Source organism: Actinomycetota bacterium, assembly GCA_016700055.1.
In the GTDB taxonomy this organism is placed as follows: domain Bacteria; phylum Actinomycetota; class Acidimicrobiia; order Acidimicrobiales; family Ilumatobacteraceae; genus Kalu-18.
In genome coordinates this window covers 686,172-801,514 of sequence record CP064997.1, presented here as the reverse complement: position 1 = coordinate 801,514, position 115,343 = coordinate 686,172, and the positions used below count along the sequence as shown (strand labels likewise).

Sequence of the window (115,343 nt, the reverse complement as noted above, 5' to 3'; positions counted from 1 at the left end):
CCCGCCAGGTCGAGCAGGCGGTGCGCCGGCTCGGTGAGCTGCGCGACCGCTCGGGCACCTTCGTCCCCGTCGTCGCGGCCACCATGGCCCCGCCGCCGATCGCGGCCGAACTCGGCGTCGAGTTCGAGACGGTCACCAGCCGTGCCAACTGGAAGGGAGCAGCCGACCGCTGGCCCGAATACGCGCAGCGCCGCGTGCGGGGCATCGCGCGCACCCACGGCGCGCGCAGCATCGTCCCCCTCGACCTCGCGCATCCGGATTCGCGTCTCGTGCTCGGTGTGCGCCTGCCGCTCGCCGGCACGCATCAAGACGACTCCGCGACCGGGCGGTAGGTTGCCCGCCGTGCCAGGCGAAGCGCGGGTGCTGCTCTGCACCAGCAACGGCGTCGGCCTCGGCCACGTCACCCGCATGATGGCCATCGCGCGCTCGCTGCAGCCGGGCGTCGATCCGATCATCTTCACGTTGTCGGCCGCCGTCGCCGTCCCCGTCGCGGCCGGCTTCCACGTGGAGCACATGGCCTCGCACGGTCAGCTCGGCATGTCGACTCGACACTGGCACGAGCTGCTCGACGACCGGATCGACCATCTCGTGCGCTTCTACCGGCCACGAGTGGTGCTCTTCGACGGCGTCCACCCCTACGCGGGGCTGGTCGCGGGCCTCACCCGGCACCGGCGCCGGGTGGTGCGCGTCTGGCAGCGCCGGGCGATGTGGCGCACCGGTGTCGGCGTCGAAGCGCTCACCGCCGAGCACCGCTTCGACCACGTCGTCGAGCCCGGCGAGTACGCGGCGGAGTACGACCGCGGGGCGACGGTGTCGCGGCGCGCGCAGGCGCACGTCGTGAACCCGATCGTGTACGACGATGGGCATCTCGAACGCGCGACGGCGTGCGCGCAGCTCGGGCTCGATCCCACAGGCACGAACGTGCTCGTGCAGCTCGGCGCGGGGGCGATCAACGACGTGTCGTCGCTCACCGGGGCCGTCGTCTCTGCCCTCCGCGTTCACGACGGGTTGCGGGTGGTCGTCGCGCGGAGCGAGCTGAGCGCGGACGGTGGCGAGCACCACGAGGGCGTCACGGTCGTGCGCCGGTTCCCGATCAGCAGGTGGTTCGCGGCCTTCGACGCCGCGGTGCTCGCCGCCGGGTACAACTCGTTCCACGAGGCTCTCGCCCGTCGGGTGCCGACGCTCTTCGTCCCGAACCTCGCCACCCGCACCGACGACCAGGACGCGCGCACCCGCTTCGCCGCCGACCGCGGGCTCGGCCTGCGCTGGGACGGGACCGATCCGGCCGGGCTGGCGGCAGGCGTCGAACAGCTCGCCGACGCCTCCGCGCGGGCGGCGATCCACGCCCGTCTGCAGGCTCTGGCGCCGGCCGACGGGGCCGAGCAGGTGGCTGCGCTCGTGAGGGGCTGGCTGTGACGGCGGCCGGCGGTGCCCTCGGGCGCTCCTATCACTTCGTCCTCGACCGCCTGCCGGTGCGATGGCAGCCGGCGATGCGCCGCGTAGGTGCCGTCGGGCGGTCGGGGCTGCACCGCAGCCGCCACCTCGCGCATCGGGTACGCCGCGCGTTGCGCCCGGTGGAGCTGCGCGTCGTCGCCCGCAGCTCGTGGTGGAGCGAGCACGCACCCCACATCGTGCCCGTGCCCGGTCGCGGGCCGGTGGTGCTCGTCGATGCACGCGGCCACCAGGTGGCCGATGTCGTCGAGCGCCTCGGCGGGCGAGCGGAGCGGATGGTCGTGCTCGTCGACGACCCCCAGCTCGCACCGCTGCGGGCCGCCCAACTCGTCTACGAATACGTGCCTGCGGTCGGCGTCGCCGGCGTAGATGCCGCGGCGCAACAGCACCTGGTCAACGAGCGCCGCCCGTGGCTGCAGCTCTCTCACGGAATCGAGCGGGAAGTGGACCTCGACGGGTTCGCCTGACGCCGCGCAGATGCGGGCGAAAGTTTGGCCGTCGCAGGCACCGCGCAGTGCGATACAGTCCTGCCGGGCGGGTGTCCGCCGGTGTCGGCGGCGTCCATCCGAGGAGCGGTCTGTGTCAGCCTCGATCGAGGACGTGCAACTGGTCGAATCGCACCGTGCGGGCAACCGCGCGGCGTTCACCGAGCTCGTGCGCGCCTACGAGCCCGAGCTGCGCCGCCACGCCCTGCGCCGGCTGCACGATTCGGCCGCGGCCGACGATGCCGTCCAGGAGACCTTCGCGAGGGCGTTCCGCGCCCTGCACCGAGTCGACGGCGACTACCGCATCGGGCCCTGGCTGCACCGGATCTGCGCGAACGTCTGCATCGACGAGGCCAACCGCCGCCGGCGCGAGGACGACAAGGCACGGCGCTGGGGCGCCGAACCGCGCCTCGGCGACGCCACGCCGGGCGTCGAGGAACAGCTCGGACTCGTGCTCGACGACAGCGAGCTGAGCGCCGCGCTCGACTCCTTGCCCCCGACGTACCGCGAGGCGCTGCAGCTCCGGTTCGTGGACGACCTCACCTACGACGAGGTGGCCCAGGTCTCGGGAGTCTCCGAGGAGAACGCGCGAGCGCGCGTCAGCCGGGCCCGCACCGCCCTGCGCCACGTGTTGCGCGGTGTGGCGGTGCTCCCGCTGCTCGTCGCTGCCGGCCTGCGCAAGGGCCAACGCGCGGCCGTGGCCGCAGACGGCGCCGGCACCGGCTCGCCGGCGGGCACGGTCGGCGCCACCGCGGCCAGTTCCGTCCCGGCCGCTTCCGCCGGATCGGCCCAGTTCACCCAGGCCGCGGCGAGTCTGCAGTCGGCGCTCGACGCGGCGAGCACCGTCGTCGCCGCAGGTCCCCAAACGGTGCCGCTGCTCACCAAGGCAGCGGTCGGCATCGGCATGGTCGCGGTCGCGATCGTGCCCTCGTCGGGGCCGACCCAGTACGAAGAGCTCGACACGCCCTCCTCGAAGGTCGCCGAACCCGCGGCGGCAAGCCTCGACCCGTCGGCGCAAGCACCGTCGCTCGAGCTCACCGACCCCGTCACCAGGCCTCTCGCGGCGACCGGAGGCGACGTCGCGATCGTCGCCGACACCGCGCCGGCGGTGCAGGCAGTGCCCGACACCGTCGCCACCGCCGCACCGGTCGACTCGGCCGTCGTCGACCCGGCCCCGATCACCGTCGCCCCCGAGCCGACGGTCACCGAGACGGTCCCGGCGACACCCCCGGCCACCGAGGCTCCGCCTCCGCCCACCGTCCCCCCCGTCATCCCGAGCGGCGGCACGGTCTTCGCCGGGCCGATCAGCGCCGCCCAGGCCGGCCCCAGGATCGACGTGTCGGGTCCGGTTCAGCTCTCGCTCGCCGACGCCGGTCTCTCCGGCTCCTTCTCCGGGCGCGTCGCCGTCGAGCCCGAGCCCGACGCGGCGGGTGCTTATCGCCTGGAGGCGGTGCTCGACATCGTCCTCGACGACGGCCGCGTCGTCGGCCTGCGCCTCGCCGGCCAGGGCACCGGTGCCGACCCCGGCGACGGCTCGATCCCGCTCGCGCTCTCGGTGTCCGGAGTGTTCCGCGCATCGTCGGGCGATGTCGCGCTCATCGAGTCCGGCAGCTTCAGCGGATCGCTGGAGCTGACCGAGGGCGGTTCGTGGACGCTCACGCTCGGGGCGTGATCCGCCGCGTTTGCCTGTTCGCGGTCGTTGCGCTTGCAACGACCGCCACCGCCGGCAACGTGGCTCGTGCCGACGTCGCCGAACCCCCTGGTGAATCCCCGGGGCCGGCGCAGTGGCCGAGCACGCCGTCGGTCTCGCCGGAGCTGGAAGGCTGGGCCAACGCGCTGCGCCTCCACGGCCTGGACCGCTACCAGACCGGGCTGGCGATGGCTTTGGCGTTGCGTGGCGAGGGCGACTTCCCGTTCGACACCGCCGACCGTTCCTCCGGTGGGGCGGCGACGCTCGCTGCCGCCGGCGACTGGTGGGGCCTCGACACGTGTCCGCGGGCGGTCATCGTCGTCGCCGGCGACAGCCCGGCCGACTCCCTCGCCGCTTCCGCGCTGTCCGACCCGACGGGCGAGTCGAGCGAGCCGTACCTGCAGCGCACGTCGGCCGCGGACCCGCTGTTCGACCCGATCGGCGGCTTCGCCCGCGTCGACACCGACGGTGCTCCAGTCGTCGTCACCCGGTCGGCCCGGCAGGGTGCGACTGCTCTCAGCGCCCCGGCGAGGGCCGTCGTGCAGGACCTGCGCCGTGGCGGCTGTTCGCTCGCCCGCCAGGCGATCGTGGTCGGCGGATCAGCGGCCGTGCCATCTGCCGTCGATGCCGAGCTCGTCGCCGTCGGCTACGACGAGGTGTTCCGTGTGTCGGGCAACAACCGGTTCGCCACCGCAGTCGCCGTCGCGCGCAGCCTCGGCACGGCGTCGACCACAGCCACGGCTTGCGTCGACCCGGTCACCGACGACGGCGACGCGCGGATGGGGTTCTACGCGAACTCCGTCGTCGAGCTGCGCGACTCGGCACGATCGTGCCGCCTGCTCACCCGCACCGTCGTCCTGGCCGACGGGCTGACCGGAGCAGATGCGCTCGCCGCCGGCTGGTGGATCAGCTACTGGCAGGTGCCGGTGCTGCTCCACGACGGCACCGCCCGGCTGCCCGAGGCCACACGCGCGGCGCTGGAGACGTTCGACGCCGACAACGTGGTCGTGCTCGGAGGCCCGTTGAGGGTGCCCGAGGTGGTCGCGGCCGAGGCGGAGGAGCTGACCGGCGCCGAGGTGACCCGCATCGCCGGTGACGATCGGTACGCGACGAGCGTGCAGATGGCCGAGCGACTCGGCGGCTGGTGGCCTACCGGCGATGCGGCCGACTTCGCCGGCAGCCTGGCCTGCGTCGCCGCTTCGTCGGGCTCGGGCGCCACCGCGCTCGGCTGGCCCGACGCTCTCGGCGCCGGGCCGTGGTGCGCGAGGGCGAACGGCTCCGCGGCCGACCCCGGGGCGCCGTCACGGGCGCTGGCTCCGACGACCGGCGCCCACCCGGCGGTCTCCGCCGACCTGCCGCAGCCGGCACACGACGCCGCACCTGTGCTGCTGGTACGGGCCCAATCCGCCGCGCTGCCCGCCTCCGTCGCCGCGTTGCTGGAGGGTGCCTTCGACCCGGACGGGGATTGGTGCTCGTCCGATGCGCCACCGCTCGGTTGCGTCAGCCCCGGGTTCGTCGTCGCGTTCGGTGGCGATCCGACGGTTCCGACGGCGGCGATCGACCGGCTGTCGGCGATCGTCGGCGGCGGCGCGGGAGGAGGCGACCCCACCGGCACCGCCGGGCACCACCCCGAGCTCGGCTCGCCCTTCGTCACCTCGCTCGACATGGCGCCGGTCTACGGGGTCGACGGTGTCGGTGACGCGCTCGCCTGCTTCGGCCGCGGCGGCTACGACGAGGTGCGCTTCGTCGTGGCGTTCGCCGACGCGGCGGCGGCGCGACTGTCGGCGGCCTCCGACGTGATGCTCGAAGGCCGCTACCGCTCGGATGCCGACGGTGTCGTCCGCTCCCCGGGCAGCGGCGCTCCGACATGCCTCGAAGTGGCGAGGAGCACACCGATCGTGCTGCGTGGCGTCAGCCTGTCCGGTCGGGTGACGCCGATCACGACCGTCAGCGCCGGCGCCGACTCGTGGTTCACCGTCGCCGAGCCGCTCGTCGACAGCGCTCCGACGACGTCGTCGGGCGAAGCCTCCGACGCCGACCCGGCCACCGGTGGTGTCACCAGCTGGACGTTCACCGCCAGCGGCGCGGCGAGCCCGGTCACGTCTCGCGCCGTCGCTTCGACCGTCGGGTCGTGGGAGGTGGCGCTCACCTTGACCCGCGGCGTCGACGCACTTGGGGTGAGCGCACCCGATCAGTTCTCGGCTTCGTGGACCCTCACGACCCCGCTCGGCACGGTCACCGGCTCTGCGGCGGGAGAAGCGCACCTCGACGGTGGCGTCTGGCATCTCCGTGGCCGGTCGACGTTCACCGGCGGCACCTGGAACGTCGTCTCGGGCAGCGGCGGGTTCTCCGCCGACGTCGCCACGAATGCACCGGGCGACGCCACCGACGACGCCGTCGCTTGGCAGGTCGACGGCGTAGTCGCCGGTTGACCGCGGACGGTCCGCAATGCACGTCGTCGTCGCCACCTGTGCCCACCGCGGCGACGACGCGCGGATCGTGCACCGCCAAGCGCGCAGCCTGCTGGAGGCGGGCCACCAGGTGACCCTCGTCGCGCCCTACGCCGACGGCGACCCTCCCGGATTGGTGCGCGTAGACGTGCCGCGTGCGGTCGGCCGGCGCCGGTGGCGAGCATGGCGGGCGACACGGCAGGCACTCGCCGCCCGGCGTGGCGTCGCCGACGTGTTGCTGGTGCACGATCCCGAGTTGCTCGCCGTGGTGGCGACGCTGCGCTGGCGGGCACCGATCGTGTGGGACGTGCACGAGGACTTCGTCGCGTCGGTCGGCGACCGGCGCTGGATCCCGCGCTGGGCACGGCCGGCGGTGGTCCGGCTGGTCTTGGTGGTGGAACGCGTCGCGCGCCGGCGGGTGCACCTTCTGCTCGCCGAGGACGCTTACGCCGAGCGTCTCGGCGCGGCGGCGGTGGTGCCGAACAGCACCTGGGTACCGACGACTGTGGCGCCCCTCGACGAGGGGCGCACCCCGCGGGTGGTCTACGTCGGGCGCATCTCGGCGAGCCGCGGCGTCCGCGAGCTGGTCGCCCTCGGCCGCCGTCTACGTGGCCGCGTCGACGTGGTGTTGATCGGCGACGCGGACGCGGACGTGCGTGAGCAGGTGGGAGCCGCGGCGCGAGCCGGTGACGTGACCTGGCTCGGCTACCGGACCAACCCGGAGGCGATGGCCGAGGTGGACGGCGCGCTCGCCGGGCTGTCCCTGCTGCACGACGAGGCCAACTACAGGCATTCCCGCCCGACCAAGCTCGTCGAGTACCTCGCCCACGGGGTGCCGGTGGTGACGACGCCGCTGCCGCTCGCCGTCGAGCTGGTGCGGGAGAGCGGCGGCGGCGCGGTCGTGCCGTTCGGCGACGTCGAGGCGACGGTCGATGCCGTGGAGCGCCTCCTCGGTGACCGCCCGGGCCGTGACCGAGCCGCGCGGGCTGGCCACGCCCATGTGCTCGCCCACTTCAGCTGGCAAACCGACGGCGCGCGCTTCGTCCGGCTGCTGGAGGAGTGGGCGGCTCAGGCCTGAGGGGAGGCCAGGTAGCGATCGACGACCTCGTCAGGGGTGCCCGCGTCGACGACCAAGCCGTGGTCCATCCAGATCGCCCTGTTGCAGGACGTGCGGATCTCGTTCAGGTTGTGGCTGACGAGCACGACGGCTCCCGAGCGCCTGCGGATGCTGTCGATGCGCTCGGTCGAACGACGCTTGAACGCCTCGTCACCGACGGCGAGTGCCTCGTCGACGAGCAAGATGTCCGGTGCTCGGGCGGTCGCGATCGAGAACGTGAGCCGCGCCCGCATCCCCGACGAGTACGCGCGCATCGGCATGTCGATGAACTCGCGCAGCCCGGCGAAGTCGATGATGTCGTCGATCTGGGCCTCGACCTCGTCCGGGGTCATCCCCGACGCCAGGCAGCCGAGCACGACGTTGCGCCGCCCGGAGAGCTGCTGGCGCAGCACCGCGCCCACCCCGAGCAGGGTCGGCCGGCTGCGCACCCGGATGGTGCCGCTCTCGATCGGCAGCAGGCCGGTGAGCGCGGCCAGCAGGGTGCTCTTGCCCGAGCCGTTGGCGCCGATGATGCCGAGCGAATCGCCCTCGCGTAGCTGCAGGCTCACCCCCCGGACGGCGTGCACCTCGCGGAAGCGCCGGCGCAGCCGCGCCCGCGCGACCCGCTCGCGCAGCGCCATCTTCACGTCCTCGTAGACGCGGTACGTGACGTGGACGTCGTCCACGTCGATGACGAGCGGCGGCGAGTGCTCAGGCGCCAAGGCGGTGCTCCCCGCGCCTGAACCACACCGCGCCCACGACGAGCGCGACGCCCGCCCACACCGCGAGCCCGGCGAACACGCGCTCGCCGGCCGGGGTGGCGAGCAGGCTCCAGCGGGCGACGGCGACGATGCAGTAGAACGGGTTGAGCGCGAACAGGTTGCGCACGACCTGGTTGTCGATCGTCGCGTGGACGCTGAACAGCACCCCGGAGACGTAGAACATCACCCGGAAGAAGTGCGGCAACACCTGGCTCAGGTCGGTGAGCGACGCTCCGGCGCGTGCCCCGGCGAGGCCCGCACCCAGGCTGAACAGGGCCACGGCGAGGATCACCACGGGTAGCAGGGCGAGACGCCAGGTGGGGGTGACGCCGTCGATCGCTCCGACGACGACCACCAGCAGCAGCCCGGGCAGCAGGGCCATCAGCTCTTCGAGCACCACGGAGAGGGGCACGAGTGCCCGCGGGAACTGGATGCTGCGGATCAGGCCGGTGTTCTTCCCGATGCTCTGCACGCAACCGACGATCGTGTTCTGCGCGAAGCGGAAGACGAGCACGCCGACGACGAGGAACGTGACGTAGTTGTCGACGCCGCGCCGGGCGTCGAGCACGACGCCGAACACGAAGAAGTAGACCGCGATCATCATCGCCGGGTTGAGCAGGTGCCAGAGCTGGCCGAGCACGGAGTTCATGTGCTGGGCGCGCAGGTCGTTCTCGGCGAGCGCGACTGCGAAGTGGCGTCGGGACCACAGCTCTGCCAGGTACTCCCGCCACGGCATGCGGGCGCCGAGCTCGATCAGCGTGTCGGGAGTCGCGGCCACCATGGCCTCAGCAGGCTAGCGATCGACGCCGCGGCGCGACCGGCCGCCCAGCCAGAAGCCTGTACCCCAGGCGAGGTGCATCGTCGGGTAGATCGCGACGAGGCGGGCCGCGGTCCCGGCCCGGCCGCGCGCCCCGGCGAGGGAGGAGACGACGACCGCTGCCGCGTACGTGCCGGGCACCGCGAGCGCGACCCGGGCGAACGGGGCGGCGGCGAGCGAAGCGGCGATGGCGGCCGTGGTGAGCGCGGGGATGGCCTGGCGCGCTTTCAGCGACCCGGGATGCCGGCGCAGCACGTGTCGCTTCCAGGTGCCGTACTCGAAGTACTGGCGCGCCAGGCTGCGCAGGTTTGAACGGGGTCGGTACGCGACCCACAGCGCGGGGTCGAACCACACCACGCCGCCCGCATCGCGCAGGCGGATGTTGAGCTCGTAGTCCTGGTTGCGAACGAGCGTCTCGTCGAAGAGGCCCGCCTGCTCCAGCGCGTCGCGCCGGAAGACCCCGAGGTACACGGTGTCGGTCGGCCCTTCGGTGCCACCGACGTGGAAGCGGGCGCCGCCCGCGCCGAAGCGGGAGGTCATCGCGACGGCGACGGCGCGCTCGAAGGCGGTGGTGCCCTCGGCCCGCTGGATGCCGCCGACGTTCGCCGCCCCGGTGCGCTTGAGCGTCTCCACCGCGCGCCGCAGGTAGCCGGGGGAGAGCGCGGCGTGCCCGTCGACGCGCGCGACCACCTCGCCGGCGGTGGCGCGGATGGCGGCGTTCAGGGCGGCCGGTGTGCGCCCCGACGGGTTGGCGACGACGTGTACCTGCGGGTGCGCCGCGGCGAGCTCGCTCGCGACCTGCTCGGTACGGTCGACGGACGGACCGACGGCGAGGCACACCTCGACTCGCCCCGGGTACGCCTGCGCGAGGACGGCCTCCACCGCACCCCGCAGATGACGCTCCTCGTTGCGCACCGGCACGACGACGGCCACGTCGGGCCACGACACCTGGTCAGCCACGGCGGGCCACCACCACCCAGATCGTGCGCAACAGGATCTGCAGGTCGAGCACCGGCGACCAGTTGACGAGGTACTGCAGGTCGTAGCCCACCTTGTACACGGCGTCGGTGTCGTAGCTGCCCTGCACCTGGGCGAGCCCGGTGAGCCCGGGCGGCAGTTCGTGACGGCGTTCGTATCCGGGCACGTCGATCGCCAGGCGCTCGGTGAACTCGGGGCGTTCCGGTCGAGGCCCGACGAGCGACATCTCGCCGCGCACCACGTTCCAGAGCTGGGGCAGCTCGTCGAGGCGGGTGTCGCGCAGCCAGCGGAGCCCGTGCACGATCCGCGGGTCGGCCTCGGTGGCCAGCACCGCGCCGTGCTGCTCGGCGTCGGGCTGCATCGTACGGAACTTGACCATCCGGAACGGCACCGCGTCGCGACCGAGGCGCACCTGGCGGTAGAGCACGGGTCTTCCGGCGCGCAGCAGGACACCTAGCGAGACGAGCCCGCCGACGACGACGATCAAGGGTGAGGCGAGGGCGACGAGCACCAGGTCGAGGCCTCGCTTCAGGCGGTACTTGTGCGGCGGGAGCGTGTGCGTGCGCAGCCGCACGAACGGCATGCCGGCCACCTGCCGTACCGACTGCAGGCCGAGCAGCGTCTCCTGCGCGCCCACCCGCTGGAGGACGCCCACGCCGAGGTCCTCCATGGTCGACAGCGGTTCGGGGAAGATCTCGCCGAACGCGTGGACGTCGAGCAGCAGCACGTCGGTGGCGTGGTGGCTGCTGACGAGATCGACCAGGTCCGCCGTGTCCATCGCGGTGCAGGCGACGATCGCGCCGCGGTCGCTGTCGGCGAGATGGGCGACGGCGGTGGCGACGGCGTCGTGCGGGCCGACCAGTGCGACGCGCGGCGGGCCCTGGCGCCGCCAGGACAGGCGCCTGCTCAGCCGGCGGTTCGCGGTGAGCGCCAGCGACCCGACGATGCCGAGTGCGGCGAGGTTGAGCCTCGGCATCAGATAGCGGTCGAGGAGCACGAACGCGACTCCGTCGACGGCGATCCCGATCGCCATCGCCAGCATCACCCGCGGCAGCCAGGGACGGTGCCCGAGCCGCGGCTCGCGCTCGTAGAGACCGGCGAGATAGCCGACGACGAGGTGGATGCCGGTCGCGATCGAGAAGCCGACCAGATAGTGCGAGAGCGGGTACGTCGGCCAGTCGGTGCCGAAGCGCACCAGGCTGATCGCCACCATCGAGCCGAAGAGGGCGAGCGCGTCGAGCACGAACAAGAACCGGAAGCCCCTCCGCCACAACCGCTGGAGCACCGGCGAGGTGCGCTGCACCAGCCACTCGGTGCCGGGCACCACTGGCACCCCGGGGGCAATCGAGGAAGGGTCGGGGACGTCCATGGCAGGTCGATCGAGCGTACCCTCCGGGGGTCGACCACGACCGGCGAACCGAACGGGACCACAAGTGAGCAACTTCGCACCCACAACCTGGCAACGCTTCGCGCTGTCGCTCGTGGTGTTCTTGCCCCTCACCGTGCTGTGGGCGCTCGTCAACCCGATGTTCGCCTCACCCGACGAACCGGCGCACATGGCGCGCGCGCAGGGTTTCTCGAACGGCGACCTGTTCGCTCCGTTCGAGACCGACGGCCTGCCCGTCGACGCGATGGAGTGCTTCAAGTTCCAATCCGAGGTGACGGCGGACTGCCAGGACCTGTCCTGGGGCGCGGCGGGGACCCAGGTCGACGCCCCCACCGACGGGTATCCGCCCCTGCTCCACGCGGTCGCCGCGGTGCCGGCACTCGTCAGCTCGGGGCTCTCCGGCGCGTACCTGATGAGGCTGTGGCTCGCCGTCGTCTGCGCCGTGCTGCTGGCGGCGGCGGCGGTGATCGTGTCTAGGCCGGGCACGGGGCGCTGGCCGCTCACCGGGCTGCTGCTCGGGGTGACCCCGATGGTCGTCTTCACCGCGGCCACGGTGAACCCCTCCGGGCTCACTGCGGCGTTCGTCGCCCTGCTCGTCGCCGGTGCTCTCTCCCGGTTCCACTTCGGCGCCACCGATCGGGCCACGACGGCGGCCCTCGCCGTAGGCGCGTTCGGCCTCACCCTCGTGCGCCGTGACGGGCTGATCTGGCTCGTGATCGTCGCGGCCGCGCTGTCGCCGCTGCTGCCTTGGCGCGACGCCCGCGCAGTGCTCACCCGGCGCCGGTCGAGGCCGGTGATCGCCGTCGTCGCGCTCGCCACGTTCGTCGCCGCGGCGTGGGGCATCCCGACGCTCGTGCGCTTTTTCGAGAACCGGCGCCTCGAAGGCGACGGCACCTCCTGGCAGGGACTCGGCGTGTTCCGGCTCTACCTGCGCCAGGTGATCGGCCAGTTCGGGTGGCTCGACGCGTCGATGGGCGAGGAGGCGTTCCTCGCCGCGCTCGTCGTCGCCGGCGCCGTCGTCCTGCTCGGCATCACGAGCGGCTCTGGGCGTCTCGCCCGGGTGACGGTCCTGGCCACGGTCGCGCTCGTCGCTGCGCCGACGGTGTTCGGTGCGGTGCGCTACCCGTATCTGCAGGGCCGCTACCTGATCCCGATCTGGATCTGCCTGATGATGGCCGCCGCCGTTTCGGCCGCGGCGGGCGACATCGGCCCGCGGGTGACGATCCGCCTGACACGCCTGGTGCTCGTGGTGTGGGCGATCGTGCACACCGTGGCGTACCTGCAGAACCTGCGCCGATACGCCGTCGGTGCCCGCGGGTCGTGGCGGTTCGTCTTCGAGGACGCGCCTTGGCATCCGCCGACGATGCCGAACCTGGTCGCCGCCATCCTCGTGGTGCCGGTCGTGCTCGCCGCGGCACTCGCCGCTCGCGAGCTGCTCAGCCGGGCGGCGGAGCCGGGCAGGGAGACAGGTCAGACCTCTTCGGGCAGCCGGCGCGACAGTCGCAAGAAGATCGCCCAGCCGGCGACCAGCACGGCCAACGAGACGAGCGTCAACACGCCGAGCTTGTCCCACGGCGGCGCCGAGCCGTCGTAGAGACAGGCGCGGAACACCGCCACGAACTGCGACGTCGGGTTAGCGGCCAGGATCGCGGCCGCCCAGTCGGGGGCGTTCTCCTCGACGAGCGAGGGCGGGTACACGACGGGGGTGGCGAAGAACCACACCTGGAGCAGGATCGCCCACAGGTACGTCATGTCGCGGAAGTACACCGCGAGGGCGCTGAGGGCGAGCGCGAACCCGGTGCCGAAGAGAGCGAGCAGCACCGCGGTGTACAGCACGATCGGCAGCCACGGCAGGAACGGGCTGCCGAAGATCAGGAGCACCACGCACAGCAGGCAGAGCTCGATCCCGAACTGCACGCACGCGTGCAGCACGTTCGCGAACACGAGCGTCTCGCGGGGGAACGCCACCCGGCGGACCAGCCCGGCGTTGCCGGAGATCGCCCCGAGACCGAGGTTGTTGGTGAGCGCGAAGAAGTTCCACGGCAGCAACCCGCAGAGCATGAACAGGGCAAAGGAGTGGAGCCCGCTCGGGTCGCCGACGGGTGCCTTCGCGTCGAACAGCACGCCGAACACGAAACCGTAGATGGCGACGGTGGCGAGGGGGTTCAGCATCGACCACGCCCAGCCGAGGAAGGACCGGCGGTACTTGGTGCGGAGCTCTCGAAGCGTGAGGTTCCACAGGAGCTCGCGCGAGGCGTAGACGCTGGTGAGGGCGTTCATGACGGCCTGGCCGATGATAGCGGCGGCCCGCCCGCGGCGGCCGGTTTCGAAAGCCTTCGGTGCGGTATGGCTGGTCGGGGGCTCGCGAGTCCGCGAGACTCCACGGCTGCATGCCCGCCGCAGTCACCGTCTCGTCGCTGTGGAAGAGCTACCGCCTCTACCACGAGCGCAACCAGTACCTGAAGGCAGCCGTGCTGCGCGGCCGACGCGCCCGCTACGAAGAGTTCTGGGCGCTGAAGGGAGTGGGCTTCGAAGTCGCCGCGGGCGCGACGTTCGGCGTGATCGGCTCCAACGGGTCGGGCAAGAGCACTCTGCTCAAGTGCCTGGCCGGCATCCTCCAGCCAGAGCGCGGCTCGGTCCAGGTGAACGGTCGGGTGTCGGCCCTGCTCGAGCTGGGGGCCGGGTTCCATCCGGAGCTGAGCGGCCGGGAGAACGTGTTCTTGAACGGGGCCATCCTCGGGCTCTCCCGCAAGGAGATCACCGACCGCTTCGACGACATCGTCGAGTTCGCCGGGCTCGAGGAGTTCATCGACTCCCCGGTGAAGAACTACTCCTCGGGGATGTTCGTGCGGCTCGGCTTCGCCGTCGCGGCGCACGTCGAGCCCGAGGTGCTGCTCGTCGACGAGGTGCTCTCGGTCGGCGACGAGAGCTTCCAGCGCAAGTCGGCGGAGAAGATCGAGCAGTTCCGCCGCGACGGGCGCACGATCGTGTTCGTCAGCCATGGCCTCTCGCAGGTGGAACAGCTCTGCGAGCAGGTCGCCTGGATCGACAAGGGCGAGCTGCGCCAGATCGGCCCGGCGGCCGAGGTGATCTCTGCGTACCAGGGCGACAGCCACCACGCCCAGCGGGTGGAGGGCGAGCAGGGCAGCCGCTGGGGCAGCGGTGAGGCCCAGATCGTGGCCGTGTCGCTGCTCGACGACGAAGGCGTCGCCCTGCCGGTGCTGACGACGATGGAGCCGGCGACGATCCGCGTCGAGTTGAACGCGCACGCACCCGTGCAAGACGCCGTCGTCGGGATCCGGATCGACAGCATGGCCGGCGGGCCGGTATGGGGCACGACGACGCGCCGTGGCGGGCGCACCATCGGCCTGCTCGACGGTCCCGCCCAGGTGGACCTGCGCCTGCCGAGCGTGCCGCTGCTCGAAGGCGTGTACGACCTGACGGTGGCGCTCACCGACCACACCGAGATCCATCCGTACGACCACTGGGAACGCCGGGTGCGGTTCGAGGTGCGCCAGTACAGGTCGTACGACACCGGCGTCGTGCACATCCCGGCGACATGGGAGATCCGCGGCGCCAGAGGAGTCGTGCAGGGCGGTCACGGCTGAGCCCGTGGGTGCTCTCTCGCCACTCGTCGACCTGACACCGCGCGATGGACAGCCGCCGCTCGTCTCGATCGTCGTCGTCACCCACGGCACCGGGCCCGTCGTGGTCCGCATGCTCGCGAGCATCGGCCGGCACACGAGCTACGCCCAGCACCCGTTCGAGGTGGTCGTCGTCGACAACCCGGCCGCGAACGGGCGCACCTCGGCACTGCTGCACGAGACGACGACGGGGGTGCGCGTTGTCCCGGCGCCGCACAATCTCGGCTTCGGCGGCGGCTGCAACCTCGGCGTCGAGATGTCCCGCGGCGAGTTCGTGTGCCTCGCCAACCCGGACCTGGTGGTGACCGAGGGTTGGCTGGAACCGCTCCTCGACGCCCTTCGTGATCCGCAGGTGGCGATCGCCGCCCCGGTGCTGCTGCACGAGGACGGCACCGTCCAGGAGGCCGGGCAGGTCGTCTTCAGGGACGGGGGGACCGACCCGATCGGCGGGCCGCGCCTCTTCCCTGGCGATCGCTCGGTGCTCTTCGACCGCGACGTCGACTACGCGTCGGCGGCCTGCTGGGTGCTCGCGCGCTCGACGTACGTCGGCCTCGGCGGCTTCGACCAGGAGTACCACCCCGCCTACTTCGAGGACGCCGACCTCGCGATGCGGGTCGAGGCGGCCGCGGGCAAGGTGACCCGCCTCGTCACCGCCCGACCGGTGATCCACCTTCACGGCGAAGGCACCGCTGCCGACGACGGTTCCCGCGCGCGCCTCGCCGAGTCCTCCCGCGAGACGTTCGAGGAGCGCTGGGCCGGCGAGCTGGCGCAGCGTCCGGAGCGACCGACGGACGAGGCCGGTGCGCTCGACGCGCGCGACCGGGCCTGCCCCGCGCGGTGGCTGGTGCTGGTCGCCTCTTCCGACCTCGACTCGCGCGGTGAGATCCGCGACATGGTCGACGCCGCTGCCGCACTGGCCGCGCGGCGGCCCCGTGACCGGGTGACCCTCGCCGTAGACGTCCTCGCCGACGAGGAGCGCCACCGCCGCACTGCGTGCAGGCTCGGTCTGGAGCTGGTCGTCGGCGACCTCCAGCGACAGTACGGGCTGCGCGCCGAACGCGCGTCGGGGATCGCGGTGAGCGGCGACGCGGCGCTGGTCGCCGTGGGTGGTGCGCCGGGCGTCGAGCGGGCCGGGGCGCAGCCGGTGCTGTGGTCCGAGCGCCATCGCTCGTGGCCAGAGCACGGCCAGTAGCCTCGGCGGCGTGGCATCGCTGAAGGGTCTCGTCAGGCGGATGCGCGGTGAGCCGGTGGCCGCGCTGACGGCCGAGGTGGCCGCGATGCGAGAGCTCGTGCTGCAGATGAACCACCACGTGGTGATGCTCGAGCAGGTGGTCAACGAGCTCAACCACGACGTCCGCTCCGGGGCGGAACGGGGCCTGCCGCTGTTCCAGGGCTATGCCGACCGGCTGCGCCTCGACGCCGACACTTCGATCGGCGCGGCGCAGCTCATCGAACGCCAGCTCGCCCGGCTCGAGCAGCTGGTCGAGGGACTCGGCAGCGAGCACCCCGCCGGCGGCTGATGGCTCTGCGCCACCTGCTGGTCGACGCCCGCCCGATCGACCACCCGACTGCCCGCCAGCGCGGCATCGGGCGATACGTCGCCGGGTTGCTGCACGGCCTTCACCGCGCCGGCGTACCGCTGACCGCGCTCCACGGCGGCGGGGCAGATGCCGAGCTCGCCGCCGAGCTGACCCCGGGATTGAACCTGGAGCGCTGGCACCCCGACGTGGTGGCCCGGCACGCGCAGCCCGGCACGTGGTACCTCGCCACCCAGCTGATGCTTCACCCTGTCCCGCTCGACCCGATCTCGAGCGTGATCACGCAGGCTCGCCTGCCGGTGGCGGCCGTGATGTACGACGTGATCCCGTTCCGCTACCCCGAGGTGTACCTCGGTGACCCGAATGCGCGACGGCTGGCCGAGGTGCGCGCGCTGCTCGCGCGCACGGTCGACGCCGTGCTCGCCATCTCCGAGTTCGCCGCGAGCACGTCGGTCGACCAACTGGGTCTCGATGCCGGTCGCACGCGCGTGATCGGCGCCGGGGTCGACGACCGGTTCCGACCCCCGGGGGCCGATCCCTGGCCGAGCCTCACGCGGCTGCTCGGGCCCTCACCACGGCGGTTCGTGCTTGCGGTCACCGGGGGTGACGAACGCAAGAACACCGCGGGCCTGCTGCGGGCTTGGGGTCTGCTGCCGGCCGGGTTGCGTCGGGATCACCTGCTCGTCGTCGCCGCCGCCCACGACCCGACCACACTCGACCGGTGGCGGCGCAGCGCGCGAGAGGCCGGTGTCGCCGACGAGGTGGTGTTCACCGGAGCGGTCACCGACGACGAGATGGTGGCGCTGATGCAGGCGGCGCAGCTCGCGGTGATGCCCTCCATCGAAGAGGGGTTCGGCCTGCCCGTGCTCGAGGCGGCGGCGTGCGGCGTGCCCGCGATCTGCTCCGGCGTGACATCGCTGCCCGAGGTGCTCGCCGAGCCGGACGCGTGCTTCGACCCCTACCAGCCGGCCAGCATCGCTGCCGCCGTCACGTGGGCGCTGACCGACGACGACCACCGCGCGGTGCTGCTCGACGCCGGCCGGCGCGCCGCGCAGCGTTGGACGTGGGAGGCCGTCGGTCGGGCCACGGCCGGCGCCCTGGAGGAGCTGTCTCCGCGAGGCGCGGCGCTGCCCCGGCGGGTGCCACGCACGATGGCCCTGCTCGGCCCGATGGAAGGCTCCGCCTCGGCGATCGGGCGCTACGACGTGCTCGTCGCCGAAGCGATCCGCCGCCTCCCGGGCGGGCCCGAGCTGCACGTGCTGGTCGACGGGTCCGGTTCGCCGGAGCCGGCGTGCAGCAAGCGATTCCCCCACGTGGAGCGTCGACACCCCGCGAGGGCGCTCGGGCGGTTCCTTCCGCCGGGGGTCTTCGACGACCTCGTCGTCGTCCTCGGCAGCTCGCACCACCACGTGGCCGGAGCACAGCTCGCGCTCGAGCACCGCGCCCACCTGTGGCTGCACGAGGCGTCGCTCGTCGGCATGCACGTCGGCCTCGCCCATCTGTCGGGCTCGCGGGACTGGGCCCGCCGGTACCTCACCGAGCGGGTGCTGGCGAACGAAGGCGCAGAGGGCCTTGCCGCGCTCGGCGCAGACGCGCTGCTCGACGCGGAGCGCTACCACGCACTCGGGATCAGCCTGCTCGGCGAACACCTCGACGCGGCCCGGTCGGTGGTGGTCACGAGCGACCACGCGGCCGCGGTGGTGCGCCGGCTGAGGCCGAGCGGCGTGCCCGTCCTCGTGCTGGCGAATGCATACCCCCCGGTCGGGCCGCCCGCCGAGGCGGCCGGGCGCGCCGAGATCCTCGCCGCCGGCTGGCTCGCCGCCAACAAGCTGCCCGAGCTGGCCGTGCAGGCCCTGGCCCGGCTCGTCGCGGCACCGGTGGCGGGCGGCGCCGAGCCACCCCGGCTCGTCTTCGCCGGGCCGGTGCAGGCCGGCGCCGCCGTCGCGGTGGAAGCCGAGGCTAAGCGTCTCGGGGTGGCCGCCCAGGTCGAGATCACCGGGGCGCTCGACCCCGCGGCGTACGGCGCGCGCGTAGCGCGCGCCCGTGCCGGCCTGCAGCTGCGGGAAAGCCGCGTCGGTGAGCAATCGGCGGCGGTGGCCGACCTGCTCGCGGCCGGCGTGCCGACGGTGACGACGATCGACACGATGGGTCCGACGAGCCCCGGCCTGCAGGTGGTCGCCCCCGCCGTCGATGCGATCGTCGCGGCACTGCGCCCGCTGCTCACCGACGACGAATCCTGGCGCGTGGCCTCGGCCGATGCCGCCGCGCGGGCGCGGCGGTGGACGTTCGACGACGTCGCCGGTGAGCTCGTCGGCTGGCTGGGGAGGGTCGGCGAGCTCCCCCCTGGTGCCGTCGAGCGCGCCGGCCCGCGGTGAGGGGGTGCCGGTAGCATCGCCGTCCGTGCCGGAGCCGGATGAGCGTCGTTTGCCGCGCGCTCGCGCGGTCGCTGTCTTGGCAGTGCTCGGCGCCGTCGGGCTCGTGATGCGGGCCTGGGTGCTGCAGACGCCGCTCGGCGTGCTGAACGCCGACGAGGCCTACGTCGGGCTCGAGGCCTACGAGGTGCTCCATGGCCGCATGCCCGTCGTCATCTCCGGGCTCAACTACACCGCGATCTTCGAGGCGTACCTGTTCGCGCCGTTCGTGGCGGTGTTCGGGTACCACGTCGTGCCGCTGAAGCTGCTGTTCACGGCGATCTGGGCGGGAGCTGCGCTGGTCACCGCGGCGCTCACCCGCCGCGTGCTCGATCGGCGTGCGGGTTGGGTCGCCGGTGCGTTGGTGTGGCTCGCCCCGGGGGCCCTGCTGGTCGTCTCCACCAGGGCCTACCCTGCCTACGCGCTCGGGGTGCTGGTGAGCGCGCTCGCGATCTGGGCCTGCGCTGTGGTGGTCGACGCCGACCCACCTTCGCCGTGGCGCTCGGCGGTGACGGGCTTCGTGCTCGGGCTGGCGGTCTACCTGCACCCGATGTACCTCGCCGTCGCCGCGCCGCTCGCGGTGGTCGTCGGGCTGCGCTTCGCGCGGCGCTGGCGGCAGTGGTGGCTGCCCGCCGGCGCCGGTGCCGTCGCGGCGAACGTGCCATTCCTGTTGTGGAACGCGGTCAACTCGTGGCCGTCCGCGGAAGCGCCTGTGGTCGGCGACAGCACCTACCTGGATCGGCTCGCCGGCTACTTCACCGGTCTCTTCCCGCGTGCGCTCGGTCTGCGCAGCCTGGACGGGGAGTGGATCCTCTCCCGCCCGATCGGGATCGCCTTGTACGTCGCGGTGCTGGCCCTGGGCGCGGCCGGTGCCGTCGCGTTGATGCGCCGCGTGCCCCGCTGGCCCGGTGCCACCGTCGTCGCGCCGGTCCTTGCCGGCCCACTCGTGCTCGCCGGCTTCGCCAACACCTCGTTCGTGCTCGACGGGCGCTACGCGGCGGTCGTGCTCTGCCCCGCGGCGGTGCTGATCGCCGCCGGGGTGGGCCAGGTGCTCGATGCGCTTGCCGTTCGGCGCGCGCCCCGGCCGCTGCCGGTGGCCGCCCTGGCGACCGCAGGGGTGCTTGCGTGGGTGGGTCTCTTCGCCGTGCCCTACGTCGGGCGCGCCGGCGCCTCCTGGACAGAGCTCGCCGACCCCAACGAGCACGTCGACCAGATCGTCGCTCGGCTGCAGGAAGCCGGCATCGACCGCGTCGCCGGCTACTACTGGCTCGTCTTGCCGATCGAGTACGTCAGCGACCGGACGATCCGGGTCGCGGTGGCGGGCCACCCGTTCATGATGCGCTTCCCCGACACCCAACGGCTGGTGGAGGGCACCCCGCCGGAGCGGGTGGCGTTCGTGACCGAGCTCGACGTGGAGGACACGTCGCTGCTGTGGCTACCGGTCGAACGCTACGAGCGCGAGGTGATCGGCAGCGCCGTCATCTACATTCCTCGGGACTCCGGCTAGGGACGGGCGACACACGCACATGTGGAACGGAAGAACCCTCGCGGTCGTGCTGCCGACCTACAACGAGGCAGGCAGCATCGCCGACTGCATCCGGCGCTTCGAGGCGCTCGGCATCGTCGACCGGATCGTCGTCGTCAACAACAACGCGCATCCGGACACGTCGCCCGAGGTCGCGTCGACCTCTGCGGTCGAGGTCTTCGAAGACGTGCAGGGTTACGGCTCGGCGATCCGGCGCGGGCTGGCCGAGACGCGCGGCGTCGACCTCGTCTGCATCTGCGAGCCCGACGCCACGTTCGAACCCGCCGACGTGTTGAAGCTGCTGCCCTACCTGAGCGACGTCGACGTGGTGTTCGGCTCGCGCACCGCCCAGGTGATGATCTTCAGCGGGGCCAACATGGGCACCATGCTCCGCCTCGGCAACTACGCACTCGCGAAGTTCACCGAGATGCTGTTCAACACCACGTTCATGTCCGACGTCGGCTGCACGTTCCGGGTGATGACGAGGCGTGCGGTGGATCGCGTCGAGCCCGAGATCGAGGGCCTCGGATCCGCGGTCGGGTACGAGATGATGCTCCACGTCGCGCGCCTGCGGATCCCGTTCGTGCAGATCCCCGTGCGCTACCAGGAGCGCGTCGGCGAGAGCTCGGTCACCGGCAGCCGGCTGACGGCGGTGCGCCTCGGGTTCGTGATGCTCGGCTGGTGCCTGCGGATGCGGTCGCGGCGCAGGCCACGCCGAGCGCCGTGGTCGACGTGACGGTGAAGAACGTGACGGTGAAGTCGTGACGCCGACGGTGCGGGTCGTCGTGCTCAACTTCGACGGCGGGCAGATGACGCTCGACTGCCTGGATTCGATCCGCGCCACGGAATGGCCGGCAGATCGCCTGGACGTGGTGCTCGTCGACAACGGCTCGCTCGACGACGTCGCCGAGCGCGTGCGCGCCGAGCGGCCCGAGGTGACGGTGCTCGAGCCGCTCGCCAACCTCGGCTTCGCCGGGGGCTGCAACCTCGGCATGCGCGCTCCGGGCGACTACGACTTCGTGGCCCTGCTCAACAACGACGCCGTCGCCGACCCGGGGTGGATCCGCGCGCTCGTCGACGCCGCCGGTGACGACCCGCGCGCCGGAGCGATCAACGCCAAGCTGCTCTTCGACGGGCGTTACCACGACGTGCGCGTCGAGGTCTCCGGTGCGGCGCGGCACGGCGGCGATCCGCGTCTGCTCGGTGTGCGGGTGAGCGGGGCTCGACTCGACGGCCGGCGTATCGACGACCGGCTCGTGTTCGACGAGGGGTTTTACGGGGCGGAGCCCCCGCACCTTCCCGACGCCGAGGAGATCGCCCGGTGGTCGTCGGCCAGGGGCAGCGTGCGGGTGCGCTCGGACGGTTCCACCCCGTCGACGCTCTCGCTGCGCCTCTCCGCGCTCGGTCCGCGCACCGTGAAGCTGGAGAGCGGCGGGTGCACCACCGAAGTGGAGGTCGGCCCCGTGGCGGTCTGGGCCGACGTGGCGCTCGACCCCGAGGTGGTCGACATCGTCAACAACGCCGGCTCCAACCTGTACGCGGGCGGGTTCGGAGGAGACCGGGGCTTCCTCGAGGTCGACCGCGGCCAGTACGAAGAGCGCGCCGACGTGTTCGCCTGGTGCGGGGGAGCCGTGCTGCTGCGCCGCGCGTACCTCGACGAGGTGGGCATGTTCGACGAATCGCTGTTCCTCTACTACGAGGACACCGAGCTGTCGTGGCGGGGCAGGCTGCGCGGGTGGCACTACCTGTACGAGCCGCGGGCTGTCGTGCGCCACCGCCACGCGGTCTCGTCGGGGGTCGGCTCGCCGACGTTTCGGTACTACACCGAGCGCAACCGGTTGCTGGTGCTGGCCAGGCACGCCCCGGCGCGCCTCGCCCTGCGCTCCGGCGCAGGCGAGCTGCGCCGTTTCGTCGCCGCGCACGTGCGCCATTACGTGCTGCGCCCGCTCACGTTGCGGCTGCCGGTGCGGGCCGAGGTCGCGCACCGGCGTCGCGTCTTCTTCGGCTACGTGCGCCTGCTGCCGCGGATGCTCGCTGCCCGTTGGGCGCCGGGGCGCACGGTGCCGCGCCGCTCCCTGATGAGCTGGATGGTCGAGAAGTGGTGAGCCGCAGACGGATCGCCGTCTACGACCTGTACTGGGAGACCTACGGCGGCGGAGAGCAGGTGGACGGCACCATCGCCCAGGTGCTGGCCGAGGACGGCCACGACGTGACGCTGCTCGGCCCGAACCCGCCCGACGTGGGGCGCACGCTGGAACGCCTCGGTGTCGACCTGTCGGCGTGCGACTACCGGCGCGTCACCGACGACGCCGAAGCCTCAGCGGCGAGCGCGGACTTCGACGTGTTCGTGAACGGCACCTATCTCAGCAGGTGCGAGAACCGCGCCGCTCTCGGCTACTACTACGTGCACTTCCCGCAGTCGCCGCCGACGCGACTCGACGCGGTGCGCAACCGCGTCGCGATCGGCGGGGTCAAGGCGCTCTCGCTCGTTCCCGGAGAGCTCCCGTTGCGCCTGCGCGAGGTGCAGGCCGGCTTCGACCGCCGCGTCCAGCGGACCCATCACCTCGCCAGCTACCGCCGGTTCTTCGCCAACTCGGCCTTCACGGCACGCTGGACGGAACGTCTCTGGTCGGTCCCCGCCGAGGTGCTCTACCCGCCGGTGCGCCCGATGGCCGAGCCCGGGCCGAAGAGCCCCACGATCCTGAGCCTCGGTCGCTTCTTCGACCCGGCGTTCGGCCACAGCAAGAAGCAGGCCGAGCTGCTGGAGGCCTTCGGCACGCTGGAGCGGGCGGGAGCAGCGCCGGGGTGGGAGCTGGCGCTCGTCGGTGGCTGCGACGCGACCAACCGCGAGTACGCGCTCGCTGTGCGCCGCGCCGCGCTCGGCAGGCCGGTGCAGGTCCATGTCAACGCGCCGGGCGCCCTCGTGGCGCGACTCCTGCGCGAGTCGTCGGTGTACTGGCACGGGGCCGGGTTCGGCGAGGATCCCGACCGCCACCCGGAACGCTTCGAGCACTTCGGCATCGCGCTCGTCGAAGCGATGGCCGCTGGCGCGGTACCTGTCGTCTACGGCGCGGCAGGCCCGGCGGAGATCGTGCGCGACGGTGTCGACGGCCGTCACTGGCATTCCGTCGAAGAGCTGGTGGCGATCACTGCGGGCCTTGTCGCGAACCCGGCCGAGCTGGCCAGGCTCGGTGCGGCAGCGCGGCTGCGCGCGCTCGACTTCGGTGTCGACCGCTTCCGCCGTGAGCTGACCGCCGCTCTGGAAGCCGACCTTGCCGGGCTCTAGCGGCGGTCCTTGACGCACTCCCACGTGGCGAACTGGTGGCCGGGCAGGAACCCGAGACGGTGTGCCAGCTCCTCGTCGGCGACGACGGTGAGGTCGCGGGGGCGGGCGTGCTCCACGAGCGAGGCGAGGTCGAACCCGTCGCCGAAGTCGGCCGGTACGGGCACCCGGGCGGTCAACAGGTCGGCGAACGCGGTCGTGACGAGCACCGTCGTGCGGAGCCCGGCGTCGCGCAGGCTGTCGGTGAGGTCCCACCCGAAGTGCCAGAAGACCGGCGTGTCGTCGGCGTGGAACTCCGGCTTCGACGGCGGCACCGTGACCCCCTCGCACAGGGGCACCTGTAGGTACATCCGACCTTCGGGGGCGAGGACACGGGCGATCTCGCGGATGGCGTCTCCCGTGACAGGCACGTGCTCGAGCACGTGCGGGGTCAGCAGGACGTCGACCGAGCTGTCGGGCAACGCGATCTGCTGGAGGTCGATCTGGATGTCGGCGCGGTGCGCCGAGAGATCGAAGTCGCTCGCCCGGTAGGCGAAGTGGCGGCGCATCATCGCGCGGTACTCGCCGCCGAGCCGGGGGCTCGTCTCGAGCACGCGCTTGCCGCGCGGGCTGCTGTTGCGGGAGAGGAAGCAGTGGAGCAGGAAGCGGTCACGGCCGATGGCGCCACAGCGCGGGCAGGTGGCCGCCTCGACGTGGGCGCCACCGAGGAACTCCTCACCGTGCCAGCGACAGATGTTGCAGTGCACCTCGTCGGCCAGCTCGTCGCGGCCCGGAGGCGCCCACGGCGGGCGGTCGACGTTCCACCACTCGCCCGGGCGCGCCGCCAGCCCGACTGCTCGGGCTGCTGGGCGCAATGCCCGACGCAACGGTTCGGGCATCGCCGACCCCACGGCGCGCAGGCCGTCGCGCACGCGCTCGGTGAGGGACATGGGGGCGAGGCTAGTTGGGGCTCAGCCGAGCGGCCGGTCCTGCTTGTCGAGCATCTGCGCCTTCTGGGCCTTCTTCCACGCCCGCACCTGCACGAGGGCGTCCGGGCCGTCGATATCGGCCACGGAGCGGGGCCGGTCGTCGCCGAACCGTCCTGCCGCTTTGCGCCAGCCGCGGGGCTGCACGCCCATGCGCTTGCCGAGCAGCGCGACGAAGATGCGCGACTTCTCCTCGCCGTAGCCGGGCAGCGCGCGCAGCCTGCGGTACAGCTCCTCCGCGTCGTCGACGCCCTTCCAGACGTTCGCGCCCCTGCCCGCGTAGTCGGCGACCAGCACCTTGCACAGGTCGTGGATGCGCCGTGCCATCGACGCCGGGAAGCGGTGGATCGCGGGCACCTCGCGCGCCACGACGACGAGGTCTTCGGGGTCCATCGCCGCGATCCGCTTCGGGTCGAGGTGACCGAGGCGCTCACGCAGCTTGGCGGGCCCGGCGAACGCGAGCTCCATCGGCACCTGCTGGTCGAGCAGCATCCCGATCAGCAACGCCGTGCCGTCGCGGTTCAAGAGCCCGTCGGCGCTGCGTTGCCCGGTGATGTACAGCGTTCCCGTAGGCACGGTGCCCACGATAACGACGTCTGGCGTCCCCGCTCAGCCGACGAAGGGGTCGGCGCCGTCGGGGTCGATGCCGTAACGACCGATCGCCTCGGCGACGACGTGGTGCCCGATGGCGCCTTCGCGCACGAGTCCCTCGAGCACGGCGACGACGACGCTCGGTGCGTCGACCTCGAAGAACCGGCGCAGGGCCTCACGGGTGTCGCTGCGTCCCATCCCGTCGGTGCCGAGGGGGATGAACGTGCGCTCCGGCAGGAAGCGCGCGACCTGCTCGGGCACGATCTTCATGAAGTCGGTGACGGCGACGATCGGCCCGGGTGCCTCGCGCAGCAGCTTGGCCACGAGCGGGGGGGTCGGCGCGATGCCCGGGTGCAGGCGGTCGTGGCGCTCCACGGCGAGCGCTTCCTCACGCAGGGCCTTGTACGAGGTTGCCGACCACAGCTCGACGCCGACGCCGAAGTGCTCGGCGAGCTCGACGGCGGCCTGCCGCGCCGCCGCATGCGCGCTGCCGGAGAACAGCACCGTCGCTCGGTGGGCGGTGCCTTCCGGTGCGACGGCGAAGCGGTACAACCCGGCGAGGATCGCCGCGTCGAGCTCGCCGTCGGTGCCGGTCACGGTGGGGTCGGGCTTCCCCGGCATCGGATAGTTCTCGTTGTACAGCGTCAGGTAGTAGTAGACGTCGGGGTCGGGATGGGTGCCGCCGTACATGCGGGTCAGGCCACGGTCGACGATCGCGGCCACTTCGTAGGCGAAGGCCGGGTCGTACGCCTGGCACGCGGGCACCGTCGACGCGAGTACGAGGCTGTGGCCGTCTTGGTGCTGGAGGCCTTCACCGAGCAGCGTCGTGCGCCCGGCGGTGGCGCCGAGCAGGAAGCCGCGGGTGCGTGAGTCCGCGGCCTGCCACAGCAGGTCGCCGACGCGCTGGAAGCCGAACATCGAGTAGAAGGAGTAGAAGGGCACCATCGGTACGCCGCGGTTCGCGTAAGAGGTGCCGGCCGCGATCCAGCTCGACGCGGCGCCCGCCTCGGTGATGCCTTCTTCCAGGATCTGGCCGTCCTTGGACTCGGTGTAGCTGAGCAGCAGATCGTGGTCGACGGGCTGGTACTTCTGTCCCTGCGAGGCGTAGATCTTCAGCTCGCGGAACAGTGAGTCCATCCCGAAGGTGCGTGCCTCGTCGGGCACGATCGGCACGACACGCGCGCCGAAGTTGTCGTCCCTCGCGAGGTTGCGCAGCAGCCGGGTGAAGCCCATCGTCGTGCTGACCGACTGGGTGCCCGAGCCGGCGTCGAACTCGGCGAACACCGACCTGTCGGGCATCGAGAGCGCGCGGCGTGTACGTACCACGCGCGTGGGGAGCGCTCCGCCGAGGGCCTTACGGCGCTCGACGAGGTACTGGTACTCGATCGAGTCCTCGCGGGGGCGGAAGTAGGGCGGCACCGGCCCCTCGAGCGCCTCGTCGGGGATGTCGTCGTGCAGGTACAGCCTGTCGCGCAGCGCGCGGATCTGGTCGGTGGTCATCTTCTTGATCTGGTGCGTGGCGTTGCGGCCCTCGAAGCCGGCACCGAGCGTCCAGCCCTTGATCGTCTTGCAGAGCAGCGCCGTCGGGCGCCCCGAGCCGAGGTTCTCGGCGGCGGCGCGGTAGGCGGCGTAGAGCTTGCGGTAGTCGTGGCCGCCACGGGGCAGGTTGCGCAGGTCGTCGTCGGAGAGGTGGGCGACCATCTGGCGCAGTCGGGGGTCGGGGCCGAAGAAGTTGTCGCGGATGTAGGAGCCGGGTTCCACCGAGTACCGCTGGAACTCGCCGTCGACGGTGGTGGTCATCTTGTTGAGCAGCACACCGTCTTTGTCCTGGGCCAAGAGCTCGTCCCAGCGCGAACCCCAGATCACCTTGATCACGTTCCAACCGGCGCCGCGGAACACGGCCTCCAGCTCTTGGATGATCTTGCCGTTGCCGCGCACTGGGCCGTCGAGGCGCTGCAGGTTGCAGTTCACGACGAACACGAGGTTGTCGAGCTGCTCGCGGGCGGCGAGCGAGAGCGCGCCGAGGGTCTCGGGCTCGTCGGTCTCGCCGTCGCCGAGGAACGCCCACACCCTGCTCGCCGACGTGTCGTCGATCTGGCGGTTCTGGAGATACCGGTTGAACCGGGCGTGGTAGATGGCCGTGATCGGGCCGAGCCCCATGCTGACCGTCGGGTACTCCCAGAAGTCGGGCATCAGGCGTGGGTGCGGGTAGCTCGACAGGCCCTTGCCGCCGCGGCCGATCTCGCGGCGGAAGTGGTCGAGGTCGTCCTCGCTCAGGCGGCCCTCCATGTACGCCCGCGCGTAGACGCCGGGCGCGGCGTGGCCCTGGAAGTAGACGTGGTCCCCGGGCGTGCCGTCGTCCTTGCCGCGGAAGAAGTGGTTGAAGCCGATCTCATACAGGCTGGCCGAGCTGGCGAAGGTGGACAGATGGCCACCGAGGCCGTCGTGGGCCTTGTTCGCCCGGATCACCATCGCCGCGGCGTTCCAGCGCACGAAGCGCCTGATCCGGCGCTCGATGTGCTCGTCGCCGGGGAACCACGGCTCGAGCTCGCGGGGGATGGTGTTGATGTACGGGCTCGACACCGTCGCCGGGAAGCTCACCTGGCTCTCGCGCGCTCGTTCGAGCAGGCGTGACAGCAGGTACCGGGCACGGGTCTTGCCGTGGATGTCGATGACGGCGTCGAGGGAATCGAGCCACTCGCCGGTCTCCTCGGGATCGGTGTCGGGGAGCTGGTGCACGGATCCGTCGAAGATCATGGGGTCAAGTCAACCACTGCTACCGAGTGGTAACCGGCCGATGGCATGCTTGCCGGATGCCCGCTCCCGGATCGCCTGCGCCGACCGTCGTCTACACAGACGGCGCCTGCTCGGGCAACCCCGGGCCGGGCGGCTGGGCATGGGCCGTCGCCCCTGCGGGGTCGCCGAGCGGTGCCGGCGGTGAGGCGCGCAGCACGAACCAGCGCATGGAGATCCGCGCGGTGCTCGAAGCCCTCCGCTCGCTCGACGGTGAGCTCGTGATCGTCTCCGATTCCACCTATGTCGTGAACTGCTTCCGCGACAAGTGGTGGGCGCGGTGGCAGGCCAACGGATGGCTCAATGCGAAACGCCAGCCGGTGGCGAACGTCGACCTCTGGAGACCGCTGATCGAGCTCTACCACGAGAGGCGCCCCGAGTTGAGGTGGGTGAAGGGGCACAGCGGCGACCCGATGAACGATCTCGTCGACAGGCTCGCAGTCGTCGCGGCCGCAGGCCCGTTCGACGCCTGACCTCCATCGCGCGGTGAGGGTTTGTAGTGTCACCCAACGTGGCTCGACGGGCGCCCGGCGCGGCAATGACGAGGATCGCGCGGCTGGCGACGGCCGCCGTGCTCGCCGCGAGCGGGGTCGCCGCGGTCGAGATCGCCTCGCCCAGTCCCGCGGCCGGCGCCCCGGGCGACCCGAACGAGATCGTGGCGCTGGTCCTCGAGGGCTACGGCCACGGCCACGGCCGGGGGATGAGCCAATGGGGCGCCTACGGCTGGGCCACCGAGGCGCGCTGGAGCTGGCAGCAGATCCTCGCCCACTACTACGGCGACACCACGCTCACGCCGGCGGTGGCGGCGGACTACGCGGGTGTCCGCACCGGGCGGATGACGGTGCGCCTCGTCGGTCTCGACGACAAGCAGACCGCGGTCGTGTCGACGGTCGGGACTGCGCAGTGGTCGGGCGCGCCGGGACGCAATTTCGGGAGCCTCGTCGCGCGGGAGGTGCCCGGCAGCCAGCGCGTCTACGACGTGTGGGGCTCTACCGCACCCTCTTGCCCGTCGGGCTCCGATCCCCTCGACGGCTCCGGCACGTCGATGACCGTGCCCAGCGTGACGCTGCGCGTCGGCGACTCCGGGGCCGACGTCGCCGCCGTACAACGGTTCCTCGACCGCTTCGGGTTCGAGCCCGGCGGCATCGACTCCCGCTTCGGCCCGATGACCGAGGCAGCCGTGAAGCGGTTCCAGACCGACGCCAAGGCCCGTGGCTGGTACGGCGGGGCGATCGACGGGGTGTGGACGGCAGCGCTAGCGAGCGCGGCCAAGAAGCTGATCGCCGAGGCCGACGAGGACGCCACGTGGCAGTACCTCGGGCGCTCGCCGGTGGCGCCGGCGGGTGAGCCGGCGGTGGTGTTCACCACGCCGGGGGGCGATTCGTCGAGCACAGCCGTCAGCGGGCTCCTCGCCGCCTGCCAGCCGGACGGCTCGATCGCCTACTACCGCGGATCGATCTTCGCCGCCAACGGCACCGACGGCGAGAACCGCACCGTCAACGACGTCCCGATCGAGTCCTACCTGCAGGGCGTCGTCCCTCGCGAGGTGTCCGCGATCTGGGCCGACGCGGCCGGCGGGGCCGGAGCGAACGCCGTGCGGGCCCAGGCAGTCGCGGCGCGCTCGTACGCATTGGCGCAGGGGGCGGGCACCAGCTCTCGACGCCGCTACTCGTACGCGAAGACGTGCGACACGCAGTCGTGCCAGGTGTACGGCGGGGCGGGGGCGCGCGCATACGTCGGCGCGTCGCTCCAGGTGCGTGAGGATTCCCGCACGAACGCCGCCGTCGCCGCCACCGCAGGGATGGTGCTGAAGCGGGGTGGGGTGGTGATGTCCACCGAGTTCTCGGCCTCGAACGGCCTGCGCACCGCAGGGGGTGCGTTCCCCGCCGTCGACGACCTCGCCGATGCGATCCCCGCGAACCCCAACCATCGCTGGACCCGCGTGCTCGACGCCCACGAGGTGGCCCGCCGGTACGACCTCGCCACCCTCACGCAGGCGACGACCGAGCCCGATCCGGGGCTGCTCGCGCTCGGCCTGGAGGGGGGCTGGGCGAGGCGCGTGCGCCTCGGCGACGGGGTCTCGTCGAAGCCGCTCGCGAGCTGGGACTTCCGCGGCGTCTACGGCCTGCCGTCGGCGAACTTCACGATCACCGTCGTGCGCCGTGGCCGGGCGAACGTCGACGCCGCGTTCATCGGTGACTCGGTCGGCGAGAGCATCACCGCCGGGTCGACTGCTGAGCTGCCGACGCTCGTCGACGGAACGTTCGCCACCCTGCGCATCGACGCCCGCTCCAACCGCTGCACCGTCGGCAACTGCAGCGGCTCGGTACCGAACGGCGTCGCTGCCGCCAACGCTCTCCCGGCTGGGGTCGACCTGGCGGTGGTGCAGCTCGGATACAACGACTGGCCGACGGACTTCGCCGGCGAGATCGACCAGATGATGGCTGCGCTCGCGGCGAAGGGCGTTCGCCAGGTGGCGTGGGTGAACCTCTCCGAGCGGCGCATCGCCACCGGCGGGGTGCCGTTCTACCGCCCGGCGAACGAAGCGCTGAGCGCGGCGCGCAGCCGGTGGCCGAACCTCACCGTGCTCGACTGGAACGCGGCGAGCAGCGGCCCCGACCGCAACCGCTGGTACACCGACAACGTCCACCTGTCGAGCACCGGCCAGGCCGAGTTCGCCCGGTGGGTGCGCGATCGGATGCTCGCGCTCGCCGGTGTCACGCCCCCGGACCCGCCGGTCGACCCGCCCCCGACCGGGCCGGTCAAGCTCGGCGCGGGGGAGACGTTGCGGTTGCCGGTGGCGGGGGTGGAGGGTGTGCCGTCGTCTGGTGTGTCGGGTGTGGTGTTGAACGTGACGGTGGTGGATCCTGAGGCGGCTGGGTTCGTGACGGTGCATCCGTGTGGGTCGTCGTTGCCGGATGCGTCGAGTTTGAACTTCGTGCGTGGTCAGACGGTGCCGAATGCGGTGGTGGCGCCGGTCGACGGTACGGGTGAGGTGTGTTTGTGGTCGTCGGCGGCGACGCATCTGTTGGTGGACATGTCGGGTTGGTTCCGTTCGGGGTTGACGACGCGGGTGCCGGTGCGGTTGCTGGACACGCGGAGCGGGTTGGGGCCGGTGGCGGCTGCTGGGCCGCGGGTGAGGGTGCGGGCGGGGGAGACGTTGCGGTTGCCGGTGGCGGGGGTAGAGGGTGTGCCGTCGTCTGGTGTGTCGGGTGTGGTGTTGAACGTGACGGTGGTGGATCCTGAGGCGGCTGGGTTCGTGACGGTGTATCCGTGTGGGTCGTCGTTGCCGGATGCGTCGAGTTTGAACTTCGTGCGTGGTCAGACGGTGCCGAATGCGGTGGTGGCGCCGGTCGATGGCACGGGTGAGGTGTGTTTGTGGTCGTCGGCGGCGACGCATCTGTTGGTGGACATGTCGGGTTGGTTCCGTTCGGGGTTGACGACGCGGGTGCCGGTGCGGTTGCTGGACACGCGTAGCGGGTTGGGGCCGGTGGCGGCTGCTGGGCCGCGGGTGAGGGTGCGGGCGGGGGAGACGTTGCGGTTGCCGGTGGCGGGGGTGGAGGGTGTGCCGTCGTCTGGTGTGTCGGGTGTGGTGTTGAACGTGACGGTGGTGGATCCTGAGGCGGCTGGGTTCGTGACGGTGTATCCGTGTGGGTCGTCGTTGCCGGATGCGTCGAGTTTGAACTTCGTGCGTGGTCAGACGGTGCCGAATGCGGTGGTGGCGCCGGTCGATGGCACGGGTGAGGTGTGTTTGTGGTCGTCGGCGGCGACGCATCTGTTGGTGGACATGTCGGGTTGGTTCCGTTCGGGGTTGACGACGCGGGTGCCGGTGCGGTTGCTGGACACGCGTAGCGGGTTGGGGCCTGCTCCGGGCTGACGCCTAGCCTCGGCGCCCATGGATCTGAACGGAGCAAGTGCGATCGTCACCGGTGGCTCGTCTGGGATCGGCGCCGCCTCTGCCCGCCTCCTGGCTGCCAAAGGCGCGAAGGTGGTGGTGGCCGACCTGCAGGAGGACAAGGGTCGGGCCCTGGCCGACGAGATCGGTGGGGCGTTCTGCAAGGTCGACGTCACCAACACCGCCGACATCGTCGACGCGGTGGAGATGGCGAAGTCGATGGGCCCGCTGCGGGTGCTCGTCAACTCCGCCGGCATCGGCTGGGCGCAGCGCACCGTCGGCAAGGACGGCACGTACGACTCGGCGGCGAACCTCGACGCGTACAAGCGCGTCATCGCGATCAACCTCGTCGGCACGTTCGACTGCATTCGCATCGCGGCCACTGCGATGAGCCAGACCGAGCCGCTCGCCAACGGTGAGCGGGGCGCGATCGTGAACATCGCATCGGTCGCCGCGTTCGACGGTCAGATCGGCCAGGCGGCGTACTCCAGCTCCAAGGGTGGAGTGGTCGGCATGACGCTGCCCGTCGCGCGCGACCTCGCCGCCGTCGGGGTGCGGGTGAACACGGTCGCCCCCGGCCTGATCGACACGCCGATCTACGGCGAGGGTGACGCCAGTTCGGCCTTCAAGGAGAACCTGCAGAAGGGGGTGCTCTTCCCCCAGCGCCTCGGTGCCCCCGAAGAGCTCGCCTCGGTGGTGGTCGAGTGCGTCACGAACAGCTACCTGAACGCCGAGACGATCCGCGTCGACGGCGGCATCAGGATGCCCCCGAAGTGACCCTCGACGCCTACTGCTAGGTGGTGTAGTCGGCGTTGATGCGCACGTAGCCAGCGGTCAGGTCGCAGCCCCACACCGTGGCCGCGGCCTCGCCGGTGGCGAGGCTGACGTGGATGCGGACCTCGTCGCCGCGCAGGTACTTGCTCAAGCGCGCGAGCCCCGCGGCATCCACCTGCTCGGGGTAGACCTCCTGCGCGCCGAAGCGGATCACGACCCGATCGGGGTCGATGTCGTCGTCGTCGCTGCACTTGCCGACGGCCATCGCGATCCGGCCCCAGTTCGGGTCGGCACCGTGGACGGCGGTCTTGACGAGGGGGGAGTTGACGATCGACTTCGCCACCCGCTTGGCCTGTGCCGCGTCGCGTGCTTGGTCGACGAGCACCTCGACCAGCGTCTCCGCGCCCTCGCCGTCGCGGGCCACCTGCTTGGTGAGCGACAGCGCCACCGCATGGAGGGCGGCCTCGAACGCGACGGTGTCGACCGGCCCGGCGGCGCCGCTCGCCAGGACTACCGCGGTGTCCGACGTCGAGGTGTCGGTGTCGATGCTGACGCAGTTGAAGGTGCGCTCGATCACCCGCCGCAGCACCGCGTCGAGGGTGGTCGGCTCGATCTCGGCGTCGGTGAACAGCAGGGTGATGAGTGTGGCCATGTCGGGCTCGATCATGCCGACGCCCTTGGCCACGCCGACGACGCGGGCCGGGCCGTCGCCGACCGTGGCGGCAGCGGTCTTCGCCACCGTGTCGGTGGTCATGATCCCCCGCGCGACGGCCTCGGCGTCGTTGCCGGGCAGCGGCACGGGTAGCCGGGACAGGCCGGAGCGGACCTTGTCCATCGGGTACTGGCGCCCGATCACCCCGGTGGAGGCGAGCAGCACCTCCGACGGCGCGCAGCCGAGCCTGCGCGCGACCGTGGCCACTACCTCTTCGGCGTTCGCCTTGCCCTCTGCGCCGGTGGCGACGTTCGCGTTCTTCGAGATCACCACCACGGCTCGGGCGCGCAGGTCGCGCAGGTGCGCCCTGCTGAGCACGACGCTCGGGCCGGCGAAGCGGCTCTTCGTGAACACCCCTGCCGCGGCGCAGGTGTGTTCGGCGGCGACCACCACCAGGTCGTCGGTGTCGTCTTTCAGCCCGAGGTTGGTCACGTGGCTGGAGAACCCCGCGGGGAGCGTGAGCGTCACGGCAGCGGTCGCCTCACTTGGCGAAGTGGGCGTCCAGGCGCTCCAGCGTCGCGACCATCGAGCGCTCGTTGCGCTTGGCGGCCCGCATCAGGCGCAGCACCCAAGGTGCGCGTGAGGTCCTCATGTCGAACTGCTCGGTCACCTCGGTGCCGCCGTCGACGGGCTCGAGGATGTAGCGCCAGATGTGGCCGCCGTAGTGGCGCCACGCGATCTGGCGCGGCTCGTCGAACTCGACGACCTCGTTCGTCACCTTGTACGGGGCGCCGATCTTCATGCTCATCCCGAACTTGGCGCCGAGGCTGAGACGGGCCGGTGCCGAGTCGGCGGCGCTCTTCACCGAGCCGGAGCCGTCGATGAGCGAGTGCTGGCGGGGGTCGGCGAGCAGGTCGAAGATCTGCTCCGCAGATGCGGGGACCACCCGGGACACGGAGATCACGTTCGGGTCTGTCGGCTTGGTGCTCACCGGGCAATCATGGCCCACGCGCGGGGGTCGGCGGACACCGTCAGCGCTTGCCGAGCACCGCGCGCAGGGCGCCGTCGAGCTCGGGGTGCTCGAAGGTGTAGCCACTCGCGCTGAGCACGGTGGGCACCACCTTCTGCCCGGTGAACAGCAGGTTCGTCGCCAGTTCGTCGCCGAGCAGGAGCTTGGGGGCGAACCTCGGGACGGGCAGGAAGGCCGGCCGGTGCAGCACCCTCGCGAGGGTGTGGGCGAATTCGGCCTGGGTGACCGGCGCCGGCGCGGTCAGGTTGACCGGGCCGCGGACGTCGGAGCGAAGCAGGTGGACGATCGCGCCGACCTCGTCGTCGATCGTGACCCAGCTCTGCCATTGGCGCCCCGAGCCCAGCTTCCCGCCCAGGCCGAGGCGATACAGCGGGAGCTGCTTGCGCAGCGCCCCGCCCTGCTTGCTGAGCACGATCCCGCTGCGGATGTGCGTCACCCGTACACCCGCGGCCTCGGCGGGGCCGGTCGCGGCCTCCCACTCACCGCACAGCTCGGCGAGGAAGCCCTGGCCCGGCGGGCTCGACTCGTCGAAGGTCTCCGTCTCCGACGAGCCATAGATGCCGATCGCGGAGGCGGAGACGAGGGTGCGCGGCGGTCGTTCCAGCTCGGCGAGGGTGCGGGCGACGAGGCCGGTGCCGAGCAGTCGGCTGTCGCGCAGCTCGCGCTTGTACTCCGGCGTCCAGCGGTGGTCGCCGATCCCGGCGCCGGCGAGGTGGACGACGGCGTCGGTTCCCTCCAGCGCCGCGGCCTCGATCGTGCCCCGCGCGGGATCCCAGGTGACGTCGCCCGGCGCCGGGTCGCGACGCACGATGCGGCGCACCGTGTGCCCGTCGCCGCGCAGTCGCTCGACGAGCGCCGAGCCGATCAGCCCGGTGGCGCCGGTGACGGCGACTGTCAGCGACGAAGTCGCCACTTCAGCCGACGACCACAGGGACGGAGGTGACGACGGTGTGCGGGCGGTAGAGCAGGCGGGCCTTCAGGGCGAGCGCGGCCTGGCCGTGCAGCCACTGCGTGGCCAGGCCGGTGACGGTCTCGGGGATGACCACGGTCAAGATGTCGTCCTCGTGCTCGGCGTCGAGCTCGTCGAGGTAGTCGAGCACCGGCCGGGTCAGCTCCCGGTAGGGCGAGGACACCGTGTGCAGCTCCACGGGGATGTCGTGGTCGTCCCAGCTCTGCCGCAGAGCTGCCTCCTCCTCGGCGTCTTGCACGACCGACACCGCGATCAGGCGCTCCGGGGCGAGGCTGCGTGCGTAGTGCAGGGCGTGGAGCGTGCCCTTGTTGACCGACCCGACGAGCACCACCACGTAGTGCGTCGGCCGGGTGGTGCGGTACTCGGTGGTGACCGTGACCGCCTCCTTCACCCGGCTGTAGTGGCGCTTGATCGCGCTGAACACCGCCACCTGCACGAGGATCACGAACACCGAGATCCACGCCCCGTCGGTGAACTTGACGACGATCACGATGCCGGCGACGAGCGCGGTGGCTACGGCGCCGATCGCGTTGACCACCATGTGGGCCTGCCATCGCGGCTCGCGCTCTCGCCAGTGGTGCACGCACATGCCGGTCTGGCTGAGCGTGAACCCGGTGAACACCCCGATCGCGTACAGCGGGATGAGGGCGGTGACGTTGCCGCGGAAGGCGATCACGAGCACGATCGCCATCGCCGCCAGGAAGATGATGCCGTTCGAGAACACGAGCCGGTCGCCGCGGTTCGTGAACTGGCGGGGCAGGTAGCCGTCGGCGGCGATGATCGACGACAGCCTGGGGTAGCCGGCGTAGGCGGTGTTGGCCGCGAGGATCAAGATCGCGAACGTCGCGAACTGGGTGACGAAGAAGCCGACGTTGCGCCCGCCGTAGACGTGCTCGGCGAGCTGGGCGAGCACCGTCTGGGTGATGTGGCCCTCGTGGTCGGCCACCGGCTCGAGGTGCTGGGCGAGCACCGACAGGCCGAAGAAGCACGAACCGAGGATCACCGCCATCCACACGAGCGTCGTGGACGCGTTCTTGCTCTCCGGCTTCTTGAAGACCGGTACGCCGTTCGACACCGCCTCGACCCCGGAGAGCGCCACCGCCCCGGAGGCGAAGGCCTTCAGGAAGAAGTAGACGCCGACGGCGCCTTGTCCGGCGAGCAGCTCTTGGGAGATCGGGTCGCTGTGGTCGATCGGGCCGAGGTCGCGGAACCACACCCGGTACATCCCGACGACGATCAGCGTGATCAGGGCGAAGATGTAGAAGTAGGTCGGCGGTGCGAAGAGCGCGCCCGACTCGCGCAGCCCGCGCAGGTTGGCGAGGGTCATCAGCACGATCGCCGCGACGCACATGTGCACGCGGTAGTCGGCTAGGTCCGGGAACGCGGACACGATGGCGGCGATGCCGCTCGCGACCGAAACGGCGACGGTGAGGATGTAGTCGACGAGCAGAGAGCCACCGGCGACGAGCGAGGGGTAGCGACCGAGGTTCTCCTTCGAGACCACGTACGAGCCTCCGCCGCTCGGGTAGGCGTGGATCGTCTGGCGGTAGCTCGAGGCCACGATGGCGAGCAACACGATGACGATGATCGAGATCGGCACCAGCTTGGAGAACGCCGCGTATCCCGCTCCGGCGAACGAGAGCAGGACGATCAGGATCTCCTGCGTCGCGTATGCGGTGGACGAAACCGCATCGCTCGCGAACACCGGCAGCGCGACCTTCTTCGAGATGTGCTGCTCGTGCTCTTCGGCGGAGGCGATGGGACGCCCGATGAAGACTCGCTTCAGAATGGGGAACATAGGGAGGCGCCCGCACAGTAGCCCTAGCGTTAGGGTGCCAAGGCAGCCACGAGGACGAACGAAGGAGACCGAGGGTGCATGTCGTGATCGTCGGATGCGGCCGTGTCGGGTCGTCGCTCGCCCTCGGCTTGCTGGAGGCCGGGGCCAGCGTGGCCGTCGTCGACCGGCGTGCCGAGGCCTTCGAACGGCTCGGCAAGGCCTTCGGCGGCGCCGTCGTCGAAGGGGTCGGCTTCGACCGCGACGTGCTCACGGCGGCCGGCATCGAAGGCGCCGTCGCGGTGGCCGCGGTGACGAGCGGGGACAACTCGAACGTGCTCGCCGCGCGCGTGGCGCGGGAGACCTTCGGCGTGGAACGCGTGGTCGCCCGCATCTACGACCCGCGCCGGGCCGCGGTGTACCAGCGGCTCGGGATCTCCACCGTGGCCACCGTCGCGTGGACCACCGAGCAGATCTTCCGCAGGGTGCTGCCGAGCGCCGATGCGGTCGAGTGGGTCGACGCCAGCGCGAGGGTGTCGCTGGTCGAGCGTTCGCTCGGTCAGGGTTGGGTGGGCCACCGCGTGGCCGACATCGAGGTCCCTGGCCAGGTGCGCGTGGTCACGGTGACCCGCCTCGGCCAGGCGATGCTGCCGACGCCCGACCTGGTCGCCCAGGTCGGCGACGTCGCCCACCTCGCGGTGGCGGTGACGGCGATGCCCACGCTGGCCGAGCTGCTGGCGGGTCCCGGGAGGAGGCACTGATGAGGGTCGTAGTGGCTGGGGGCGGGAGCGTGGGCCGCTTCATCGCCGAGCAACTGGCTGGTGGAGGTCACCACGTGACGCTCATCGAGCGCGACGCGTCGGTGCAGCGTCATCACGCCGAACTGTTCGACAAGGTCGGTATCAGCTGGGTGCGCGGCGACGCCTGCGACATCGGCGTGCTCGCCGGCGCCGGCATGTCCGAGGCCGACGTGGTGGCCGCGGCCACGGGAGACGACGAGGACAACTTGGTGATCTCGCTGCTCTCCAAGCAGGAGTTCGGCGTGCCCCGTGTGGTGGCCAGGGTGAACAACCCGAAGAACGAGTGGATGTTCGACGAGAGCTGGGGCGTCGACGTCTCGGTCTCGACCCCCCACCTGATCACGGGCATGGTCGAGGAGGCGGTCAGCATCGGCACGTTCGTTCGCCTGCTCTCGTTCGAGGGCGGCCGGGCCAAGCTGTCCGAGGTGACTCTCGCCGCCGGCTCGCCGGCTCTCGATCGCGAGATCGCCGGGCTCGGCTTCCCCCGTGACGCCACGGTCGTGGCGATCATCCGCAACGACCGCGTCGTCGTGCCGCGCGGCGACACGTTGCTTCGTGAGGGTGACGAGGTGATGGTGCTCGCCACCACCGAGGCCGAGCCCGAGGTGCGCGCGACGCTGATCGGTCACTGAGCGCGCTCGCGCCCTGCCGAATCGGGGTTGTTCAGGGAAGCAGCGTGTAAGCGGGGTTGACGAGCGCGGGACGGCCCTTGTCGAGCCGGGCCACGCCCTCGAACACCACGGCCCTGCCGTGGTCCATGCCGGCGATGGCCCGCCGGCCGGTGAACAGCGCCGTCGCGTCGGCGGTGCCGTCGGTGATCACGATCTCGACGGTCGGTACTCCCGAGCGTGGCGCCATGTGGACCCGCTTCACCTCGCCCCCGACCCGCACCGGTTTGCGCAGCGGGCAGTCGGCTATCGGCGTCACGTCGAGTCCGGTGAACCGGTCTTGCAGGCGCTGTGCGTCGAGCTCGGTGGCGCTCGCCCGCAGGCGCTTGCCTAGGTCACGCCACGCCATCGGTGTCTCCGCGGGAGGCTCGTGATCGCATGGCAGGCATCGTACGGCCAGCCGTAGGCTCGGCGGCCGGATGAAGACCCGAAACCTGCTCCTGCTCGCCGTCGGGTGCGGCCTCGCGATCCTCCTCGCCGGAGGCGTCAAGCTGTTCCAGATCGGTTCCAGCGACTCACCGCCGCCGCCGCTCGAGCTCGGTCTGCCGGGCACCATCGGCGACATGACCATCACCCCGCTGCATGCCGAGCTGGTCGGCGACACGCTGAGCGTGGCGGTCGAGCTGCAGGGCGTCGACGACCCCGACGGAGCGACCTCGTTCTGGCTCGCCGCGGCCGGCTCGCGCCTCGACCCGGTTCCCGGAGCGCCGGACGCGTGCAGCTCGACGTCGGCGGCCGAGCCGACACGTTGCACGCTCACCTTCGACGTCACCGACGTCGGCGGGCAGCGGGTGCTCATCTACGAACGGACGGTGTCCGAACGTGAAGATCGTCTGCGGTGGTACGTCCGCCTCCACGAAACCGAAGGCTGAGGACGTCCCGCTACGGTGTCAGCCGCAGCGCCCTGGAGGCGCCTGAACTGCGGGAGGTGGTCCAAACGGCCGAGCAGCACGACCAGTACGACCTCGTGGTCATCGGTGGTGGCCCCGGGGGCTACGGCGCCGCTCTCTACGGCGCCTCGGCCGGCCTGCACGTCGCGCTGGTCGAGCGTGACGCGCTCGGCGGCACGTGCCTCAACCGCGGCTGCATCCCGGCCAAGGCGTTCCTCGAGACGGCGTCGGTGTTCCGCCACGTCGCCCATGCCGGTGAGTTCGGCGTCGTCGCCTCCAGCCCTGCGATCGAATTCGCCGTCACCCAGGAGCGCAAGCGCAAGATCGTCGCCGGGCTGGTGAGCGGCGTCGCCGGGCTGTGCAAGGCCCGCGGTGTGACCGTGTTCTCGGGCACCGGCATGCTCGGTGCCGATCGGACCGTGTCCGTGCACATGAACGACGGTGGCTCGGCGGTGCTGCAAGGCACGAACGTGATCCTGGCCTCGGGCTCGGTGCCGCGGCTGATCCCCGGTTTCGAGCGCGGCGGGCCGATCCTCACCTCCGACGAGGTGCTCGATCTCGACTACGTGCCGGGCCGGGTGGCGGTGATCGGTGGCGGAGCGATCGGCTGCGAGTTCGCGTCGACGTTTGCCGACCTCGGCGCGAAGGTGACCATCTTGGAGGCCCTACCGAAGGTGCTGCCCGGGCTCGACTCCGACGTCGCCGCGGTGGTGGTGCGCTCGTTCGGGAAGAAGAAGATCGACATCCGCACGGGCGTGATGGTGCAGGGCCACCAGCCGACCGGCGCGGGGTCGACCGTCGTGCGCTACGGCGAGGCCGATTCGGTCGAGGTCGACGCCGTCGTGGTGTCGGTCGGGCGACGCCCGTTCCCCGACCTGCTCGGGCTGGAGGGCACCGCGGTGAAGGTGTCCGAGCGCGGCTTCGTCGAGGTCGACCAGTGGTGTCGCACCGGTGAACCGGGGGTGTACGCCATCGGCGACCTCATCGACACACCGCAGCTGGCGCACGTCGGCTACGCCGAAGCGATCCTCGCGGTGAAGGACGCGCTCGGCGAGCAGCCGCTGCCCGTCGCGTACGACAAGGTGCCGTGGGCGATCTACTGCCACCCGGAGGTGGCCTGGGCGGGCATCGGCGAGGACGCCGCCCGTGAGGCCGGGCTCGACGTCGTCGTGGCCAAGCACCAGTTCCGCGGCAACAGCCGGGCACGGATCATCGGCGAGCTCGACGGGCTGGTGAAGGTCGTCGCGAAGAAGAACCCCGACGGGTCGGCGGGGCAGGTGCTCGGCGTCCACATGGTCGGGCCCTGGGTCACCGAGCAGCTCTCCGGGGGCTACTTCGCCGTCAACTGGGAGGCGACCGTCGACGAGGTCGCCGAGCTCATCCAACCCCATCCGAGCCTGAGCGAGCTGTTCGGTGAGACGATGCTCTCGCTCACCGGACGCAGCCTCAACGCCTGATCGCTACCATGCACGATTCGAGAGACGGAGCTTCGCCATGGCCGACGTGACCCTCCCCCAGCTCGGTGAAACGGTCACCGAGGGCACCATCACCCGCTGGTTCAAGCAGGTCGGTGACACCGTCACTGCCGACGAGCCGCTGTTCGAGGTGTCCACCGACAAGGTCGACACCGAGGTGCCCTCGCCGGATGTCGGGCACGCTCACCGAGATCCGCGCCGAGGAGGGCGACACCGTGCCGGTCGGCGCGGTGATCGCGGTGGTCGGTGACGCGCCGAGCCCATCGCCGCCCGAGCCCGCACCCGCTCCCGAGCCGGCAACGGCTCCCGAGCCGGCAACTGCTGCCGAGCCGGCAACTGCTCCCGCTCCGCCTCCGCCACCTGCGCCCGCTGCACCTGCGCCTGCTGCACCGGCGCCTGCACCTGCGGCACCGGCGCCTGCTGCACCTGCACCTGCGCCTGTGCCGGCACCGCCGCCCGCGGCCGAGCCCGCACCGGCACCGGCTGCGGAGGCCGGCACCGATCAACGCCTGCTGTCCCCGGTGGTGCGCCGCCTGGTCGGCGAGCACGGGCTGAACCCCGACGACATCGCCGGCACCGGCCCAGGTGGGCGGATCACGCGAGAAGACGTGCTCGACCACATCGACGCGAAGGTGTCCGCCCAGCCCTCGACGCCGCCTGCACCCGCGCCCCCGCCGGCCCCCGCTCCGGCCCCGGCACCCGCTCCGGCACCCGCTCCGGCCCCGGCCCCCGCACCGGCTCCGGCAACCGCTCCTGCTCCGGCACCCGCTCCGGCTCCGGCTCCGGCTCCGAGCGTCGCGTCCGGCGAGCGTGACGAGCGCGACGACGTCGTCGCGCTCTCCAAGATCCGCAAGCTGACCGGGGCGCACATGGTGATGTCGAAGTCGGTCAGCCCACACGCGTTCAGCGTGGTCGAGGTCGACTACGCGAACGTCGACCGCACCCGCACGGCGCTGAAGGACGAGTGGAAGGCGAGCGAGGGCTTCGGGCTCACGTACCTGCCGTTCATCGCCCGTGCCGTCGTCGACGCGCTCGCCGACTACCCGCACCTCAACGCAACCGTGACCGAGGACGAGCTCGTCGTGCACTCCTACGTCGATCTCGGCATCGCCGTCGATCTCGAGTTCCAGGGACTGCTCGTGCCGGTCGTGCGCAGCGCCGAGTCGAAGCGCCTGCGCGCGATCGCGCGTGAGATCAGCGACCTCGCCTCACGTGCCAAGAGTCGCCGGCTGAGCCCCGACGAGATCCAGGGCGGCACGTTCACCATCTCCAACAACGGCTCCGCCGGCTCGGCGTTGACCATGGCGATCATCAACCAGCCGCAGGTGGCGATCCTGTCCACCGATGCCATCGTGCGCAAGCCGGTGGTCGTCGAGCTCCCCGACGGCTCCGAGAGCATCGCCATCCACCCCGTCGGCCACCTGGCGATGAGCTGGGACCACCGAGCCTTCGACGGTGCCTATGCAGCAGGGTTCCTCGTGAAGGCGAAAGAGCTGCTCGAGACCCGCGACTGGTCCGCAGAGCTCTGACCACCATGCTGCGCGTCCGTTGGCTCGGGCGGGTCGCGTATCGCGAGGCCCTCGACCTGCAGACTGCGCTCTACGACTACGGCACCGATCAGCACCTGCTGCTGCTCGAGCACCCGCACGTGTTCACCCACGGTCCGCGGTCCGATCTGTCCGCCAACCTGCGCTGCGACCCGGGCGCGGTCGGCGCCGAGCTCGTCGCCGTGCGCCGGGGCGGCGACATCACGTACCACGGGCCCGGACAGCTCGTCGGGTACCCCATCCTGAACGTCGGCAACAGCCTCGGCGCGGCGGCTCACGTGCACGGCGTCGAGCAGCTGGTCATCGACACGCTGACCGAGCTCGGCCTGCCCGACGTCGGCCGCCTCGACCAGTACCCAGGGGTGTGGGTCGAACCGGCAGGCCCGAACGCCCGCAAGATCTGCGCCATCGGCGTCAGGCTGGGTGGCGGGCGCACGATGCACGGCTTCGCGCTGAACGTCGCGCCCGACCTCACCTACATGCGCGAGCACATCGTGCCGTGCGGGATCGGTGACCGCCCGGTCACCTCGCTCGCCGAAGAGGGTGTCGGGTGCTCGATGCGTGAGGTGGTCGACGTCGTCTCCCAGCTCGCCGTCGGCCGCTTCGGGGCCGGATCGGGCGAGCGTCAAGACGTGGCCTGGCGCCACCTGCCGAGCGACCTGTCCGCGTTCTCGCGGGGCGAGCACGACGTGGCCCCGGCGCGCGGGGAGCGCCGCCTGGCCGAGGCGGGCGTCGTCGGCGGCCTGACCGTGGCCACCCGCAAGCCGGAGTGGCTGCGCCCGAGGGTGCGCCACGGAGCCGAGGTGCTCGAGGTGCGGCGGACCCTGCGCGACCTCGACCTGGTCACGGTGTGCGAGGAAGCGGGTTGCCCGAACGTCTCGGAGTGCTGGACCGACGGCACGGCCACGTTCATGGTGCTCGGGGAACGCTGCACTCGGGCGTGCGGCTTCTGCCTGGTCGACACGCGCAAGCCCGAACCGGCGGCCGCCGACGAACCGCACCGGGTCGCGCAAGCAGTGGCGCGCATGGGGCTCGAGTACGCGGTGTTGACGATGGTGGCGCGCGACGACCTGCCCGACGGCGGGATGGCCCACGTCGCCGAGTGCGTCCGCGCCATCCGTCGGACGCGGCCCGACACCCGGGTCGAGACGCTCGTCTCCGATGCGCGCGGCGACCGGGAAGCGCTCGACGTGCTGTTCGACAGCCGCCCCGACGTGTTCAACCACAACATCGAGACCGTGGCCCGACTGCAGCGCTCGGCGCGCCCTTCGGCGGGCTACGCCCGCAGCCTGGGCGTCCTCGCCCGGGCGAGACGAGCCGGGCTGACGACGAAGAGCGGGCTGGTCGTCGGGATGGGCGAAGAGCCCGAGGAGGTGATCGGTTGCCTGGCCGATCTCGCCGGCGTCGGGGTGAGCATCGTCACCATCGGTCAGTACCTGCGCCCGACCTCACGTCACCTACCGGTGGCCCGTTTCGTGCACCCCGACGAGTTCTCGGCCTGGGCGACAGCCGGTGAGGCGCTCGGGATCGGTCACGTCGAAGCGAGCCCGCTGACGCGCTCCAGCTATCACGCGCGCAAGCTGCTGCCCACGTCACCTAGCCCGGCGGGCCCTTCCGGCGAACGCGGCGAGGCTGAGCGCAAGCGCGGCCACGGTGATGAGGGCGGTCATCGCCGCCGCACCGGGAGCGTCGTCGCGGTCCAGCCAGGCGGTCACCGCAAGGACGAGCGTGGCCGCGAGCGAGACCGCGACCACGAAACGGGTGCCGCGCCAAGCCATGGCGATCACGGCCACCGGCAGCACGAAGGGCACGAGCATCACGGGCAGCATCTGGCGGTCGGACTCGTGTCCGAACCACCACACCGGCCGCCCGGACACCTCTCCCGCGCCGGCAACGATGAACAAGCAGACGACGAGGGCCACCCAGCCGACGGCGAGCACGGTCCGCCAGGCATAGATCACCTGGCCCGGTCGTAAGGCGGTCGTCGGGGGCACGGACATCGGTGTCCCAGGGTAGTCAGGCAACGTCGACGCGCGATGTAGGTAGCCTGCGCCGCCGTGTCCGGTGCGCACTTCGACAAGCTGTCGGTGTTCTTCCCGATGTGGAACGAGGAGGAGTACATCGACCGCGCTCTCGCGGCCGCCCGCGAGACATGCGCGATGCTCGTCCAGCACGGCGAGATCGGCGACTACGAGCTGATCGTGGTGAACGACGCGTCGACGGACGAGACCGGGCGCATCGCCGACCGCATCGCCGCGTCCGACCGGCACGTGTCGGTGGTGCACCATCCCGTGAACCGCAAGCTGGGCGGCTCGATCAAGAGCGGCTTCGCCGCGGCCACCGGCGACATCGTGCTCTACACCGACGCCGACCTGCCCTTCGACATGGACGAGTTGGCCCGCGCCTGCCGGCTGATGCGCCACTACGAGGCAGACATCGTCTCCGCGTACCGCTTCGACCGCACCGGCGAGGGGTACGTGCGCACCGTCTACTCGAGCATCTACAACGGTCTCGTCCGGGTGCTCTTCGGCGTACGGATACGTGACATCAACTTCGCCTTCAAGCTCTGCCGGCGCCGTGTCTTCGACCACATCACGCTGGTCAGCGAAGGATCGTTCATCGACGCCGAGCTCGTGATCAGGGCCGACAAGCTCGGGTTCCAGACCGTGCAGTTCGGTGTCGACTACTTCCCGCGCACGCGGGGCGTCTCCACCTTGTCCTCACCCTCGGTGATCGTGAAGATCCTGCGTGAGATGCGTGACCTGCGCCGTGAGCTGCGCGCGATCACCCCCGTCGCAGGGCGTTCCTGAAGGGAAATCCCGACTCCGCGGCGATAGGTTCTGAGCGCCGGTTTGACGAGGAGGGCTCCGTAGGTGGACATGCATGGCAGGGGCAAGTGGACGCCCGCCATCGCCGCCGCCGCGGTTTTCGGCTCGGTCGTGCTCGCCGGCGCCCTCGGTGGAAGAGGTGGCGACGACGCCTCCGGCAGCACCACCTCCGGGGCGTCGGGCACCACCCTGACCGCTCCCACCAGCACCTTGCCCCAGGTGGGGACCGTCGCCACCACGGCACCGATCGTGAAGACGGCGCTGTCGGGCACCCTCGCCGCCGGATCGATGGGCGACGAGGTGCGCCGTGTGCAGGAGCGTCTCGCCGAGCTCGGCTTCGACCCCGGCCTGCCCGACGGTGACTTCGGGCTGCGCACCGAGCAGGCCGTGTGGGCCTTCGAGAAGCTCGTGATGGAGGTTCCCCACGCCGAGGCGACCGGGCGCGTCACGAACGAGATGTGGTCCCGCATGCAGGACCCGATCGTGATCCAGCCCCGCCGGACGAACTCCACCCCCAACCACACCGAGATCTACCTCCCCGAGCAGGTGCTGGCCGTCTTCCACGACAACGTCGCGGTGCTGGTCACCCACATCTCCTCGGGTAGCGGTGAGGAATGGTGCGAAGAGGTCACGATCGCTCCGGGGGAGTACGGCAACGAACGAGGCACCGAGCCGCTGAAGCGAGGTGAGTGTGGTCGCTCGGTCACCCCGGGTGGTGTCTTCAAGTTCGACCGCAAGCGTGAGGGCCGTCGCGAAAGCGCCCTCGGGGGGATGTACGACCCGGTCTACTTCAACTACGGCATCGCCGTCCACGGTGCCGGCGACGTGCCGCTGAAGCCGGCCTCGCACGGCTGCATCCGCATCCCGATGCCCATCTCGGAGTACTTCCAGGAGATCGTCGCGCTCGGTGACCAGGTGTTCGTGTGGGATGGCGAGTTGCAGCCGGAGGAGAACGGCTCCCCGCCGCCCATCTTCAACTGGCGCGATCCCACCTACACCACGACCACCTCGTCGACGACGAGCACCACCACAACGACGGCACCACCGGCCACCACCACCCGGCCACCGGCGGCCACCACCACCCGGCCCCCTGCCACGAGCACCACCACCACGACCTCCGCCGCGCCCACCACCGCGCCGGCGGACAGCGAGCCGCCCGCCGAGCCCTGAGGCCGGACGCGTGCCTAGGGGCGCGCGGTCACCTCGACCCCGACATCGAGCACCTCGGCGAGCAGGCCGGTGCGCTCGCTCGCCGCGTACACCTCGAGCTCGGTGTCGGTGCCCGCGCCGGCCACCACCTCGATGCGCAAGGTGCGATCGTTGCGGGTGACCACCAGTGCCTGCACGCGCCCGTCGTGGCTGCGGTCGAGGCCGATCGCCACGCGCAGCACGCCGGCGAGCACCTTCACCCGCCGTTGGTCCTCGGCGGCGAGCTGGGCGAACTCGGCGTGGCTCGGCTTCGGCGCGCTCTTGCGGTGGTACCGAGCGACGAGGGCGATCAGCTCGATCTCGCGATCGGTGAAGCCGACCAGCTCGGAGTTGCGGATCACGTAGTACGAGTGCAGGTGGTGCTTCGAGTGCGAGATCACCAGGCCGACGTTCGCGAGCAGCGCCGCGGCCTCGAGCAGATCCCTGCTCGCGTCGTCGAGCCCGTGCAGCAGCTGGGTGGCGTCGTAGAGCTGGAGGGCGAGGTTGCAGATGTGCGCCGAGTGCCGCACGTCGTCGTCACAGCGTTCGGCGAGCTGGCGCACCGAGCGCCGCGCGACGTCGCGCAGCTCGTGGGCGCCGCGCCCCTGCATGCGGCCGATGGTGTCGAGCAACACCCCTTCGCGCAGCGCGTACTCGCTGAACGTGAAGCCGCTGATCCCGAAGGTATCGGCGACGCCTTCCAGGATCAGCGCTCCGGCGAGGACGATGTCGGCCCGCCCGGCGTCGAGCCCGGGCACACGCCGGCGGGCGGTGACCGACTGTGCCTTGGCCAGGCTCTGCACCACCCGTTTCAGCTCGGCGGTCGTGAACTCGAAGCAGTTGAACGTGCGCGGCTCGTCACCACCTCGTGCCGCGAGCACCATTCGCGCGGTCGCCTCGGCGGTACCCGACGACGCCACCGCGAGGTCGTGGCCCACGTCGGCCACCTCGCGCTCGATGACCGCCAGCGACGAGCGCACGTGCTTGCGGCAGGAGCTGACCGCACTCGGGTGCAGGCGGGCTCCCGGGAAGAAGCGGTCGGTCAGGCGGACGGAGCCGAGCTTGAAGCTGCGGGCGAGCAGGGTCTCGCCGTGCTCGCCGACGAGCACCTCGGTCGAGCCGCCGCCGATGTCGACGAGCAGCAGCCGCCTGTCGAATGCCGGGACGGCCTGCAGGACGCCGAGGTGGATCAGACGGGCTTCCTCGATGCCGGAGATCACCTCCACCTCGACGCCTGCCTCGCGGGCGCGGGTGGTGAACTCCTCGGCGTTCGTGGCCTCGCGCACCGCGCTGGTCGCGACAGCCCTGACTGGTGCGCCGAAGCTGTCCGCGATGCGTTTCATCCGTCCGAGCGCGGCGATGCCGCGTTCGACGGCCTCTGCCTCGAGCGCCTTCATGTCGCCGCCGCCGTGACCGAGACGGACCATCTCCTTCTCGCGGGCGATGACCTCGAACCCGCCCTCGGCGGTGAGCCTGGCGACGAGCAGGTGGAAGCTGTTGGTGCCGAGGTCGAGCGCGGCCAACGTGGCCGGCGGCTCGGGGGAGGTGCTCATCGCGTGCTCAACCGGAGATGCCGTCGAGCACGGCCTGCATCTCGGCGATCTCGGCCCGCTGGCCGACGATCATCCCGCGCGCCATCGCCACCACCTCGTCGTTGGAGCCGTGTTCGACGGCGTGTTCGGCCATGTGGAGGCCGCCCTCGTGGTGGGCGATCATGAGCGTGGCGAAGATCCGCCCGGCTTCGACGCTGTCACCGCGCCCCGCCGCGGCCGCCAACTCGTCGAGCTCGTCGTCGCTCGCGATGCCAGGCATCTGCTCGATCGGGGTCGGCTCGCCCATCCAGGCCATCGCCGTTCCCGTGTCGTTCGCCTCGATCTCACCCATCTCCCGCAGCAACTGCACCATGCGGCCCGCCTCGAGCTGTTGGGACATCACGATCTCCATCGAGAGCAGGTCGAGGCGGGGGTGCGGCTCAACGACTTCGGTGCGGTAGAAGAACGCCATCGCCACTGCTTGGTCGTGGTGGTAGCGCATGTCCTGCAGGAAGCCGACGTCGACGTCGTTGCCTCTGGTGCTGGCGGCGCGATCGCCGACGAAGTAGCCGATGCCGAACCCGAGGATCAGCCCGGCGAGGGCCACGGCGGCGACGTTCCACGGGTTCTGCCACCAGGGCAGCAGCGCCACCTCGGCGTCTTCGTCGTCGTCGTGGCCCACGGACGGCGTTGCGATGGCGACGTGGGGGATTTCGCTCACGATCCCTAAGCGTGCCACGGCAAGGCGCGTTCGGCACCCTCGCGTTCCGGCAATGGCACCTGTCGCTCGCGCCGGTCTCATCGGCAACGAGACCTCGGTGGGCTGCTATGTTGCCGAGCGATTGGCGGGCGGGGGCCCGCTCGGGGAGGGCGTCGCGAGTTGTCACTGCTCGAAGTGAACGAAGTGACGGTGCGCTTCGGCGGCATCGTGGCGCTCGACGGGCTGACCTTTTCGATCGACGAGGGTCAGATCTGCGGACTGATCGGGCCGAACGGAGCGGGCAAGACGACGATGTTCAACGTCGTCAGCCGCATCTACCAGCCGACGTCGGGCACGGTCCGCTTCAACGGCCACGACCTGCTCGCCGTCCCCGCCCACGGCATCGCGAAGCTCGGCGTGGCCCGGAGCTTCCAGAACCTCGCCCTGTTCCCGACGATGACCTTGCTCGAGAACGTGATGGTCGGCGCCCACAGCCAAGGCCGGGTGGGGTTCGCCAGGGCCATCACCCGCATCGGCGCCGGTCGTGAGAACCGCCAGATCCGCCAGTTCTCCGGCGAGCTGCTCGCCGAGCTCGGGCTCGGGAAGTTCGCGCACCACCCGGCCGCCGGGCTGCCGTTCGGCACGCTGAAACGCCTCGAGATCGCGAGGGCACTCGCCGCACGCCCGCGCTTCTTGCTGCTCGACGAACCGGCGTCGGGTCTGACCCACGGCGAGGTCGACGAGCTCGGCGACACGATCGTCGCCGTCCGCGACCAGTTCGACCTCACCGTGTTGCTCGTCGAGCACCACATGTCGATGGTGATGCAGGTGTCGGACAAGGTCGTGGCGATGGACTTCGGTCGCAAGATCGCGGAGGGCCTCCCGGAAGCCGTCCGCGAGAACCCCGCGGTGGTCGAGGCGTACCTCGGGGTCACCTCGTGAACGCGCTGCTCCAGGTGGAAGGCCTCCACGCCGGTTACGGCCCGGTCGAGGTGCTGCACGGGCTCGACCTGCGCGTCGACGAGGGCGAGGTGGTGGTCATCCTCGGGGCCAACGGTGCCGGCAAGACCACGACGATGCGCGCCATCTCCGGCACCATCGCCCGCCGGGGCCTCATCTCCTTCGGTGGCCACGACATCACGAAGGCGACCCCCGTGGCGATCGTGCGCCACGGCCTTGCCCAGGTGCCCCAGGGAAGGGGCACGTTCCCCGACCTCACCGTCGAGGACAACATGCTCGCCGGGGCATACGTGCGCCGCGACGGCGAGGTGAACGCCGACATGGGGCGCTGGTACCAGGTGTTCCCCCGACTCGCCGAGCGCCGTTCCCAGAAGGCGGGCAGTCTCTCGGGAGGCGAGCAGCAGATGCTCGCCATCGCCCGCGCGTTGATGTGCCGGCCGAAGCTGCTGCTGCTCGACGAGCCGAGCCTCGGGTTGGCGCCGATCATCACCCAGGAGCTGTTCGACGTCATCCACCGGCTGAACGCGGAAGAAGGGGCATCGGTGCTGCTCGTGGAACAGAACGCGAACCTGGCGGTGCGGATCGCCCACCGGGTGTACCTGCTCGAGACCGGAAGGATCGTCGCCGCCGGGACGGCCGAGGAGATCTCGAGCGACGACAGCATCCGCAAGGCCTACCTGGGGTACTGACCACATGGAACGCTTCTTCCAGTACCTGTTCGACGGGCTGTCGGTGGGTTCCATCTACGCCCTGCTCGCCCTGGGGCTCGTCGTCGTCTTCCGGGGCACGGGAGCGCTGAACTTCGCGCAGGGCGAGATGGCGATGTTCTCCGCGTTCGTCGTCTGGCAGTTCCACGACTGGGGGATCCCGCTCTGGATCGCGACGATCCTCGGGATGGTGTTCGGGTTCGCCTCCGGCGCGCTGACCGAGGTGTTGCTCATCCGCCCCGTGGGCAAGAAGTCACCCATCGCCGTGTTCGTGGTGTCGATCGCGCTGTTCCTCGGCATCAACTCGTTGGCATCGATGATCTGGGGGGCGCTGCCCGCCGAAGGCATGCCGAACCTGTTCCCGAGCGAGCCGGACGACTTCGTGCGCATCTTCGGCGCCGTGTGGCGCTACAAGTCGATCGGCGTGCTCGTCGTGGCACTGCTGCTCTGCGGCGCGCTGTTCGCGCTGTTCGGCAAGACCAGGTTCGGCCTCGCGATGCGCGCCGTCGCCAGCAACCCCGAGTCGTCACGGCTCGTCGGCATCAGCACCGGCATGGTGCTGATGGCGTCGTGGGGGATCGCCGGGGGGATGGGGGCCCTGTCGGGAACGCTCGTCGCCGGGAACAACGGCGAGGTCACCTCCGGGCTGATGTTCACGGTGTTCATCTACGCCTCGGCCGCAGCCACCCTGGGTGGCCTCGACAGCCCCGGGGGAGCGGTCATCGCCGGGCTCTCCATCGGTGTCGTCGAGAACATGGCCGCCGGCTACTTCCCGATCTGGATCGGACAGGAGATGAAGCTCGCCGTGGCGCTCGTGATCATCTTCGTGGTGCTGCTCGTGAGACCCTCTGGTCTCTTCGGCTCCCAACGGATCGAACGGGTCTAGGGGGCGCGCCGTGATCAAGCTCCGTGAAAATGGTGCCGGCCATTGGGTGCTGCGCATCGCCGCCGTCGTCTTGCTGCTGGCCGTGGTGTGGTGGATTCCGCACAACAGCGAGACCGCCCGGGTCAGCCAGCTGGCCGACGCGTTCGCGCTGATCATCGCCGCGATGTCGTTGAACCTCGTGTTCGGGTACACAGGCCTGATCTCGATCGGCCATTCGGCCTTCTTCGGCATCGGCGGCTACACGACGGCAATCCTCGTGAAGGACCACGGCTGGAGTCCCGGCTGGACCTTCTACGCCGCGGCTGTGATCGCGTTCGTCGTCGGGTGCATCGTCGCCCTGCCGGCGCTGCGCATCAAGGGCATCTACCTCGCGCTCGTCACGCTCGCCGTGGCGGTGCTGTTCCCCCAGCTGATGAAGTGGAAGAAGCTCGCCTGGCTCACCGAGGGTGCCCGGGGCATCGACAGCATCCGCTACGAGGAGATACCCACCTGGCCGATCATCGGTGAGTTGAAAGGGCGTGAGGGCCGCGCCGAGTTCGCCTACTGGCTCGCGTTCGTCGTGCTCGTGATCTGCTACTTCGTCTGCCGCGGCATCGTGAAGAGCCGTGTCGGGCGCTCGCTCATCGCCATCCGTGACAACGAGACCGCGGCGGCGGTGATGGGCGTCAACCTGGCCGCCACGAAGACGCTGGTGTTCGGGGTCTCGGCGGCGATGACCGCGCTGGCGGGCTCGCTGGCCACGCTGCGCACCGGGGTGATCACCCCCGACGACCGTTACGTGACGCTCATCGGCTCGATCATCTTCTTCCTGGTCATGGTCATCGGCGGCGCCGGGTCGCTCTGGGGGCCGGTGCTCGGTGGCCTGCTCTACATCTGGCTGGACGAGGTCACCCGCAGCGCCGGGGCCAGTGGCGAGGGCGTGATCGGCTCGACGATCGACTTCTTCTTCGGTTGGGCCGACCAGTCGCCCGCGATGTTCATCCTGGCCGTCGGCCTGATTGCTCTGATGTTCGTCGCGCCCTATGGTCTCCTAGGATTGCTGAAGCGGTTGAGTCGTCGCTTCGTCGTCGTCGTACCGACCCCGGTCGGGGCGCCGCCGTCGGTGCTCGCGGCGCAACCGCCGCCAGTACAAGTAAGCCAACTGTCCACCAAGGACTCTCAGGGGGAGATCGAATGACTTCACGACGCACCCGTTTGTTGGTGCTCACCGCCGTCGGTGCGCTGACGCTGGCCGCCTGCGGCGGCGACGACAGCGCGGACTCCACCGACGCGCCGAGCACCGACGCGCCGACCACTGACGCGCCGACCACTGACGCGCCGACCACTGACGCGCCGACCACCGACGCGCCGACCACCGACGCGCCGACCACCGACGCGCCGACCACCGACGCGCCGACCACCGATGCACCCGCGGAAGGGTGGGCGGTGAACACCGACGACTGCGTCGACCCCGACGCGGCCAACGAGCCGATCGAGGGCACGGTGAAGATCGGCTCGGCGATGCCGCTCTCCGGTGGCGCGGCGGCAGCCGCGTTCGCACCGGTGGCCTCCGGGTTCGAGGCCTACATCGACTACGCGAACGAGAACGGCCTGCTCGAGGGCTACACCATCGAGATCGACATCCAGGACGACCAGTACAGCAAGGACCTCACCCCGGGCGTGGTCGAGTCGCTGCTCGACAGCGGGGTGCACATGTTCTCGGGCATCATCGGCTCGCCGAACAACGCCGCCGTGCGTGACCTGCTGAACGAGGAGTGCTATCCCCAGCTGATGGCGCTCACCGGGTCTCCCCAGTGGGGCGAGGTGGCTGACTACCCGTGGACCACGGGCGCTCTGATCCCCTACCCGACCGAGGTGCAGGGCTACCTGGCCCAGCTCGCGACGGAGTTCCCCGACGGCGGGACGATGGGCCTCTTCACCGTGAACAACGAGTTCGGCCAGTTCTACGTCGACGCCCTGAAGGAGCACGCAGGTGACTTCGGGTGGGAGATCGTCGACGAGCAGACGATCGAGGCCGCTGAGACCGCACCGCCGACGGCGCAGGTGAACAGCATCGCCTCGAAGGCTCCCGATGTGGTCATGGCTGTCCCGCTCGGCGCCCAGTGCGCGACGTTCCTGTCGGAGGTCCAGAACGCGAAGGCCGCGAACGCGGGCTGGAACCCGCCGGTGTACCTCACCAGCACGTGCGCCAGCCAGCTCATCCTGCAGCTCGCCGGCCCGGCCGCCACCGGCCTCATCACGTCGGCCTCGGCAGGCATCAACGACATCGACAACCCCGAGGTCGTCGCCTCCAACCCCGACTACCAGGCGTATGCCGACTACATGACCTCCACCGGCCGGGCCGAGATGGTCACCACCGGCGCCGCCGGGTGGACGGTGGCCGAGGTCACGGTGGAGATCCTGCGCCAGGCAGCGGCTTCCGAGGCCGGCCTGACCAGGGCGTCGATCATCAACGCGGCCCGCAACTTCACGTACGAGCCCACGCTCGTGCGGGACGGAGTGGTGTACTCGATGAACGGCGAGGAAGACCCCTTCATCGTCGAGGCGATCCAGGTGGTCCAGTTCGACGCCACGAGCAGCACCTTCACCGACATCGGCGAGCTGGTGCTCGACTTCGAGAGCTCCTGAACCGACGGCAACACATCACGCCTGCGGGCCCGCCCCCTCCATCGGGGGCGGGCCCGCTCGCGTGTAAGGGCGGGTTCAGCTACCGAGCTCGACGCACTCGGAGATGAGGGCGAACAGCTCGTCGCGGGGGTCCGGGACGGAGGCGTCCGATCCCCCTGTCGGGTCGAAGCCGGCGACGGCATCACGCACGCACTGCTCGTCGAACACCGTGCCCGCCGCTTCGAGCTCGGCCACGTAGCTGTCGGCCAGATCGTCGCTGTCGATGCACCCGAACAGCTCGATGCTGAGGGCGTCGGCTGCTTCGCTGACCTCGGCGGTCGGGTCGGCAGCGAGGAGGGCAGCGTCGGCGTCGGACAGCTTCGCGGCGACTTGCTCGACGCACGCCCGGTCGACGTCGAACGACTGCATCTCGGCGCTGGACATCATCTCGTCGACCACGGCCTGCTGGTCGGCGCTCAGTTCTGCACCTCCGCCGCCAGAGGTGTCGTTGCTGGCATCGCCGCCAGCTCCGTCGTCGCCGCCGCAGCCGGCGAGGACGCCGAGTGAGATCGCGGCCACGGCCAAGCGGCGCGCAGTGGTGCTGTGCATGTCGGGGGGTCCCTTCTCGTACCGCCGGATCCGGGTCCGGCGGGAAGATCTTCCCAGGTTCAGCCGCCGACGACGTTGCCGTCGACGACGGTGAGCTCGTTGTCGCCGGTGATCTCGATCGTGAACTCCCACGTGTCGCCCTCGTTGTCGACCGCGGTGCAGGAGTACTGCGTGCCCGTGTCGGTGCTGTCGGGCTGGTCGCACACGGCGTCGCTGAACGTGAAACCGGTCGATTCGGCCACCTCGTCACTTTCCAGGAACTTCTCGCCTTCCTCCTTGAAGTCCTTGCTACTCGCCGAGCAGGCGGTGAGCAGTGCGAGTGCCGTTGTTGACGAGACGAGAAGCAGTCGACGCATGACGCCAACCGTAGTGCCAGGTGCTCAGCGCGCGGAGGACTGCTCGCTCGTCGCGGTGCCACGGCTGCGGCGTACGGCCTCGACGGTGAGCAGCAAGAGCGCGGTCCAGATGAGGGCGAAGCCGACGATCCGTGTGGTCGTCATCTCCTCGTGGTACACGAGCCAGCCGAGGCCGAAGTTGATCGTCGGCACGACGTACTGCATCGGCCCGAGCACGGTGAGCGGTACCCGCTTGGCCGCGTGAGCGAACAACAGGAGAGGCACCGTGGTGACGACGCCGGTCAACCCGACCAGCACGAGCTGGCCCGGTCCGGCGGTGGCCGGCACGCTCTGCGCCCCGGGGGCGGCCAGCGCGACGATCAGTGCCGCGGGAAGGGCGAGCACCATCGTCTCGGCGGCGAGTCCTTCGAGGGCGTCGAGGCGGACCTGCTTCTTCAAGAGGCCGTAGACACTCCAGGTGGCGGCGAGGGTGAGGGCGATCCAGGGCACCTTCCCGTAGCCGAACGCGAGGATGGCGATCGCTGCGGCGGCGAGGCCGATCACGAGCCGGTGCACGAGGCGCAGCCGCTCGCGCAGCACGAAGGCCCCGATCAGCATCGTGCCGAGTGGCGCCATGAAGTACCCGAGCGCGGTCTCGATGACGTTCTCGTTGACCACCGCCCACACGTACGACGTCCAGTTGGCGGTGAGCAGCAGCGCGGCGAGCACCACCCGGGCGAGCAGGCGGCGGTCCGACAGGGCCGTGACCAAGGGACGCAGCCTGCCGAAGACGGCGAGCGTGCCGAGCAGGAGCGCCGTCGACAGGACCACGCGGTAGCCGATCAGCTCCACCGGAGCGAAGTCGCGCAGTCCCTTCCAGTAGATGGTGAGGAACCCCCAGACGACGTACGCAGTGATGCCGGCGACGACACCGCTGCGCAGTTCGAGCTGCGCGGCAGACATGCCCGGTGGTGCTGTGGTGGGGGAGCTGGACGGCACGGCGGTGCTGCTCGTCGACGCGTCCATCCGGCCACGCTACGGCGCCACGCCGGCGTCGCCGCAGCCGGTTCCGCGGCCGGTCTTACACTGGCCCGATGAGCGATGCCCGTGAGCGCTGGCAGCAGGCGTTCGATGCGTCCCCGCTGCGCGAGGCCGACTTCTCGACGATGTCCGGTGTCCCCTTGGCGCCGGTGTACGGGCCGCCCGACGGCTCGGGTGAGTGGCCGGGGGTAGACCCTTACACCCGCGGGCCGTACGCGTCGATGTACCGCTCGAAGTTGTGGACGATGCGGATGTTCGCCGGGTTCGGCACGGCGGACGACACGAACTGGCGCTTCAAGGAGATCATCCGGGCCGGCGGCGACGGGCTCTCCACCGCGTTCGACATGCCGACGCTGCTCGGCCTCGACAGCGACGACGAGATGGCGTTGGGCGAGGTCGGCCGGTGCGGCGTCGCCATCGACTCCCTTGCCGACATGGAAGACCTCTTCGCCGGCATCGACGTCGGCGAGATCACCACGTCGATGACGATCAACTCACCGGCGGCGGCGATCTTCGCGATGTTCGTCGCGCAGGCCGAGTTGGCCGGCGTGCCCAGGTCCCGGCTCGGCGGCACCCTCCAGAACGACATCTTGAAGGAGTACCAGGCGCAGAAGGAGTTCGTCTTCCCGCCCCGCCAGTCGATGCGCCTCGTCCGCGACACGATCTCGTTCACCGCGGCCGAGATGCCGCGGTGGCACTCGATCTCGATCTCGGGCTACCACATCCGCGAGGCCGGTTCGACCGCGGCCGAAGAGCTCGCGTTCACCTTGGCCAACGGCTTCGCGTACGTCGAGTTGGCGCTCGCCGCGGGGCTCGACGTCGACGCGTTCGCGCCGCGGCTCAGCTTCTTCTTCAACGCGCACATCGACTTCTTCGAAGAGATCGCCAAGTACCGCGCCGCCCGGCGCATCTGGGCGCGTTGGATGCGTGATCGATACGGGGCGCAGGCGGAGCGCTCTCGGCAGCTGCGGTTCCACACCCAGACCGCCGGGGTTTCCCTGACCGCCCAGCAGCCCGAGGTGAACATCGTGCGCACCGCGATCGAGGCGCTCGCCGGCGTGCTCGGCGGGACGCAGTCGTTGCACACGAACTCGATGGACGAGGCGCTTGCGCTGCCCACCGAGCGAGCGGCCCGGATCGCCCTGCGCACCCAGCAGGTGATCGCCTACGAGACGAACGTCGCCCACGTGGCCGACCCGCTCGGGGGCTCGTGGTTCGTGGAAGAGCTCACCGACGAGCTGGAGCGTCAGGCGGAGGAGGTGTTCGCCCACCTCGACGCGCTCGGCGGGGGGTCGTTGCTCGAAGGCTGCATCCGCGGCATCGAGGAGAACTGGTTCCAGGGCAAGATCGCGGACTCCGCTTACGAGCTCGAGCGCAAGCTGAACGACGGCCGGCGGATCGTCGTCGGCGTCAACCGGTTCACCGACGGCAACGACGACTCCACCGGGCTCGATCTGCTGCGGATCACGAACGAAGACGAGGCCCGCCAGGTGAAGCGGCTCGCCGCAGTGCGGGCCGACCGCGACGGCGGGGCCGTCGACGCCGCCCTCGCCCGCCTCGCCGCCGAGGCCCGCGACCCCGAACTGAACCTGATGCCGGCGCTGATCGACGCCTCCCGCGCCTACGCCACCTTGGGCGAGATGATGTCCACTCTCGCCGGCGTGTTCGGCCGCCACACCGAGACCCCCACCATCTGACCCCGTCCCCGCCATGGGGGGTCAGGGTAGGTTCGGCGGCGATGGACGAACTGCCGCAGTGGAAGGCGCTGGTCGAGCTGCGCCGCCCCGCCCACCTTCGAGAGCTGTTCGCCGGCGACCCCGGCCGGGCCGAACGGATGACCTTCGTGGCCGCCGACCTACGCGTCGACATGTCGAAGAACCTGGTCGACGCGCAGATCTTCGACTCCCTCGTCGAGCTCGCGCGCGCGTCGGGCGTGGAGGGCCGCCGGGCGGCGATGTTCGGCGGTGAGCGGATCAACGTCACCGAAGACCGGGCGGTGCTCCACACGGCCCTGCGCGCCCCGGAAGGAGCCGAGGTCTTCGTCGACGGCACCGATGTCGTGCCCGCGGTGCACGCCGTGCTCGGGCGGATGGCGGACTTCTCGCGCCGGGTGCGTGACGGCCGTTGGCTGGGTTCGACCGGCAGGCGCATCAGGAACGTGGTCAACATCGGTATCGGCGGCAGCGATCTCGGCCCGGCGATGGCGTACGAGGCGCTGCGCTCCTACGTGCAGCCCGCGCTCCACTGCCGGTTCGTGTCCAACGTCGACGGGGCCGACATCGCCGCCGCGCTGGTCGACCTCGAACCTGCGGAGACGCTGGTCGTCGTCGCGTCGAAGACGTTCACCACCCTCGAGACGATCGTCAACGCCCGCACCGCGCGCGACTGGCTCGTCGGTGCCCTCGGCGAGGCTGCCGTCGCGCAACACTTCGTCGCCGTCAGCACGAACGCGACCGAGGTCGCCAGGTTCGGGATCGACACCCGGCAGATGTTCGAGTTCTGGGACTGGGTTGGCGGGCGGTACTCGCTCGACTCGGCGATCGGGCTGGCGCTCATGATCGCCATCGGGCCCGAGCAGTTCACCGACATGCTCGCCGGGATGCGGGCGATCGACGACCACTTCTGTAGCGCCCCGCTCGAGCGCAACGTGCCTGTGCTGATGGCGATGCTCGGGATCTGGTACACGAACGTGCTCGGCGCCGAGACGAAGGCGGTGCTGCCCTACGCCCACGAGCTGCGGCGGTTCCCCGCGTATCTGCAACAGCTCGACATGGAGTCCAACGGCAAGTCCGTGCGCCTCGACGGGACCGCCGTGCGTGCGGACACGGCCGCGGTGGTGTGGGGGGAACCGGGCACCAACGGCCAGCATGCGTTCTTCCAGCTGCTGCACCAGGGCACTCGTCTCGTACCCGTCGATTTCGTCGGCTTCGCCCGCGCCAACCACCCGCATCTGCACCAGCAAGACCTGCTCGTCGCGAACCTGCTCGCCCAGGGCGAGGCGCTTGCCTTCGGGCGGACCGCGGCCGAGGTCGCGGCCGACGGCGTGCCGGCCGAGCAGGTGGCTCACCGCACCTTTCCCGGCAATCGGCCGTCGACGACCATCCTCGCGCCGCAGCTGACCCCCGCGGTGCTCGGCCAACTGGTCGCGCTCTACGAGCACGTCGTGTTCGTGCAGGGCTGCGTCTGGGGTGTCAACAGCTTCGACCAGTGGGGAGTGGAGCTGGGCAAGGCCCTCGCCAACCGGATCACGCCCGAGCTGACCGGCGATGCCGATCCCGCACACGACCCGTCGACTAACGCGATGATCCGCTGGTACCGCGCGCAGCGCGACGGGTGATGCGCTAGACGCCGACGAGCTCGGTGGTACCGGCGTCGACGCGGAACGTCCGCCAGGTGGTGACCGCCGAGTCCGCGCGCAGGGCGTCCTCGACGATGCGGTACTCGGCCGTCCAGGACTCCGGGGTGACGGTGTGGATCAGGTAGCCGCGGTGCGTCAGCTCGACGTCGACGACGGTCGGGAACTCGGCCAGCAGTGGGGTGAGCGAGGCGTCGACGATGCCGAGCGAGGAGATGGAGGTGGCGGTCAGCTCCACCCCCAGGCGCTGCGCGTCGCCCGGGGTCGCCGTCACGTAGCTGGCCCCGGCGAGATGGATGTCGCCGGTCAGCACGACCAGGTTCTGTACGCCGCGGTCGCGCACGAGAGAGAGCAGCTCCTCGCGAGCCGGGGAGTAGCCGTCCCACTGGTCGAAGTTCAGGATCGCCCCGTTGGGCAGCGAGAGGTCGGTCATCACCACCTGCTGCGCGATGACGTTCCACGTCGCGTCGGCTCGGCCGAGGCGTTGGTCCACCCACGCCTGCTGCTCCCCGCCGAGCATCGTGCGCTCCGGGTCGTGGGCCTCTGCGCAGGCAGGCTCGGTGCTGAGGGTGACGTCGCCGCACGCCTGGTCGCTGCGGAACTGGCGACCGTCGAGCACGAGCACGTCGGCGAGCGTCCCCCATGACACCTGGCGGTGGATCAGGAGCGCACCGGTGGTCGGCGCCGGGAGGCGCACCGGCATGTGTTCCCACCAGGCCTGGTACGCCGCGGCGCGGCGCGCCGGGAAGCCGGCGGCATCGGCTGGGTCCTGCGGGACCAGGCCGGCGTAGTTGTTCTCCACCTCGTGGTCGTCCCACGTGACCACCCAGGGACACGCGGCATGGGCAGCGCGGAGGTTGGCGTCGCTGCGGTAGTGCGCGTAGCGGTTGCGGTAGGCGACGAGGTCGGTCGGCTCGGGGCCCTCATGGCTCCTGACGACGGCTCCGCCCACCGGTCGGGCCGCTCCTTCGTAGATGTAGTCGCCGAGGAAGACGACGAGGTCCGGCTGCTGCTCGACGAGGTCGCGGTACGCGGCGTAGAACCCCGTCTCCCAGTGCTGGCAGGAAGCGGACGCGATCCGCAGCGGCGTCGCGGCATCGGGCGCCGCGCTGGAGGTGCGCCCGGTTGCGCTCGTCCAACCTCCGGCGTGGAACCGGTACCAGGCCCTGCCGGTGAGCGGGGCCTCGACGTGGACGCTGTAGCCGTAGCGGGCCTCCGCCGCGGCGGTGCCACTGGCCGTCACCTCGGTGAACGCCTCGTCCCCAGCCAGCTCCCAGCCGACCTCGATCTCCTCGGCAGCAGGTGCCGCGTCCCGCTGCGCATCGAGCACGAGACGAGTCCACAGGATCACGCTGGTCGCGTCGGGATCACCGCTCGCCACTCCGAGCACGAACGGGTCGGCGGCCAGATCGAGCGCTGGAGTGGTGGGCGCGACCGAGGTGACGGTGGAAGGCTCGGACGCAGTTGCCGGCTCGGTGGCCGCGGTGACGTTCGACGGCTCGGTGTCGTCCGAGGTCGGTGCCGCGCCCTCGTCGTCGCTGGAGCAGGCGGCGACCACCGCGAGGGCCGACAGGGCGAAGAAACGTCGCCGGGAGATGGGCTCTCGCCCACCGGTTTCACCGTCGCCCACTGCACCGCCCATCGCCGCCAGTCTTCCCCACACGAAGGCGGTGGGGAAGACTGGGCACGTGAGTGAGCGCGTGCTCGTCGCGAAGGTCGGTCTCGACGGGCACGATCGCGGCGTGAAGGTGGTCGCCCGCATCCTGCGCGACGCCGGGTTCGAGGTGATCTACACCGGGTTGTTCCAGACGCCGGCGAAGGTGGCCGCCGCCGCGGTCGACGAAGACGTCGACGCGATCGGCCTGTCGATGCTCTCCGGTGCCCACCTGACGCTGGCTCCGCTCGTCGTGGCCGAGGTGCGCTCGCTCGGCGTCGACATCCCCATCGTGGTCGGAGGGATCATCCCCACCCACGACGTCGCCGAGCTGCTCGCCGGCGGGGTCAGCGCGGTGCTCACCCCCGGTGCCTCGGCCGACGACGTCGTCGCCGTCATGCGCCAGGTGCTCGACGCCGCGGCGGAGATCGACCGCGGGACCGCGGGCTAGCGTCGCCGGCGCGGTGGATCGCCTCGAACGCGTCACGAACCTGCTGGCCCTGCTGCTCGAGACGCGCGGGCCGCTGACCCTCGAGCAGATCGTCGACGAGCTGAGCGGCCAATACCCGTCATCACCGACCGCCCGGCGGGCGGCGTTCGAGCGCGACAAGAAGTTGTTGCGTGAGGAGGGCGTGCCGATCGAGCAAGAGGTGCTCGGCGGAGACCGCGCCGGCCAGACCGCCTACCGCATCGACCGGCGGCGCTTCGAGCTCGGCGACCTGGGGCTGACCGACGAGGAGCGCCACGCGCTGCAGGTCGCCGTCGCCGCGCTGCACCTCGGTGCCGACTGGGGCGACGAGGCGTTGTGGAAGCTGGAACGCGCCGACGACCCTCCGCTCGGCGGCTTGATCGGCATCGCCGCGAGCCTGCCGGCACACACGGCTCTGCCCGCGCTGTTCCAGGCGGTGGTCGAGCGGCGAGGAGCGGGCTTCACGTACCACGATCGGGCGCGGATGCTGCACCCCTACGGCCTGCTGTCGAGAGACGGGTTCTGGTACGTGATCGGCCACGACCTCGACAGCGACGCGCTGCGTACGTACCGGGTGGACCGGATCGGCGCCGGGGAGATCCGTCTCGGCGAACCGGGGGCGTTCACCCGACCGGACGACTTCCGTCCTTCGGCGGCGTTCCCCGCGGACCCGAAGCTGCTCGGTGAGGCCGACGGTGACGGTGACGACGGCTCCAGGTCGGCGACGGTACTCGTCGACGCTGCACGCGCGAGGACGGTGATCGCCGGACTCGGCAGTGCCGCGGTGGTCGAGCGGCTGGAGGACGGGTCGGCGGTGGTGTCGGTGCCGTGCACCAATCGGGGGGCGTTTCGTTCGTGGGTGCTCGGGCTCGGTGAGCATGCCGAGGTGCTCGGGCCACCCGCGATCCGTGACCACGTCGTCGCGTGGCTCGTGTCCATGGCCGAGGAGCCGGCGCGATGACCGGGGCCGCGCCGCGCCGGCAGCGCAGTCTCAACGAGCGACTGCGCAGACTGCTCGTGATGCTGCCCTGGCTGAGCGAGCGGGGCAGCGTGCGCACCGCCGAGATGGCCGAGCACTTCGGACTGTCCGTAGCGGAGCTGATCGCGGACCTCGAGCTGGCCGCGATGTGCGGGCTGCCGCCGTACCTCGACGAGATGATCGACCTCGTCGTCGACGAGGACGAGGTGACGATCGGCGTGCCGAGGCTCTTCACCCAGCCCCTACGCCTAACTGCGCCGGAGGGTTTCGCGCTCGTCGCCGCGGCCCGGGCGGCGATGGCACTCCCCGGCGCCGACGCGCAAGGCCCGCTCGCGCGGGCGATCGACAAGGTCGGCGCCGCGCTCGGTGCCGACGTGGGGCGCGTGATCGAGGTCGACCTCGGGCTCGCCGGGGAGGCCGGCCCGGGTGGACAAGAGGGCAGCGGTGGGGAGGCGGAGCAGGGCGAGAGGCTGTCGCGCCTGCGTGACGCGGTCGCCGACGGCGCGGTGCTCAAGCTGCGCTACTGGGCGGCGTCGACCGACGAGGTCACCGACCGCGTCGTCGAACCCCGCGACGTGTTCTCCGACCGCGGCAACTGGTACCTGCGCGCCGACGATCGCCGTGCGGGAGCGGAGAGGACCTTCCGGGTGGACCGGATCGAGGACGACGTGCGCCTCGGCGAGCACGTGGCGACGCGACCTGCAGGAGCGATCCCGTCGTGGTTCGAAGGCTCACCCGACGTCGAGATGGTCCGCCTGCGGGTGTCGCGAGCGGCGGCGTGGGTGGCCGAGCGCTACCCGGTATCGGTCACCGAGGACGCGGGCGGGGATTCGATCGAGATCACCCTCCCCGTGGTGAGCGAGCGCTGGCTCGCCCGCCTGCTGCTGCGCCTCGGCCCCGACGCCGAGGTGCTCGTCCCGCAGCGCTGGCGCCGGCTGGGGCCTCGAACTGCCGAGGCGGTGCTCGCCCGCTACCGCGGCGACACGTCGTCGAGCTGAGCCGGCCCCGGCCCCGCCGGCCGGGGCAGACCGTGCGCGACGAGCAGGTGCGGCAACAGGGCCGCCGTGGCCTCGGCGTCGGCCAGAGCGTCGTGGGGCCGATCGACGGTGATCCCGTAGCGGGCACACACGTCGGCGAGGTGGTGGGACAAGGCGCGGTCGGCGTCGAGGCGCCGGGAGAGGCCCAAGGTGCACAGCTCTTCTGCCCAGGCGAGGCGCACACCCGTGCGCGCCGCACCGCGGCGGAGGAACTCGGCGTCGAAAGCCGCGTTGTGCGCGACGAGGACGGCCCCGTCGAGACGGGTGGACAGCTGCTCCAGCACGGCTGCCAGCGGCTGACCGTCGCGCAGGTGGCGCCGGGTGATCCCGTGCAAGCGCGTCGGGCCCGTACGCGCCAAGCGCCACCATCGCGGCCGCACGTACGAGCTCCATCGCTCCTCCACCGTGCCGTCGGCCCTCACCACCACCACGGCCACCTGCAGCAGGCGGTGCCGCTTGGGCGAGAGGCCGCTCGTCTCCACGTCGACGACCGCGAAGCGTGAAGAGGCGTCCACGGCGGGCACCTTACGCCGGGGGTGTCGAGGCCCGCGGAGCGATGCCCTCGGTCCGGCTAGAGCAGCTCGGCGGCAAGGCTCGCCACTTCGCTGCGCTCACACGAGGTCAGCGTGACGTGGCCGAACACCGTCTGCCCGCGGAAGGCCTGGATCAGGACGGCGAGAGCGTTGTTCGACTCGCCCATGTAGGGAGCGTCGATCTGGCTGGTGTCGCCGGTGAAGATCACCTTCGTGCCCTCGCCGATGCGGGTGAGGATCGTGCGCAGTGTCGTCGGCTCGAGGTTCTGCGCCTCGTCGACGACGACGAACTGGCGGTGCAACGACCGGCCGCGCAGGAACGTGACGGACTCCATGGTGAGCTGTCCGCGGGCCGTGAGCTCGTCGATCAGCCCCCCGGCCTCTCGGCTCGACCGCTGGTCGGTGAGCGCCACGATCGCGTCGTGGATCGCCGACATCCACGGGTCCAGCTTCTCGTCGAGCCCGCCGGGCAGGAACCCCACGTCGGCACGGCCGACGGGCACGAGGGGTCGGTACACGGCCAGGCGTTCGTAGGCGCGGCTCTCCACGACCTGTTCGAGGCCGGCGGCGATCGCCAGCACCGTCTTGCCCGTTCCCGCCCTGCCGTCGAGGGCGACGACGCTCACCGCCGGATCGAGCAGCAACTCCAGCGCGAAGCGCTGCTCCTTGGACCTCGCCCGCAGCCCCCAGGCTTCGGGTGCGGAATGGGGGAGGAGCACGAGGTGCGCTTGGCGCCGCCGTACGAGTGCCGACTGCGAACCCGCGCGGAGCACGGCGAAGCCGTTCTCGGCGATGCCGGCCCGGTCCGCGAGGTCGCGCTCGACCTCGGCCGCGTCGACCCGGCCGTCCGCGTACACCAGGTCGACGAGCGCCGGATCCACCTGAGTGGTCGTCCATCCGAGCGGTCGCGACGCCGACGCCCGGCCGACGGGTTGGTGGTCGGTGGCTTCGAGGCCGAGGTGTGCCGCCTTGATGCGCAGCGCGGCGTCGTTGGACACCACCCGCACGGTTCCGATGTGCTGCTGACCGAGAGCGGCGCCGATGATCCGGTTGTCGGGTGTCTCGGGATCGAGCCCGTGCTCCACCAGGTGGTGCCGCTGGATCCCGTTCAGCTCGATCTGCACCGTCGCCGCGTCGGGGTGGTCCGCCACCGGGATCGGGTCGGTCAGGCGTCCGCCGGCGCTCAAGCGCAGCAACTCCAAGGCTCGCAGAGCTCCCCGGGCGGCCCGGCCGACGTCGTCGGTGCGCGTCTTCAACCCGTCGAGCTCTTCGATGACGATGAGCGGGATCACGACGTCGGTCCCGTCGTAGGCCGTCAGGCAGGCGGGGTCGGCCACGAGCACCGAGGTGTCGAGGACGACTCGTGTCCGCCGCAGCTCACCTCCCGCCGCCGTGTCGCAGGTGACGTGCACGGGCGAGACGTCGGTCACCGCCGCTCCTTCGCTGGGGGGAGATGCTCGGGCTGGGGTGCGTGGAGGTGGGTCGAAGCCACAACGTCGGGCAGTGTGGCGCACCCGCGGTCGCTGGTGGTGGACCCTCACGAGGACCAGGGACGAGACTGCCCACCGATGACCGATCCGGACGTCAGCGCGTGCATCTTCTGTGCCGTCGTGGCAGGCGAAGCGCCGGCACACGTCGTGCTCCGGTCGCCCGGCGCGATGGCGTTCCTCGACCGCCGGCCGCTCTTCCATGGCCACTTGCTGGTCGTCCCGGAACGCCACATGGTGACGCTCGCCGACCTGCGCGCCGAGGAGGTCGGCCCGTTCTTCGCCGTCGTCCAGCGTGTCGCGCGTGCCCTCCCCGAGGCTCTCGGCGCGGAGGGGACGTTCGTCGCCAACAACAACGTGGTCAGCCAGAGCGTCGCTCACCTTCACGTACACGTCGTGCCGCGCCGCAAAGGCGACGGGCTGCGCGGCTTCTTCTGGCCGCGACTGAAGTACGCGGACGAGGCGGAGATGGCCTCGATCGCCGCGCGGATCGCGCGCTCACTCGACGTCACGGAATGACGTTCGTTGCATTTGCAACGATACTGGTCCTTGTAAACGTCTGGGTTACCAAGTGTGATTGCGTCCGCATTTGCGTTGACGCAATCGATGGAGGAAACACAACAAGATGACGAAGGCAGAGCTGATCGACGCAGTCGCGAAGAAGGCTGGAGTGAGCAAGGCACAAGCCGAAGCGACGCTCGGCGCGTTCTTCGAGCAAGTGGTCGCGTCGACGAAGAAGGGCGACAAGGTCGCGTGGCCGGGCTTCGGCTCGTTCAGCACGACGAAGCGCAAGGCTCGTACGGGCCGCAACCCCCAGACGGGCGCCGAGGTCAAGGTGGCCGCCTCCACAGCGATGAAGTTCACCTCGAGCGTGACGCTCAAGGCTGCGCTCAACCCCAACAAGAAGTGATCTAGGGAAGGACACGAACGTGGCAGCGAAGAAGGCTCCCGCCCGCAAGGCCCCGGCCAAGAAGGCCCCGGCCCGCAAGGCCCCGGCGAAGAAGGCCCCGGCCAAGAAGGCCCCCGCTAAGAAGGCTCCGGCCAAGAAGGCTCCGGCCCGCAAGGCCCCGGCGAAGAAGGCCCCGGCCAAGAAGGCCCCCGCTAAGAAGGCCCCGGCGAAGAAGGCCCCCGCTAAGAAGGCTCCGGCTAAGAAGGCCCCGGCGAAGAAGGCCCCGGCCAAGAAGGCCCCCGCTAAGAAGGCTCCGGCCAAGAAGGCTCCGGCCCGCAAGGCTCCGGCTCGCAAGGCTCCGGCCCGCAAGGCTCCGGCCCGCAAGGCTCCGGCGAAGCGGGCCTGAGCAGTCTCCCGGCGAGCGCTCACACGTCGGTGATGCGCTTGAACACCTCGGCCGCCGCGAATCCGAACGGCGAGCCGAGGGCGCCGAGTCGCTCGCTCACCCGGCGGTCGAACGCGCTCAGCTGCGCGTAGTCCTCGGCCTTCATCGTCGATTCGAACTGGCTCTCGTGCGCGTGTAGCGCGTGGAGCTTGGCAGCGAGGGTCGCGGTCACGTCTTCTACGTGGTCGGGGGCGTCTGCCTCCCACAGCAAGAGCGCGTCCGGACGATGGGCGTCGAGGCCGTGGTCGCGAAAGAAGTGCGGATCCCGCGCGGCCACGACGGCGTCGCAGGTGAGGAAACCCGCATGGCGATGGTCGGGATGCAGCCGGTACCGCTTCCAGGGATCGTGGCCGAGTACGACGTCGGGGCGCAGCACCCGGATCCACCTGGCCACCTCGCTGCGCAGCCACGGGCCGTGGCTGTCGAGCTCGCCGTCGACCTGTTCGAGGAACACGACCTCGCCCCGGCCGCCGAGACGGCGGGCTGCCTCACGCTGTTCGTCGCGGCGCTGGGCAACGAGCGCGGCGACGTCTGCACTTGCGTCCCAGGTGCCCTTCGAGCCGTCGGTGCAGATCAGGTGATGGATCACGCAGCCCTGCATCGCCCACTTGGCGAGGGTGCCGCCACAGCCGAACTCGACGTCGTCGGGGTGCGCTCCGATCGCTAGGGCGCTCCCGGGGGTCGACCGGTTCTGCGACCAGTCGGCGCCCGATCCGCTCACGGGCGGTGGCTGGCCGGGGTCGTTCGTGGCGTCCACTCGGAACCTCCTTCACGGCCGGAGCGGCCCTCGCGGCGCACGGCGTCGAGCAGCGATGCCAGCGCCGGCTGCGTGAGGTCGTCGGGAGTGTCTACGTCGAGGGCCAATCGCTCGTCGCGAACCACCCGCACGGCAGCGGAGATCGCGTGTGCCGCGACCAGGTGGCGCTCGAACGAGCGCGGGCCGTAGTCGAACGCGAAGCCGGCGGCCAGCGCGCGGGGCAGGGCGATGACGTTCGTGCCGTCGAGCACGCGATCGGGCACGAGCACGATCTCGTCCGCCTGTCGCAGGGTGTCCAGATCGTGCGCGAGCGGAAGGTCGGCGTGGGCGACGATCGCACCGTCGTGCCCGAGGGCGATCGCCGTGGCGACGGCATTGGCGACGGCCGCGTTCAGCCCGAGGCCGGGCCTCCACAGCACGGACGCCCCCTCCGCCTTGGCCCATTCGGCGACCTCTTCGTCGTCGCACACCACGTAGGGAACGGCCTCACCGGCCGCGCCGAGCACCGCGGTGGCGGTGCGCCGCGAGAGCAGCGCGCGCTCGGCGGGGTCGAGCATCGCGGCCAGCCTCCCCTTCGCCGCATGGAACGCCTTCACCGGCACGACGAGCGCGGCTGGCGCTGGCGTCGTCACGTCAGTGAGCCTACGTCGCCGCCTACGCTTGGGATCGATGTCGATCCGAGTAGCCGTCGTCGGCGCCGGTTCCTGGGGGACCACGGTCGCCGCGCTAGCCGCGGTGAACACGCCGACGGTGCTCTGGGCTCGGCGACCCGAGCTGGCCGAGCAGATCAACAGCGGTCACGTCAACGGCGACTACCTGCCGTCCTTCGTGCTCCCCGACGAGCTGCACGCGACGGCTGACCTCGCCGAGGCCGTCCACGAGGCCGACGTCCTCGTCGTCGCCGTACCTTCGCACGGCTTCCGTGACGTCGTGTCCGCGGCAGCACCGCACCTGCGCCCGTGGGTGCCCGTGGTGAGCCTGACGAAGGGGCTGGAGCGGTCCACGCTGAAGCGGATGAGCGAGGTCGTCGGCGACGAGATGCCGGGGCACCCGGCGGCGGTGCTCACCGGCCCCAACCTGGCGAAGGAGATCCTCTCCGGCCAGCCGGCGGCCAGCGTGGTCGCGGTCAAGGACGCGACGATCGCCGCCGAGCTGCAGCGGATCTTCAGCCGGCCGAGCCTGCGCGTCTACACCAACCCCGACCTCGTCGGCTGCGAGATCAGCGGCGTCGTGAAGAACGTCATCGCCATCGCGGCCGGCATGGCCGAGGGCATGGGCTTCGGCGAGAACACCCGGGCGACGCTGATCACACGCGGTCTGGCCGAGATGGCGCGCCTCGGCACGGCGATGGGCGGTCAGCCGCTCACGTTCGCCGGCCTGGCGGGCATGGGTGACCTGATCGCGACGTGCTCGTCGAAGCAGAGCCGCAACAACCAGGTGGGCCTCCAGCTCGGTCGCGGCGCCTCGATCGAAGAGATCCTCGCCGCGACGAACATGGTGGCAGAAGGGGTGAAGAGCTCGCCGAGCGTGCTCGACCTCGCCCGGCGCTACGCGGTCGAGATGCCGATCACCGAGCAGGTCGTCGCCGTGTGCCACCACCACAGCCCGGTCGGCGAGGCGCTGGCCAGCCTGATGCAGCGGTCGCGCAAGTCGGAGATGACGTGAGGCCGTGACCACCGCTTCCCCCGCGGGCACGACGATCGGCGTGCTCGGCCACACCTGGCGGGCGAGCGTCACTCCGTGGGGCGACGTGGTGCCCTGGGACGGCGGTGAGCCGCTGCGCTGGTTCGTCGCGGCCGAGGACCGCTGGCACCAGCCGCAAGAGGAGGCCACCGTTCGCCAGATTCTGGTCGAGGGGACACCGGTGGTGGAGACCCGCGTCCGGGTGCCCGGAGGAGACGTCGTCCAGCGCGTGTGGTGCGTGGCCGACCACGCGGGGCTGACCGTGGTCGAGATCCAGAACGACTCCCCGCGCGCGGTTGCGGTGGCGCTGACCCGCCCCGATCTGCTCACCACGCGTCCGCCGGCGAACGTGCCGATCGAGGGCATCGACCTCCCGGCGGGTTCGATCGTGCTACCCGTCGGACACCGCGCCTCGGTGCGCGCGGCACTTGCGCACTCCGGGGGAGGCCCGCGGCTGCTCCCGGCCGACCTGCCGGGCCATCTGGTCGTGGTGCGGGGGTGGCAGGCGATCGTCGAACGCGCGGCGCGCATCGTCTTGCCCGACGAGGCAGCCGTCGCGGCAGCCATCGCGCAGCGCTGCGAGGTGCTGCTCTGCGGCCCACCGGAGCAAGCCGACGCGGCCGGCTTCCTGCTAGGCGTTCACGAGCTCGTCCGCGCGGGCGAGCGGGCCGAGCCCTGGTTGCCCGACGTGGTCGCCGCGGGAGAGTCGCTGCTGCGCTCGGCGAGGCGCCAGCCCGATCTCGCCTGGGACGTCGATCGCGCTCTGCTCGCCGCCGCCGCCGTCTGCCAAACGGCGGGGGAGCAGCGCGCGGTGGAAGACGTCGTCGCCGCGCGCGGGAGGCTCGGCGAACGCACTCCCTCGGTCGAGGCGCCACCGGAGGGCATCCGGCGCGTCGCCTGGCTGGAGGACGGCCTCGTTCGACCGGGCTCGGCGGGAGCGTGCTCGCTGCTGCCCGGAGGGATCCCGCCGCACTGGTGGGGAGCCAACTTCGAGGCCTACCACCTGCCGGCCGGACCGGGCCACGACGTGTCGTTCGCGGTCCGCTGGCACGGGGCTCGGCCGGCCGTGCTGTGGGAGGTGCGCGGCGGGCCGGGGCTGGTGCTGCGCAGCGGCGCGGACTCGTCGTGGCACAGCGGGGACGCGCGCGGTGAAGCCTTGTGGGCCCCGCCCGCCGGGGCCGCCTAAGAGCGGTGGGCGTAGAGGTCGCGCAGCAGCGCGATCTCGGCACCGTGGTGGATCACCTCGCGGCTGATGTGCAGCACGAGTGCGGCCATCGGGTAGTCGGCGAAGGGACCCTCGGCGGGACCGCACGGGCGGGCCAGGTCGTCGGCGTCGAGCGCGGAGATCCCCGCCGACCATCGCCCGTAGTGCAGATCGAGCAGGGCCAGCCCGCCGGCCGCGGAGAGGGGCCAGTCAACGGTCGCGTAGTCGATCGCCTCGCCGCCGAAGTGGCTGGTGGCCCGCATCCCGAGCACTCCGACGGCGACGTGGCCCATGCGCCAGGCGATCGTCGTCACCGGCGCCGGGTGGGGCTCGGGGTGTTCGAAGTCCGCGACGACGTCACCGCCGCCGGCAGCCATCGACGTCGTGGCGTCGGCGCGCGGGCGCAGGCTCCAGCAGCCGGGCACGGGCTCCCACAGGTACTCCTCGTCGGTGAGCCGGTCGAGGCGCGGGCGCAAGTGCTCACGCCAGTGCCAGTCGAGCTGGTCGACGAGCTCGTGGTTCCAGTCGACGGCGCTCACGGGAGGGTCACCGCCCCGGGCTGGCGCTCGGCCTCTTCGCGGTTGGCGAGGTACCAGTCGATGGTGGCGCGCAGGCCGTCCTCGAACGGCGTCTCCGCCCGCCAGCCGAGCAGCTCCGCGGCCCGGCTCGCGTCCACTCGACGCCGCGGCTGGCCGTCGGGCTTGTCCGGGTCCCAGCGCAGCTCGCCCGTGAACCCGGTGAGGCGGGCGACGGTCTCGACCGTCTCGCGGATCGTCACCTCGTGGTTCGTGCCGAGGTTGACGGGTTCGACGCCCGAGCGCGGCACACGCGTCTCGCCTGCGCCCGCTCCGCCGAGTCCGGCCAGCGCCGCGCGGGTGATCGCCTCGGCCGCGTCGTCGACGTAGAGGTACTCACGACTGGCCCTGCCCGTACCCCACACCGGCACCTCGTGGCGTCCGGCCTCGACCGCGTCGACGCACTTCTTGATGAGGGCGGGGATCACGTGCGAGACCGCCGGGTGGAACTTGTCGCCAGGACCGTAGAGGTTGGTCGGGATCAGGTAGCTGAGCGACTGGCCGTACTGGGCGGAGTTGACCTGGGCGTGCACCAGCAGGGCCTTCTTGGCGATGCCGTACGGCGCGTTCGTCTCTTCCGGGTAGCCGTCCCACAACGCCTCCTCGTGGAACGGCACCGGGGTGTGCTTGGGGTAGGAGCAGACCGTGCCGACGAGAACGGTGTGGGCCGTGCCCGCACGGCGCGTGGCTTCGATCACGTAGGTGCCCATCAACAGGTTCGCGAGGTACAGCGGCGCCGGCTCGGCCTGGTTGTACCCGATGCCTCCGACACGGGCAGCGAGGTGCACGACCTCGGTCGGGCGGTGGTCGGCCAGCATGTCGCCGGCTGCGCCGGGCTCGGTCAGGTCGTACGCGGAGCTGCGCGGGGAGACCACTTCGACCCCCTGCTCGGCGAGCTTGGCCACCACGACCCGTCCGAGGAACCCCGACCCTCCCGTGACGAGGATCTTGCGCTCCGCAGGGGAAGTGGTCATGGCTGCCGATGCTAGGGCCGCAGGTGGCGGGTGGGGACCCGCGGCGACGGGCCATGATGGGGACGTGGCTCAACCGGACTCGAGCGCGCTGCGCGTCGCGTACACGCTCGAGCAGTGCTGGCACCGCGTGCCCGGCGGGACGGCGGTCGCCGCTTTGCGCGTGGCAGAGGAGCTGGTCGGACGCCGCGACCTGGAGCTGATCGGCGTGGCCGGACGCCATCGCCTTCCCCCGCCGGCCGCGTTCACCCCCCCGGTGCCCGTGCGGGCGCTGCCGCTGTCGGCGCCCTGGCTCTACCAGAGCTGGCTGCGCGCCCGTTGGCCGAAGGTGGAGGCTGCCACCGGGCCCGTCGACGTGGTGCACGCGACGGGGCTCATCCCCGCGGCGTGCGCCGCGCCGCTCGTCGTCAGCGTGCACGACCTCGCCTGGCGCGCGCATCCCGAGCACTTCACCGCGAACGGGGTGAGGGTCTTCGAGCGCAGCCTGAGCGTGATCCGCGAGCGGGCGGCGCTCGTGCTGGTGTCGTCGCTCGAGACGCTCGCCGACTGCGTGAGCGCCGGCATCCCGCCCGACCGGCTGCGCCACGTTCCGCTCGGGGTGGCGGTCGTCCCCGCGCCGGAGGGCGCCGCGGCCGGGGTGCAGGCGAAGTACGGCCTACCGGCGGAGTACCTGCTCTTCGTCGGCACGGTCGAGCCGCGCAAGAACCTCGCGCGGCTCGTGCAGGCGGTCGCCCGGCTGCCCCAGCCGCTGCCGCTCGTCGTTGCCGGGGCCCCCGGATGGGGCCGCGCCGGCGTCGGCCCGGTCGAGAACACGTTGCACGGCGTGGACGTGCGCTTCCTCGGCTTCGTCCCCGAGGCCGACCTGGCCGCGCTGTACGACGGTGCGCTCGCGTTCTGCTACCCGAGCGTGAAGGAGGGCTACGGGCTTCCGGTGCTGGAGGCGATGGCCCACGGCACGCCGGTGGTCACGAGCCGCGGCACCTCCACCGAAGAGGTCGCGAACGGCGCGGCGGTGCTCGTCGACCCGCTCGACGTCGACGACATCGCCGCCGGTCTCGGCGAGGCGCTGGACCGTCGTGAGGATCTCACCAGGCGCGGGCGGGTGGTGGCGCTGCAGGCGACCTGGGCCCGCACGGCGGAGCTGACGTTCGCCGCTTATCGAGCGGTGGCGCGATGACCCCGTCGTCGGCGACGGTGGCGGTGAACATGCTGTGGTGCGTCCCGGGCCAGGTAGGGGGCAGCGAGGACTACCTCGTGCGCCTGCTGCTCGGCCTCGCCGAGCACGGCGCCGATGCCGGCCTCTCCCGGGTGGACGTCTACGGCCCGCAGGGACTGCGCGCCGCCCACCCCGAGCTGGCGGAGGCCTGCGGGATCGTCGAGGCGCCGATCGACGGCCGCGCCAGGGTGGCGCGGGTGTGGGCCGAGCACACGTGGCTCGTGCAGCGCACCCGGGGCGTCGACCTGATCCACCATGGCGGCGGCACCGTCCCCGCCCGGCGCCCGCCAGGGGCCCGAGCCCTGCTGACGTTGCACGACCTGCAGTACCTCACCTACCCGCAGTACTTCAGCCGCACCAAGCTCGCCTACCTGCGACACGCCGTCCCTCGCTCGGTCCGGCGCGCAGACGCGATCACGGTTCCCACCGCGTTCGTGCGCGACACGGTCGTCGACGGCCTCGGCGTCGATCCCGAGCGGATCGTCGTCGTCCCCCACGGGGTCCCCCCCTCCTCGGCCGCGGCGCCACCGCTGAGCAGGTGTTGCGCGAGCGGTACGCGCTCGGCGAGGCCCCGGTGGTCGTGCTGGCGGCCATCACCCACCCGCACAAGGGTCATGCCTTCCTGCTGCGGCTGCTGCACGAGCGCTGGACCGACCCCGACCTGCGCGTCGTGCTCATCGGCGGCGAGGGTGCCGCCGAGGGTGAGGTCGCTGCCGCCATCGACCGCCTCGGCCTGCGAGGCCGTGTGGTGCGCACCGGTCGGGTGCCGGCAGCGGACCGCGACGGTCTGCTGCTGCTCGCCGACGCGCTCGTCTTCCCGAGCGAGTACGAGGGCTTCGGCGCTCCCGTGCTGGAGGCGATGGCGCTCGGCACGCCGGTGATCACGAGCGACCGCACCTGCCTGCCCGAGGTGGTCGCCGGTGCCGGACTGTGCCTTCCCCTCGACCTCGACGCTTGGGCGCCGGCGCTCGACGAGGTGCGGCGCCGGCGCGCCGAACTGGTCGAAGCGGGGATGCGGCGGGCAGCGGACTTCTCGTCACGCGCCGCCGCCGGGCAACTGCTCACCGCCTACCGCCTGGCTCTGCGATGACGCGTCGAGGGGCGATCCGTCTGCGCCTGCTGGTGCTCTGCCCGCACTTCGCGCCCGACACCGCGCCCACGGGCACGGTGATCACCCGCATCGTGGACGAGCTCGCCGCCCGCGGCCACGAGGTGCACGTCGTCACCGCGCTGCCGTGGTACCGGACCCATGCGATCGAGCCGGGCTGGGGCGGCAGGCTCGTCCGCACCGAGCGAACGCCGTTCGGGTCCGTGGTCAGGGTGCACCCCTTCCCCGGTGCCGACAAGAAGAACCTCGCTCGCCGGGCGCTCGGGTTCGCGGGGTTCTCCGTGCTCTCCGGGTTCGCCGGCCTCGCCGCCGGGGGCTGGTTCCGCCGTGTCGACGCAGTGATCGCGATGTCGCCGCCGCTGACGCTCGGCGTCACCGGCTGGATGCTGCACGTCGCTCGGCGCGGACCGCTCGTGTTCAACGTGCAAGACGTGTTCCCCGACGCGGCCGTCGAGACCGGAGCGATCACGAACCAGCGGCTGATCCGGTTGGCCCGGTGGTTGGAGCGCATCACCTACCGGGCGAGTGCGGCGGTGACCGTGCTCTCCGACGACCTGCGCGACAACGTCGTCGGGAAGGTGCCAGATCGTGGCGACGACGTACACGTGATCCCCAACTTCGTCGACACCGACGCACTGCGGCCGCTCTCCCGGCACACCGCGTACCGCGCCGAGCTCGGCATCGGCGACGAGCCCGTCGTGATGTACGCCGGCAACGTCGGCTACTCGCAGTCGCTGGAGCTCGTCGCGTACGCCGCCCGGGAGATGCCGCTCGTCACGTTCGTCGTGAACGGCGACGGCGCCGCGCGGGCAGACGTCGAGTCCCTGTGCGCGGGGCTGCCGAACGTGCGCTTCGCCGGGTTCCAGCCCGCCGCGAGGCTGTCCGAGGTGCTGGCCACGGGAGACGTCCACGTGGTGCCGCTGCGGCGCGGGCTCGGCCGGGTCAGCGTGCCCTCCAAGACGTACTCGATCCTCGCGGCAGGCAGACCCGTGCTGGCCGCGATCGACGAAGGCACCGAAGTACCGCGCATCCTCACCGCCTCCGGGGCCGGCTTGGCCGTGCCCCCCGACGACCCGCAGGCCTTCGTCGGAGGTCTGCGACGCCTGCTCGCGGAGCCCGACCTCGCCGCCGAGCGCGGGGCGCGGGGCCGACGCTACGTGGAGGGAGCCGTGTCCCCGGCTGCGGTCGCCGAGCTCTACGAGCGCCTCATCGCCGGTCTCGCGCGTCGGGGGTGACGGGACGATCGACGGGGGGAGGCAGTAGCCTGCCACCCTCGTGGGTAAAGCATCGTCCGCGAAGAAGGTCGCCAAGCTCGCCGAGAAGGACAAGGGCCGCAAGGTCCGCTTCCAGGGAGGCTCGGTCTTTCCGGCAGTGGTGCTCGGCGTCGCGCTCGTCGGCACCGGTCTCGTCGTGTACTCCCGGGCGACGATCCCCGACCGCAACGTGGCTCCCACGATCAACGACCACTGGCACGTCTCCTACGGCTTCTACGCGTGTGGTGAATGGCTGCCCGACCTGCAGGGCAACAAGGAAGAGCAGGACTCGGCCGGCAACTTCGTCAACGAGGAGTTCCGTACGAGCGGCGTGCACAGCCACGACGACGGCGTCATCCACTGGCACCCGTACACGTCGGCGGCCACCGGACGCAACGCCAAGCTCGGCGTGTTCCTCGACACGTACGGCGTCGAGCTCTCCGACACCAAGCTCGTCTTCCCCGAGGACCAAGGCGGCCAGGTCTTCGAAGAGGGCGTCACCACGTGTGAGGTCGACGGCGAAGAGGTCGATGCCGAGCTCTCCGTGATCCTCTGGGACAGCTACAGCGATCCCGAGTCCGACCGGACGTACATCACGGGCTTCCGCGACGTCCGCTTCGACCGCGACAACATGGCGATCGCGATCGTCTTCGCGCCGGAGGGCACGAACCCCGGAATGCCGCCCACCGCCTCGTCGCTGCCCGAGCTCGGCGCGGCTGACGCGGGTCCGGAGACCGGCACCACCGAGGCCCCGACCGGCACCACCGTGCCCGCCGGCGCCGGCACCACCGTCGCTCCCAGCCAGCCGGCCGCCACCGAGCCCGCGGCCACGGAGGCACCGGCCACCACGGGGGGCTGATGCGTGCGGTCGTTCTAGTGGGTGGTTTCGGCACCCGCTTGCGCCCGCTCACCCTCAGCATCCCGAAGCCGATGCTCCCGGTCGGGCATCGCCCGATCGTCGAGCACCTCGTCCATGAACTGGCCGGGGCAGGCATCACCGAGGTCGTGCTCGCGCTCGGGTTCAAGCCCGAGCCGTTCCTCGCGGCGTTTCCCGACGGGACGTGCGCCGGCGTCCGGCTGTCCTACGCGGTCGAGCCCGAGCCGCTCGACACGGCAGGCGCGATCCGCTTCGCGGCCACCTGGGCGGGGATCGACGAGACGTTCGTCGTCGTGAACGGCGATGTGCTCACCGACTTGGACATCGCCTCGCTCGTCGCGTTCCATCGCTCCTGCGGGGCCGAGGCGACGCTGCATCTGACTCCCGTCGACGACCCCTCCGCATACGGCGTCGTCGACATCTCGCCGCAGGGGCGAGTGCTGCGCTTCGTCGAGAAGCCCCCGCCCGGCACGGCGCCGAGCAACCAGGTGAACGCGGGCACCTACGTGCTGGAGCCGAGCGTCCTCGACCGCATCCCTCCCGGCCGCCGGGTGTCGATCGAGCGGGAGACCTTCCCGGCGATGGTCGCGGACGGCACCTTGTACGCGATGGCGACGGCCGACTACTGGGTCGACATCGGCCGCCCCGGGCCCTACCTGCAGGCGAACCTCGACATGCTCGACGGTGTGCGGCGCGTCGCCCGGTGCGCAGGCGTGCACGAGGGCGCCGTGGTGGCGCCCGGAGCCGACGTCGTCCACAGCATCGTCTCTGCGGGGGCGACCGTCGCCGACCGCGCCGTGGTGACCGACTCCGTGGTGCTTCCCGGCGCCCTTGTCGGCTCCGGCGCACGGGTCAGCGGCTCGATCGTGATGGGCCCGGTCGCGCCCGGTGCAGTCTTGAGCGATGCGGTCGTCGGCGCGGACGGCCAGATCTCCGAGCGTTCATGACGGCCGCCCGCAGCCTCGTCGTCGGAGGCGCCGGGTTCCTCGGCTCCCACCTGGTCGACCGCCTGCTCGCCGAAGGAAACGTCGTCGACGTCGTCGACGACCTGTCCTCGGGTTCGCTCGCGAACCTCGCCGACGCCCGCGCCAGCGCGGACGACGGCATGCTGAAGATCCACCACCTCGACGCGTCGGGGCCAGAGCTCGCCGAGCTGGTCGCGTTGCGCCGTCCAGAGGTGGTGTTCGCGCTCGCCGTGCTGGCCCCTGGCGACCACCCGTCGGCCCGCCTCGTCCGCTCCATCGCGGTCGCGGTGTCGGTGCTCGAGGCCGCTCGCGCCGATTGCGTGGACAAGGTCGTCGTCACCTTGCCGGCCGTCGCCCTGTACGGGGACGTCCCGACCCGTGACCTACCCGTGAAGGAGGGTCACGCCGCCGCCCCCGTGAACGTCACCGGGGTGCTGGCCCACGCCGTCGTCGAGCTGCTCGCGCTCGCCCGGCGGGAGGACTCGGTCGAGTTCACCGCCCTCGCACTGGCGAGCGTCTACGGCAGCCGCCAGCGGCCGGGCTCCAGCGTCGTCGCCGCGTTCCGCGAGGCGCTCGCCGACGGCGTGGCCCCGGTGCTCCACGGTGACGGCCGCCAGACCCGTGACTTCCTCTTCGTCGACGACGCCGTCGACGCGGTGGTGCGCGCCGGCCAGCGGGGGAGTGGCCTGGTGGTCAACGTCGGCACCGGCAAGCAGACGGCGATCCGCGACCTGTGGGAGCTGATGGCCGGCTCGGCGGGGTCGCCACCCGTGCTCGCCGCCCGCCGCGCCGGTGACGTGAGCCGCTTCGCGGTGTCGCCTACGCGGGCCCGGATCCACCTCGGCTGGGCGCCATGGACGCCCCTTGCCGAAGGGCTCCGCTCGCTCGGCTGAGCCACCGGCGATCAGCGGAACAGATCCTCTCCCGGCGGGCGGATCAGCTCCCGCACGCTCGCTTGCCGCAGCCACCCGGGGTCGACACCCCTCACCACGGCCACGGGGATGCCGGCGGCCTTGCCCATCACCAGCTCGGCGGTCGAGGCGAGCTCGTCGGCCACGGCCACCTCGGTGACGTTCATCGTGCGCCCGAGCGCGTCGCTCGTGCCGCGCAGGTCGACCACCCCCGCGATGCCGGCGACCCCGATCGCCACGTCGGTCAGGCCCTGCCTCCACGGCCGGCCGAACGTGTCGGACACGATCACCGCCACCTGGACGCCCAGCCGGACGCGCACGATCTCGGCGATGCGCCGCGCCGAGCGGTCGCTGTCGAGGGGCAGCAGCGCGGCCCATCCCCGCTCGACGTTGGACAGGTCCACGCCGGAGTTCGCGCAGATGAAGCCGTGCCTGGTCTCGGTGATGACGAGGTCACCGCGGCGGCGCACCACGCGCACCGCTTCTTCCTCCACGAGCCGCTTGTGCGCCAGCGGGTCGTCGGGGTCGATCGCCACCATGCGACCCTCGGCCTTCGAGACCACCTTCTGGGTGACGACGAGCACGTCACCGTCGGCGAGCGGGCCGTTCGGAGCGTCCCGGCAGGCCTCGGCGACGATCTCGCCGAGCTGGTCGCCGGGACGGATCTCGCCGATCCCTTCGACCCCCCACGCGCTGAGCCGGCTCAAGACGCCCTGCCCGTGCCGTAGCCGACCGCCGCGAGGGCCGTCGCGCCGAGCGCGGCGGCGACCTCGGGGGTGCTCATCACGGTGTCGGTGACGACGCAGCGCAGCCCCTCGGCCTCGACCGCCGGCGCCAGCGCAGCGTCGAGGGAGTCGATGACGAGAGTGCCGCACACCTCGGCGTACAGCCTGGCCACGCCCACCACCGATGCCTCGTGGCCGAGCTCGGCGAGCATCCGCGCGGCGGGGCCCTTCAGCGCCTCTCCGGCGACGATCGGCGAGACGGCCACCACCTGCTCGCGCCGTGCGGCGAGGGCGGCGTCGACGCCGGGCAGCGCCCGGATCGGCCCGACGGACACGATCGGGTTCGACGGCGCGATGACCACGGCCGCGGCGTCGGCCAACGCTACGAGGAAGCCCGGGCGCGCCTCGGCGGCGCCGGCGAAGCGCACCGAGCGCACGGCCACGTCGTGGCGGCGCTCCACGAAGTACTCCTGGAAGCTCACCTCGCGCCCGTCTTCGTCGCCGGCGAGGGTGACGAGCGTCGACACCGGCTCGTCGCACATCGGGGTGATCTGTAGGCCGAGCTGCCACGCCCTCGCGATCTCGGCGCTGACGTCGGTCAGCGACGCTCCCTCGCGGAGTCGAGCCGTGCGGTACAGGTGGGTGGCCAGGTCGTGATCGCCGAGGTTGAACCACGTGGTGGCCGCCGTCGAACCGAGCGGTCGCACGGCCGCGTACCGTTGCAGGGCTTCCATCGCCCGCCACGTCTCGCCGGCCAGTCCCCAGCCGCGGGCGGGGTCGATCGCCTCGGCGAGCGTGTACGTCACCGTGTCCAGGTCGGGCGAGATGTTCAGACCGTGCAACACGGTGTCGTCGCCGGTGTTGACGACGGCGAGCAGCGCCTCGGGGGGAACGACACGGACCAACCCGCGCAGCAGGCGGGCTGCGCCGACGCCACCGGCGAGCACGGTGATCATCGAGCCACCGCTCGCTCGCCGGCCAGGTCGCGGTAGAGCGCCGACATCGCGAGCGCCGTGGTCTCCCAGTCGAACGCCTGCAGCCGGCGCCGTCCGGCTGCCAGGAGCCGCTCGCGCTCGTCGGCGTCGGTGAGCACGCGGTGCAAGGCGTCGGCGAGCCCGGCCACGTCGTCGGGCGCGCAGAGGATCGCCGCGTCGCCGGCGACCTCGGGTATCGACCCGACGCTCGTCGCGACGACCGGTGTGCCTGCCGCCATCGCCTCGAGCAGCGGGAAGCCGAACCCCTCGTCGAGCGAAGGGTAGGCGAGCGCGGCGGCGTTCGTGAGCAGCCACGCCTTCGTGGCGTCGTCGACCCGCCCTGGCCGCAGCACGCGACGGCTCGCCGCTCCTCCGATGGCGTCGAGGGCCTGGTCGAGCGCCGGCGAGTCGTCTCCGGGTGAACCCGCGAGCACCAGCCACAGCGCGGCGTGACGGGGAGCGAGCTCGCCCCACGCGGCGACCAGCGCGGGCAGGTTCTTGCGGCGTTCCACGGTGCCGAGGGCGAGGACGAAGCTGGCACCCACGAGCTCGGGGATCGGGGCCGGGGCCGAACGTGAGCCGTCGCCTGGGTCGGGCAGCGCCGGCGGCGGGCCGAGGGGGATCGTCTCGATGCGCGCACCAGGGAACAGCTCCGTGAGATGTCCGGCCGTGGCCGCGGAGGTGCAGTGCACGACGGCACCTTTGTCGATCGAGCGGCGCAGCACACGGCCCGCGCGCCGCACGTCGGGTACGGCGAGGTGCTCGTGGCGCAGGAACCAGCAGTCGTAGACGCTCACCAGGCGAGGCAGCCGGCCGGGGGGGACGGTGTAGTTCGTCCCGTGCACCACCTGCGCCGGCCGCAGGAACCTGTCGGCCGGGGGCAGCGAGCTGCGCGGCCACGTGCGCAGCGTGAGCGCGGCCGGGTACGGGAGGCGGCGGGTGCCGTCCGTCGGTCGGGCCCGGTAGCTCGTCAGGTACGGCACCAGCTCGGGCGGGTCGTCCAGCGCGCGGAGGGCGGCGACGAGACCGGCGACGGCCAGCGCGACCCCGGTGCGCGGCCCGTACAGCGGGGCGACGTCGACGGCCACGGTGACCATTTCGCCGATTCTGGCACCCACGCCGCTCTGCACCAGACTGCTCCCGGCGCCAGCCCTAGACTTCGGGCGCCCGTCGGGCACCTGCCGAACGGGTGCGACGAGCGGCAGCGTCCCGACCTCCGAGAAGAGAGCCCATGCCCCGAGCGTTCATCACCGGCATCACCGGACAAGACGGCCAGCACCTCGCCGAACTGCTGCACAAGGAGGGCTACCAGGTGTTCGGGATGGTGAAGGGCCAGAACAACCCGCGCTCGGAGATGCTGCGCGACGACCTCGCCTTCGTCGAGCCCGTCCCCGGCGATCTCGCCGATCTGCCCTCGCTCGTCAAGGCCCTCGACCACGCCCAGCCCGACGAGGTGTACAACCTCGGCGCGATCTCGTTCGTGGCGCTGTCGTTCAACCAGGCCGAGCTGACGGCGAACGTCACCGGCCTCGGCGTGCTGCGCATGCTCGAGGCCGTGCGCATGGTCGGCGGCTCGCAGAACAACCCGATGCGCTTCTACCAGGCCTCGTCCTCGGAGATGTTCGGCAAGGTGCGCGAGACCCCGCAGACGGAGATGACCCCGTTCCACCCGCGCTCGCCCTACGGCTGTGCCAAGGTGTTCGGCCACGACATCACGGTGAACTACCGCGAGAGCTACGGCCTCTACGCCTGCTCGGGGATCCTGTTCAACCACGAAGGGCCGCGCCGGGGGCTCGAGTTCGTCACCCGCAAGGTGACCAACGCGGCCGCGCGGATCAAGCTCGGTCTGCAGGACGAGCTGGTGCTCGGCACCCTCGACACCAAGCGCGACTGGGGCTACGCCGGCGACTACGTGAAGGCGATGTGGCTGATGCTCCAGCAGGACGAGCCCGACGACTACGTGGTCGCCACCGGAGAGACGCACTCCATCGAGCAGCTCGTCGAGCGGGCCTTCGCCGAGGTGGGCATCGACGACTGGCGCCCGTACGTGCGCCAGGACCAGCGGTTCTACCGCCCGGCCGAGGTCGACCTGCTGATCGGCGACGCCACCAAGGCGCGCGAGCGCCTCGGGTGGCAGCCAGAGGTGGACTTCGAGGGGCTGGTGCGCTTGATGGTCGAGCACGACCTGCGGCTCGAGGCGAAGAAGGCCGGCATCACCCGCTAGGCGAGCCGCGGTCAGCCTTCCAGCGGGAAGTCGGTGACCGCTTCGAGGATCGAACCCTGGTCGGCCCGCGCGTCGGAGGCGAGCAGTCGCCGCAAGGCCAGGGCGAACACCACGAGCGAGGCCAACGAGCTGGCGACCAGGCCGAGCTCGACGCGCAGGAACAGGTCGTCGCTCGCCACCAAGGTGACGAGTACGAACGCCGCCATTCCGGCGGTCCAACCGATCGCGACGAGCGCGTGCCCGTGGAGGGCGATCACCGCCTGCGCGGTGGCGAGGGCCACCATGTAGAGGGCGCTGCCGAGCGCCAGCATCGTCAGCGTGCGCCGGCCGATGCCACCTTCGTAGACCACGTCGAGCGCCCACGGACCGAGGGTGAACGCTCCCGTGACGCCGAGCACACCCACCCCGACCACGACCCACATCAGGCGCCGGAACCCCTGGCGGAACTCGGTGAGGTCGCCGCGCGCGGCGAGGCGGGCGAGCCTCGGCAGCAGTGCTGCCTGGACCGCCTGGAAGAGGAACAGCGGCACCCTTGCGAGCAGGACGGCGTTGCCGAACCTGGTGACCGCCTCGGCCTCGGCCGGGGTGGCGGCGAGGTCGATGGCGATCGGGCCGGCGTTCACCAGACCGGCGGCGAGCACGGAGCCGAGCAGCAGCCAGCCGAGGTTCGGGGTGACCTCTGACCACTGCGCGGGCGGGCCCGGCTGGGTGCGCAGCCGGCGGCGGGCGACGACGATCGCCACTCCGGTGAGCGGTGCTATCGCGACGACCATCGCGAACGCACCGACGGCCTTGACCCCGAGCAGCCACAACGCCACGCAGCCGACGATGCGGGCCAGGCCGTCGGCTCCCATCACGATGCCGTACGAGGCGAAGCGCCCTGTCCCCGAGCAGATGCCTCGGGCGAGGTGGGCGGGTGCGTATGCCGCGAACGCCACGACGAGGGCGACCGTGACGACGGCCTCGCCCTCGAAGAACTCGCGCGTGATCCACGGTGACAGCCCGAGCACGGTCACGATGACGATCGCCGCCATGCCGAGGCCGAGGGGCACGATGCGCCTGACCACGGGCAGGCCGCCCTGTCCGAGGGCGCGCCGATGGGCGAGCGCCCGGCCGAGCTCCTGCTCCAGCGGCAGGAAGAAGCCCGGGGCCAGGATGAACGTCGCGAACCAGAGGGCGACGATCGGCTTGAACGCCTCCTTGCCGAGCGCGACCTGGCCGACCTTGAAGAACGCGTAGCTCGATACTCCGGCGATGAGCAGGCCCAAGCCGACGGGGAGGGTGCCCTCGGGTAGGGGGAGCCGGCTGGTCGCCTTATCGGTCTCGGGGTCTGCCGCCAAGGGGCCTCACGCTAGCGGCGCGCCCGGCGCCGGGACCGGAATGCGCGCTTCGCCCGGGTCAGGCCGGCTGGCGCCGGGAGTCGCCGAGGCGCTCGTCGAGCATCTCGAGCAGATCGCGGCGCCCGGCCATCACACGCTGAACGGCGAGGACACCGAAGCCGACGGCGACGTAGAACGCGTCCTTCGTCTGGTCGGTGATCTTGGCGGGCACGCACATGGCAGTCACGCTACCCGTGGCCCCGTCGGGGTCGCGTGACCGGGGACCGACGCCGACGGCCGCTAGCCTCGCCCAGTCGTGGATGCCGTCACCCCGAGCGCTCCTGCTGTCGTCGCGACGGTCGTCGTCCACGACCCGGGCCCGTGGTTCGACGAGGTCCTCGACGGGCTCGCCGACCAGGACTACCCGAACCTGAAGCTGCTCTTCCTCGTGGCGACCGCCGACGAGGAGGAAGCCGCCGCCGTTCGCGCCCGCGTCGGCGCCGTGCTACCCCGTGCCCACGTGCGTGCCCTCGGCGCCAACCCCGGCTTCGGCCCGGCCGCGAACGAGGTGATGCGCCTCGTCGAGGGCGAATCCGGGCTGTTCTGCCTGCTCCACGACGACGTCGCGTTGGAGCCCGACGCCGTGAGCGTGCTCGTCGAGGAGCTCTACCGCTCCAACGCCGGCATCGTCGCGCCGAAGCTGGTCGACTGGGACGACCCAGGTGTGTTGCAGCACGTCGGGTTCGACATGGACCGCTTCGGCGAGCTCGACGGCCTGGTCGAACGGGGCGAGGTGGACCAAGAGCAGCACGACGCGGTGCGCGACGTCTTCGTCGTGTCTTCGGCGTGCCTGCTCGTGCGCGCCGACCTGTTCCGCGCGCTCGGCGGCTTCGACCCGGAGATGTCCTTCCACGGGGAGGACCGCGAGCTCTGCTGGCGCGCGCATTTGTCGGGGGCACGTGTCCTGGTCGTGCCGTCCGCGCGCGCGAGGCACAGGGGCCGCATGCAGGAGCGGCAACCCGACCTGGCCCACCGCTCGCTCTCGGCTCGCCACCGTCTGCGGGCGGTCGCCACGCTCACCGGTCGGTGGCGCTTCCTCGCCCTCCTGCCGGTGCTGTTGCTGCTGAACCTGACCGAGCTCGTCGTCGGCGTCTTCACCGGGCGGGCCGGGTCGGCGGCGGCGGCGCTGCGGGCGTACATGGGCCTCGTGCCGCAAGCGGGATCGATCGCCTCGCGCCGGCGCGAGATCGCGCACCTGCGCCAGGTCCCCGACCGCGAGGTCGCCGGGCTCCAGCTGAGGGGCAGTGCTCGCCTCGGCGCCTACTTGCGATCGCGGGGGGCGACGGTGGCCGTGCGCTCGCCGGAGAGCCGACGCGCCCGCGTGCGCGAAGTCAGCCCGGTAACCGGTGTGGTATGGATCGCGGTGCTGGCGCTGTGCCTCGTCGGAGGTCGCGGGCTGATCAGCGGCGGGGTGCGCACCGTGGGTGAGATGCTCGCCTTCCCCGACTCGGCGAGTGGGCTGCTCGACGAGTACCGCTCCGGGTGGTGGCAGACCGGACTCGGCCGCACCGGGGCCTCACCGACGGGGTTCGGAGTGCTCGGCGCCGGTGGCTTGGTGCTGCTCGGCAACATGGGCTTGCTGCGCATGCTCGGCGTCGTCGGGGTGATCCTGCTCGGCTACCTCGGCATGTGGAGGCTGTGCACCGTCTTCCCCCAGGCGATGGCCCGGGCAGCGGGCCTGGCCGTCTACGCCGCCGTGCCGCTGCCCTACGCGGCCACCGCGGCCGGGCGTTGGCAGGCGGTGCTCGCGTACGCCGCGGTGCCGTGGTCGCTGCACCTCGTGCGCCGGGTCGGCGGTCTCGCCGACGCGGGCATCCACGAACCCGACGACGTCGTCGACGTGGTCGCGCCGGTCAGCTTCGGACGCAGGGTGCGCCAGGTGGCGGCTCTCGCGCTGGTGCTTGCCGTCGCCGGCGCCTTCTCCCCGTCGGTGGTGCTCGTCGTCCTCGTGGCCGCGCTCGCCTGGCTCGTCGCGGCCGCGCTGGTGAGGGCCTCGCTCGCTGCGGCCCTCCTCGGCGTCGCAGCTGCGCTGGCCGCCGCCGTGGTGGCGCTGTTGCTGCACCTGCCCTGGACGCCGCGCTACTTCGACAGCGGGGGCTGGGATGCAGTGGTCGGCCCCGAGCTGGCCGGACCTGCCGACCTCGGCCTCGCGCGGCTGGCCAGGTTCGGTGTCGGACCGTCCACCCTCGGCCCGCTCGCGATCGCGCTCTACCTGCCGGTGGTCGCCGCAGTGCTGGTCGCGCGCGGCTGGCGGCTGGCCTGGGCGGCACGCGGTGCGGTGCTCGTGCTGGCGTTCGGCGCCCTCGCCCTGCTCGACGACCAGGGCTCGCTGCCCCTGCGGCTCCCCGAACCCGGGATCCTGCTCGCACCCGTGGCCGTCGGGCTGGCCCTGTGCGCGGCGGTCGCCATCGGGTCGTTCCGTGCCGACGTGCGCGGGGCCCGGTTCGGTTGGCGCCAGCCGGTCGGCATCCTCGCCGCAGCCGCGGTCGCCGTCGGCATCGTGCCGGGCATCGCCGCCGCGGCCGACGGGCACTGGCACCAGCCGGCGATCTCCGTCGCCGACCAGCTGAGCGAGCTGCTGCCCGACGCCGTGCCGGAGGGTGACTACCGGGTGTTGTTCGTCGGCGATCCACGGCTGATGCCGGTGGCGTCGTGGAGCTACGCCGACGGGGTCGCGTACGCGCTGCACGACGACGGCGCGTACGAAGTCACCGAGACCTGGGTCGGCCCCGACGACGTGGAGCGTCGCTCCGTCGGAGCCGCACTCGACACGATCGCGGTGCGCTCGACGGCTCGCGCCGGGCGGCTGCTCGCCCCCCTCGGAGTCCGTTACGTGGTCGTGCCCCTGTTCGACCGGGTCAACTCCACCCCCGGATCACCACTGCCTCCGCCGGCCGGGCTCTTCGCTGCGCTCGGCGACCAGCTCGATCTGCGGCGTGCCTACAGCTCTTCCGACTTCGTCGTGTACGAGAACACGGCCTGGCTGCCGGTGCGCTCCGCCCTCTCCGCGGCCGCCGGTGAGGCCAGCAGCGAAGCCGGCGCCGAGGCACTCGTCTCCGTCGACCTCGGCACGTCGAGTCCGCTGTTCGTCGGCAGTGACGCGCTGAGCGCGAGCGAGGACCGCGTGCCCGCCGGCACCGTCCACGTCGCGCTCGCACACGACGAGCGGTGGCAGCTCGATCTCGGCGGCGAACAGATCGAGCCGCGGCGCGCATTCGGTGCCACGATCGCGTTCGACGCACCTGCCGCCGGCGACGCGACGCTCAGCTACGAGCAGCCGACCAGCCGCACGCTGGCACTGGTGTTGCAGGGGTTGCTGTGGTTGGCGACCGTTCTAGTCGCGCTCGGCCTGCCGTGGTCGCGCCTGTGGCGGCGGCGCCAGCCGGTGCCCGTGGTGTCGCCTTTCGGCCCGCCGGTGATCCGCCTCGACACCGAGGAGACCGATGCGCAGGAGGTGCAGCAATGACCTCCCGCCGGCTGGCGCTCGTCGCGGTGGTCCTCGCCGGCTTCGTCGCGCTCTTCGTCGTCGGGCGCGAGCGACCTACGGCGGCGATCGCCGAGTTCGCCGACCCGCCGCGTTGGAGCACCCCGATCGTGCCTCCTGGTGAGCTCGTGACGAGCACGTGGTACTGCCCGGGGGTGCCCGCAGTCGGCGACTCGGGCAGCGGCGAGGAGGGCGGTGAGGTGATCGTCGCCAATCCGAGCGACGTCGAGCTGACCGGGCGGATCACCGTGCTCACTCCGGACCAGGCACCCGTCGTCGAGCAGCTCACCGTCGCCGCCCGCGAGCAGACCGTGGTGGACCTCGACGAGGTCGTCACCGCGGTGTTCGCGGCCGCGGTGGTCGAGCTCGACGGCGGCGTGGGCATCGTCGAGCAGCGAGCGATCCATCCCTCCGGAGCATCCGTCGCGCCTTGTGCGAACTCCGCCTCGTCGACGTGGTACTTCGCCGACGGCTTCACCGCCGAGGGCTCCACGGAACGTCTCGTGCTCACCAACCCGTTCCCGGCGCCGACCATCGTCGACATCGGCTTCGTCACCGCAGAGGGGCCGCGAGCGCCGACGAGCTTCCAGGGCTACGTCGTGCCTGCCCGCTCGGTGCGGGTGATCTCCCTCGCCGAAGCAGGCGCCCGCGACGAACCGGTCCTCGCCGTGAAGGTCGAGGCGACGAGCGGCCAGCTCGTCGCCGCCAAGTCCCAGCACTTCGTCGGCGGCGGGCGCATCGGCTTCGTCAACGCGCTCGGTGCACCGTCGCTCGACGACCAGTGGTGGTTCGCCGACGGTGGTAAAGGCGAGGGCATCACCGAGCAGTACATGGTGTACAACCCGACCGAGGAGACGGTGGAAGTCGACCTGGTGGTGCTCGGCGTCGTCCCGGTGGAGGGAATCATCGACGACACCACGTTGACCGTTCCCGCCGGTGAGGTGGTGGCGTTCGACACCGCGTCGATCGCCGGCGTTCCCGACGGAGCTCACGGCGTGGTGGTGAGCACCCTCGCCTCCGACTCGATCGTCGTCGAGCGCGTGCTGACCCAGCCGGCGGGGGACGGGGTGGCGACCACCGTCGTGCTCGGGGCGCAGACCGCGGCGCTGTCGGGGAGGTGGCACGCGGTCACCAGCACCGAGCTCGCGATCGAAGACGTGATCGTCGTGCTCAACACCTCGTTCAGCGAGGGGGTGGTGGTGGTGAAGGCGATCGGGCCCGGTGGCGAGGTTCCCGTGCCCGGGCTGGAGGAGATCCCGCTGCCGGCCAACGGCATCGTGTCGATCGACCTCACCTCGCCTCTCGCGTTCGGGCGCTCGCTCGTCGTCGAGAGTCAGCTCCCGGTGATCGTCGAGCGCCGCTTGGAGCGTGACCCGAACCTGCGCGGGCGCAGCGGCTCGCTCGCCATCCCGGAGTGAGGCGGGACGCGTCGTCGTGACCCAGCTCGCCCTCGCCGCAGCCGTGACCGCGGTCGTGATCGTCGTTGCCAGCCTGCTGAATCGCCGCCGGCGCGCCGACGCCCCGACCCAGCCCAGGTGGCATGTTCCGAGCCAGCTCGACCGCGCGGATTTCGCCGACCCCGCCGCGCCATGGCTCGTCGTCGTGTTCACCTCCGAGACGTGTCACGTTTGCGCCGACGTGGCGCGCAAGGCCGCCGCGCTGGAGAGCCGCGAGGTGGCGGTGGACGAGGTGGACTACGCGACCGGGCGTGATCTCCACCGGCGCTACCGCATAGACGCAGTGCCGACGCTGGTCGTCGCCGACGCGGCGGGTGTGGTGCGCCACAGCGTGCTCGGGCCGATCACGGCCACGGACCTGTGGTGTGCGGTGGCCGAGGTGCGTGACCCGGGGTCGACGCCGACCCACGAAGGGTGCCAGCGCGCCGAGTGAAGCCCTAGTCGGTGGCGGAAGCGGCGCTGGGGGCGGGCATCGCCGCGGGCCGCGCCGGCACGTCGATGGCTCCGTGGATCAGCCGGCTGACGTGGTTGCCGTCGATCGTCTCGTGTTCGAGCAGTGCCGCGGCGACGAGGTCGAGGCCGCGGCGGTGCTGGGTGAGCAGCGCCCTGGCCCGGTCCTCTTGCTCGATCAGGATGTGGTTCATCTCCTCGTCCAGCAGGCGGGCGGTGTCGTCTGAGTACTCGCGCCCGCCCGTCATCAGGTCTTCGCCGAGGAACACCTGCTGCTGGCTGTGCCAGGCCATCGGGCCGACCTTTTCGCTCATCCCCCACTCACGCACCATCCGCCGAGCGAGCCCGGTGATGATCTCGAGGTCGTTCGCCGCTCCCGTCGTCTGCTGGCCGAACACGAGCTCTTCGGCCACGCGCCCACCGAGGGCCATGCAGATGCGATCCTCGACGTACTCCTTCGAGTAGCTGTGGCGCTCCTCGGGCAGGGTGTGGGTGACACCGAGCGCCATGCCCCTCGGCAAGATGCTGACCTTGTGCAGCGAGTCGCTGTGGGGCAAGACGGCGGCGAGCACCGCGTGCCCGCCCTCGTGGTAGGCGGTGACGCGCTTTTCCTCGGCCGACAGCACGAGGGAGTCGCGCCGGGCGCCCATCAGGATCCGGTCGCGCGCCGATTCGAAGTCGATCCGCTCGATCTGCTTCGCGCCGCGCCGCACGGCGTAGAGGGCAGCCTCGTTGACGAGGTTGGCGAGGTCGGCGCCGCTCATCCCCGGCGTGCCCTTGGCCATCACCTCGAGGTCAGCGTCGGGGCCGATGCGCTTGTCACGGCTGTGGACCTTCAAGATCGCGAGGCGCTCTTCGTACTCCGGCAGCGGCACGACGATCTGGCGGTCGAAGCGCCCGGGGCGCAGCAGCGCCGGGTCCAAGATGTCGGGCCGGTTCGTGGCGGCCATGATCACGATGCCCTCGGACGTCTCGAAGCCGTCCATCTCGGACAGCATCTGGTTGAGCGTCTGCTCCCGCTCGTCGTGGCCGCCGCCCAGGCCGGCGCCGCGCTTGCGCCCGATGGAGTCGATCTCGTCGACGAAGATGATCGCCCTGCCCATCTTGCGGGCCTGCTGGAACAGGTCACGCACCCGGCTCGCGCCGACGCCGACGAACATCTCCATGAAGTCGGACCCGGTGACCGACAAGAAGCCGACCCCGGCCTCGCCCGCCACCGCCCGCGCGAACAGCGTCTTGCCGGTTCCTGGCGGGCCGACGAGCAAGATGCCCTTCGGCACCCGGGCGCCGATCTCTTTGAACCGCTCCGGCATGCGCAAGAAGTCGACGACTTCCTTGATCTCCTCTTTCACCGTGGCATAGCCGGCGACGTCGTCGAACGTGGTCGACGGCCGATCGGTGGTGTACGCCTTGGCCCTGCTGCGCCCGATCGACATCACGTTGCCCATCTGGCCCTGGGCGCGACGGTTCATCCACACCAAGAACCCGATGATCAGCACGAACGGCAACAGCAGCGGGATGAGGCTGACCAGCCAGTTCGTGGTCGGCGTGGTGGGCGTGAACTCGACGCCCTTCTCGCGCAGCAGCTCGCGGTCGGTCTCGTTGGGGAAGCCGGGAGGGGCCGTGGTGGTGAACTCGTCGCCGGTGACGAACGTGCCGGTGATGGTGAGGGTGGAGTTGTTCAGCTTGACCTGCTCGACCTCGCCACCTTCCACCTGGGTGATGAACTCGTCGAAGCCGATCTCTTCGCGGTTCGGCTCGGGAAGGAGCTGCTGGCCGAAAAGCAGCAGCAGCATGATCCCGAGCAGGATCCAGGGCGACCAGCGGGGGAGCGCGGGCCTGCCGCCGGTGGCGCCGCCACCAGCTTTGCCGTTCGGACCTTCGCCCTCCGGGCGCTGGGGCGCGCGGTGCTTGGGCGGCGGCGGGGGCGGCGGCGGGGGAGGCAGCTCGCTCATGGTGACCATGCTACGGCTGCCGGCAACCGAGCGCGCCGTCACGGTGCAGCTACACGCCCGGGCGCGCCGGCGACCATCCACCACGGCTTCACGTCGGCGTCTCTAGTCTTGTCCGCCATGCGGTTGTGCTCGCGGACGGGCTGTGTCGACTCGGCATCGGTGACGCTCACCTACCAGTACTCCCGCGCCGTGGTGTGGCTCGACGACCTCGGCTCCGAGCGTGACCCGCACTCCTACGACATGTGCGGGCGTCACGCCTCCCGGCTCTCGGTCCCGAACGGGTGGCGGCTCGAGGACCGCCGCGAGCGGGTGCTTCTCAGCTTCTCCCCGCGCCTCGCTGGCTGACCCCGGTAGGGTCGCCCGCTGTGCGGCCGGCCACGAACCAGACCCGCTTCACGGTCGGCGCCGCCGCCTTTGCCTGGCTCGCCTGCTACGTCGTCGCTCTGCCTGCGCAGGCGGTCGTCATCGCCCTGTCCGGGTACGGCGACGCCGATCCCGACTCCTGGCCGATCTGGGTCACGGTGGCCTCCGTCGCCTGTCTGTGGGTGCCGTTCCTGGTCGCTCTCGTCGTCATGTCGCAGCGCTTCGGCACGGCGCGCTTCGCCGACGACTACCGGCTGCGCATGCGGCCGGCAGACCTGGCCGGTGTGCCGATCGGAGTGCTCAGCCAGCTCGCGCTCGTGCCGCTCGTCTATTGGCCGCTCGAGTCGTGGTTCCCGGACACGTTCTCCTCGGAGAAGGTGGAAGAGCGAGCTCGTGAGCTCTGGGACCGCGCCGACGGGGTGTGGCTCGTCGTGCTGGTGCTCATGGTCGCCCTGGGCGCGCCGATCATCGAAGAGCTCGTCTACCGGGGGATGATCCTCCAGGCGCTCCAGGCGCGTGTGCTCGACGTCGTCGCCGTGGTGATCGGAGCGGCATGGTTCGCCGCCATCCACCTGCGCCCGGTGGAGCTGCCCGGCCTCTTCGCGTTCGCCGTCGTCCTCGGGCTCTGCTTCCAACGCACCGGCAGGCTGGCGATGCCGATCCTTGCCCACATCGCCTTCAACGTCGTCGGGCTCGCGATCACGGCCGCCTAGACGACGCCTTGGATGACGCCACCGCGGAAGGGTCAGGTGGCAGGATTCACTTCCGCATGAGTGAGGTCATCGACGACGTCCAGCCGAGCACCGTGGCCACGCTCGACGAGCACGGTGCCGCCGCCGGCCTCGGCGGGGTTTCCGACGACGCCGGCGATCGTTCCGGCGGGACGGATCTTCCCGACGTCGCCCGGCCGTGGGACGCGGAGCGTGTGTGGACCCTCGTCGTGCGGGTGCTGCTCGTCGGCGTCAGCACGTTCGTCGCGCTGAAGGTGGTGCAGCCGAGCCTGCTCGTGCAGGTGAACACCCCGACCGGTGGCGACATGGGCGCTCACGTGTGGGCGCCGGCGTATCTGCGTGACCATCTGCTGCCGAACTGGAGGCTGAACGGCTGGTCGATGGACTGGTACTCGGGCTTCCCCGTGTACCGGTTCTACATGGTGGTGCCCGCGCTCTTGATCGTGGCGCTCGACGTGGTGCTGCCGTACGGCGTCGCCTTCAAGCTCGTCGCCGTCGCCGGCATCGTCACGCTGCCGATCAGCCTGTACCTGTTCGGCAGGCTCGCCCGCTTCGCCTACCCCCTGCCGGAGCTGTTCGCCGTCGTCGGGATGATCTACCTGCTCGACGAGAGCTACACGATCTACGGCGGGAACGTGGCGTCGACGATGGCGGGCGAGTTCTCGTTCTCCATCGCGCTCTCGCTCGCCATGGTCGGCTTCGGGCTCTTCGCCCGTGGGCTCGAGACCGGCGAGCACCGCGTGAAGGCGGCGATCGTGGTCGCGCTCGCCGTCTTGTGCCACGGCATCGTCGCCATCTTCGTCACCGTCGGACTGCTGATCATGGGCCTCTTGTGGTTCGACCGCCGCCGCCTGCGGTGGTTCGTCACGACGGCCGGCACCGGCGCGCTGCTCAGCGCGTTCTGGATCGTGCCGTTCGTCGGCAACCACGCGTTCATGACCGACATGAAGTACAAGGGTGAGCCGGGCAGCGGCTCGTTCTCGTCCTACTGGGACATGTTCTTCGCGCTCCCGCCCTTCTTCAACGTGTTGTTCACCGGTCTCGCCGTCGTCGGGTTCGTGGCCTCGATCGTGCGCCGGCAGGTCACCGGGGCATGGATCGGCATCACCGGGCTGGTGTTCACCGCGCTCGTGTTCCTCACCAAGGACAGCCTCCCCGTGATCGGGCTGCTCTGGAACCCGCGTCTGCTTCCCTTCGTCAACCTCTGCCGTTACCTGTTGGCCGCCGTAGGAGCGGTCGAGATCGTGGCGGGGCTGGTGCGTTGGGCACAGCTCGAACGCTTCCGGCGCGACGTGCAGCGCGGCGCTCAGCCGTCGGAATACGAGCCACTCGATCGCGGCGGGCGCTTCGCCGCGAGCACCGTGACGGCACTCTCGCTGACGGCGGTCACGCTGCTGGTGCTCGGGTTCCGCTTCCAGGTCCTGCCCGGCGCGACGTTCCAGACCGAGAACGGGCGCAACGAGTACACCTGGCTCGGGGTCTTCGAAGGCCCTGCCGACTCCAGCGGCTTCGTCGACGGCTGGGCGCGCTGGAACTTCAGCGGCTACGAGGCGAAGTCGTACTACGGCGAGTACTACGAGCTCGTCCAGACGATGAAGACCATCGGCGAGGAGCGCGGCTGCGGTCGCGCGCTGTACGAGAACCACGCCGACAACGACCACTACGGCACGACGATGGCGCTGATGCTGCTGCCGTTCTGGACCGACGGGTGCATCGGGTCGAGCGAAGGGCTCTTCTTCGAGGCCGCCGGCACCACCCCGTTCCACTTCCTCGCCACTGCCGCGATGTCCAAGCAGAGTTCCAACCCCGTCCGTGAGCTCCGTTACGAGAACAACATCGCCGCGATCGGGGTGCCCTACCTACAGGATCTCGGGATGCGGTACTTCCTCGCCGTCAGCCCCGAGGCGGTGGCCGAGGCGAAGGCACAGCCGGAGCTGACGCTGATCGAAACCGCCGGACCGTGGCACGTGTTCGAGGTGGAGGGCTCCGAGCTCGTCGTGCCGCTCGCCGTGCAACCGGTCGTGGTCGAAGCGCGCGGCGGTGACCAGCGCGAGCGGTGGCTGGAGGTGGGCACGAGCTGGTTCCAACAGCGCGAGGAATGGGCGGCGACCCCCGCTGCCGACGGCCCCGAGGAGTGGCAGCGCATCGACGTCGAGATCGATCTGTCGCGCCGGGTCGGCGAGCCCGGTGACGACTCCCGCAACGTCGACATCGTCACCCCGGTGCAGCCGATCGAACCCGTCGCGCTGGCCGATGTGACCGTGACCGACGTGGTCGTCGGCGAGGACTCCGTACGGTTCTCGGTCGACCAGGTGGGCGTGCCTGTCGTCGTTCGCGTCTCGTACTTCCCGAACTGGCAGGTGGACGGAGCGCAAGGCCCGTATCGCATCGCGCCGAACATGATGGTCGTCGTCCCGACCGACACCGAGGTGCGCCTGCACTTCGAGCCGAGCCTGGTCGACCGGTTGGCCTACGTGCTCACCTTCCTCGGCATCGTGGCCTGCTTCGTGATGTGGCGCCGCGGCCCGGTCCGCTTCGCGACCGAGGCCACGCTCGCTGGCGACGACGAGGACGACGACGAGGACGGCGCCGAGGACGGCGCCGAGGACGACGCCGAGCCAACCGGGCCGACCGAGGACGGCGCCGAGCCGACGCTCGGCGACGCCGTCCACCACGACGCTGTCCACCACGACACCGGCGACGACGAGGGGCAGGCCTGGGTCGACGGACAGCTCCGGCCGCCCGCAGGAGGTGCGGGGTAGAGTTGGCAACCGTCATGACCAGGCTCGACCCCATCGTGAAGGCGTACGACATCCGCGGCACGGTCCCGGACCAGCTCGACGCCGACATCGCCCACGCCCTCGGCATCGGCTTCGCCCGGTTCAGCGGTGCCTCCGTGGTGCTCGTCGCCCGGGACATGCGGCCTTCCGGTGTCGAGCTCGTCGACGCGTTCGCCAGGGGGGTGATGTCTGAAGGTGCCGACGTCGTCGACCTCGGGCTGGCATCGACCGACCTGCTCTACTTCGCCGCCGGACGTCTCGACGCTCCGGGTGCGATGTTCACCGCCTCGCACAACCCCGCGCAGTACAACGGCGTCAAGCTCTGCCTGGCCGGTGCCCGCCCGGTGGGAGCCGACACCGGCCTCGCCGAGGTGAAAGCCATCGCCGAGGGCGTGCTCGCCGGATGCGTCACCCCTTCCGGGGCACGGGCCGCCCGGATGAGCACGCGCAACCTGCTTTCTGCCTTCGCCGATCACGTCGTGTCCTTCATCGACGTCGCCAAGCTGCGCCCGATGCGTGTCGTCGCCGACACCGCGAACGGCATGGGCGGCCTCGTCGTGCCGGCCGTGTTCGAGCGCCTCCCGCTCGTCGACCTCGAGGTGATGTACGGCGAGCTCGACGGCACGTTCCCCAACCATCCTGCCGACCCGATCCAGCCGGCGAACCAGCGCGACCTGCAGGCGCGGGTGGTCGCCGGGGGCTTCGACGTCGGGCTGGCCTTCGACGGCGACGCCGACCGCGTGTTCGTCGTCGACGAGGCCGGACGCGGGCTGTCGGGGTCGACGACCACGGCGATCCTGGCCACGAGCGTGCTGCGCCAGCACCCGGGGGCGACGATCCTGCACAACCTCATCTGCAGCCGCGCCGTGCCCGAGGTCGTGCGTGAGCACGGTGGAGTACCGGTGCGCACCAAGGTCGGGCATTCGTTCATCAAGCAGCTCATGGCCGAGACCGGCGCCGTGTTCGGCGGCGAGCACTCGGCGCACTACTACTTCCTCGACAACTACCGCGCCGACTCCGGGCTCATCGCGTCGCTGATCATGCTCGAGGAGCTTTCGATGTCGGACGACCCGCTGTCGCTGATGCGCCGCCCGTTCGAGCGCTACAGCTCCAGCGGCGAGATCAACACCCAGGTCGAGGACCCGTCGGCGGTGATCGAGCGCGTGGCGCAGGTCTACGCCGATGCCGGCCAGGACCGCCTCGACGGGCTCACCGTCGACCGCGGGCCGTGGTGGTTCAACCTGCGCCCCTCCAACACCGAGCCGCTGCTGCGCCTCAACCTCGAAGCGCCGTCTCGGGCGGAGTGCGACGACCACGTGGCCGAGGTGCTCGCCGTGATCACCGCGGCCTGACGCGAAAGGACGCGCGATGCCACTCGACGCCAAGCTGATCGAAGTGCTGGCCTGCCCGGAGGATCACGGGGTGCTCTACCTCGTCGCCGGTGACGACGCCGGCGAGAGCGGGGAGGCCCTGTACAACCCGCGCACCCACCGTCGCTACGCGGTGCGCGACGGCATCCCGGTGATGTTGATCGACGAGTCCGAGGTCGTCGACGACGCCGTTGCCGCACGGCTCGGCGCTCGCGTCGCCGCGGGGGAGCTCACTGCGACCGGTGGCTGAGATGGGCCGGCGGTGCAGCCTGCGCCGGCGTGACGTCAATGCCGTGGCTCGCCCGTCTACCATCGAATCGATGCCCGGACGCCCCGTTCGACGTTTACCGCGTGCACTGCACGTGATCACGCTCGCGCTCACAGCGGTCACGGCGTTCACGGCTGTCACGGTCGGGGTGTTCGGCCCGGCGCCGGCCCTCGCCCAGTCCTGCGGCGGCCTCGGCGCGGGCGGCGAGTTCCACCCCCTGCCGGCCACCCGCATCTACGACTCGCGCCCGGAGGCCGCCATCGGATCCCCCACCGGGGCGCGTCCGGCCACGCCGGGTGGGGCGACGTTCACGACGAAGGTGCTCGGCGCCCGAGGTGTCGTGCCAACCGACGCGAGCCAGGTCCTGACCGTCGTCGCCAACGTCACGGTCACCGGCGCCACCGTCGGCGGCTACTTGACCATTCACCGGCCCGGGGCGGCGGTGCCCGACGCCTCCAACGTGAACTTCACCGCCGGGAGCTCGGTCCCTGACCTCGCGTTCTTGCCCGTCGACGCCAGCGGCAACGTGGCGGTGACCGTCGTCGGCTACGGCCAGGGATCGGTCAACGTCCTGATCGACGTCTACGGGTTCGTGTCGTCGTCGTGTGCCACGACGCGCGGGGCGCGGCTGGTGTCGCTCTCGCCGACGCGGATCGTCGACACCCGCATGTCCGCGAAGCCCCTCGGCGCCCGCGAGGTGCGCCGCATCCCGTTCCGCGGTGCCGACGGGATAACGCCGGTCGTGCCCGACGTGGTGCCGAACAACCGCAACGTCGTGGGCGCGGTCGTGAACCTCACCGTCGTCAACCAGCGGCCGGCGAGCACGTCGACGTTCCTGTCGGTCCTCGCCGAGGACCCTGGTAGCTGGCCGTCGACGTCTACCACGAACGTGGTTCGCAACCAGGTGAAGGCGAACCTGGCGATCGTCCCGGTCGGCTCCGACGGGGCCATCCGGGTGTTCAACGAGCAGGGCAGCGCGGACATCGTCGTCGACGTCGTCGGCTATCTGCTCGCCGGGGCGAGCGAGGGCACCCGCGCCGGGCGCATCGTGCCCCTCGACAACCCGTTCCGTGCCGTCGACACGCGGCCGCGGCCGCTCGGGCCGGGCCAGGCCGAGCAATGGAGCTTCGAGCCCTTCACGTCGAGCGTGCGCCTCGACGGCCAGCCGGTGGGCAACGTGTCGGCGCTGTTCGGCAACCTCACCGCGGCCAACCTGCGCCGCCAGTACCCGACGGTGCCCGTCGAGTCGTTCCTCACGGTCTACCCGAGCAACGTCGGCCTGCCGAACGCCAGCAACGTCAACCTGCGCGAGTACCAAGACGTGGCGAACTTCGCCCTCGTCCGGCTGGGGCCGGCGGGGAAGGTCAGCTTCTTCAACGCCGCCGGGTACGTCGACTATCTCTTCGACGTCGCCGCCGTCGTCCTGGCCGACTGACGATTACACTCGGCGCGCCCGTCACCGTGGCCCTCGTAGGAGGCAGTCTCCCCATGAACAACCCCTCGTCGCTCGCCGCGCGCCGCGACTTCCGCGTCGCCGACCTGTCGCTCGCCACCTTCGGGCGCAAGGAGATCCACCTCGCCGAGCACGAGATGCCCGGTCTGCGCGCCCTGCGCGCCGAGCTCGGCCCGTCCAAGCCGCTGCGCGGCGCGCGCATCTCGGGATCGCTGCACATGACCGTCCAGACCGCCGTGCTCATCGAGACGCTCGTCGAGTTGGGGGCCGAGGTGCGCTGGGCGAGCTGCAACATCTTCTCCACCCAGGATCATGCCGCCGCCGCAGCCGTCGTCGGCCCGAGCGGGTCCACCGACGATCCGGCGGGGGTGCCGGTCTTCGCGTGGAAGGGCGAGACACTCGAGGAGTACTGGTGGGCGACCGACCAGATGATGACCTGGCCCGACGGCGACGGCCCGAACATGATCCTCGACGACGGCGGCGACGCGACGATGCTGCTGCACAAGGGCGTCGAGTACGAGCGCACGGGCGAGGTCCCCGACCCGACTAGCGCATCCAACCCCGAGCTCGCGATCGTGCTCGGGCTGCTGCAGCGCAGCATCAAGCAGGACCCGACGAAGTGGACCCGCATGGCGGCGGGAGTGCTGGGCGTCACCGAAGAGACCACCACCGGCGTCAAGCGGCTGTACAAGATGGCCGAGCGGGGCGAGCTGCTGTTCCCGGCCATCAACGTCAACGACTCGGTGACGAAGTCCAAGTTCGACAATCTCTACGGGTGCCGCCACTCGCTCGTCGACGCCATCTGCCGGGCCACCGACGTGATGCTCGGCGGCAAGACGGCGGTCGTGTGCGGCTACGGCGACGTGGGCAAGGGCTGCGCGCAGAGCCTGCGCGGCCAGGGTGCCCGGGTGATCGTCACCGAGATCGACCCGATCAACGCGCTACAGGCGGCGATGGAGGGCTACCAGGTGCTGACCCTCGACGACGTCGTCTCCACCGCGGACGTGTTCGTCACCGCTACGGGCAATGCCGACATCGTCACCATCGACCACATGACCCGCATGAAGCACAACGCGATCGTGTGCAACATCGGCCACTTCGACAACGAGATCGACATCGCGGGTCTCGGTCGCAGCGGAGCAGTTCGCGACGAGCTGAAGCCGGGGACCGACCTGTGGACGTTCTCCGACGGGCATTCGATCATCGTGCTCGCCGAGGGCCGCCTGGTGAACCTCGGGTGCGCCACGGGGCATCCGAGCTTCGTGATGAGCTGTTCGTTCTCCAACCAGGTGATCGCCCAGATCGAGTTGTTCAACAACACCGCCGACTACCCCCTCGGCGTCTACGTGCTGCCCAAGCGCCTGGACGAGAAGGTGGCCGCGCTGCACCTCGACGCGCTCGGTGTCAGGCTGACCAAGCTCACCGACGAGCAGTCCGAGTACCTGGGTGTCGAGCCCGGCGGCCCCTACAAGCCGGAGCACTACCGCTACTGATCCGCACTCCCGAACGCCTCAGCGGTTGCGCCGGCGACGTCACCGCGGGCATCGAAGAGCGGCAGGAAGACCTGCACCATCGGCCCGATGCCGAAGGCGAACGCGATCGTGCCGACGCCGACTGCTCCACCGAGGGCGATGCCGGCCGCGAGCACCACGAGCTCGATCCCGGTGCGGGCGGATCTCACGCTCACGCCCCGTTCGGCCAGACCCATCATCAACCCGTCGCGTGGCCCCGCGCCGAGGCCGGCTCCGATGTAGAGCCCTGATCCGGCAGCGATCAGCACCAGGCCCGCCCCGAGCAGCCCCAAGCGCACCACCGGCTCGGTCTGGACGCCGAGGAGCGGCGCGGCGAGGTCGACGACGACTCCGATCTCGAGTGCGTTCAGCACCGTGCCGAGCCCGGGGCGCTGGCGCAACGGGATCCAGAACAGCATCAAGAGCACCCCGACGATCACGATCACGAGACCCATCGAGAGGCCCGTGATCTCGCTCAGGCCCTGGTGGAAGACGTCCCACGGGCCGAGGCCGAGGTCGGCGTCGACGATCAGCGCGATGCCGGCACCGAAGAGCGCCAACCCGAAGACGCAGCGCGCCAGGCGCTCGGGGAAGGCGGCGGAGCGGCGCGGCACGCTAGGCGACGCTACCCCTCGCAGAGTTCGTCATCGACGCCGGCACCGGCCAGTTCGATGGTGAGGCGGAGACCATGTTCGGTGCGTAGTGCGCGCAGCTCTGGGCATGTGGGGAGCTCGGCAGGTGGGTTCGTCAGCGCGGTGAAGACCTCGCGGGCGACATGGCTGTCACACCCCCTCGCGATGATCGGCTGATACCGGGAGCGACCCGGTGCCAAGTACCTCGGTGTGACGACCGAAGAGGGTGAAAGGAGAGCGAGATGAAGGTGCTGGTGGCCACCAGGCAGTTCCAGGGCGAGCTGCTCGGCGACTTCTTCCGGGCCGTCGAGGGCGAGCTGGTGAACCCCGACGTCATGCAGTGCGACTCACCGAGCCCGTTCGGGCGCGGCTTCGTCGGGGTGGCGAGCCAGCGGTCGACGACCACGGCGATGGTCGTCGACCGGCCCGAGATCGACGCGGATGAGCTGGGCGACGCGCTGTTCGACTCGCTGGAGCGGGGTGGGTGGACCTCGCTGCTCGAGCCCGAGACGATCGAGGAGATCATCGACGAGCACCTCGAATGCATCGAGCTCGTGTGCAAGAGCTTCCCGGTCGGAACCGTGGTGAGGCGGTGGGGGACGCGCATCTGGTCCCACGTCGGCTCGGCGGCGGCGTGACGGGCCGGCCGGGGGCGAGCGCGGTGCGGGGCGGTCTCTGGTCGAGGTCGCTCTTCGGCTCGCGCTGCCCGGCGTGCGGGGCTCCGGCGCTCGGCGAGCTGTGCGCTCCGTGCGCAGCTTCGCTCGCCGGGGGCAAGGAGCGCTTCGTCGTCAATCCTCCGGCCGGCGTGGTGGCCGCCGTCGGCTACGAGGGCGTCGCTCGCGACCTCGTCACCGGGCTCAAGTACCGCAACCAGCGCCGAGCCGCCGGCTTGCTCGCCCGGCTGCTGGCCGAGCGGCTCGGATCGGTCCGTGTCGACGTCGTCACCTGGGCACCGACGGGCTCGGCGAGGCGCCAACGGCGCGGGTTCGATCAGGCAGAACTGGTCGCCCGGTGCCTGTCGAGGGAGCTGAAGGTGCCTTGCCGCAGGCTGCTGCACCGCCGCCACGGTGCCGCCCAGACCGGGCGAACACGGCGGGAGCGTCTGGTCGGGCCGGTCTTCGTCGCCCGTCCCTCCCGCCGCCCCCGGCGGGTGCTGCTCGTCGACGACGTGGTCACCACCGGTGCCACCTTGCATGCCGCGGCGCACGCCTTGCGCCTCGCCGGGGCCGACCAGGTCGTGCTCGCCGCAGTCGCGGCCACGCCCGGGTCAGCGCCGACCCGACCGATAGCATCGCTCCCTGCATGGGAATCCTCGATCGCATCCTTCGTGCCGGCGAAGGCAAGAAGCTGAAGGCGCTTCAGTCTCTCGTCCCCGACATCAACGCTCACGAAGCCTCCATTCGGAAATTGAGCGACGCCGAGCTCGTCGCCAAGACCGCTGAGTTCCGCCATCGCCTCGAACGCGGCGAGACACTCGACGACCTGCTGCTCGAAGCGTTCGCGGTGGTCCGCGAGGCCGCCGACCGCGTGATCGGCCAGCGCCACTTCGACGTGCAGATGATGGGCGGGGCGGCGCTCCACTTCGGTTGGGTGGCCGAGATGAAGACCGGCGAGGGCAAGACGCTCGTCTCCACCTTGCCCGCCTACCTGAACGGCTTGTCGGGGCGTGGGGTGCACCTCGTCACCGTCAACGACTACCTCGCCCGGTTCCACTCGGAGTGGATGGGTCGCATCTACCGCTGGCTAGGCCTCGATGTCGGGCTGGTCGTGCCCGGCTATCGCGAGCAGCCGGAGCTGAAGCGCAAGGACTACGGCGCCGACATCACCTACGGCACCAACAACGAGTTCGGCTTCGACTACCTGCGCGACAACATGGCCCCGCGCCTCGATGCCAAGGTGCAGCGCGGCCACGCCTACGCGATCGTCGACGAGGTCGACTCGATCCTCATCGACGAGGCCCGTACCCCGCTCATCATCTCCGGGCGCATCGCCGATGCGGCCAAGCTCTACTACCGCTTCGCGTCGATCGTGCGCACCTTGTCGCGCGACTCCGATTACGAGGTCGAAGAGGACAAGCGGGTGGTGATGCCGACCGAGGCCGGCATCGAAAAGGTCGAGCGCGCCCTCGGCGTCGAGAACCTCTACGACGAGGTGCAGCGCAACCTGGTGCACCAGATGCAGGTCGCGTTGAAGGCGAAGGAGCTGTACAAGCGCGACAAGGACTACATCATCCAGAACGGCGAGGTGAAGATCGTCGACGAGTTCACCGGGCGCATCCTGGAGGGCCGTCGCTGGAGCGAGGGCATCCACCAGGCGGTCGAGGCGAAGGAAGGGGTGAAGATCAAGGAGGAGAACCAGACCCTGGCCACGATCACCCTGCAGAACTACTTCCGCATGTACGACAAGCTCGCCGGCATGACCGGCACCGCCCAGACCGAGGCCGCCGAGCTGATGAACACCTACGGCTTGCAGGTGGTGCCGATCCCGACCAACCGCCCGAACATCCGCGACGACCAGGCCGACCTCATCTACAAGAGCGAGGAGGCCAAGTTCGGTGCGATCGTCGACGACATCGTCGAGCGTCACGAGCGTGGCCAGCCCGTGCTGATCGGCACGGTGAGCGTTGAGAAGAGCGAACACCTCTCGCGGATGCTCACGAAGCGCGGCGTCGCCCACGAGGTGTTGAACGCCAAGCAGCACGCCCGAGAGGCCGAGATCGTCACCCAGGCCGGCCGGCTGCACGCGATCACCGTCGCCACGAACATGGCCGGTCGCGGCGTCGACATCTTGCTCGGCGGCAACCCCGAGGGCCTCGCCCGGCGCGAGGTGCTGAAGGAGGGCCACGCCCCCGAGACCCTGCTCGACGAGTTCGCCCTGCCGGTCCCCCTCGAGGCGATGTCGGACGAAGACCGCGCGGCGCGCGAGCTGGCGCGGCGGCGCTACGCGGAGCTGCTCGCGCTGTACAAGGAGCAGTGCCAAGAGGAAGGCGACGCAGTGCGCCGACTCGGTGGCCTGTTCGTGATCGGCTCGGAGCGCCACGAGAGCCGCCGGATCGACAACCAGCTGCGCGGCCGCTCCGGGCGCCAGGGTGATCCCGGTGCCAGCCGCTTCTACCTGAGCCTCGAGGACGAGTTGATGCGCCTCTTCGCCACCGGCGCGCTGAGCTGGGTGATGGGTAGAGCCCTGCCCGACGACGAGGCGATCGAGCACAAGATGGTGACCAAGGCGATCGAGCGCGCCCAGAGCACGGTCGAGCAGCGCAACGCCGAGATCCGCAAGAACGTGCTCAAGTACGACGAGGTGATGAACGAGCAGCGCAAGGTGATCTATCAGCGCCGCGACCAGATCCTCGAAGGTGTCGACCTGAAGGCCGGGGCGATGGAGTATCTCGCCGACGCCGTCGACTCGTTGATCGAGACGCACTGTGTGAGCGAAGCCGACGACGAGTGGGACCTCGATGGTCTCGGCAAGGAGCTGAACACCTTCTGGCCGACCGAGATCGACGCCGCGACGCTCGCGCGCACCAAGAACACCGACGAGATGTACGACGTCGTCATGGCCGACGCGTCGGCGTTCTACGAAAAGCGCGAGGCCGAGCTCGGCCCCGACGTGATGCGTGAGGTCGAGCGCCAGGTGATGCTGCGCATCATCGACCAGCGCTGGCGCGAACACCTCGAGGAGATGGACTACCTGAAGGAGGGCATCAACCTTCGCGCGATGGGCCAGAAGGACCCGCTCACCGAGTGGCAGCGGGAGGGCTACGAGATGTTCGGCGGCCTGATGAAGGGCGTCGCGCAGGACTTCGTGCGGTACGTGATGCACGTCCAGGTGGTGCAGAACCAGCCTCAGGCCCCCGACCAGGTGCAGAACGTGCAGCAGACGTCGAGCGACACCGCGCCCGCGTCGGCGTCGGCGCTCGGCGAGGCCTCGGCAGCCGCGCAGGCCGCAGCCGGCGCGACGGCGCCCCAACGCGGAGCGGCCCGGGCCCCGGTGCCCGCCGGCCTGGCGGGAGCCGCCGCCTCGTCGGCGTCGAGCGGCGCGGGGCCGGCACCCGCCAGCCGCACCGTGGTGAAGGGTGAGTGGGAGAAGACCCCGCGCAACGCGCCATGCCCTTGCGGCTCCGGCAAGAAGTACAAGCTCTGCCACGGCGCGTCCTGATGGCGCAGCGGTAGGGCCTTCGAGGAGCAATGCGCGACTTCACCGACGACCTGCGCGATCTGCGCCGCCGACTGGACGAAGCGCGTACGTATCTGAAGATCGACGCCGGCCGCGATCGCCTCGTCGAGCTCGAGGACGAGATCGGCCGACCCGATCTCTGGGACGACCAGGAGCGCGCGAAGAAGGTCAACACCGAGTACGCCAACGTGAAGGGCGACGTCGACGAGTACGACCGCCTCGCGGCCGAGCTCGACGACGCCGAGGTGCTCCACGAGCTCGCTCGCGACGAGGACGACGCCAGCCAGGAGCCCGAGATCGAGACGGCAGCCGCATCGGTCGGGCGCAAGCTGCACCAGCTCGAGCTGCGCAGCCTGTTCACCGGCGAGCACGACGAGCTCGACGCGATCGTGCAGATCAACGCGAAGGACGGCGGTGTCGACGCGCAGGACTGGAGCGAGATGCTGCTGCGCATGTACTCGCGCTGGGCCGAGCGGCGGGGGTTCGCGATCGAGATCGACGGCATCTCGGAGGGCACCGAGGCCGGGATCCTCTCGGCCGAGTTCACCCTGCACGGCCGCTACGCGTACGGCTTGATGTCCGCCGAACGCGGCACGCACCGTCTGGTCAGGATCAGCCCGTTCGACAACCAGGGGCGCCGCCAGACCAGCTTCGCCGCGGTGCAGGTGTGGCCGGTGATGGACGACCCCGACGTCGAGGTGAACGAGTCGGACATCCGCATGGAGGTGTTCCGCGCCTCGGGCGCAGGAGGCCAGCACGTCAACAAGACGTCGTCGGCGGTGCGCCTCATCCACGAGCCGACGGGCCTCGTCGCGAGCTCGCAGGAGGAGCGCAGCCAGCTCCAGAACCGGGAGAAGGCGCTCGGCCGGTTGCGGGCGATGATCGCCGCGAAGGTCGAAGAGGAGCGCCAGGACGAGCTCGACCAGATCGCCGGCAAGCAGGCCCAGGTCGGGTGGGGCAGCCAGATCCGCTCCTACGTGCTGCAGCCGTACCAGATGGTGAAGGACCTGCGCACGAGCATCGAGGTGGGCAACGTCGAGGCCGTGCTCGACGGCGACATCGACGAGCTGATCGAGGGCTACCTGCGCCTCCGGCGGGCGGGTGACGGCAACTGAGCCGGGACCGTTGGTAGCCTGCCGGCCTGCGAGTTGAGCCCGTTTCCTCTCGCTCCGCGCCCCGAGGAACCAGATGATCCGCCTCGAGAACGTCTCGAAGATCTACAACAACGAGGTCACCGCGCTTCGTGACGCGAGCTTCGACATCCCGAAGGGCGAGTTCGTGTTCCTCGTCGGTCCCTCGGGCTCGGGCAAGTCCACCCTGCTGCGGGTGATGAACCGCCAGGAGCGCCCCGAGAAGGGCACGGTGTGGGTCGCCGGGCGCAACGTCAACGAGATGCCGGACTCGAAGGTGCCCTACTTGCGCCGCAACATCGGCAACATCTTCCAGGACTACAAGCTGTTGACGAACAAGACCGTCTCGGAGAACGTCGCCTTCGCGCTGGAGGTGATCGGCAAGCCCAAGCACGTCATCCGCCAACAGGTACCGGCGGTGCTCGAGCTGGTCGGCCTCGCGGGCAAGGGCGAACGCTTTCCTCACCAGCTCTCGGGCGGCGAGCAGCAGCGTGTCTCGATCGCCCGCGCGTTCGTTAACCGGCCGCTCATCCTGCTCGCCGACGAGCCCACCGGGAACCTCGACCCGAGCACCGGCGAGGGGATCATGCGCCTGCTCGACCGCATCGGCAAGACCGGCACCACCGTGGTGATGGCCACCCACGACCAGCGGATCGTGAACATGATGCGCCGCCGGGTGATCCAGCTCGACAGAGGGATCATCGTGCGTGACCAGGCCAGAGGGGTGTACGACTGATGCTGTCCAGGATCAGCTATGCGCTGCGCGAGACGTGGGCGAGCTTCCAGCGCAACGTCACGCTCACCGCGGCCGCGATCGTCACCTCCGCGGTGTCGCTGCTGCTCGTCGGCGCGACGTTCCTGATCCAGAAGGGGTTCGACAACCTCCTCACCCGTTGGAAGGGCGACGTCGAGCTGATCGTGTTCGTTCGCCCCGACGCGACGTCCGACCAGATCGCGCTGATCGAGGAGTCGTTGCGTTCGCAACCGTCGATCATCGACGTCGAACAGCTCCGCTTCCTCGACCAGCAGGAGAGCTACGAGGAGGCCCAGAAGCTGCTCGCCGGCGATCCGGGCACGCTGCGGCTGATCACGCCGCAGAACATCCCGTCGCAGTTCAAGGTGGTGCCGATCACCGACGATGCCGACCTGTTGCGCGGCCTAGGCGAGCAGTTCCGCGAGTTACCGGGGGTCTACGACGTCGCGTACGCGCAAGACGTGTTCGACGTCGTCTCCCGTGTCTCCCGATTCATCAGGGTGGTGACGTCGGTGATGTCGGTGGTGCTGCTCTCGGTTGCCATCGGGCTCATCTGGAACACGATCCGCACGGCGATGTTCGCCCGCCGCCGCGAGATCGAGGTGATGAAGCTGGTCGGCGCGACCAACTGGTTCATCCGCATCCCGTTCATGCTCGAAGGCCTGTTGCAGGGCCTGATCGGCGGTGTCCTCGCGTGTCTCGGGCTGTGGGGGCTCAACTCCGCGTGGACCGGTGCGGTGCGTGACTTCAACGACACCGAGCTGGCCGCCCTCGTCGTCACCTCCGGCTACGAGCGCTACGTGATGGTGCTGCTGCTCGTGATCGGTGCTGCCGCAGGAGCCATCGGGTCGGGCATCGCCGCCTCCCGCTTCCTCGACGTCTGAGCACCTCGCTTAGGGTCCGGGAATGGAGTACACCGAGATCGACTACTCCGTCGCCGATGGCGTCGCGACGATCACGCTCGACCGCCCGGAGCACCTCAACGCGTTCACGACGACGATGATGCGCGAGACGATCGACGCGTTCGACCAGGTCGATGCCGACGACGCGGTCCGCGCGGTCGTCGTCACCGGGCGGGGCAGGGGGTTCTGCGCCGGGGCCGACCTGTCCGCCGGCGGCGACACGTTCGCTCACGGCGGCAGCGATGTGCAGAGCGAGGCCCGCGTGACGCGCGACGGCGGTGGGCTCCTGACGCTGCGCATCTTCAGATGCCTGAAGCCGGTGATCGCCGCGGTCAACGGGCCTGCGGTCGGTGTCGGGGCCACGATGACGCTGCCGATGGACATCCGGCTCGCCTCGCACACCGCCAAGTTCGGGTTCGTGTTCGCCCGCCGGGGAATCGTGCCCGAGGCTTGTTCGAGCTGGTTCCTGCCCCGCGTCGTCGGCATCTCCCGGGCAGCGGAGTGGTGCTACACCGGCCGGGTCTTCCCTGCGACGGAGGCGCTCGAAGCCGGACTGGTGCGCAGCACACACGCCCCCGACGAGCTGCTCCCCGCTGCGCTCCAGATCGCCGCCGAGATCGCCACCCATACGGCGCCGGTCTCGGTGTCGCTCACCCGTCAGATGCTCTGGCGGATGCTCGGCGCGTCGCATCCGATGGATGCGCACCGCGTCGACTCCCGGGCGATCAACGTGCGCGGCGCGAGCGCGGACGCCCGCGAGGGCGTGCTGTCGTTCCTCGAGAAGAGGCCTGCGTCGTTCCCGATGAAGGTGAGCGACGGCCTGCCCGACGTGTTCCCCGACTGGACCGAGCCCAAGTTCTCCTGAGCCGTCGTCAGGAGAACACCACCGTCTTGCGCCCGTAGACGAGCACGCGGTGCTCGAGGTGAGTACGGACCGCACGCGCGAGCACGATCGTCTCCAGGTCGCGCCCCTTGCGGGTGAGCTCGGCCACGGAGTCGCGGTGCGAGACGCGCACCACCTCTTGCTCCAGGATCGGCCCTTCGTCGAGGTCTTCGGTGACGTAGTGCGCCGTGGCCCCGATCAGCTTCACCCCGCGGTCGTGCGCCTGGCGATAGGGATTCGCCCCGACGAAGGCGGGCAGGAACGAATGGTGGATGTTGATCATCCGGTTCGGATACGCGGCGACGAACGCGGGGGAGAGGATCTGCATGTAGCGAGCGAGCACGACGAGGTCTGCTCCTCGCGCGGCGAGCTCGTCGAGGATGCGCCGCTCTTGGTCCGCCTTCGTGGCGGGCCGTACCGGCAGGTGGATGTAGGGAACGCCGACGTGCTCGCAGAAGTCGGCGTGGTCGGGATGGTTGTCGACGACGGCGACGATGTCGGCGGGCAGCTCGCCGGTACGCCAGCGGGTCAACATGTCGTACAGGCAATGCGGCTGGCGGCTGGCCAGCAGGGCCATCTTCGGTCGTTCGTCGCTGAACCTGAGCTGCACGTGCATCCCGAACCGGGTGGCGACGGGGGAGAACGCCGGCTCGATCTCGCTGCGGGCCAGCGCGAAGCCGTCGAGGTCGAACTCGACGCGCTGGAAGAAGACCCGCTCCACGTCGTCGATGTGCTGCTCGGCATGGAGGATGTTCCCCGCGTGGCGGACGATGAAGTCCGCGACGGCGGCGACGACGCCGCGCTGGTCGGGGCACGACAGGAGCAGGACCGCGGAAGCCGCCACGTCAGAAGTACCAGGGGTAAGGCGACCAGTCGGGGTCGCGCTTCTCGAGGAACGACGCCCTGCCTTCGGCGGCCTCGTCGGTCATGTACGCGAGTCGCGTCGCCTCGCCCGCGAAGACCTGCTGGCCGACCAGCCCGTCGTCGATCAGGTTGAACGCGAACTTCAACATCCGCTGGGCGGTGGGGCTCTTCGCGTTCACCATCGCCGCCCACTCGAGAGCGACGCGCTCGAGCTCGGCGTGGGCCACGACGGCGTTGACCATGCCCATGCGCTGGGCGTCCTCGGCGGTGTACTCGCGGCCGAGGAAGAACACCTCACGCGCGAACTTCTGGCCCACCTGTCGAGCCAGGTAGGCCGAGCCGAACCCGCCGTCGAAGCTGGCCACGTCGGCATCGGTCTGCTTGAAGCGCGCGTGCTCACGGCTGGCGATGGTCAAGTCGCAGACCACGTGCAGGCTGTGCCCCCCGCCGGCCGCCCAGCCCGGCACCACGGCGACGACCACCTTCGGCATGAACCGGATCAGGCGCTGCACTTCGAGGATGTGCAGCCTGCCCGAGCGCCCGTGATCGATCGTCTCGGCCGTGTCGCCTTCGGCGTAGCGGTAGCCGTCGCGCCCGCGGATGCGCTGGTCGCCGCCGCTGCAGAAGGCCCAGCCGCCGTCTCGGGGAGATGGCCCGTTGCCGGTGAGCAGCACGCAGCCGACATCGGTGCTCTGCCGCGCGTGGTCGAGCGCCGTGAACAGCTCGTCGACGGTGCGCGGCCGGAACGCGTTGCGCACCTCGGGCCGGTCGAAGGCGATCCGCACCGTGCCGTGATCGCGCGCCCTGTGGTAGGTGATGTCGTCGAACGACTCGAAACCGGGCACCTGCTGCCACGCCTCGGGGTCGAACAGCTCGGACACGGTCGGTGCGGGCTCTGCAGGGGATACGGGCACGCCCCCCATTGTGCCCGGCCGCGAGCGCGACCCGGGGGGTTCGGGGACGAAGGGGTGACGACACAACCGGCGCGTGGGTCGCTACTTTTGGTGGTCTCCCCGAACAGGTAGGTCTGGTCGATGTCCGGTCGGAAAGCGATTCTCGCCACGCTCTGCGTCCTGCTCGGCATCTCGGCCGCGGGGTGCTCTTCTGGCGCGTCGGGTGCCGGCCAGTCCGACTCGACGCACGCCGGCTCCGCACCCGAGCGCCCGACGGCGTCGGGCTCACCGACGAGCCGGGCGACGACCACCACCACCGTCGCCCGAGCCACCACCACTTCTGCGCCGACCACCACGGTCGCACCGACGACGACGGCTGCCCCGACGACGACTGCCCCGACGACCACGGTCGCGCCGGCGCCCTCCGCCGACGGACTGAGCCCGCTCCAGCCGCCGCTTGGCGCGATCGGGGCCGCCGACGGCGACGAGGCGGCCCGCGTGCAGCAACGCCTGCTCGACCTCGGGTTCTGGGTCGCCGCCGTCGACGGCGACTACGGGCTCACCACTCGCCAGGGCGTGATGGCGTTCCAGAAGTACACCGGGCTCGCCCCGACCGGCGAGGTCGACGCCACCACCGCGTCGTGGCTCGGCGCAATGGTCCATCGGGTGAGGGCGCGGTCCACGTCGGGGACGCTGGTGGAGGTCGACAAGGACCGCCAGCTGCTGTTTGTCGTCGACGACGGCCACACGGTGTTGGCACTCAACACGTCGACGGGCAGCGGGCAGTACTACCGCGAGCGGAATCAGAACGACCCGAGCCGGTGGGAGACCGGGCGCTCGATCACCCGCTCGGGCCGGTTCGAGGTGTACCGCGAGCGCGAACAGGGCTGGTGGGACGGCGACCTCGGCAGCATCTACCGGCCGAAGTACTTCAGCGGCGGCATCGCCATCCACGGTTCGAACAGCATCCCGGGCTACCCGGCATCGCACGGCTGCGTACGGGTGAGCGTGCCGGCGATGGACATGATCTGGGCGTCGGGGTTGGTGCCGCGCGGCCGCGCGGTGTGGGTGTACGGCGCAGACGACGAGGCCGAGACCCCGCCACCGTCGGTGCCGGTGACGAACCCCCCGGCGACGAACCCGCCGGCGACGAACCCGCCGGCGACGGATCCGCCGCCGACGAGCCCGCCGACCCCGTCGACGACGCCGCCCACCACTGCGCCGCCGACGAGTCCGCCGCCCACAAGTGCGCCGACGACCACCCCGCCGGCGACCACCCCTCCGCCTACTACCCCGCCGCCTACTACGAGCCCATAGGCCGCGCCGCCACCCCCGCCGCTTGGTCGCCCGCATGCTCGGCGACGATGGCGAGCACCTCTGCACCCGAGAGCTCGTCGCGCTCCTCGAGCGCGTCGGCGATGGCCATCAGGGCTGCGCGGTGCTCGAGCACCACGCATCCCGCGCGATCGGCCCCCCGGCCGAGCAACGCCTCTACCTGGGAGCGGCAGCGTTCGTCGGCGACGACCTTGGCCACCAGGTTGCCTGCCGCGGGCATCGCCGCGGCGTCGAGGCTGAGCAGGCTGTCACCCCCGCCCAGTTGGCCGACGAGTTGGCAAGCGATGGTCGTGGCGAGGGCGAGGTCCGACGAGATCCCACTCGACGCCTCGCCCAGCTCCTGCGCCTCTGCCGCGCGCCCGGCGAGGGCGATGGCGATCAGGTCGTGGGCCTCGCTCGGGGTGCGCAGGTGGCGCTCCTCCGCGTCGCCGTGGGCGACGAGGCCGAGCGCGTCGGAGCGTCGCAGGATGGAGGCCACCTTGATGTCGCGTCCGGACAGCGCGGCAGCGAGGGCATGGCCGGCTTCGTGCACGGCGATCCGGCGCCGCTCGTCGGGGTGATAGCCCACGTCGTGGGCAAGGCCGACCTCGGTCGAGAGCTTGGCCTGCACGAGGTCGCCGTACTGCATCGCCCTCCGGCCGTGGCGCAGGGCGACGATCAGAGCCTCGTCGAGCAGGCGCTCGATCCTGACCGGGGTGTAGCCGGGGGTGAGGTCGGCGATCTGCGCGCCGGTCACGTCGGCGTCGTGCGCCTTGCGCGCCAGGTAGTAGTCCGCAATCTCGATCCGGTCGGCACGCGGGGGAAGGCCGAAGTGGATCACCCGGTCGAAGCGGCCAGGGCGCAGGAGTGCCGGGTCGAGGTCGTCGGCGCGGTTCGTGGCCGCGATCACCAAGATGTTCGCCGTATGCGGGCTCGGCCGCGGCAGTGCGCGATGCCGGGGGAGCAGTGCGTTCGCGGTGTCGATGACCCGGCCCCGCCAGCGCTCCCCGGTCGTCGGCATGTCGAAGCTCTGCATCTGCACGAGCAGCTCGTTGACGACGCCGACGATGCCCTCACGCATCGAGCCGCTGTTCATCCCGCTGCGCGCCCCGCCGATCGCGTCGAACTCCTCGATGAACCCGATCGCCCCTCCTTCTGCGCGTGCGGCGGAACGCAGCGACTTGAAGAACGTGCGGATCTTCCTGTTGGTCTGGCCGTAGTACATCGACTGGAACGCGCTCGCCGATACGAACAGGAACGGCACACCCGCCTCGGCAGCCATCGCCTTCGCGAGATACGTCTTGCCGGTGCCGGGCGGGCCTTCGAACAACACCCCCCGTCGGGGCGTGCCGCCGAGCTCCTCGGCGAACGTGCGGTGGTTCAAGAACAGGTTGAGGGTGTCGACCGCCTCGCGCCGCGTTGCGGCCGCGCCGACGACGTCGGCGAGACCGACGTTGGAGTCCGACGGCCGCAGCAGCACGTGCGGCGACTGTCCCGCACCGAGGAACGGCACGAGGATCAGCGCCGCGAGGATCAAGAGCAACCCGACCGGTAGCCACAAGGTGGGGTCCTCGGTGAGCCAGCGGGGTATCCCGGGACGTACGGGGTTGCCGCTCAGCTCGCGATACCAGATCCAGGCCACCGGCAGGCCGCCGGCCACGACCAGCCTCCACAGTCGGCGCTGGCGGGCGCGCTCGGCGCTCTCGTTCGCGTCGACCGCAGTTCCGCGCACGATCGTCCCCTCGTGCAGTTCGGCGATGTCCATCCACGGTCCCCTCTTCGGGACCCCTTCGGGGTCGTGTCGGGGGACCGTACCACCGATCTCACGCGGAGTGGTACCAAACTACGCTGCGTGATCTCGCCGGCACGGGTCGTGTGAGGCGTTGACGCTTCCTTGACGATGTGCTTCCTTCACGACTTAGACCCAGGGCCCGTTGCCCCCGATGCGGTCCACCTCGACCGCCACGGTCACCGCGCTCGGGGAGCGGCTCAGGTTCAGCGGATGGTCGGCGGCGCCCACGTACACCCGGCACAGCTCGTCGCACAGGTCGCGCGTGGCCGGCCCGACCACCTCGGCACGCCCGTGGATGACCAGGTGTTGCTGGTTGCCCGCGGCGTTCAACGCCTCGTCCTCGACCGACAGCACGACACGGGGGTCACGTCGCAGGTTGCGGATCTTCGCCGTCGCGGACTCGGAGCAGAACATGATCCGGTCGCCGCGCACGCCGCACCACACGACCGACACCTGGGGGGTGCCGTCGGGGCCGCGGGTGATCACGTGGGCGAGAGCGTTGGAGCCCAGCAGAGCCTGGGCGGGGGCGGGGAGCGAGCGCAGTACCGTCACGGCTTCACCTCACGCGTCGTGGAGATTCGTAGGGTGCCACAGAACGGCGCCGAGGGGAACCGTCAACCTTCACCGAGCGGGCGGAAGCGAGCCTGGAAGAACCGCAGGTACTTCGGCTCGAACGTCATCTCCAACCCGGTCACGGCCGACCGCCGGTCCCACACCTCGAGCACGGCCTCGGCGGTGACGTCCATGTGCGCCTGGGTGTAGACGCGCCGGGGCAGTGCGATGCGCACGAGCTCGAGGCGCGGCCGGCGGTGCTCGCCGGTCTCCGGGTCGCGCCCGGCCGACACGATTCCACGCTCCATCGTGCGCACCCCCGCCTCGAGATAGAACTCGCCGGCGAGGCGCTGGGCGGGGAACTCGTCCTGGGGGAGGTGCTCCAAGAACCGCGCCGCGTCGACGAACACCGCGTGGCCACCGATCGGCAAGACGATCGGCACCCCCTCGCGGTGGAGGTGGTCGCCGAGGTAGTGCACCTGGCCGATGCGCGCGTCGAGGTGCTCCTGGTGCAACGACTCGCGGATGCCGACCGCGATCGCCTCCATGTCACGCCCGGCAAGGCCGCCGTAGGTGTGCAGTCCCTCGAACACCACGCACAGGTTCCTCGCCTCCTCGAACACGTCTGCTGAGCGCACGGCGAGGAACCCGCCGATGTTGACGAGAGCGTCCTTCTTCGCGCTCATCCACGCCCCGTCGGTGTGGTCGCAGATCTCGCGCACGATGTCGGCGATCGCCACGTTCTCGTACCCCGGCTCACGGCGCTGGACGAACCATGCGTTCTCGGCGATCCGGGTGATGTCGCAGTACAAGGGGATCCCTAGGCGCTGGCACAGCGCGTACAGCGCCTTCACGTTCGCCATGCTCACCGGCTGGCCACCGGCCATGTTGACCGTCACCGCGAGGCTCACGTACGGAATGCGCTCCACGCCGTAGGTGTCGACGACCCGCTGCAGCTTGTCGAGGTCGACGTCGCCCTTGAACGGTTGCGTACCCGTCGGGTCGTGCGCCTCGTCGACGATGACGTCTACGAACGTGGCTCCGGCGAGCTCTTGGTGCAGGCGGGTGGTGGTGAAGTACATGTTGCCGGGGACGACGTCGCCGGGCTCGATCAGCACCTGGCTGACGATGTGCTCGGCGCCTCGACCCTGGTGGGTGGGCACCACGAACGGGTACCCGTACACCTCCTGCACGGCCTGTTCGAAGCGGTAGAAGCTCTCGCTCCCGGCGTAGGCCTCGTCGCCGAGCATCAAGGCGGCCCATTGCTGCTGCGACATCGCATTCGTGCCGCTGTCGGTGAGCAGGTCGATGTACACGTCGGCGCTGCGCAGCAAGAAGGTGTTCCAGCCGGCGGCATCGAGCGCCCCGGCCCGCTCCGCGCGGGTCGTCATGCGCAGCGGCTCGACCATCTTGATCTTGTAGGGCTCAGCCCACGAGTGCACCCGACCGGCCATAGGTGCGAGCGTAGGTCGCGCCAGCCTGCGATGTGGCAGGTGGCAGGTGGCTACGGTCGCGTGCATGGCCAGGCGCTCCAGTGCACTCAGGTTCGTTCTCGCGGCGGTGCTCGCCGTCACCGCTGCGGCGTGTTCCGGCGACGACGGGGGCGCGGAGTCGACCGAACCGTCGACCACCTCCGCCGACAGCGAGCCGGACACCGCGGCGCCCGACACCGCGGCGCCCGACACCGCGGCGCCCGACACGACACCGGACACGACCGACGTCTCCACCGACGACTTCCAGGCGACGATCAGGCGCACGTCCGACGGTGTGCCCCACATCGTCGCGAACGACATCGGCGGGCTGATGTTCGGGCAGGGCTGGGCGAGCGCCGAGGACTACGCGTGCACGCTCGCCGACCAGATGCTGAAGGTGCAGGGACGCCGCGCGGCGGCGCTCGGCGCGGGGGCGGACGGCGAACACGTCGAGAGCGACTTCGCGTGGCGTGCGATCGGCATCGACGCCCTTGCCCGGGAGGACTACCCGAACGCGTCCGAGGCCGTGCAGCTCGAGTTCGAGGCGTTCGCCGCCGGATGGAACGCGTCGGTCGAGTCGATCGGCGTCGACAACCTGCAGGGCTGGTGCGCCGGCGCGGAGTGGGTGACTCCGATCGCGGGCATCGACCTCTACGCGTACGCCCGCTCGATCGCGCTCGCCGCCAGCAGCGCGCAGCTCGCGCAGTACATCAGCGACGCGCAGCCACCCGGTGCCGCAGGCGCCACCTCGGA

Annotated in this window: 101 protein-coding genes and 3 pseudogenes (2 of these 104 cut by a window edge); 68 read left to right on the top strand and 36 right to left on the bottom strand. The window is 71.0% G+C overall.

Annotation, left to right across the window (positions count from 1 at the left end; translation table 11 throughout):
- The 6 genes from IPM43_03850 to IPM43_03825 all read left to right on the top strand — a co-directional run.
- Window positions 1-332, top strand: the end of a protein-coding gene (locus IPM43_03850; protein ID QQS25518.1) for a glycosyltransferase. It extends 1,222 nt beyond the left edge of the window; the window shows 332 of its 1,554 coding nt (coding positions 1,223-1,554); the start codon falls outside the window, past its left edge; its stop codon occupies window positions 330-332.
- A 10-nt stretch (window positions 333-342) separates the two neighbouring features.
- Window positions 343-1,416, top strand: coding sequence for a UDP-N-acetylglucosamine--LPS N-acetylglucosamine transferase (locus IPM43_03845; protein ID QQS25517.1), 1,074 nt, complete (start codon window positions 343-345; stop codon window positions 1,414-1,416).
- Entirely contained in the window at window positions 1,413-1,919 is a 507-nt protein-coding gene (locus tag IPM43_03840) for a hypothetical protein (protein QQS25516.1), read from the top strand. The genes IPM43_03845 and IPM43_03840 overlap by 4 nt, the downstream gene beginning before the upstream one ends.
- Window positions 1,920-2,031: 112 nt before the next feature.
- Window positions 2,032-3,609 (top strand): sigma-70 family RNA polymerase sigma factor, encoded by a 1,578-nt coding sequence (locus IPM43_03835; GenBank protein QQS25515.1) that lies wholly within the window; start codon window positions 2,032-2,034, stop codon window positions 3,607-3,609.
- Entirely contained in the window at window positions 3,606-6,059 is a 2,454-nt protein-coding gene (locus IPM43_03830) for a cell wall-binding repeat-containing protein (GenBank protein QQS25514.1), read from the top strand. The genes IPM43_03835 and IPM43_03830 overlap by 4 nt, the downstream gene beginning before the upstream one ends.
- A 16-nt stretch (window positions 6,060-6,075) precedes the next feature.
- Window positions 6,076-7,155 (top strand): glycosyltransferase family 4 protein, encoded by a 1,080-nt coding sequence (locus IPM43_03825; GenBank protein QQS25513.1) that lies wholly within the window; start codon window positions 6,076-6,078, stop codon window positions 7,153-7,155.
- Here IPM43_03825 and IPM43_03820 read toward each other — a convergent pair.
- The 4 genes from IPM43_03820 to IPM43_03805 form a co-directional block, all read right to left on the bottom strand.
- Window positions 7,146-7,814, bottom strand: a complete 669-nt coding sequence (locus IPM43_03820; GenBank protein ID QQS26321.1) for an ABC transporter ATP-binding protein — start codon at window positions 7,812-7,814, stop codon at window positions 7,146-7,148. The two genes, IPM43_03825 and IPM43_03820, sit on opposite strands and share 10 nt — an antisense overlap.
- A 70-nt stretch (window positions 7,815-7,884) precedes the next feature.
- Window positions 7,885-8,715 carry an ABC transporter permease gene (locus IPM43_03815; GenBank protein ID QQS25512.1) on the bottom strand — a complete coding sequence of 277 codons (831 nt, stop codon included), beginning with the start codon at window positions 8,713-8,715 and terminating at the stop codon, window positions 7,885-7,887.
- Between the two features lie 12 nt (window positions 8,716-8,727).
- The gene (locus IPM43_03810; GenBank protein QQS26320.1) at window positions 8,728-9,699 is read right to left on the bottom strand and encodes a glycosyltransferase family 2 protein; all 972 of its coding nucleotides are present in this window, start codon (window positions 9,697-9,699) and stop codon (window positions 8,728-8,730) included.
- Between the two features lie 4 nt (window positions 9,700-9,703).
- Window positions 9,704-11,098 carry an exopolysaccharide biosynthesis polyprenyl glycosylphosphotransferase gene (locus IPM43_03805; protein ID QQS25511.1) on the bottom strand — a complete coding sequence of 465 codons (1,395 nt, stop codon included), beginning with the start codon at window positions 11,096-11,098 and terminating at the stop codon, window positions 9,704-9,706.
- A 64-nt stretch (window positions 11,099-11,162) separates the two neighbouring features.
- Between IPM43_03805 and IPM43_03800 the strand changes: the two genes are divergently transcribed.
- From IPM43_03800 to IPM43_03760, 9 genes are all read left to right on the top strand, one after another.
- Window positions 11,163-12,710: a DUF2142 domain-containing protein gene (locus tag IPM43_03800; GenBank protein ID QQS25510.1), complete on the top strand. Its 1,548-nt coding sequence runs from the start codon at window positions 11,163-11,165 to the stop codon at window positions 12,708-12,710.
- 796 nt (window positions 12,711-13,506) lie between these two features.
- Complete coding sequence (locus IPM43_03795) at window positions 13,507-14,724, top strand: ABC transporter ATP-binding protein (GenBank protein QQS25509.1); 1,218 nt, start codon at window positions 13,507-13,509, stop codon at window positions 14,722-14,724.
- Between the two features lie 4 nt (window positions 14,725-14,728).
- Complete coding sequence (locus IPM43_03790; GenBank protein ID QQS25508.1) at window positions 14,729-15,952, top strand: glycosyltransferase; 1,224 nt, start codon at window positions 14,729-14,731, stop codon at window positions 15,950-15,952.
- Between the two features lie 10 nt (window positions 15,953-15,962).
- Window positions 15,963-16,280, top strand: a complete 318-nt coding sequence (locus IPM43_03785) for a hypothetical protein (protein QQS25507.1) — start codon at window positions 15,963-15,965, stop codon at window positions 16,278-16,280.
- Window positions 16,280-18,673, top strand: coding sequence for a glycosyltransferase (locus IPM43_03780; protein QQS25506.1), 2,394 nt, complete (start codon window positions 16,280-16,282; stop codon window positions 18,671-18,673). Before IPM43_03785 ends, IPM43_03780 begins: the two co-directional genes overlap by 1 nt.
- Window positions 18,674-18,698: 25 nt before the next feature.
- Entirely contained in the window at window positions 18,699-20,216 is a 1,518-nt protein-coding gene (locus tag IPM43_03775) for a hypothetical protein (protein QQS25505.1), read from the top strand.
- A gap of 19 nt (window positions 20,217-20,235) precedes the next feature.
- Window positions 20,236-20,970 carry a glycosyltransferase family 2 protein gene (locus tag IPM43_03770; GenBank protein ID QQS25504.1) on the top strand — a complete coding sequence of 245 codons (735 nt, stop codon included), beginning with the start codon at window positions 20,236-20,238 and terminating at the stop codon, window positions 20,968-20,970.
- Window positions 20,971-20,995: 25 nt separating this feature from the next.
- The gene (locus IPM43_03765; GenBank protein ID QQS25503.1) at window positions 20,996-22,339 is read left to right on the top strand and encodes a glycosyltransferase family 2 protein; all 1,344 of its coding nucleotides are present in this window, start codon (window positions 20,996-20,998) and stop codon (window positions 22,337-22,339) included.
- A complete protein-coding gene (locus tag IPM43_03760) occupies window positions 22,336-23,520 on the top strand; it encodes a glycosyltransferase (GenBank protein ID QQS25502.1) in 1,185 nt (394 codons plus the stop codon). The genes IPM43_03765 and IPM43_03760 overlap by 4 nt, the downstream gene beginning before the upstream one ends.
- On the opposite strand, the gene IPM43_03755 is transcribed toward IPM43_03760, so the two are convergent.
- From IPM43_03755 to aceE, 3 genes are read right to left on the bottom strand one after another with little or no spacing between them, the layout of a single operon-like run.
- Window positions 23,517-24,446, bottom strand: coding sequence for a methyltransferase domain-containing protein (locus IPM43_03755; protein ID QQS25501.1), 930 nt, complete (start codon window positions 24,444-24,446; stop codon window positions 23,517-23,519). The genes IPM43_03760 and IPM43_03755 overlap by 4 nt on opposite strands.
- A gap of 21 nt (window positions 24,447-24,467) precedes the next feature.
- Window positions 24,468-25,058, bottom strand: coding sequence for a Fe-S cluster assembly protein HesB (locus tag IPM43_03750; GenBank protein ID QQS25500.1), 591 nt, complete (start codon window positions 25,056-25,058; stop codon window positions 24,468-24,470).
- Window positions 25,059-25,091: 33 nt separating this feature from the next.
- Window positions 25,092-27,830, bottom strand: coding sequence for a pyruvate dehydrogenase (acetyl-transferring), homodimeric type (aceE, locus tag IPM43_03745; GenBank protein ID QQS25499.1), 2,739 nt, complete (start codon window positions 27,828-27,830; stop codon window positions 25,092-25,094).
- Between the two features lie 56 nt (window positions 27,831-27,886).
- Between aceE and IPM43_03740 the strand changes: the two genes are divergently transcribed.
- From IPM43_03740 to IPM43_03730, 3 genes are read left to right on the top strand one after another with little or no spacing between them, the layout of a single operon-like run.
- Window positions 27,887-28,339: a ribonuclease HI gene (locus IPM43_03740; protein QQS25498.1), complete on the top strand. Its 453-nt coding sequence runs from the start codon at window positions 27,887-27,889 to the stop codon at window positions 28,337-28,339.
- Window positions 28,340-28,377: 38 nt separating this feature from the next.
- Window positions 28,378-31,743 carry a peptidoglycan-binding protein gene (locus IPM43_03735; GenBank protein ID QQS25497.1) on the top strand — a complete coding sequence of 1,122 codons (3,366 nt, stop codon included), beginning with the start codon at window positions 28,378-28,380 and terminating at the stop codon, window positions 31,741-31,743.
- A gap of 18 nt (window positions 31,744-31,761) precedes the next feature.
- Window positions 31,762-32,538 (top strand): SDR family NAD(P)-dependent oxidoreductase, encoded by a 777-nt coding sequence (locus IPM43_03730; protein ID QQS25496.1) that lies wholly within the window; start codon window positions 31,762-31,764, stop codon window positions 32,536-32,538.
- 16 nt (window positions 32,539-32,554) lie between these two features.
- Here the strand turns inward: IPM43_03730 and argJ are convergent, their stop codons facing one another.
- From argJ to IPM43_03710, 4 genes are all read right to left on the bottom strand, one after another.
- A complete protein-coding gene (argJ, locus tag IPM43_03725) occupies window positions 32,555-33,715 on the bottom strand; it encodes a bifunctional glutamate N-acetyltransferase/amino-acid acetyltransferase ArgJ (protein ID QQS25495.1) in 1,161 nt (386 codons plus the stop codon).
- Window positions 33,716-33,728: 13 nt separating this feature from the next.
- Window positions 33,729-34,151 (bottom strand): SRPBCC family protein, encoded by a 423-nt coding sequence (locus tag IPM43_03720; GenBank protein QQS26319.1) that lies wholly within the window; start codon window positions 34,149-34,151, stop codon window positions 33,729-33,731.
- Between the two features lie 67 nt (window positions 34,152-34,218).
- Entirely contained in the window at window positions 34,219-35,115 is an 897-nt protein-coding gene (locus tag IPM43_03715; GenBank protein QQS26318.1) for a TIGR01777 family protein, read from the bottom strand.
- Between the two features lie 16 nt (window positions 35,116-35,131).
- A complete protein-coding gene (locus tag IPM43_03710; GenBank protein QQS25494.1) occupies window positions 35,132-36,985 on the bottom strand; it encodes an APC family permease in 1,854 nt (617 codons plus the stop codon).
- A 74-nt stretch (window positions 36,986-37,059) separates the two neighbouring features.
- On the opposite strand from IPM43_03710, the gene IPM43_03705 reads away from it, so the two are divergent.
- Window positions 37,060-37,722, top strand: a complete 663-nt coding sequence (locus tag IPM43_03705; GenBank protein QQS25493.1) for a TrkA family potassium uptake protein — start codon at window positions 37,060-37,062, stop codon at window positions 37,720-37,722.
- The gene (locus IPM43_03700) at window positions 37,722-38,393 is read left to right on the top strand and encodes an NAD-binding protein (GenBank protein QQS25492.1); all 672 of its coding nucleotides are present in this window, start codon (window positions 37,722-37,724) and stop codon (window positions 38,391-38,393) included. The genes IPM43_03705 and IPM43_03700 overlap by 1 nt, the downstream gene beginning before the upstream one ends.
- Before the next feature lie 31 nt (window positions 38,394-38,424).
- Here the strand turns inward: IPM43_03700 and IPM43_03695 are convergent, their stop codons facing one another.
- Window positions 38,425-38,778, bottom strand: coding sequence for an OB-fold nucleic acid binding domain-containing protein (locus tag IPM43_03695; GenBank protein ID QQS25491.1), 354 nt, complete (start codon window positions 38,776-38,778; stop codon window positions 38,425-38,427).
- Window positions 38,779-38,848: 70 nt separating this feature from the next.
- On the opposite strand from IPM43_03695, the gene IPM43_03690 reads away from it, so the two are divergent.
- The 6 genes and pseudogenes from IPM43_03690 (at window position 38,849) to IPM43_03665 (ending at window position 46,339) form a co-directional block, all read left to right on the top strand.
- Window positions 38,849-39,301: a hypothetical protein gene (locus IPM43_03690; protein QQS25490.1), complete on the top strand. Its 453-nt coding sequence runs from the start codon at window positions 38,849-38,851 to the stop codon at window positions 39,299-39,301.
- A gap of 56 nt (window positions 39,302-39,357) precedes the next feature.
- Window positions 39,358-40,776 (top strand): dihydrolipoyl dehydrogenase, encoded by a 1,419-nt coding sequence (gene lpdA, locus IPM43_03685; GenBank protein QQS25489.1) that lies wholly within the window; start codon window positions 39,358-39,360, stop codon window positions 40,774-40,776.
- 37 nt (window positions 40,777-40,813) lie between these two features.
- Window positions 40,814-42,323, top strand: a pseudogene (locus tag IPM43_03680) (2-oxo acid dehydrogenase subunit E2).
- Window positions 42,320-43,918, top strand: a pseudogene (gene lipA, locus IPM43_03675) (lipoyl synthase). The pseudogenes IPM43_03680 and lipA overlap by 4 nt, the downstream one beginning before the upstream one ends.
- Before the next feature lie 522 nt (window positions 43,919-44,440).
- Window positions 44,441-45,151 (top strand): glycosyltransferase family 2 protein, encoded by a 711-nt coding sequence (locus tag IPM43_03670; protein ID QQS26317.1) that lies wholly within the window; start codon window positions 44,441-44,443, stop codon window positions 45,149-45,151.
- A gap of 63 nt (window positions 45,152-45,214) precedes the next feature.
- Window positions 45,215-46,339: a murein L,D-transpeptidase gene (locus IPM43_03665; protein QQS25488.1), complete on the top strand. Its 1,125-nt coding sequence runs from the start codon at window positions 45,215-45,217 to the stop codon at window positions 46,337-46,339.
- Between the two features lie 14 nt (window positions 46,340-46,353).
- On the opposite strand, the gene IPM43_03660 is transcribed toward IPM43_03665, so the two are convergent.
- Both IPM43_03660 and IPM43_03655 read right to left on the bottom strand, forming a co-directional pair.
- The gene (locus tag IPM43_03660; GenBank protein ID QQS25487.1) at window positions 46,354-47,910 is read right to left on the bottom strand and encodes a Ppx/GppA family phosphatase; all 1,557 of its coding nucleotides are present in this window, start codon (window positions 47,908-47,910) and stop codon (window positions 46,354-46,356) included.
- A 7-nt stretch (window positions 47,911-47,917) separates the two neighbouring features.
- On the bottom strand, window positions 47,918-48,610 hold the full coding sequence (locus IPM43_03655) for a DUF305 domain-containing protein (GenBank protein ID QQS25486.1): 693 nt from the start codon (window positions 48,608-48,610) through the stop codon (window positions 47,918-47,920).
- Window positions 48,611-48,769: 159 nt separating this feature from the next.
- Between IPM43_03655 and IPM43_03650 the strand changes: the two genes are divergently transcribed.
- From IPM43_03650 to IPM43_03630, 5 genes are read left to right on the top strand one after another with little or no spacing between them, the layout of a single operon-like run.
- A complete protein-coding gene (locus IPM43_03650; GenBank protein QQS25485.1) occupies window positions 48,770-49,531 on the top strand; it encodes an ABC transporter ATP-binding protein in 762 nt (253 codons plus the stop codon).
- Window positions 49,528-50,238, top strand: coding sequence for an ABC transporter ATP-binding protein (locus tag IPM43_03645; GenBank protein ID QQS25484.1), 711 nt, complete (start codon window positions 49,528-49,530; stop codon window positions 50,236-50,238). The genes IPM43_03650 and IPM43_03645 overlap by 4 nt, the downstream gene beginning before the upstream one ends.
- 4 nt (window positions 50,239-50,242) lie before the next feature.
- Window positions 50,243-51,142: a branched-chain amino acid ABC transporter permease gene (locus IPM43_03640; protein ID QQS25483.1), complete on the top strand. Its 900-nt coding sequence runs from the start codon at window positions 50,243-50,245 to the stop codon at window positions 51,140-51,142.
- Window positions 51,143-51,152: 10 nt separating this feature from the next.
- The gene (locus IPM43_03635) at window positions 51,153-52,319 is read left to right on the top strand and encodes a branched-chain amino acid ABC transporter permease (protein ID QQS25482.1); all 1,167 of its coding nucleotides are present in this window, start codon (window positions 51,153-51,155) and stop codon (window positions 52,317-52,319) included.
- Window positions 52,316-53,770, top strand: coding sequence for an ABC transporter substrate-binding protein (locus IPM43_03630; protein QQS25481.1), 1,455 nt, complete (start codon window positions 52,316-52,318; stop codon window positions 53,768-53,770). The genes IPM43_03635 and IPM43_03630 overlap by 4 nt, the downstream gene beginning before the upstream one ends.
- Before the next feature lie 75 nt (window positions 53,771-53,845).
- Here IPM43_03630 and IPM43_03625 read toward each other — a convergent pair whose 3' ends face one another.
- The 3 genes from IPM43_03625 to rarD are packed head-to-tail and all read right to left on the bottom strand — an operon-like array spanning window position 53,846 to window position 55,719.
- Window positions 53,846-54,358: a hypothetical protein gene (locus IPM43_03625; protein ID QQS25480.1), complete on the bottom strand. Its 513-nt coding sequence runs from the start codon at window positions 54,356-54,358 to the stop codon at window positions 53,846-53,848.
- Window positions 54,359-54,417: 59 nt separating this feature from the next.
- The gene (locus IPM43_03620) at window positions 54,418-54,714 is read right to left on the bottom strand and encodes a hypothetical protein (protein QQS25479.1); all 297 of its coding nucleotides are present in this window, start codon (window positions 54,712-54,714) and stop codon (window positions 54,418-54,420) included.
- 24 nt (window positions 54,715-54,738) lie between these two features.
- Window positions 54,739-55,719: an EamA family transporter RarD gene (rarD, locus tag IPM43_03615; GenBank protein ID QQS25478.1), complete on the bottom strand. Its 981-nt coding sequence runs from the start codon at window positions 55,717-55,719 to the stop codon at window positions 54,739-54,741.
- A 68-nt stretch (window positions 55,720-55,787) separates the two neighbouring features.
- On the opposite strand from rarD, the gene IPM43_03610 reads away from it, so the two are divergent.
- Window positions 55,788-57,431, top strand: a complete 1,644-nt coding sequence (locus tag IPM43_03610; GenBank protein QQS25477.1) for a methylmalonyl-CoA mutase — start codon at window positions 55,788-55,790, stop codon at window positions 57,429-57,431.
- Between the two features lie 41 nt (window positions 57,432-57,472).
- Window positions 57,473-59,071 carry a glucose-6-phosphate isomerase gene (gene pgi, locus IPM43_03605; GenBank protein QQS25476.1) on the top strand — a complete coding sequence of 533 codons (1,599 nt, stop codon included), beginning with the start codon at window positions 57,473-57,475 and terminating at the stop codon, window positions 59,069-59,071.
- 4 nt (window positions 59,072-59,075) lie between these two features.
- Here the strand turns inward: pgi and IPM43_03600 are convergent, their stop codons facing one another.
- On the bottom strand, window positions 59,076-60,731 hold the full coding sequence (locus IPM43_03600) for an alkaline phosphatase D family protein (GenBank protein ID QQS25475.1): 1,656 nt from the start codon (window positions 60,729-60,731) through the stop codon (window positions 59,076-59,078).
- On the opposite strand from IPM43_03600, the gene IPM43_03595 reads away from it, so the two are divergent.
- The 3 genes from IPM43_03595 to IPM43_03585 are packed head-to-tail and all read left to right on the top strand — an operon-like array spanning window position 60,685 to window position 63,189.
- A complete protein-coding gene (locus IPM43_03595; GenBank protein QQS25474.1) occupies window positions 60,685-61,194 on the top strand; it encodes a cobalamin B12-binding domain-containing protein in 510 nt (169 codons plus the stop codon). The two genes, IPM43_03600 and IPM43_03595, sit on opposite strands and share 47 nt — an antisense overlap.
- A gap of 13 nt (window positions 61,195-61,207) precedes the next feature.
- Window positions 61,208-62,173: a WYL domain-containing protein gene (locus IPM43_03590; GenBank protein ID QQS25473.1), complete on the top strand. Its 966-nt coding sequence runs from the start codon at window positions 61,208-61,210 to the stop codon at window positions 62,171-62,173.
- Window positions 62,170-63,189: a WYL domain-containing protein gene (locus tag IPM43_03585; GenBank protein ID QQS25472.1), complete on the top strand. Its 1,020-nt coding sequence runs from the start codon at window positions 62,170-62,172 to the stop codon at window positions 63,187-63,189. The genes IPM43_03590 and IPM43_03585 overlap by 4 nt, the downstream gene beginning before the upstream one ends.
- Here IPM43_03585 and IPM43_03580 read toward each other — a convergent pair.
- Both IPM43_03580 and IPM43_03575 read right to left on the bottom strand, forming a co-directional pair.
- Window positions 63,162-63,743: a 3'-5' exonuclease gene (locus IPM43_03580; GenBank protein QQS25471.1), complete on the bottom strand. Its 582-nt coding sequence runs from the start codon at window positions 63,741-63,743 to the stop codon at window positions 63,162-63,164. The genes IPM43_03585 and IPM43_03580 overlap by 28 nt on opposite strands.
- A 56-nt stretch (window positions 63,744-63,799) precedes the next feature.
- Window positions 63,800-65,191, bottom strand: a complete 1,392-nt coding sequence (locus IPM43_03575) for a PhoH family protein (GenBank protein ID QQS25470.1) — start codon at window positions 65,189-65,191, stop codon at window positions 63,800-63,802.
- Between the two features lie 138 nt (window positions 65,192-65,329).
- On the opposite strand from IPM43_03575, the gene IPM43_03570 reads away from it, so the two are divergent.
- From IPM43_03570 to IPM43_03560, 3 genes are all read left to right on the top strand, one after another.
- On the top strand, window positions 65,330-65,767 hold the full coding sequence (locus IPM43_03570) for an HIT family protein (GenBank protein QQS25469.1): 438 nt from the start codon (window positions 65,330-65,332) through the stop codon (window positions 65,765-65,767).
- A 106-nt stretch (window positions 65,768-65,873) separates the two neighbouring features.
- Window positions 65,874-66,158, top strand: coding sequence for an HU family DNA-binding protein (locus IPM43_03565; GenBank protein ID QQS25468.1), 285 nt, complete (start codon window positions 65,874-65,876; stop codon window positions 66,156-66,158).
- Between the two features lie 19 nt (window positions 66,159-66,177).
- Window positions 66,178-66,543, top strand: a complete 366-nt coding sequence (locus tag IPM43_03560; protein ID QQS25467.1) for a histone H1-like repetitive region-containing protein — start codon at window positions 66,178-66,180, stop codon at window positions 66,541-66,543.
- A 19-nt stretch (window positions 66,544-66,562) separates the two neighbouring features.
- Here the strand turns inward: IPM43_03560 and IPM43_03555 are convergent, their stop codons facing one another.
- On the bottom strand, window positions 66,563-67,303 hold the full coding sequence (locus IPM43_03555) for a PIG-L family deacetylase (protein ID QQS26316.1): 741 nt from the start codon (window positions 67,301-67,303) through the stop codon (window positions 66,563-66,565).
- Entirely contained in the window at window positions 67,300-67,971 is a 672-nt protein-coding gene (gene cofC / locus IPM43_03550) for a 2-phospho-L-lactate guanylyltransferase (GenBank protein QQS25466.1), read from the bottom strand. Before cofC ends, IPM43_03555 begins: the two co-directional genes overlap by 4 nt.
- A 37-nt stretch (window positions 67,972-68,008) precedes the next feature.
- Here cofC and IPM43_03545 point away from each other — a divergent pair, with 37 nt between their 5' ends.
- Both IPM43_03545 and IPM43_03540 read left to right on the top strand, forming a co-directional pair.
- Window positions 68,009-69,004: an NAD(P)H-dependent glycerol-3-phosphate dehydrogenase gene (locus IPM43_03545; GenBank protein QQS25465.1), complete on the top strand. Its 996-nt coding sequence runs from the start codon at window positions 68,009-68,011 to the stop codon at window positions 69,002-69,004.
- A gap of 4 nt (window positions 69,005-69,008) precedes the next feature.
- Window positions 69,009-70,208, top strand: a complete 1,200-nt coding sequence (locus IPM43_03540; GenBank protein QQS25464.1) for a hypothetical protein — start codon at window positions 69,009-69,011, stop codon at window positions 70,206-70,208.
- Here the strand turns inward: IPM43_03540 and IPM43_03535 are convergent.
- On the bottom strand, window positions 70,205-70,765 hold the full coding sequence (locus tag IPM43_03535; protein ID QQS25463.1) for a DinB family protein: 561 nt from the start codon (window positions 70,763-70,765) through the stop codon (window positions 70,205-70,207). The genes IPM43_03540 and IPM43_03535 overlap by 4 nt on opposite strands.
- Window positions 70,762-71,775 (bottom strand): GDP-L-fucose synthase, encoded by a 1,014-nt coding sequence (locus IPM43_03530; protein QQS25462.1) that lies wholly within the window; start codon window positions 71,773-71,775, stop codon window positions 70,762-70,764. Before IPM43_03530 ends, IPM43_03535 begins: the two co-directional genes overlap by 4 nt.
- A 64-nt stretch (window positions 71,776-71,839) precedes the next feature.
- Here IPM43_03530 and IPM43_03525 point away from each other — a divergent pair, with 64 nt between their 5' ends.
- The 7 genes and pseudogenes from IPM43_03525 (at window position 71,840) to IPM43_03495 (ending at window position 78,084) form a co-directional block, all read left to right on the top strand.
- Window positions 71,840-72,949: a glycosyltransferase family 4 protein gene (locus tag IPM43_03525; GenBank protein ID QQS25461.1), complete on the top strand. Its 1,110-nt coding sequence runs from the start codon at window positions 71,840-71,842 to the stop codon at window positions 72,947-72,949.
- Window positions 72,946-73,497: pseudogene (locus tag IPM43_03520) on the top strand (glycosyltransferase). Before IPM43_03525 ends, IPM43_03520 begins: the two are co-directional and overlap by 4 nt.
- Window positions 73,498-73,526: 29 nt before the next feature.
- A complete protein-coding gene (locus tag IPM43_03515; GenBank protein ID QQS25460.1) occupies window positions 73,527-74,078 on the top strand; it encodes a glycosyltransferase in 552 nt (183 codons plus the stop codon).
- A 20-nt stretch (window positions 74,079-74,098) separates the two neighbouring features.
- Entirely contained in the window at window positions 74,099-75,331 is a 1,233-nt protein-coding gene (locus IPM43_03510) for a glycosyltransferase family 4 protein (protein ID QQS26315.1), read from the top strand.
- Between the two features lie 40 nt (window positions 75,332-75,371).
- Window positions 75,372-76,208, top strand: coding sequence for a hypothetical protein (locus IPM43_03505; protein QQS25459.1), 837 nt, complete (start codon window positions 75,372-75,374; stop codon window positions 76,206-76,208).
- Window positions 76,208-77,173, top strand: coding sequence for an NDP-sugar synthase (locus IPM43_03500; GenBank protein QQS25458.1), 966 nt, complete (start codon window positions 76,208-76,210; stop codon window positions 77,171-77,173). Before IPM43_03505 ends, IPM43_03500 begins: the two co-directional genes overlap by 1 nt.
- Complete coding sequence (locus tag IPM43_03495) at window positions 77,170-78,084, top strand: NAD-dependent epimerase/dehydratase family protein (GenBank protein ID QQS25457.1); 915 nt, start codon at window positions 77,170-77,172, stop codon at window positions 78,082-78,084. Before IPM43_03500 ends, IPM43_03495 begins: the two co-directional genes overlap by 4 nt.
- 11 nt (window positions 78,085-78,095) lie before the next feature.
- Here IPM43_03495 and cofE read toward each other — a convergent pair whose 3' ends face one another.
- From cofE to IPM43_03480, 3 genes are read right to left on the bottom strand one after another with little or no spacing between them, the layout of a single operon-like run.
- Window positions 78,096-78,809: a coenzyme F420-0:L-glutamate ligase gene (cofE, locus tag IPM43_03490; protein QQS25456.1), complete on the bottom strand. Its 714-nt coding sequence runs from the start codon at window positions 78,807-78,809 to the stop codon at window positions 78,096-78,098.
- Entirely contained in the window at window positions 78,806-79,783 is a 978-nt protein-coding gene (locus IPM43_03485; GenBank protein QQS25455.1) for a 2-phospho-L-lactate transferase, read from the bottom strand. Before IPM43_03485 ends, cofE begins: the two co-directional genes overlap by 4 nt.
- A complete protein-coding gene (locus IPM43_03480; protein QQS25454.1) occupies window positions 79,780-80,898 on the bottom strand; it encodes a glycosyltransferase family 4 protein in 1,119 nt (372 codons plus the stop codon). Before IPM43_03480 ends, IPM43_03485 begins: the two co-directional genes overlap by 4 nt.
- 134 nt (window positions 80,899-81,032) lie before the next feature.
- On the opposite strand from IPM43_03480, the gene gmd reads away from it, so the two are divergent.
- Window positions 81,033-82,025 (top strand): GDP-mannose 4,6-dehydratase, encoded by a 993-nt coding sequence (gene gmd / locus IPM43_03475; protein ID QQS25453.1) that lies wholly within the window; start codon window positions 81,033-81,035, stop codon window positions 82,023-82,025.
- Window positions 82,026-82,036: 11 nt separating this feature from the next.
- Here the strand turns inward: gmd and IPM43_03470 are convergent, their stop codons facing one another.
- Both IPM43_03470 and IPM43_03465 read right to left on the bottom strand, forming a co-directional pair.
- Complete coding sequence (locus tag IPM43_03470; GenBank protein ID QQS25452.1) at window positions 82,037-83,365, bottom strand: hypothetical protein; 1,329 nt, start codon at window positions 83,363-83,365, stop codon at window positions 82,037-82,039.
- 58 nt (window positions 83,366-83,423) lie between these two features.
- On the bottom strand, window positions 83,424-83,582 hold the full coding sequence (locus tag IPM43_03465) for a hypothetical protein (GenBank protein ID QQS25451.1): 159 nt from the start codon (window positions 83,580-83,582) through the stop codon (window positions 83,424-83,426).
- Window positions 83,583-83,660: 78 nt separating this feature from the next.
- On the opposite strand from IPM43_03465, the gene IPM43_03460 reads away from it, so the two are divergent.
- The 3 genes from IPM43_03460 to IPM43_03450 are packed head-to-tail and all read left to right on the top strand — an operon-like array spanning window position 83,661 to window position 88,778.
- Window positions 83,661-86,870: a glycosyltransferase gene (locus tag IPM43_03460; protein QQS25450.1), complete on the top strand. Its 3,210-nt coding sequence runs from the start codon at window positions 83,661-83,663 to the stop codon at window positions 86,868-86,870.
- Window positions 86,867-88,306, top strand: a complete 1,440-nt coding sequence (locus IPM43_03455) for a hypothetical protein (GenBank protein QQS25449.1) — start codon at window positions 86,867-86,869, stop codon at window positions 88,304-88,306. Before IPM43_03460 ends, IPM43_03455 begins: the two co-directional genes overlap by 4 nt.
- A 16-nt stretch (window positions 88,307-88,322) precedes the next feature.
- Complete coding sequence (locus tag IPM43_03450; protein QQS25448.1) at window positions 88,323-88,778, top strand: hypothetical protein; 456 nt, start codon at window positions 88,323-88,325, stop codon at window positions 88,776-88,778.
- A gap of 4 nt (window positions 88,779-88,782) precedes the next feature.
- On the opposite strand, the gene ftsH is transcribed toward IPM43_03450, so the two are convergent.
- Window positions 88,783-90,750, bottom strand: coding sequence for an ATP-dependent zinc metalloprotease FtsH (gene ftsH, locus IPM43_03445; GenBank protein ID QQS25447.1), 1,968 nt, complete (start codon window positions 90,748-90,750; stop codon window positions 88,783-88,785).
- 117 nt (window positions 90,751-90,867) lie between these two features.
- Between ftsH and IPM43_03440 the strand changes: the two genes are divergently transcribed.
- The 7 genes from IPM43_03440 to IPM43_03410 all read left to right on the top strand — a co-directional run bounded on the left by IPM43_03440 (window position 90,868) and on the right by IPM43_03410 (window position 99,208).
- Window positions 90,868-91,095 carry a DUF3499 family protein gene (locus IPM43_03440; protein ID QQS25446.1) on the top strand — a complete coding sequence of 76 codons (228 nt, stop codon included), beginning with the start codon at window positions 90,868-90,870 and terminating at the stop codon, window positions 91,093-91,095.
- A gap of 20 nt (window positions 91,096-91,115) precedes the next feature.
- The gene (locus tag IPM43_03435) at window positions 91,116-91,826 is read left to right on the top strand and encodes a CPBP family intramembrane metalloprotease (protein QQS25445.1); all 711 of its coding nucleotides are present in this window, start codon (window positions 91,116-91,118) and stop codon (window positions 91,824-91,826) included.
- A 56-nt stretch (window positions 91,827-91,882) separates the two neighbouring features.
- Window positions 91,883-94,606 (top strand): hypothetical protein, encoded by a 2,724-nt coding sequence (locus tag IPM43_03430; protein ID QQS25444.1) that lies wholly within the window; start codon window positions 91,883-91,885, stop codon window positions 94,604-94,606.
- A gap of 14 nt (window positions 94,607-94,620) precedes the next feature.
- Window positions 94,621-95,976, top strand: a complete 1,356-nt coding sequence (gene manB / locus IPM43_03425; protein ID QQS25443.1) for a phosphomannomutase/phosphoglucomutase — start codon at window positions 94,621-94,623, stop codon at window positions 95,974-95,976.
- A gap of 16 nt (window positions 95,977-95,992) precedes the next feature.
- Window positions 95,993-96,244 (top strand): Trm112 family protein, encoded by a 252-nt coding sequence (locus IPM43_03420; GenBank protein ID QQS25442.1) that lies wholly within the window; start codon window positions 95,993-95,995, stop codon window positions 96,242-96,244.
- Window positions 96,245-96,314: 70 nt separating this feature from the next.
- Entirely contained in the window at window positions 96,315-97,697 is a 1,383-nt protein-coding gene (locus tag IPM43_03415) for a hypothetical protein (GenBank protein ID QQS25441.1), read from the top strand.
- A 53-nt stretch (window positions 97,698-97,750) separates the two neighbouring features.
- Complete coding sequence (locus IPM43_03410) at window positions 97,751-99,208, top strand: adenosylhomocysteinase (GenBank protein QQS25440.1); 1,458 nt, start codon at window positions 97,751-97,753, stop codon at window positions 99,206-99,208.
- On the opposite strand, the gene IPM43_03405 is transcribed toward IPM43_03410, so the two are convergent.
- Window positions 99,202-99,840: a hypothetical protein gene (locus tag IPM43_03405; protein ID QQS25439.1), complete on the bottom strand. Its 639-nt coding sequence runs from the start codon at window positions 99,838-99,840 to the stop codon at window positions 99,202-99,204. The two genes, IPM43_03410 and IPM43_03405, sit on opposite strands and share 7 nt — an antisense overlap.
- Window positions 99,841-100,100: 260 nt before the next feature.
- Between IPM43_03405 and IPM43_03400 the strand changes: the two genes are divergently transcribed.
- The 7 genes from IPM43_03400 to IPM43_03370 all read left to right on the top strand — a co-directional run bounded on the left by IPM43_03400 (window position 100,101) and on the right by IPM43_03370 (window position 107,685).
- Complete coding sequence (locus IPM43_03400; GenBank protein ID QQS25438.1) at window positions 100,101-100,496, top strand: hypothetical protein; 396 nt, start codon at window positions 100,101-100,103, stop codon at window positions 100,494-100,496.
- Window positions 100,400-101,209 carry a ComF family protein gene (locus IPM43_03395; GenBank protein QQS25437.1) on the top strand — a complete coding sequence of 270 codons (810 nt, stop codon included), beginning with the start codon at window positions 100,400-100,402 and terminating at the stop codon, window positions 101,207-101,209. Before IPM43_03400 ends, IPM43_03395 begins: the two co-directional genes overlap by 97 nt.
- A complete protein-coding gene (gene secA, locus IPM43_03390) occupies window positions 101,161-104,016 on the top strand; it encodes a preprotein translocase subunit SecA (protein QQS25436.1) in 2,856 nt (951 codons plus the stop codon). The genes IPM43_03395 and secA overlap by 49 nt, the downstream gene beginning before the upstream one ends.
- A gap of 29 nt (window positions 104,017-104,045) precedes the next feature.
- On the top strand, window positions 104,046-105,149 hold the full coding sequence (gene prfB / locus IPM43_03385; GenBank protein QQS25435.1) for a peptide chain release factor 2: 1,104 nt from the start codon (window positions 104,046-104,048) through the stop codon (window positions 105,147-105,149).
- Between the two features lie 73 nt (window positions 105,150-105,222).
- The gene (gene ftsE / locus IPM43_03380) at window positions 105,223-105,900 is read left to right on the top strand and encodes a cell division ATP-binding protein FtsE (GenBank protein ID QQS25434.1); all 678 of its coding nucleotides are present in this window, start codon (window positions 105,223-105,225) and stop codon (window positions 105,898-105,900) included.
- A complete protein-coding gene (locus IPM43_03375; protein QQS25433.1) occupies window positions 105,900-106,802 on the top strand; it encodes an ABC transporter permease in 903 nt (300 codons plus the stop codon). The genes ftsE and IPM43_03375 overlap by 1 nt, the downstream gene beginning before the upstream one ends.
- A gap of 22 nt (window positions 106,803-106,824) precedes the next feature.
- Entirely contained in the window at window positions 106,825-107,685 is an 861-nt protein-coding gene (locus IPM43_03370) for a crotonase/enoyl-CoA hydratase family protein (protein ID QQS25432.1), read from the top strand.
- Between the two features lie 7 nt (window positions 107,686-107,692).
- On the opposite strand, the gene purU is transcribed toward IPM43_03370, so the two are convergent.
- Together purU and IPM43_03360 are read right to left on the bottom strand one after the other, a co-directional pair.
- Window positions 107,693-108,547 (bottom strand): formyltetrahydrofolate deformylase, encoded by an 855-nt coding sequence (gene purU, locus IPM43_03365; GenBank protein QQS25431.1) that lies wholly within the window; start codon window positions 108,545-108,547, stop codon window positions 107,693-107,695.
- Between the two features lies 1 nt (window position 108,548).
- A complete protein-coding gene (locus IPM43_03360) occupies window positions 108,549-109,490 on the bottom strand; it encodes a 1,4-dihydroxy-2-naphthoyl-CoA synthase (GenBank protein ID QQS25430.1) in 942 nt (313 codons plus the stop codon).
- A 111-nt stretch (window positions 109,491-109,601) separates the two neighbouring features.
- Here IPM43_03360 and IPM43_03355 point away from each other — a divergent pair, with 111 nt between their 5' ends.
- On the top strand, window positions 109,602-110,777 hold the full coding sequence (locus tag IPM43_03355) for a murein L,D-transpeptidase (GenBank protein ID QQS25429.1): 1,176 nt from the start codon (window positions 109,602-109,604) through the stop codon (window positions 110,775-110,777).
- Here IPM43_03355 and IPM43_03350 read toward each other — a convergent pair.
- The 3 genes from IPM43_03350 to IPM43_03340 all read right to left on the bottom strand — a co-directional run bounded on the left by IPM43_03350 (window position 110,764) and on the right by IPM43_03340 (window position 114,572).
- Entirely contained in the window at window positions 110,764-112,539 is a 1,776-nt protein-coding gene (locus IPM43_03350; GenBank protein QQS25428.1) for an AAA family ATPase, read from the bottom strand. The genes IPM43_03355 and IPM43_03350 overlap by 14 nt on opposite strands.
- 153 nt (window positions 112,540-112,692) lie before the next feature.
- The gene (locus tag IPM43_03345; protein ID QQS25427.1) at window positions 112,693-113,118 is read right to left on the bottom strand and encodes a PPOX class F420-dependent oxidoreductase; all 426 of its coding nucleotides are present in this window, start codon (window positions 113,116-113,118) and stop codon (window positions 112,693-112,695) included.
- Window positions 113,119-113,180: 62 nt separating this feature from the next.
- Complete coding sequence (locus IPM43_03340; protein QQS25426.1) at window positions 113,181-114,572, bottom strand: tyrosine phenol-lyase; 1,392 nt, start codon at window positions 114,570-114,572, stop codon at window positions 113,181-113,183.
- A gap of 64 nt (window positions 114,573-114,636) precedes the next feature.
- Between IPM43_03340 and IPM43_03335 the strand changes: the two genes are divergently transcribed.
- Window positions 114,637-115,343, top strand: the 5' end (the start) of a protein-coding gene (locus tag IPM43_03335; GenBank protein QQS25425.1) for a penicillin acylase family protein. The gene runs 1,858 nt beyond the window's last position; only the first 707 of its 2,565 coding nucleotides appear in the window; the start codon lies at window positions 114,637-114,639; its stop codon lies beyond the right edge, outside the window.

Bases quoted from the DNA above. Each gene is read 5' to 3' on its own strand.
- IPM43_03420 (QQS25442.1), top strand. From the start codon at position 95,993: ATGCCACTCGACGCCAAGCTGATCGAAGTGCTGGCCTGCCCGGAGGAT.
- IPM43_03375 (QQS25433.1), top strand. From the start codon at position 105,900: ATGCTGTCCAGGATCAGCTATGCGCTGCGCGAGACGTGGGCGAGCTTC.
- IPM43_03570 (QQS25469.1), top strand. From the start codon at position 65,330: ATGACCGATCCGGACGTCAGCGCGTGCATCTTCTGTGCCGTCGTGGCA.
- IPM43_03495 (QQS25457.1), top strand. From the start codon at position 77,170: ATGACGGCCGCCCGCAGCCTCGTCGTCGGAGGCGCCGGGTTCCTCGGC.
- IPM43_03565 (QQS25468.1), top strand. From the start codon at position 65,874: ATGACGAAGGCAGAGCTGATCGACGCAGTCGCGAAGAAGGCTGGAGTG.
- IPM43_03530 (QQS25462.1), bottom strand. From the start codon at position 71,775: ATGACCACTTCCCCTGCGGAGCGCAAGATCCTCGTCACGGGAGGGTCG.
- IPM43_03400 (QQS25438.1), top strand. From the start codon at position 100,101: ATGAAGGTGCTGGTGGCCACCAGGCAGTTCCAGGGCGAGCTGCTCGGC.
- IPM43_03370 (QQS25432.1), top strand. From the start codon at position 106,825: ATGGAGTACACCGAGATCGACTACTCCGTCGCCGATGGCGTCGCGACG.
- IPM43_03395 (QQS25437.1), top strand. From the start codon at position 100,400: ATGCATCGAGCTCGTGTGCAAGAGCTTCCCGGTCGGAACCGTGGTGAG.
- IPM43_03585 (QQS25472.1), top strand. From the start codon at position 62,170: ATGACCGGGGCCGCGCCGCGCCGGCAGCGCAGTCTCAACGAGCGACTG.
- ftsH (QQS25447.1), bottom strand. From the start codon at position 90,750: ATGAGCGAGCTGCCTCCCCCGCCGCCGCCCCCGCCGCCGCCCAAGCAC.
- IPM43_03595 (QQS25474.1), top strand. From the start codon at position 60,685: ATGGGCTCTCGCCCACCGGTTTCACCGTCGCCCACTGCACCGCCCATC.
- IPM43_03755 (QQS25501.1), bottom strand. From the start codon at position 24,446: ATGTCCCTCACCGAGCGCGTGCGCGACGGCCTGCGCGCCGTGGGGTCG.
- IPM43_03795 (QQS25509.1), top strand. From the start codon at position 13,507: ATGCCCGCCGCAGTCACCGTCTCGTCGCTGTGGAAGAGCTACCGCCTC.
- IPM43_03820 (QQS26321.1), bottom strand. From the start codon at position 7,814: ATGGCGCTGCGCGAGCGGGTCGCGCGGGCGCGGCTGCGCCGGCGCTTC.
- IPM43_03630 (QQS25481.1), top strand. From the start codon at position 52,316: ATGACTTCACGACGCACCCGTTTGTTGGTGCTCACCGCCGTCGGTGCG.
- IPM43_03695 (QQS25491.1), bottom strand. From the start codon at position 38,778: ATGGCGTGGCGTGACCTAGGCAAGCGCCTGCGGGCGAGCGCCACCGAG.
- IPM43_03440 (QQS25446.1), top strand. From the start codon at position 90,868: ATGCGGTTGTGCTCGCGGACGGGCTGTGTCGACTCGGCATCGGTGACG.
- IPM43_03690 (QQS25490.1), top strand. From the start codon at position 38,849: ATGAAGACCCGAAACCTGCTCCTGCTCGCCGTCGGGTGCGGCCTCGCG.
- rarD (QQS25478.1), bottom strand. From the start codon at position 55,719: ATGGACGCGTCGACGAGCAGCACCGCCGTGCCGTCCAGCTCCCCCACC.
- IPM43_03545 (QQS25465.1), top strand. From the start codon at position 68,009: ATGTCGATCCGAGTAGCCGTCGTCGGCGCCGGTTCCTGGGGGACCACG.
- IPM43_03355 (QQS25429.1), top strand. From the start codon at position 109,602: ATGTCCGGTCGGAAAGCGATTCTCGCCACGCTCTGCGTCCTGCTCGGC.
- IPM43_03730 (QQS25496.1), top strand. From the start codon at position 31,762: ATGGATCTGAACGGAGCAAGTGCGATCGTCACCGGTGGCTCGTCTGGG.
- IPM43_03485 (QQS25455.1), bottom strand. From the start codon at position 79,783: ATGATCACCGTGCTCGCCGGTGGCGTCGGCGCAGCCCGCCTGCTGCGC.
- IPM43_03415 (QQS25441.1), top strand. From the start codon at position 96,315: ATGCCCGGACGCCCCGTTCGACGTTTACCGCGTGCACTGCACGTGATC.
- IPM43_03660 (QQS25487.1), bottom strand. From the start codon at position 47,910: ATGAGCACCTCCCCCGAGCCGCCGGCCACGTTGGCCGCGCTCGACCTC.
- IPM43_03360 (QQS25430.1), bottom strand. From the start codon at position 109,490: ATGGGGGGCGTGCCCGTATCCCCTGCAGAGCCCGCACCGACCGTGTCC.
- IPM43_03480 (QQS25454.1), bottom strand. From the start codon at position 80,898: ATGGTCACCGTGGCCGTCGACGTCGCCCCGCTGTACGGGCCGCGCACC.
- IPM43_03500 (QQS25458.1), top strand. From the start codon at position 76,208: ATGCGTGCGGTCGTTCTAGTGGGTGGTTTCGGCACCCGCTTGCGCCCG.
- IPM43_03670 (QQS26317.1), top strand. From the start codon at position 44,441: ATGTGGAACGAGGAGGAGTACATCGACCGCGCTCTCGCGGCCGCCCGC.
- aceE (QQS25499.1), bottom strand. From the start codon at position 27,830: ATGATCTTCGACGGATCCGTGCACCAGCTCCCCGACACCGATCCCGAG.
- pgi (QQS25476.1), top strand. From the start codon at position 57,473: ATGGACGAACTGCCGCAGTGGAAGGCGCTGGTCGAGCTGCGCCGCCCC.
- IPM43_03340 (QQS25426.1), bottom strand. From the start codon at position 114,572: ATGGCCGGTCGGGTGCACTCGTGGGCTGAGCCCTACAAGATCAAGATG.
- IPM43_03640 (QQS25483.1), top strand. From the start codon at position 50,243: ATGGAACGCTTCTTCCAGTACCTGTTCGACGGGCTGTCGGTGGGTTCC.
- IPM43_03620 (QQS25479.1), bottom strand. From the start codon at position 54,714: ATGCGTCGACTGCTTCTCGTCTCGTCAACAACGGCACTCGCACTGCTC.
- IPM43_03455 (QQS25449.1), top strand. From the start codon at position 86,867: ATGACCTCCCGCCGGCTGGCGCTCGTCGCGGTGGTCCTCGCCGGCTTC.
- ftsE (QQS25434.1), top strand. From the start codon at position 105,223: ATGATCCGCCTCGAGAACGTCTCGAAGATCTACAACAACGAGGTCACC.
- manB (QQS25443.1), top strand. From the start codon at position 94,621: ATGACCAGGCTCGACCCCATCGTGAAGGCGTACGACATCCGCGGCACG.
- prfB (QQS25435.1), top strand. From the start codon at position 104,046: ATGCGCGACTTCACCGACGACCTGCGCGATCTGCGCCGCCGACTGGAC.
- IPM43_03410 (QQS25440.1), top strand. From the start codon at position 97,751: ATGAACAACCCCTCGTCGCTCGCCGCGCGCCGCGACTTCCGCGTCGCC.
- gmd (QQS25453.1), top strand. From the start codon at position 81,033: ATGCCCCGAGCGTTCATCACCGGCATCACCGGACAAGACGGCCAGCAC.
- IPM43_03815 (QQS25512.1), bottom strand. From the start codon at position 8,715: ATGGTGGCCGCGACTCCCGACACGCTGATCGAGCTCGGCGCCCGCATG.
- IPM43_03710 (QQS25494.1), bottom strand. From the start codon at position 36,985: ATGTTCCCCATTCTGAAGCGAGTCTTCATCGGGCGTCCCATCGCCTCC.
- IPM43_03430 (QQS25444.1), top strand. From the start codon at position 91,883: ATGAGTGAGGTCATCGACGACGTCCAGCCGAGCACCGTGGCCACGCTC.
- IPM43_03740 (QQS25498.1), top strand. From the start codon at position 27,887: ATGCCCGCTCCCGGATCGCCTGCGCCGACCGTCGTCTACACAGACGGC.
- IPM43_03780 (QQS25506.1), top strand. From the start codon at position 16,280: ATGGCTCTGCGCCACCTGCTGGTCGACGCCCGCCCGATCGACCACCCG.
- IPM43_03625 (QQS25480.1), bottom strand. From the start codon at position 54,358: ATGCACAGCACCACTGCGCGCCGCTTGGCCGTGGCCGCGATCTCACTC.
- IPM43_03350 (QQS25428.1), bottom strand. From the start codon at position 112,539: ATGGACATCGCCGAACTGCACGAGGGGACGATCGTGCGCGGAACTGCG.
- IPM43_03610 (QQS25477.1), top strand. From the start codon at position 55,788: ATGAGCGATGCCCGTGAGCGCTGGCAGCAGGCGTTCGATGCGTCCCCG.
- IPM43_03825 (QQS25513.1), top strand. From the start codon at position 6,076: ATGCACGTCGTCGTCGCCACCTGTGCCCACCGCGGCGACGACGCGCGG.
- IPM43_03600 (QQS25475.1), bottom strand. From the start codon at position 60,731: ATGGGCGGTGCAGTGGGCGACGGTGAAACCGGTGGGCGAGAGCCCATC.
- IPM43_03805 (QQS25511.1), bottom strand. From the start codon at position 11,098: ATGGACGTCCCCGACCCTTCCTCGATTGCCCCCGGGGTGCCAGTGGTG.
- IPM43_03700 (QQS25492.1), top strand. From the start codon at position 37,722: ATGAGGGTCGTAGTGGCTGGGGGCGGGAGCGTGGGCCGCTTCATCGCC.
- IPM43_03770 (QQS25504.1), top strand. From the start codon at position 20,236: ATGTGGAACGGAAGAACCCTCGCGGTCGTGCTGCCGACCTACAACGAG.
- IPM43_03465 (QQS25451.1), bottom strand. From the start codon at position 83,582: ATGTGCGTGCCCGCCAAGATCACCGACCAGACGAAGGACGCGTTCTAC.
- secA (QQS25436.1), top strand. From the start codon at position 101,161: ATGGGAATCCTCGATCGCATCCTTCGTGCCGGCGAAGGCAAGAAGCTG.